Raw genomic sequence first — 112,902 nt, 5'->3', positions numbered from 1 at the left:
CGGCGTGATCGCGGTGACCACGCCGCGCGGCTCGCGCTGGATCACCCCGCCGCCGAGCAGCCGACCGTGCCGGCCGACGGTGTTGGTGACCTGGAGCGGGACCAGCTCCTCGAAGCGCTCGGTCCGGTCGATGCAGTAGTCCAGGACCCGCATCGGAGCGTCGAACTGGCTCGCCCTCGCGATCGTCACCGGGACGCCCACCTCGGCGACCACGGCGGCGACGATCTCGTCCACCCGCGAGGACAGCGCCTCCTGCAGCCGGCGCAGGCCCGCCGCGCGCTCCTTCGGCGAGAGGCGCGGCCACGGTCCGTCGTCGAACGCGGCCCGCGCCGCCGCCACCGCCCGGTCGGCCTCGGCCGCGCCGCCCCAGGGCGCGGTGCCCACGTCGGTCGCGGTCGCCGGGTCGTGCACGGCGACCGATCCGTCCGTCGGCACCCAGCGGCCGCCGATGTACAGGCCGGCGAAAGCGGGCACGGTGGGCGGGGTGGTGAGAATCATCTGCACTCTCTTTCCCAGAGGGCTCGAAATAGATTACCCATTTAGTTTATTCTGACGCGGAGACGAGGGAGGCGCAATGGGCGTGATGTCGGGGATCCGCGTGGTCGAGCTGGCCACCTGGGGGTTCGTGCCGTCCGCGGGCGTCGCGCTGGCCGACTGGGGGGCCCAGGTGATCAAGGTCGAGCACCCCGGGCACGGCGACCCGATGCGCGGCCTGGTCCCGTCCTCCCTCAAGGCCGCCGGCCCGGACGCGGTCAGCTTCATGTTCCAGACCTTCAGCCGCGGCAAGCAGAGCGTCGGCCTCGACCTCAAGGACCCCGGCGCCCGGGACGCGCTCCTCCGGCTGGTCAGCACCGCCGACGTGTTCCTGACCAACTACCTCCCCGGCGTACGGGCCAAGCTCGGGATCGACGTCGACGACCTGCGTGCGGTCAACCCCGATCTCGTCTACGTCCGCGGCAGCGGTCTCGGGCCGGCCGGCGAGGAGGCGGACAGCGGCGGGTTCGACCTGGCGTCGTACTGGTCGCGCGGCGGGCTCGCGCACGCCTCGACCCAGCCCGGCGACGCCTGGCCGCCGAGCCTCCCCGGCTCCGCCTTCGGGGACCTTCAGGCCGGCCTGTACGCAGCCGGCGGGGTGGCCGCCGCCCTGCTCGAGCGCGAGCGCACCGGCGTCGCCCGCGTCGTGGACGTCTCCCTGCTCGGCGCGGCCGCGTGGTGCACGGCCCCGCACATCGCCGCATCCTCGCTCTACGACCTCGACATGATGCCGATGCGGCAGCACCCGGACGCGAGCAACCCGATCACGAACACCTACCGCACCGCCGACGACCGGTTCGTCGCGCTGGTGATGCTCGAGTCCGACCGCTTCTGGGCACCGCTGATGACCCTGGCCGGGCGCGAGGACCTCGCGACCGATCCGCGCTTCGCGACCGCGGAGGCGCGCGCGACCCACAGCACCGTCTGCGTCGCGGCCCTGGACGCCCTCTTCGCCGAGCGGCCCCTGGCCGCCTGGACCGAGCTCCTCGCGCAGCAGCAGGGCGTCTGGGCGGTGGTGCAGAGCCCGCGGGAGGTGTCGACCGATCCGCAGGTGGTCGCGAACGGCTACGTGCAGGACCTCCAGATCACCCCGGCGACGAGCATGAAGGTGGTCAGCACTCCGACGCAGTTCGACGGCGAGCAGCCCGCGCCGACCCCGGCGCCCGAGCTGGGCGCCGACACCGAGGTGCTGCTGCTCGAGGCCGGCCTCGAGTGGGACGACATCATCGCCCTGAAGGACCGCGGCGCGATCACCTGATCGCCCGGACGAGAAGGAAGCAGGAAAGCAGTGCTGAAGCCAGGGACCCGCTACCGGAGCCAGGTCTGCACGACGGAGGTCATCGTCGTGCGCCCCGCCGACATCACCCTCCACTGCGGAGGGCACCCGGTGGTCGAGCTGGGCGCCGACGCGGACCCGACCCTCACCCTCGACCCAACCGCGGCGACGGGCTCCCTGGTCGGCAAGCGCTACACCGACGGCAGCGGAACGCTCGAGGTCCTGGTGACCAAGGCGGGCCCGGGAGCCCTGGGCGACGGCAGCGCCCTGCTGGTCGTGAAGGACGCGAAGCCGCTCCCCTCGAGCGACTGACGTGACCGCGCGCCGGGTCGAGCATGTCCACCTGGTCCGCCACGGGCTCCCCGTCGAGGTGACGGACACGGCCGACCCCGACCCCGACCTCAGCGGCTACGGCCGTCGCCAGGCCGAGGCGGTCGCCACCTGGTGGGACGGGCGGACGGTGAGCGGCGTGCTGACCAGCCAGCTGGCGCGGGCCCGGCAGACCGCGGACCCGCTGCTCCGGAGCCTGGGAGCAGGCTCCCAGGAGGATCCGGGGCTCGCCGAGTTTGAGATCGGTGCCGACTTCTACCTCCCGATCACCGACCTGCACCTGGCCGGGGAGCACCCGAAGATCGCCTGGTGGCGCGCCCGCCTGGGAGACCCGGGCATCCAGCGCGCCCGGGCCGCGTTCCACAGCGAGGCAGTCGCCGCGTTCGAGCGGGTCACCGACGTCACCGGCACCGACCCGCTGCTGGTCTTCACCCACGGCGGGTTCGTGGCCGCGGTGGTCAGCCACGCCCTCGGCCTCCCGGCCGCGGTTGCCCTCGACGCCGACTACGCCTCGATCACAACCCTGCGCCGCACCCCGCGCGGCGGCTGGACGGTGGTCTCCTTCAGCGAGACCCAGCACCTCGCGCCGCTGGGCGCCCCGCGCCAGGCCCGCGGCATCTCGCTGGAGACCTGAGGGTCAGTCCTCGACCGGGGTGACCGTACCCGCGCTGCCGTCGACCTCGACGAGCTGGCCATCGCGGAGCGCGGCCATCACCCCGTCGACGCCGACCACCGCCGGGACGCCGAACTCACGGGCCACGATCGAGGCGTGCGACATCATTCCGCCGATCTCGGTGACGATCGCGCCGGCGATGCCGAAGAACGGCGTCCAGCCGGTGTCCGTGGCCCGGGCCACCAGCACCTCGCCGGGCTCGATCTCGTCGTCGGGCGAGACCAGCATCCGTACCGGTCCGCGGTAGACGCCGGGCGAGACCGCGGCGCCGGTGAGCACGCCGCCGGCGCTCTCCTCCGGGCCGGCGTCGTCCAGGTCGATCGCGTGCTCGAACCGGGTCGGCAGGCTCAGCGCCTGCAACCGCGCGCGCTCGGCGCGACGCCGCTCGACCAGCGGTCCGGCCTCGCCCGCAGTGACGGTGAACAACTCCTCGAAGGTCAGGTAGCAGACGTCGTCGCGGTGCTGCACGACCTCCTGCCGGACCAGCCGGTCGCCCCACTCGCGCAACGCCTTGCGGAGCTGGTCGATGGTCAGGCTCACCGCGTCCCGAGCACGCTCGCGCCGGCCGATCGCCTTCGCGGTCGCGGCCGCCAGGCGACGCTCCCCCGGGCTCCCCGCGGCGTACGACGGCCGCTCCCGGACCCCGGTCGTCAGCACCCCGGCGACAGCCCGGAGCAGCAGGTGCGGCGCGTCCGCGTAGGTGGGGTTCGAGAGCTCGGTCTCGCCCGGTCCGCGGTGCCCCACCTGGGCGAGCAGGGCGCGGACGGCCGCGGCGAACCGGGGAGCGTCCGCCTGGACCTTCTCCCAGGTGGCGTCGGTGACCTTGCCGGCGAGCAGCCCGCGCACGGTCGCGTCGCCGGTCGCCCGGACGGCCAGGTCCTGGACGCCCTTCAGGGTCGCCCCGCTCGCGAGCTCCTCGGCGCCCTGCGACACCGCTGCCAGGGCCGCCGCGCCGTACCGGCGCTCGAGCAGGCCCGAGGGCGCGCTGACCATGAACGTGCAGGTGTTGCCGACCTGCCAGGCGCGGATCAGCTCGTCCCAGAGCATCTCGATCCGGTTCAGCAGGGCGGCGTCCGGCATCGCGGCGAGCCCGGCGGACTCGGCGGCGAGCTCCCCGGCGCGACCGACGATCTCGTCGACCGCACGGTCCAGCCGGGCGAGCCGCGGACCGGCGACCGCGGCGAACTTCGCCATCCCGAGCACATCCCCGAGCGACGGCTTGGGACGGACCCAGCCCTCCGGGAAGTCGCGGCCGTTGATCTGGTGGTCGAAGTCCTCCGGCGTCTGCCCGGGGACGGAGACCACCATCTCCCGCATCACCGAGGTGTTCTGGTACAGCTGGTGCCCGAAGATGCCGACCTGCTGGTGCCGGACCAGGTCCTTGACCCGCTCGTCCAGCGGCAGCAGCCGGGCGACCACCTCGGCGCTCATCAGGATCGTGTCGCTGGCCAGCTGCAGCGACAGCGGCGTCATCGGCCCGGGGAACGCCTCGGCCAGGTTCGAGCAGGTCCACTCCGGGTACGCCGGGTCCGGCCGCCGGGTGTCGAACTCACCGAGCTGCCCGGGCAGACGCTCGGCCCCGTCCTGCTCCCCGACGAACGGCGCCGGCCGCTCGGTGGTGCGGTCGAGCGTGGTCAGGTTCCGGATCCGCTTGAGCGCCAGGAACGTGTAGCCCCTGTTGGTCCGGCCCTGGTCGTCGATCGCCTCGCGCGAGGACCAGGCCGGCTCGAAGCCGAGCTCTCCGTTGAGGCGGGCGGTGTCGGCCACCGGCCAGTGCAGGAAGAGGTGGAAGAGGGCGTCGATCGACTCCGCCTGCCCGTTCACCTTCGCCAGGGCGCCGAGCACGGATTGCAGCGGCCGGGTCGGGGTGTGCAGCGAGGGACGCTTCGCGCGCGCGGCGATCTCGGTCCAGGTCAGGGTGTCGGCGGGCGCCAGGTTCACCGCTCCGGTGGCGGTGTGCCCGACGGCGTGCGCGAAGAAGCGGCCGACGTCCTCCTGGTGGATCATCTGGATCTCGACCTTGCCGCCGAGGTCCGGGACGACCGGCTGCCGGTAGACGTTCGCCGGCCCGTTGTAGGTGTTGCGGCCGACCACGACCGTGGGCCGGACGCGGAGCGCCGGCGCACCGGACTCGGCGATCATCCGCTCGGCCTGCGCCTTGTGCCACTCGTAGATCATCGCGCGGTGCGGGTCCAGCGGCTCGTCCTCGGTGAACCGGCGGCCGTCGTGCTCGGGGTGCGCGCCGTACGCCGTCACCGACGAGGCGAAGACCAGCCGGCCGCAGCCGGTGTCCTGCATCGCGTCGAGGACGTTCCGGGTCCCCCCGATGTTGATCGGCTCGGCCTCGGCCTCGGTGACGGTGCCGCTCAGCACCCAGGCCAGGTGGACGACGGCGTCGCACCCCTGCATGGCCTTGCGGACGCTCTCCTGGTCGGCGATGTCACCGGCGACGAACCGCACACCGCGCGGCAGGTGCGCCGGCTCGCGGCGCGCCATCGCCAGCACGTCGTACCCGGCGCGCGCCAGCCACTTGCCGGTGGCGATGCCGAATGCTCCGGTGCCGCCGGTGACGAGTACTCGTCCGCCCTGGCCCATGGTCGGTCTCCGATCTGCTGAGGTCCTCAGGAACCCGGCGTGAAGACGGCCGGGAGGTGCGCGACGCCGCGGATCATCAGCGGGCCGTGCGGCACGAACTCGTAGTCCTGCACGAGCCGGAGGTCGGGGAGCCGGTCCAGCACGGCCTGCAGCCCGACGATCCCCTCCAGCCGGGCCAGCGAGGACCCGATGCAGAAGTGCTCGCCGTACCCGAAGGTGTAGTGCCGGCGGTTCTCCATCGCCGGGCGGTCCAGGTCCCACTCCAGCGGGTCGGCGATGTGGTCGGTGTCCCGGTTGGCGTGCCCGACCGCGGTGCACACCATCGTGTTCGCCGGGATCGTGGTGCCGCCGACCTCGACGTCCGCCCCGGTCCGGCGCGGGACCCAGTACAGCGGCGGCTCCAGGCGGAGCGTCTCCTCGACCGCGTTCGGGACCAGCGCGCGGTCCTCCAGGACGCGTTCCCACCGCTCCGGCTCGGTCAGCAGGAAGTGGAACATCGAGGCGAGCAGGTTGGCCGTGGTGTCGGTCCCGGCCAGGATCAGCTGCCGTACCAGGGCGACCAGCTCGCCGGTGCTGAGCGAGTCGGTGCCCTCGTGCACGCCGATCAGGTCGCTGAGCAGGTCGTCGCCCGGAGTGCGTCGCCGCTCCTCGACGATGCCGGTGACGTACTCGCGGAGCTCGTTCGCGGAGGGCGCCTCGCCCTCCCGCCCGGGGACCGAGTACTCGATCGCCTCGCTGGCCCACTCCACGAACCGGCGGCGGTCGCCCTCGGGGATCCCGACGAGCTCGGCGATCACCATCGCGGGAAGGACGAAGCAGTAGTCGGCCGAGAGGTCCACCGACCCGTCGGCGACGAAGGCGTCGATCAGCTCGTTGGCGAACCTCCGGGTCGGCTCCTCCAGACGCTTCACCGCACGCGGGGTGAACGCCCGCACCACCAGCTTGCGCAGCCGGTGGTGGTCCGGCCCGTCCATGTGCACCAGGCTCGGCTCGACGCCGGGCTGCGGCGGCTTGAGCTCGTTGCGGAACGCCTCCGCGTCGGCGAAGACGTCATGGACGTTCTGCCGCCCGGTCACGACCACGGCGCCGCCCACGGTGCGCGTCACCGGGCAGCGCGCGTGCGCCTCGGCCAGCGGCGTGTACGGGTCGACGACCGGCGTGAAGACATCGATCTCGATCTCCTGGTTCATCGCATCGGCTCCGCGATCCCGCACCGGCGGCGGAGGTCGGCCTGCGTCGCCGGCTCGAGCCCGTGCTTCTGCACGCGCTCCACCATCCGCTCGACCATCTCCTTGTTGGTGGCCGTCGGGAAGGCGAGCGGGGTGTCGCCGATCCCCGCCCGGATGCCCAGCCCGCGCTCGAGCGCGCGGTCCCAGAGCGCCTCGCAGCGCTCCGCCGAGCTCATCGCGTACGGCACCACGATCGTCTCGTGGTCGACGTCGTCCGGGATCCGGCTGAGCAGGAAATCGATCACGTCCGGGTCCGGCTCGCTGTTGGAGACCCAGCGGTCGGAGAAGAAGAGCTTGAGGTTCAGCGGCTGCGGCAGCAGGCCGGCCCGGGCGGCGAGCATCACCCACCGCATGTCGGCGGCGTTGAACACCGCGATGTTCGGGACCAGGCCGAGCTCCTTGAACCGGTCGATCTCCGGCGGGTACGGCGGCCGGCCGTGGTTCGGGTCCTCCGGTCCGAACGTGACCACGCCGAACTTCTTCTGCTCCTCCTGCCAGAGCACCCGCTTGATGTGCTGCACCGGGTCGAAGGGCGAGAGCGCCAGCCGGACCCCGTCCGGCGGGGTGGTGGCCAGCGACCAGACGTGCTCGAGGCTGCCGACGTAGCTCGGGTAGGCGAGCACGTCCACCTCCTTCGCGGCGGTCTCCAGGACGGTACGGGAGACGGAGCCGTCGACCCAGGCCTGCACCCCGTCCTCGTAGCGGGCGTGGAAGTGCACGACCGTGGCGCCGGCGCGGACCGCGTCCACCAGGTTCTCGGCGGTCTCCTCGGCGCCGTACGGAACGTTCGGGTTGTCGTCCTTGGTGACGACCTCGTTCACCCCGGCCTCGATGTAGACCTTGCCCTCGTCGCGAAGCGCCACGGCACTCCCTCTCATTGGTTTCCGGTAGTGGTCACAGGTGCGGACCGGTCGAGCAACGCGGTCAGCTCGGCCCGGCACTGGGCAGGGTCCTCGAAGACGAGGCCGTGCAGTCCGACCGCACGGGCGCCGTCGACGTTGACGGCGAGGTCGTCCACGAAGGCGACCTCGGCAGGCTCGAGCCCGAGCCGGTCGAGCGTGATGCGGAAGGCCTCGGGATCCGGCTTGCGGACGCCGAGGTCGGAGGAGTCCAGCACCACGTCGAACTCCTCGAGGGGCAGCACGCCCGACTCCCACCAGGACTTCGCCTCACGGGCGTTGTTGGTGAGCAGGCCGATCCGCGCCCCGGCGGCGCGCAGGTCCCGGACCAGCACGAGCATCTCGGGGCGCACCTGCTGCCCGGCCGCGAGCGCCGCCGCCAGGCGCCTGATGTCGACCCGGACGCCGTACCGGGTCTCGATGTCGACGCAGAGCCACTTGAGGAAGTCGCGCATCGTCGACCGCCCGGTCTCGACGTCCTGGAACTGCGGACCGGTGCGGACCGCGTCGGCGATGGACGACGACGGGATGCCGAGATCCTCGGCGTAGGCGACCATGCCGGCGAACGGGTCCGTGGTGAGGACGCCGCCCAGGTCGAAGACCACGGCGCGGACCGTCACCGCCTGCTCCGGGGTCACCGCGGCACCGGCGCGTTCGCCCGGCCGGCGCGGATCCGCTCGGCCGCCGCCGCGAGCTCGTCGGCCCGCGCGGTCTCCGCCTCCGCCTGGGCGACCAGCCCAGCCCGGTCGCCGTCGAGCACGTCCCCGCTCTCGAGCAGGTCGTGCAGCATCCGCGCGCGGGTCCGCGACCGGGCGACCTCCTGGGCGAGGCGCTCGGAGGCCTCCGCGATCGTGAGCAGGTCCTCGTCGTCCCAGTCGGAGTCGCCGAGCATCTCCGACGGGCCGTGCGGAGCCCGGGACTCCTCCTCCGGCAGCGAGGTCACGCCCGGCTCCCGAGGCCTCCCGTGGACTCCTCGGTCCGCGGGAAGTGGAAGAGCGCCCGCGCGTTCCCCTCGACGATCTTGTAGACCTCGTCGTCGGGAATCTTCGCGAAGACCTCCTCGGCGACCTTCCGGCTGTTGGGCCAGTTGGAGTCCGAGTGCGGGTAGTCGCACTCCCAGAGGATGTTGTCGATGCCGACCGCGTGCCGGTTCTCCAGCCCGTGCACGTCCTCGATGAAGCAGGCGTAGACGTGCTTCTGGAAGAGGTCGGAGGGGCGCGCGTCGTGGACGATGTTCTGGTACCAGCGGTGCCGCTCCCAGACGTAGTCGGCGCGCTCCAGCATGTACGGCACCCAGCCGATACCGCCCTCGGCAAGGCTGATCCTGAGGTTCGGGTGCCGGTGGAAGACCGGCGAGAAGAGCAGGTCGGTGAGCGCGTACATCGAGTTGCAGCCGAAGAGCGTGATCGAGACCGCCATCGGTCCGTCCGGGGACGGCTTCGGAGAGACGCCGGAGGTGCCGAAGTGCATCGACAGCGGCGTCCCGGCTGCCTCGGCCGCGCTGAACAGCGGGTCCCAGTGCTCGGTGTGGATCGACGGGAGGCCGAGCGGTGCGGGGTTCTCCGGGAACGCGATCGTCCGGACGCCCTTCGCGGCGGTGCGCTCGATCTCCCGTACGCACTCCTCGACGTCCCAGAGCGGCAGCACCGCGAGCGGGATGTAGCGCGCGGGGGCGGCGCCGGCCCACTCGTCGATGAGGAAGTCGTTGTAGGCCTTGACGCAGGCGAGTGCGGCGCCGCGGTCCGCCCCCTCCAGGAAGACGGTGCCCGCGAACCGCGGGAACGACGGGAAGCAGAGCGCCGCCTCGACGCCGTCGAGATCCATGTCCTTGAGCCGCTCGACCGGGTCGTAGCAGCCCGGCAGCATCTCGTCGAAGCGGGCAGGGTCGATCCCCCAGTCCTTGGGGTCCTTGCCGGCAACCGCGTTCAGGCCGATCTGCGGGTAGCGCTTGCCCTGGTACTCCCAGACCTGGCTCGGCGGACCGCCCTTCTCGCGCGGGACGTCCACGATCCGCGGCCCGAGCTCCCGGTACTTCTCCGGCAGCCGGTCCACCCAGACGTTCGGGTGCTCGATCAGGTGGTCGTCCACCGAGATCAGGTGCATGTCGTCCTGCAGTGGCATCGTCGCTCCTCGCGCGCGGGGGAATCCGCGTCGATATTATCTAACTGATTAAGTTGTTTCAAGAGTGGCTGGGCAGCGCTCCCTCACCGCACCAGGACGTGCACCGCGCAGGCGCTCCCGAGACCCAGGACGTGCGCCATCCCGACCTTCGCGCCAGCGATCTGGCGGTCGCCCGCTTCGCCGCGCAGGTGCGTCACGACCTCGTACACACCGGCCACCCCGGTCGCCCCGAGGGGGTGTCCCTTCGAGAGCAGGCCGCCCGAGACGTTGACCGGCAGCGAGCCGTCGCGCCACGGCGCCCCGGACTCCAGGAAGGAGACCGCGTCGCCGGGCTTGCAGAGCTGCAGGTTCTCGTAGTGCAGCAGCTCCGCGGTCGCGAAGCAGTCGTGCAGCTCGACCAGGTCCAGGTCCTCGGGACCGACCCCGGCCTGCTCGTACGCCGCCGCTGCCGCCAGCCGGGTGACCCCGTTGACGTCCCAGCGGGCCTCGGCGTCCTCGACCCACGGGTCGGAGACCAGCACCGACGCGGCCACCTTGACCGCCCGCTCGCGGACCCCCGGGGCGAGCCGAGCGAGTCCGTCGGCGTTGACCAGCACCACCGCGGCGGCTCCGTCCCCGGTCGGCGAGCACATCAACGAGGTGTTCGGCCACGCGATCATGTCGGCGTCCCGGACCTGCTCGAACGTGAACGCCTTCTGGTACTGCGCGAGCGGGTTGAGCGAGGAGTGGAAGTGGTTCTTCTCGGCGATCCGGAAGAAGTGGTCGGCCGAGGCTTCCGGGTTCGCCGCGAGGTAGCTGACGCCGGCCTCCGAGAAGACGCCCGGCATCAGCGCGCTGCCGATCAACCCCTCGGTGTCGAGCACCGCGCCGTCGCGCCCGCGCGCCGCGAACTCGGGCCCTCGGGGCTCCTCGGGGGCGGCGAGCAGGCCGCGCTTGCCGAGCTGCTCCGCCCCGACCGCGAGCGCGATGTCCGCCTCGCCGGCCCGGATCGCGGTGATCCCCGACCGGATCGCCGTCGCCCCGGTCGCGCACGCGTTGACCACGTTGACCACCGGGACGCCGGTCATGCCGATCTCGTGCAGCATCCGCTGCCCCACCCCGGTGATCGCGTCGAAGACGTTGCCGACCGCGACGTGCTGGACGTCGCGGATCCCCAGGCCCGCGTCGGCCATCGCCCCGCGGGCGGCGCGGGCGGCCAGGTCCACCACGTCCCACTGCGGGAAGCGGCCGAACGGCGTCATCTCGGCGCCGACGATCCAGATCGGCTCGCTCATGCGGGTGCTCCTTCGATGTCCTGCACGCGGAAGGTGAAGGCGACCGCCTCGGTCCCGGCGGCGTCGGTCCCGACGACCCCGGTCTCCAGGACGGCGCGCCGGCCGACCGCGGCCACCGGGTCCTCGGCGTCGGTCAGCGTGCAGCGGACGAACCCGCCCGCGTCGAGGGCGACCACGCCGCTGGTGAACGGGGTCGGCACGCCGGGCATCCCCCGGTGCACGACGGTCGCCGTGGTGACCACGCCGGTCGTGCCGAGGTCGACCCCGGCCGCGAAGTCGTCGCCGCCGCAGCTCGCGCACGCCGAGCGGCGGAGCAGGTAGGTCGCTCCGCACGACCCGCACCGGGATCCGACGATCGTCGGCGCGGGGTCGAGGCGGAGGTGCGCCACCGCGGGCACCTGGTTCGTCATCCTTGCTCCTTCGTGCTCATCGTCCGAGGATCCGGCCGGTCGTCTCCCAGTGCCGGATCGCCGGCGGGAAGAACTCGTTGTACGAGTGGTAGCTCACCGGCTCGCGGGTCTCCCCGGCGCGCCGCAGGTACCCCTCCGAGGATCGGTAGAAGTCGTGCCCGGACGCCATCTCCGGGAGCTCGCCGTCCGCGACATGGGTCCAGTCCCACCGCTGGCCGTCGGCGAGGTAGCTCATCGAGTCGGGGAAGGTGTTCTCCTTGTAGACGATGTCCTCCGCGGTGACGTCGCTGCCGCAGTGCAGCAGCTCGGTCCCGCCGTCGGCGGACTCGGCGGCGACGAAGGCGAAGGCGAACCCGTCGGCGCCGTAGCAGAGGTGACCCATCTCGACCGAGCCGTCGGTGTACTCGGTGCCGAACGGCGTCCAGGCCAGCTCGACGCCGGCGAAGTAGGAGCTGTTGCGCCAGGTCACCCCCGGCGGCAGGTAGCACTGGTCGATCCAGAGGAAGCCGTCCGCGTCCTTGCCGAACGCCGTCCCGGCGACCCGGTGCTGGAGCGAGCTGTAGAAGAGCGGGGACGGCCCGCTCGGCACGTAGACCTGCATCCCGGGCCCGATCCGCCGGCCCTCGACGCGGAGGGCGTCGCCCTCGGCGTACCGGACGGAGCGGTCGCCCCGGACCAGCTCGAACGGCTGCCCGGTGGCGTACCCGGCCTCGAAGGGCTTGCTGCCCATCCGCCAGTCGCCGTCCTGGGCCGAGGTCACCACGGGGCCGCGGAACCACTCCTGGCCCGCGGGCATCTCCCGCTTCCGGAGCGCGCCGTCGCGGGACTCGTTGCAGGTGAAGTGCAGGCTGCCCTCGAGACCGAGCGTGGTCCGGTAGGCGAAGTAGAGCTTGCCGTCCTCGTCGCGCAGGTTCAGGTAGAACCAGGTCACCGCCAGCGACAGCCCGAAGTGCGTGGTGGTCGGCAGTCCGTCCGCGGCCGCCGGCTCGAAGCTACCGACCAGGGTGCGGTGCCCGAAGTCGCCCTTGCCCATCGCTCAGTCCTCCAGCCGGACGGTCGCGGTTCCGGAGACGGCGACACCGCCGTCGGCCCTGCTGATCGCCAGGTCGAGCTCGGCCACCCGGGCGCCGGCCTCGTCCCGGACCTCCCGGACGACCCCGGCGCAGGTGAGCACGTCACCCGGCCACACCTGCTCGGCGAAGCGGACCGCGAACCGGCGTACCGCGGTCGCGCCGAAGAGGTCGGTGCAGTACGTCGCGAGCAGCCCGGCCTGGAGCATGCCGACGCTGAACGCCCCCGGCATGCCGCCGCTCCGGGCGAAGTCGTCGTCGTGGTGCACCGGGTTGAAGTCGCCGCTGGCCCCTTGGTAGCGAACGATGTCGGTCCGGGTCTGCGGCGGCAGCGTGCGCGCCGGCAGCACCGCTCCGGCGGCGAGCTCGCTCGGCACGGTCATCCTGCACTCCTCTCGATCACGGTGGAGCGGCCCTCGGCCACCACCGGCCCGTCGTGGCTGCCGCGCCGGAAGGTGGTGAGCACGACGAGGAAGGTCATCGACCCGCCGCGCTTGCCCTCCTTGACCGTCACCGACTCGATCGTGACGTCGACGGCGAGCTCGTCGCCGACCCGGGGCAGCTCGCCGGGAAAGGAGTACTCCTGGCCGCCGTGCAGGACCCGCGGAAGGTCCACCCCCAGCCGCTCGACCAGCGACGGACCGTCGGTCGGCTCCCAGAACGCCGACGCGGTCAGGAATGTCGGCGGCACCACCGCGTCGTCCGCCTGGTACGCCGGGTCGGCGGAGCCCGTCGCCAGGGCGAACTCGCGGACCTTGCCCCGCTCGACCGGCATCTCGTAGGAGAGCAGTGTCTCCCCGACGCGCGCCTCGGCGGGGTGGCCGGTCATGCCGGACTTCCCGCGGGACGGCGTCCGGTGATGTCCGGCTGCGGCGCCGCACGAGCGACCAGGTCCGTCATCACCGGACCGAGCCGGCCCGGCGTCCAGCGCTCGTCGCTGGAGACCTCCGGACCGTAGGCGAACCCGTCCACGACGGCGATGGTCCCGCCGATCACGGCGAAGATCCGGCCGGTCACGCCCGCGGACTCGGCACTGCCGAGCCAGACCACGACCGGCGAGACCGACTCCGGCGCCATGTCGCTGCTCCGCGCCAGCTCCTGCATCGGACCGATGTCCTCGGTGAGCCGGGTCAGCGCCGTCGGAGCGACCGCGTTGACGGTGACCCCGTAGCGCCCCAGCTCCATCGCGGCGATGGTCGTGAAGCCGGCGATGCCCGACTTCGCGGAGCCGTAGTTGGCCTGCCCCACGGCCCCGAAGAGACCCGAGGGCGACGTCGTGTTGATCACCCGGGCGTCGACGGGCAGGCCGTCCTTGGAGCGCTGCCGCCAGAAGTCGGCAGCGTGCCGGGTCGGCGCGAAGGTCCCCTTGAGGTGCACGTTGACGACGGCGTCCCAGTCGGCCTCGGACATCGAGGTCAGCATCTTGTCGCGCAGGATGCCGGCGTTGTTCACCAGCACGTCGAGGGTGCCGAACGCGGAGACGGCCTGGCCGATCAGCGCCGCGGCACCGTCCCAGGTCGCGATGTCGTCGGTGTTCGCGACCGCGGTCCCGCCGGCGGCGCGGATCTCCTCGACAACCCGCTGGGCGGGACCGTCGGAGCCGCCCTCGCCGGCGGCGCTCCCGCCGAGATCGTTCACCACGACCCGCGCGCCCGCTGCCGCGAACGCGAGCGCGTGCGCCCGGCCGAGGCCGTTGCCGGCACCGGTGATCACCGCTACGCGGCCGTCCATGTCCACCATCTCGAGGTATCTCCTGATCCGTTGTCGAGTGTTCTAGCCGTCCAGCAGGACCGCGGCAACCTGTTCGCGGTGCCAGCTCGGCGATCCGTGCAGCAGCTGGAGGGTCTTCGCCCGGCGCAGCCGCAGGTGCAGGTCGTTCTCCCAGGTGACGCCGATCCCCCCGTGCAGCTGGACGGCGTCGGCGGTCACCTGGACCGCGGCCTCGGTCGCGACCGCCTGCGCCATCGCGACCGCGACGGCCGCATCGGAGGCCGGGTCCGCGGCGAGCGCCCAGGCGGCTCCGTACGACGCCGAGCGCGCGTTCTCCACCGCGACGAGCATGTCCGCCAGCCGGTGCTTGACGGCTTGGAACGTGCCGATCGGTAGCCCGAACTGCTCGCGGCTGCCGGCGTAGGCGCGCGTCTGCTCCAAGGCCCAGGCAGCGATCCCGACCGCCTCCGCGGCCTCCAGCGCCCGCAGCAGCGCGACCGCACGACGTCCGATCCGCGCCCCCGACCCGGGTGCGCCGAGCCGTCGGGCCGGGGCCTCCTCGAGGACGACGACCGCGGCGGGCCGGGTGCGGTCCAGGGTCGGTTGCGGGCTGATCGTGACGCCCGGCCCGACCTCGACGACATACCAGTCGCCGTCGGTCGCCGGCAGAACCAGCAGGTCCGCTCCGACGGCGTCGAGGGCGAGCGGCACCCGGCCGCTGACCGTCTGCCCGTCGCGCGAGGAGACCAGGTCCGGCGCCGGGTCCACCCCGGGGCCGGCGGGCACGATGCCGGCCCGCCGCGCGCCCGAGGCGAGCTCGGGGAGCAGCTCCTTGGCGAGCGCGTCGTCGCCGGCCAGCCGGATCGCCTCCGCGGCGACCACCTGGCCGAGCACCGGCACCGGCGCCACGGCGTGCCCGAGCCGTTCGCAGACCAGGGCGAGCTCGACCGGGCCGGCACCGGCGCCGTCGTGCTCCTCGGGTACGGCGAGGCCGAGCACCCCGAGATCGCGGAGCCGGTCCCAGAGCGCCACGTCGACCGCCGGCGCCTCGGGTTCGTCGTAGGGCGTGCGCGGGTGCGCGTGCGCGGCGAGAACACCGGCGACGGCGTCGTCGAGCGCGCGCTGCTCGTCGGTCAGTCCGTACTCCACCGGGACCTCCTCACGCGTCCGCCCACGGGTCGCGCGGCATCCCGAGGACCCGCTCGGCCAGGATGTTCCGCTGGATCTCCGAGGTGCCGCCGCCGATCGTCGAGGCGCGGGTGCGCAGCCAGCCCAGCGCCCACTTGCCGTCGTACGGCGCGTCCTCGGCTCCGCGCTCGAGCACGGCCGCGCCGCCGCCGAGGTCCAGGGCGAGCTCGTGCACGTGCTGCTCGACGTGCTGGCCGAAGAGCTTGGACATCGCCCCCTCCGGGCCGGGGTTCTGGCCGTCGAGCACCTTGGCCAGGTTGCGCATGCCGTTGATCCGGACCAGCTCGGTCTCGATCCAGGCGCCGGCGATCCGGTCCCGCAGCGCGGGATCCGCGGCGGCGCGCGGCCGGCCCGGGAGGTCCTCCTTGGCCTGGGCGACGATCTTCCGCATCGTCGACGTCAGCGCGACCTGCTGGCCGAGGAAGAGCACCGCGCGCTCGTTGGCCAGCGTCGTCCGGGTGACCGACCAGCCGTTGTCCAGGCCGCCGACCACGTTCGCCAGCGGCACCCGGACCTCGTCGAGGAAGACCTCGCTGAAGCCGGAGTCGCCGGAGATCTGCCGGATCGGCCGGACGTCGACCCCCGCCGCGTCCATCGGCACCAGCACGAACGAGATCCCGTCCCGCTTCGCGGCGGCCGGGTCGGTGCGGACCAGCGCGAACATCCAGTCCGCGCGGTCGGCGCCGGAGGTCCAGATCTTCTGGCCGGTGATCACCAGCTCTTCGCCGTCGACGACGCCTCGGGTGCGCAGCGACGCGAGGTCCGATCCCGCGTCGGGCTCCGAGAAGCCCTGGCACCAGAGGTGCTCGCCGTGCAGCATCGGGCGCAGGAAGAGCTCCTGCTGCTCCGGGGTGCCGTGCGAGATCAGGGTGGGGCCGCAGAGGTTGAGCCCGATCCGCCCGGTCGCGGGCATCGCCCGGTGCTCGCCCAGGGCCAGGTGGAACAGAAGCTGCTGGGTCGTGGTCGCGGCCCGGCCGCCGAACTCCTCCGGCCAGCCGATCGCCGCGTAGCGGGCTTCCGCGAGCTCCGACTGCCAGGCCCGCAGGGCACCGTCGCGCTCGGTGGGCGCTGCCGCACGGATCGCGGCCCGGTGGGCCGGCCAGTGCTGCGCCAGCCAGGCACCGAGCTCCTGGGCCCAGGCCCGGTCGAGGTCGTCGAGGCGCAGGCCGAGGCTGTCCACCGCCGTGGAGTCCATCCGGCCGCTCCTCTCGCCTGCTCGTGCCGCCCGTGGCACGGGAGCGTCTGAATCATATAACTAGTTCAACTATTACGCTACCAACGCGGACCGAGGCCCGGTTCGCCTAGCCCCGCGGCAGCCCGAGAGCGCGCTGCGCGATGATCGAGCGCTGCACCTCGCTGGTACCTCCGATGATCGAGAGCACGGTCGCCGCCCGCAGGAAGTGCTCGGCATCCGCCGCGAGCCGGTCCGCGGTGACGCCGGGCGCCAGCAGCGCGTCGGCACCCAGCCGGTCGACCAGCAGCTGTGCCACTCGCTGGGCGACGGCCGGTCCGACGATCTTGTTCATGCTCGCCTCGCCGCTGGCCGGCTCGTTCGCCTCGCCCCGCGCCACCGTGCTCAGCCCGAGCAGCCGCTCGACCTCGAGCTCGGCGACCTGCTCCCCCAGCTCGGTCCAGGACGCCTCCGGGAGGGTGGCGCCGGTCCGGCCGAGGCGATCCAGGTAGCGGGCCAGCAGCAGCCGTGCCTCGCGGCCGCCGAAGGACATCGACCGCTCGATGTCGAGGGCGGCGGACATCATCATCCAGGCCTTGCCCTCCTCGCCGATCAGGTGCGAGGCCGGCACCTCGACGTCGTCGAAGAAGCACGCGTTCACCCGCCAGCCGCCCATCACCCGCACCGGCTGGACGGTCACGCCGGGGGCGTGCGCGTCGATCATCAGGATCGACAACCCGTGGTGCCGGGTGGACTCCGGATCGGTCCGCACCAGGGTGAAGATCCAGTCGGCGACGTGCGCCCCCGAGGTCCAGAGCTTCTGCCCCCGGACCCGCCAGCCGGCGTCGGTCCGGGTCGCGCGCGAGGTCAGCGCGAGCAGGTCGCTGCCCGCCTCCGGCTCGCTGTACCCCCCGGCGTAGCTCCAGGACTGGTCGAGGATGCGCGGCAGGTGCTCGGCCGCGAGCTCCTCCGGCCCGAAGGTCGCGAGCATCCACCCGACCGCCTCCGACTGCTCCAGCCCGTACGTCGGCAACCCCGCCGAGTCGAGCTCCTCGTGCGCGACGAACCGCTCGCCCTGGGTGGCCGGCGGCACCAGCGAGCCGGGCCACCCCATCCCCACGACCCCCAGCCCCGCGAGCCGCGGGTTGAACGTGGTCGGCGCCTGGCGGTCGGACTCGAGCTCGGCGATCTCCTGCTCGATCGCCTCGAGGTCCGCCAGCGAGAACCCCTCGACGAAGGCGCGCACCTTCGCCCGGAGCGCTCGCTCCTCGTCGTTCAGGCGGAACTCCACGGGATCTCCTCGGCGTCGTCGGTCGGTGGCGTCTCGCGCGTGCTCAGGCCAGCAGGGTGTAGCCGCCGTCGACCGGGATCGTCAGGCCGGTGACGAAGGAGAAGTCGCTGCTCATCAGCGCCACCGCCACCGAGGCGATCTCCTCGGGTTGCGACAGACGGCGCAGCGGGGTTTTGTCCGCGACCGCCTGGATCACGTCCTGCACCCCGGCGATGATGTCCTCGCCGCCGTGGCCGGGATTGTCGACCAGGGACGGCGAGACGCCGTTCACCCGGATGCCGCGGGGTCCGAGCTCCGCGCCGAAGTACCGGACCAGGTTCTCCATCGCCGCCTTGGCGGGTCCGATCGCGCCGTAGTAGCGGGCGTACCGGTTCGCGCCGAGGCTGCTGCAGGCGACCACCGAGCCGCCGACCTTCTCGAGCTCGGGCACCGCGGTCTGGATCGCCTCCCAGAGCCCCCAGACCTGGACGTCGAAGACCAGGTCGTACTCCTCCCGGGTCACCCCGAGGGTGCGCCCGGCCAGGATCGGGACCGCGGTGGTCAGGAAGCCGCCGAGACCGCCGAGCTCCTCGGCGGCCCGGGTGACCATCCCTGCGGCGTCCTTGCCGAGATCACCCCGGACCAGGACCGGCTCGGGCCCGCCGGTCGCCGCGGCCGCGGCCTGGGTGCGCTTCGCGGCCTCGTCGTTGGCGACGTACCCGATCGCGGTGGCGATGCCCTCGCGCGCGAGCTGGACGACGGCAGCGGCACCGATGCCGCGGCTGCCGCCGACGACGAGGACCTTGTCCGGGATGGTGCGGGTCACTGCTCGTCTCCCTTGCCGTCGTAGTGCTCGTCGCGCTTCTTGAACGCGGCCGACGTGCCGCTCTCCTTGCGGGTCTTCACGAAGTTGAACTCGTCCTCCTCGAAGCGGAGGTTGGTGCCGAAGCTGTGGAAAAGGTACGCCGTGGCCTCCTCGAGTCCCAGCGTTGACGACGCCTCGACCAGGCGGTAGGCCTCCTTGGCGATCACGATGCCGTCCGCGGGCATCTTCGCGACCTGGGCGGCGAGCTCCTCGGTCGCCGCGGCCACGTCGGCCTCCTCCGCGAACCGGGCGAAGATCCGCGGGCCCTCGAACTCCGCGCCCTCGGCCATCCGGCCGGTGAGCAGCAGGTCGCGGGTGAGCACCGGTCCGAGCCGGTGCATGAAGAGCGCGATGTTGCCGAGCACCGGCCCCAGGAACCGTGCCGCCGGCATGCCCAGCTTCGCGGTCCGCGACACGACGGCGAGGTCGCAGGAGAGCGCGAACTCCATCCCGGCTCCGAGCGCGTAGGACTCGACCTGCGCGATCGTCACCTTCGGGAAGCCGATCAGCTCGTGGAAGACCCGCTGCGACTTGCGGTCCACCCGCAGCCGGCGGCGCTGGCTCGGGCGCCGGGAGTCGCCGGGCGTGTCGTACCAGCCGTAGGCGTGCCCCAGGTCGACACCGGTGGTGAAGGTGCCGCCCTCGCCGCGGAGGATCACCACCTTGATCGCGTCGTCCTCGGCGCAGTCCTCCAGCATCTCGCCGAAGTCGAGGAAGTCCTCGGGGGCGAGCGAGTTCTTCTTCTCCGGGTTGGAGAAGGTGATTCGGGCAAGGTGCGCCTCGTGGTCCTTCTCCATCCGGACCCGCCCGGACGCGTTCTGGATCTCGGTGGTCATCGTCAATTCTCCCGTCGCTGGTCGAAGAAGGCGCCGTCCGCGAGCTCGCGCGACAGGACGCGGAGCATGACCTCGTCGGCGCCGCCCCCGATGGAGAGCAGCCGCGAGTCCCGGAGGAAGCGGGAGGTCCAGGTCTCGGACATGTACCCCATCCCGCCGTGGTACTGGAGGCAGGTGTCGGCCACCTCCCGGATCAGCCGCCCGGAGAGCAGCTTGGCGACCGACGTCTGCCGGGTCGCGTCCCGCCCCGCGACGATCAGCTCCGCGCAGGCGTGCGCGTGCGCCCGCACCGCCTCCACCTCGGAGGCGAGCTCGGTGAGCCGGTAGACGAGGTACTGGTTGTCCAGCAGCGGTCCCCCGAACGCGCTCCGCTCCCGGAGGAAGCGGAGGGTCCGGCCGATCGCGGTCTCCATCTGGCCGACCGCCTGGTAGACCGCGCAGATCCGCTCGGTCTGGAACTGCTGCATCTGCTGCTGGAACCCGCGGCCGACCTCGCCGATGGTGTTCTCCACCGGCACCCGGGCCCGGTCGAAGACCACCTCGGCCGTGTCTGAGCTGCGGTTGCCGAGCTTGTCGAGCTTGCGGGTGATCGAGACGCCCGGGGTGTCGTTGGGGACGATGATCTGGCTCATCCCCCGGTAGCCGCCCTCGTCCGAGGTCCGCACCAGCACGCACATCCAGTCGCCCTGGGGGGCGTTCGTGATGTACAGCTTCGACCCGGTGATCACCCAGGAGTCCCCGTCGCGCTCGGCCCGGGTGCGCAGCCCGGCGACGTCGGACCCGGCGTCCGGCTCGGTGACCGCGATCGAGCAGACCTGCTCGCCGCGGACGGCCGGCGCCAGGAAGCGCTCCTTGAGCTCGTGGCTGCCGTGGGCGTGCAGCGACGGCGTCGCCATGTTCGCCTGCACGTTGTACGCCATCGAGATGCCGTTGACCGAGACGGTGCGACCGAACTCCTCGCACGCGATCACGGTGTACCAGTGGTCGGCGCCCTCGCCGCCGTACGCCGCGTCGTACTCGAGCCCGAGCAGGCCGACCGCCGCCAGCTTGGGGAAGAGCTCGTGGGCCGGGAAGATCCCGGCGTCCTCCCAGGCGTCGACGTACGGCTCCACCTCGCGCTCGAGCACCGCTCGGACGGAGGCGCGGAAGGCGTCGTGGTCATCGTGGAACAGCATCGGGCGCCCTCCTGACGAGGTCGCGCGGGGAGCAGAGGACGTGCACGAGGGATTCCTTCGAATCAGTTAAACAGGTTATACAAATAACCTAGCACAGCCGACCCCGCGCCGGCAGGCCCGCGACGACGCTCAGCGGGCGAGGTCGAACGCGGCCACGGCGTTGTCGTGCAGGAACATCCGGCGCACCTCCGGCGTCAGGCCGAGGTCGTCGACCCCGTCCAGAGCACCCCCGAACTCCAGGATCGGCCAGTCGCTCGCCCAGATGCACTTGGAGCGGCCGTAGCTGCGCAGGAAGTGCTTGAACGGCTCCGGGTAGTACTTGGGCAGGTGCGCGCTGGTGTCGATCCAGACGTTCGGGTGCTTGGCGGCGACCGCGATCATCTCCTCGGTCCACGGCCAGCCGATGTGCCCCGCGACGATCCTCAGCTCCGGGAAGTCGATCGCGATCCGGTCGACGTGGCCGGGGCGACCGGTCTCCGAGGTGTAGGTCGCCGGGCCGGTGCCGCCGACCTGGACCTGAAGGGTGAGCCCGAGGTCGACGCAGGCGGCGTAGAGCGGGTACCACTGCGGGTCGGTCGGCAGCTTGTCCCAGATGAACGGCTCCAGCTTCAGGCCCTTGAACCCGGCCTCGGCGAGCCGGCGCAGCTCGCGGACCGCGGGCATCACGCCGTCGGTGGACCACGGGTTCGCCGAGGCCACCCCGGTGAACAGGTCCGGGTGGTCCGCCACCGTCTTCTCGACCAGCTCGTTCGGGATCAGCGGCCCGGCGGAGCAGAGCGCGTGCCCGATCCCGGCGGCGCGCATCTCCTCGACCATCTCCGCGACCGGGATGCCCGCCTTGACGCGGCGCCCGTGCGCGAACCGGTCGGCCATCTGGAAGTTCCGGGCCGGCATGTCGCGCACCACCTCGGCCGGCCAGGGCTGCACCCAGGCGTCGATGATCTCGTAGTCCTGCTCGGCTCCGTCGTTCATGGGCGGCTCATCCCTTCGGCAGTCCGAGCACGCGCTCGGCAATCATCGATTTCACGATCTCATCCGTTCCGCCGGCGATGTGGAACGCCGGACCCGCGAGCAGCACCAGGCGCCAGTCGTCGAGCGACGGGTCGTCGAGGGCCAGCTCGGCGCCGAGCGAGCGGCGTACCGCGTCGCCGAGGCCGGAGACCAGCCGTCCGGTGGCCAGCTTCGCCAGTGCCGCCTCCGGTCCCGGAGCGCTCCCGGCCAGCAGCCGGGCGTGCATGCCCTCCTCGAACGCGGCCAGCCCGCGCTGCTGGACGACCACGTCGACGAAGCGCTCCCGGGCATCGCTCGCGTCCCAGTCCAGGTCCGCCGCCTGCCGGACCAGGCGGCCGAAGGAGCGCCCGAACATCGTGAACCGCTCGAAACCCAGCGTGGTCATCGCGACCATCCATCCCTGGCCGACCTCGCCCAGGACGGCCTCGGCGGGCAGCAGCACGTCGTCGAAGAAGACCTCGGCGAACGACGCGCCCCCGGTCATCTGCCGCAGCGGCCGGACCTCCACGCCCGGCGCCTCCAGGTCGACCACGAAGGCGGTCAGTCCGCGGTGCCGCTCGCTGCCGGGCTCCGAGCGGGCGATCAGGTAGCCGTAGCGCGAGTGCCGCGCCTCCGAGGTCCACACCTTCTGCCCGTTGACCACCCAGCCGTCCTCGGTACGCCGGGCAGAGGTGCTCACCGCGGCCAGGTCGCTGCCCGCGCCCGGCTCGCTCATCAGCTGGCACCAGACCTCCTCGCCCCGGAGGATCCGCCGGCAGTGCTCCTTCTGGGCGGCGGTCCCGAAGGTGTACACCGTCGGCCCAATCATCTCCAGGGTGACGCCGAAGAGCCCGCGCGGGACGTCGTACTCGAACTCCAGGTCGGTCCACGCCAGCGCGTGCGCCGGGCTCAGGCCGCGGCCGCCGACCTCGGCGGGCCAGGTGATCCCGGCGAACCCGTGCTCGAAGAGGGTCCGCTGCCACTGCCGGCAGGACTGCTCCCACGCCTCGACGTCGTCCATCTCCCGGAACTGCGCGAACATCGCGTCCGGGAACCCGTCCGGCCGGTGCTCGGCGTGCTCGTCGAGGAACGCGCGCGCCTGCTCGGCGAACTCCGCCACCGTCGGCCCTGCCGCGAGTACGTCCGTCACTGCTACCTCCGCTCTCGGTCGATCAGTCATCTGAGCCGCGTCCCGGGATCAGCGGCGGACCAGGGTGAGGGCACCCGCAGTCGGACCGCCGCCCACCCCGACCGCGACCACCGCGGGCCGTCCGGCCTGGCGCTCACCCCCGCGGTCGAGCAGCTGGACGCAGGCCTCGTGCAGCAGTCCGCACCCGTGCAACCGGCCCGCGGAGAGCTGCCCGCCGCCGGTGTCGAGCGGGAGCTCGCCGTCCAGCGCGATCCGGGAGCCGTCACCGACGAACGCGCCGGCCTCGCCCTTGCCGCAGAACCCCAGGGCCTCGAGCCAGACCAGCGGCAGGAAGGTGAAGCCGTCGTAGAGCTGGACCTGGTCCACGTCGGCGGGTCGCAGGTCGCTGCGCTCCCAGAGGTGCGCGGCGGCGTCCGAGGCCGCCATCCCGGTCAGGTCCGGCCCGGCGTGCCAGAGCGGGCGCTGGCGCAGCGCCCAGCCGATCCCCTCGATCCCGATCGACGGGTGCGGTCCGTCGTCCGCGGTGTCGACGTGGCTGACCACGAAGGCCACCGAGCCGTCGCACGGCACGTCGCAGTCGAGCATCCCGAACGGCTCCGAGATCATCCGGGCCTCGTAGTAGTCCTCGAGCGTGAGCGGCGTGCGGTAGACCGCAGCCGGGTTGCGGGCCGCGTTCGCGCGGTTGTTCAGCGCGATCGCGGCCAGGTGGTCCCGGGTGGTGCCGAACTCGTGCATGTGCCGCGCCGCGTGCAGGGCGATCCAGGTGGCCGGGGAGTGCGCGTCGAACGGCGCCAGCCACTTGCGGAACCCGGGGATCGTGGTGCCCTGGAACGACATCGCGCGACTCCGGCCGGCATCCCCCTGAGCAGACGCCTCGCCCACCGTGCGGTAGACCAGCACGTGCCGGGCCAGACCGGAGGCGACCGCGAGCACGGCGGAGAAGAAGCCGCCGAGCTGGCCGCCCTCGGGGCCGCCGTAGCTCCAGTTCACCGCCAGGCCCAGCGCGGCCTGCACCTCCTGGGCTCCGGGTCCGGCGAGGCCGGGCGAGTCGAAGCCGCCGCCGGGGAAGGTCGCGATCCCGTCGATCTCGGAGCGGTCCAGGCCCGCGTCGGCCAGCGCCTCCAAGCACGCGTCGAGGGTGAGCGCCAGCTCCGAGCGCGGCAGCCGGCGGCCCACCTCGGAGGCGCCGATCCCGCGGATGACGGCGGACTGCTCGGGTCGCCGGCTCACGCGCCCGCCCCCGCGGGGACGAACAGCGGCAGCCAGACGCCGTCGACCTCGTCGAAACGGACCTCCACCCGGTCACCGATCCGCGGCGGCGCCCCGGGGTCGACCAGGCCGGCCATCCGGCTGACCAGCCGCAGGTCGGGTGCCTCGTCGGGGGCGACCACGACCACGGCGTACGGGACCTCGAGGCCGGGGAGCCAGGACTGGTGGTTCACCGAGACCGAGTAGAGCTCGCCGCGCCCGCTGACCGCGGTGAAGGCGATGTCCTCGGACAGGCAGTGGTGGCAACGGGGTGCAGGCGGGTGCTGGAACCGCGTGCAGGAGGCACACTGCTGGAGACGGAGGACGCCGTCGGCGCCCGACTCCCAGAACGGCGCGTCGTCGCTGCCGACCTCGGGCACGAGCCGGGCGTTCATGGGCGCAGGGGTGAAACAGGCAGACGCATGGGTTTAAGGTACACCTAATTAACTGATTAAGACCCGGAGGACGACGCGATGATCGACGATCGTTGGAGCAGGGACGCCGAGGAGCTGGGCGCCGCCCTGCGCCGCGTCCTGGCCAAGCACTCCGGCAGCGACCAGGTGCGCGCCGCCGAGGCCGGCGACGGCACCGACCGCGCTCTCGACGCCGCCCTGACCGAGTTCGGCCTCGGCGACCTCGCCGGTCAGCCGGAGCTGCTGGTCCGGGCCGCCCGCGAGGTCGGCGCGGCGCTGGCGCCGACTCCGTTCGTCGCCTCGGTGCCGGCCCTCGCCCTGCTCGGCCGCGGCGACGTCTCCGACGGCGTCGACCGACCGCTCGCGGCTGCCGGCGTCGACCTCGTCGCGGTCCGCACCGGCGCGACCGTCGGCCTGGTCTCCCCCGGCGCCGCGGTCCGTACGGCGGCCGGCGAGTCGGCGCACGACGTCCGGGCCCTCGGCGGGACCCCCGCCCCGACGGACGCGGAGGCCCGGACCTGGATCTCCTGGGGGTGGCTCGCCACCGCCGCGGCGCTCGTCGGGGCCGCCGAGAACCTGCTGACCCGCACCGTCGAGTACGTCTCCCAGCGCCACCAGTTCGGCCGCCCCGTCGGCGCATTCCAAGGGGTCGCCTTCCCGCTCGCCGACGCCGCTACCGCAGTCCGGGGAGCCGACCTGCTGGTGCGGAAGACGACCTACCTCGCTGCGAACGACGGCGAGCCGCCGCGGCACTTCGCCGCGATGACCGCGTACGCCGCCCGCAGGGCCGCGCGCCAGACGGCGTCCACGACGCACCAGGCGATGGGAGGCCAGGGCTTCACCACCGAGGCCGACACCCAGCTGTACTCGCGCCGGCTCCGGACCTGGTCGGCCGCGATGCCCGACCCGGCGTCGGCGCTCGCCGACCTCGCCCGCACCCTCGCCGACCCGGAGGCGCGCGAGCAGGTCACCGACCTCTGGCAGTTCGACCGCGGCTTCGAGCTGCCGCGGTGGGTGCGCGAGGCGGACGCGGCTAGCCGCGGAGCCGCGCGGTAGCGGTCGGCTCGGCGCGACCGCGCAGCACGACCTCCCCGTCGGGCACCCAGGACGAAGCCTCCTCGGCGTCCGCGAGCCGGACCGTCTCCGCAGCGACCGAGACGTGGCCGGGGACGGCCTTGGCGAGGTCGCACAACCGGGCCGCGGAGTTCACCGAGTCGCCGATCACGGTGTACTCGAACCGGGACTCGTCCCCGATGTTGCCGGCGACGGCCTCCCCGGTCGCGACCCCGATGCCGGCCTCGATCTCGGCGACCTCGGTGCGCAGCCGAGTGGCGATCCGCCGGGCCGCGACCAGCGCCGCCGTCGGATGGTCCGGGTGCTCGACCGGGGCGCCGAAGATCGCCAGCGCCGCGTCGCCGATGAACTTGTTCACGAACCCGCCCTGGGCGTCGACCTCCTCCACCACGACGGCGAGGAACCGGTTGAGCGTCGCCACGACCTCGATGGGCGAACGCTCGGTGGCGTAGGTGGTCGACCCGATCAGGTCGATGAAGAGCACCGAGACCACCCGGGTCTCGCCGCCGAGCACGACCTCGCCGTGGGCGGCCGCGTCCGCTACCTCCTTGCCGACGTGCCGGCCGAACATGTCCCGGATCGCCTCGCGCTCGCGCAGCCCCCGGGCCATGTCGTTGAAGCCCGCCTGCAGCAGGCCGAGCTCGGTGCCGTCGAAGACGGTGACCTCGACGTCGAAGTCACCGGTGCGGACCCGGTCCAGGGCGTTGCGCACCGAGGCGATCGGCGCCACCACCGAACGGGCGTTGAGCACGGTGACCATCAGCCCGAACACCAGGACGACGCCGCAGAGAGCCAGTGCGATGATCGCCAACCGGTTCTTCGACATCTCGGCGCTGGTCAGCGCGACCATCGCCGCGACCGCGAGGCCGACGATCGGGGCCGCGGTGCCGATGCCCCAGAAGAGCAGCATCCGGGCCTGGACGCCGGTGACCCCGCGCCGGCTGCGGCCCCGGCCGGACAAAGCCCGGGCGGCGATCGGCCGGAGCACGAACTCGGCCTGCAGGTAGGCGATCGTGCTGACCACCAGGCCGCTGATCACGATCGCGAACCCGGTGCCCATCGCCCGGTCCGGCTGCACGATCAGCGCCTGGACGGAGAAGATCACGAACGCGACGAACCAGAGCCCGCCCTGGATCAGCGTGAGCCGGAGCGGCGTGCGCAGCGCCCGTCGGCGCTCGGCCGGGGTCGGGTCGCGGCCCTCCAGCGCCCAGCGCAGCCCGCGCAGGCTGCTCAGGGTGCCCCAGAAGCCGCCGACCAGGACCGCGGCCGCGACGTAGGTCGGCACCGTGATCGCGAGGCTGATCATGCTGGCGTGGTTGAGCGCCTGGGTCGGCAGCACGAACACCGAGATCACGAAGACCACGCCGGCGCCGACCAGGTGGGTGGTGATCAGCAGCGCGGTGAGCAGCAGCTGGATCCGGACCCGCAGCCGTTTCGGCGATTGGTCCTCCGGTCCGAGCAGCACCGAGCCGAAGGGAGCGCGCTGCTGCTGGCTCCGGTCCCCTGCGCTCACGGCAGCATCCTTGCACCGCGCGAGCTCCGAACGGCTCGAATGGACCAGCTGCTACGCGACGTAGTCCTCGTACTCGCGCTTGCCGCGGAAGGGCATAAGGTGCTGGGCGACGATGCCCTGCGGCACCGTCTCCAGCCGCAGCACGCCGTACTCCTCGGGCCAGCTGCCGTCGCGCGGCAGCTTGAAGCTGCCCATCAGCATGTCCACCAGCGGCAGGTGGATCGCGTAGTTCCGGTCCCAGTAGTCGACGTGCCGCGCGTGGTGCCAGTGGTGGTAGCGCGGCAGCACCAGCACGTACTCGAGCCACCCGAACGACACCGTGATGTTGGCGTGCGCGACCACCGCCTGCAGCCCGACCAGGATCACGTAGGCGTTGACGATCGGGGTGGAGAAACCCAGCACGATCAGCGGCAGCACCACGATGCTGCGGGTCAGGACGGTCTCGACGAAGTGCACCCGCGAGCCGGCCAGCCAGTCCAGGTCACGGCTGGAGTGGTGCACTGCGTGGAACCGCCAGAGCGTCGAGATCCGGTGGTACGCCCGGTGCAGCGTCGCCTGGGCGAGGTCGGCCACGAAGACGGCGAGCAGGAACTGCGCCCAGCCGGGCATCGACCCGACCGCGTCCTCGACCCCGGGGATCGCGATCGCGGCGGCGACGGCGGACGTGGAGGCGGTCACCAGGATCAGGATGAACTGCACCAGCACGTGGCTCATGAAGAAGTACGTCGCGTCGGTGCGCCATCCGGGTCGCAGCACCGCCAGCTTCCGCCGAGAGAGGTAGTGCTCGAGCGGGATGAAGACCAGCGCCGAGAAGAACAGCGAGAGGATGAACCAGTCCAGGCCGAGCGAGTACGGCGTCCGGGCGAACTCACCGACCTGCACGTCGGCGCCGCCGAGCAGGACCGCCAGCGCCGCGGCGCCGACACCGGTCAGCGCCAGCGCGCGGCGCTCGTCACGAAGGACGGCGGCGGTGCCCAGGATGAAGGTCGCGACCAGGCCGAACAGCAGCATCCCGCGGGCGAAGTCGGCGGAGTAGACGGCCCGGAACTCCTGGCTGGTGAGCAGTTCGGGGAACCGGAAGCAGAGCACGGAGAGCAGGCTGAGCACCCCGAGCAGGTAGGCGGTGTACGGCAGGAAGAGGCGGTGGAGGAAGGGCATGCCTCCACGCTAGGAAGGGGCGGCGGGGGTGCGCTTGAGCCCGGGTACTCAAGTACCGGCCCTCCGTCGGTGCAACACTCCCGGTGTGAGTCCGTCGCCCTCCCCCGCCGCGATCGCCGTCGAGAACAGGCTGTTCGGTGCGCTCGCGGTGCTCCGCGTCGTGGTGCTCGTCAACGCGGTCGGCCTGAACATCTACCGGCGCGGCAACTTCGACCACCCGGTCGCCGCGGTGGTGTGCGTGGCGGTGATGGTCCTGTGGACCGGGGTGGCGATCTGGGCCTACCGCAGTCCCCGACGTCGTACGGCGCTGCTGCTGGTCGCTGACCTGGCCCTGGCGGTCGCGCTGATCCTGCTCACCGTGGAGGTGAAGGGTGCCGACTTCCGTGCCACCATCCCCGGCTCCTGGATCATCGGCGCGCTGCTGGCCTGGTCCGCGCACTACCGCTGGCGCGGCGGCCTGATCGCCGGGGTCGCGCTCGCCGCCGCCGACCTCTCCCGTCGCCAGGAGCTGCACCAGTCCGACTACGGCAACGCCTTCCTGCTGGTGCTCTCCGGCACGATCGTCGGCTTCCTCTGCGCCTCGCTGCAGCAGATGGCGGCCGAGCGCGAGGTGGCCGAACGGGCGGCCGCGATGGCGACCGAGCGGGTCCGGCTCGCCCGTGCCGTGCACGACGGCGTGCTCCAGGTGCTCGCCCTGGTCCAGCGCCGCGGCCGGGAGCTGGGCGGCGAGGCGGCCGAGCTCGGTGAGCTGGCCGGGGAGCAGGAGCGCGAGCTGCGCCGGCTGATCCAGGCGCAGGACTCGGTGGCACCGAGCAACGGCACCGTGAACGTGACCGCCGAGCTCGCCCGCCTGGAACGGTTGCCCGGCGTGACGGTGTCGACCCCCGGCTTCCCGGTCGACCTTCCGGCGCTGACCGCCCGCGAGCTGGTCGCCACGGCGCGCGCCTGCCTCGACAACGTCAAGCGGCACGTGGGTGCCGACGCCCCTGCCTGGGTGCTGCTGCAGGCCTACCCGGACCGGGTCGAGCTGTCGGTGCGCGACGAGGGGCCGGGGGTCCCGGCGGGACGGCTCGAGGCCGCTGCCGCCGAGGGACGCCTCGGGGTCAGCGAATCGATCCGGAGCCGGATCACCGACCTCGGCGGCACGGCCGAGCTGAGCACCGGCTCGTTCGGCACCGAGTGGGAGTTCGTCGTACCGCGTGAGCGCGGCCTAGGGTCGTCGGCATGAGCGAGACCGAGGCACCGGCTCCGATCCGGGTGATGGTGGTCGACGACCACCCGCTGTGGCGCGACGCCGTCGAGCGCGACCTGATCCAGGCGGGGCTCGACGTGGTCGGGGTCGCCGCCAACGGCCGCGAGGCGCTGGCCCGCTTCCCGGCGGCCCGCCCCGACGTGATCGTGCTCGACCTGCAGATCCCGGCACCCGACGGCATCGAGGTCACCGCGGAGGTCGGCCGCCAGAACCCCGACGTACGGGTGCTGATCCTCTCCGCCTCCGGCGAGCAGGCCGACGTCCTGGCGGCGGTCAAGGCCGGCGCCACCGGCTACCTGGTGAAATCCGCCTCCCGCGAGGAGCTTCTCGCCGCGATCCGGACCGTCGCCGCGGGCGACCCGGTCTTCACCCCGGGACTGGCCGGGATGGTCCTCGGCGAGTTCCAGCGGCTCTCCGACGCGCCCGCGGTGGACCCGAGCGAGCCACGCCTGACCGAGCGCGAGACCGAGGTGCTGAAGATGGTCGCCAAGGGCCTCTCCTACCGGCAGATCGCCGAGCGCCTGGTGCTCTCGCACCGGACCGTCCAGAACCACGTGCAGAGCACGCTGCGCAAGCTGCAGATGCACAACCGGGTCGAGCTGACCCGCTACGCCATCGAGCACGGACTCGACACTGAGGACTCTTAGACCACCATTCGTCGGGACAGCTGCGCTCGCACCCACTGTTCCCGCTCGACGGGTATCCCTGCGTCAAGGCCCCGGATGTACGCCGCACTTCTCCTTGAGACGAAACTCGACCGAGCCCTGCATGAGCCCAATGTCGCTCTCGCTCATGCGCCACGAGCTGCCAGGAGCGAGGTCGCCCGATGCGACATGCCTCAAGATCTGGTTCGACAGCGAGGACTCTCGAAACAAGGTGCCGACGCACCTGGCGTCCCCCGGCTCGTCGCCGCGGTAGAAGCCGCCGCGCAAGGCACCCTCGCCGATCGCCGAAGCCGACGGCGCCCCGGATCGATCGACATCGTCCGCATGCGACTTGCTTACGGCCGCGACGATCACCGCGCACAGAAAGAGCACTCCGAGGCCCACCAGCACCATCGAGTTCCTTCGCGACATCAGGCCGACCTTCCTGTTCACACCTAGTGGGTACCGATTAGCCCAGCAGCCCCTTGGCCACGTGGGTGATCTGGATCTCGTTGCTGCCCGCGTAGATCATCAGCGACTTGGCGTCCCGGGCGAGCTGCTCGACCCGGTACTCGGCCATGTAGCCGTTGCCGCCGAAGAGCTGGACCGCGTCCATCGCAACCTCGGTCGCCGCCTCGGAGGAGTACCACTTCATCGCCGAGGCCTCGGTCAGCGTCAGCGGCTTGCCGGCGCGGGCGTGCTCGAGGCTGGAGAACACCATGTTCTGGACGTTGATCCGGGCCACCTCCATCTTCGCCAGCTTGAGCTGGATCAGCTGGAAGTCGCTGATCGGCTTGCCCCAGAGCTCACGGGACTTGGCGTAGTCGACGCAGAGCCGCAGGCACTCGTTGATGATGCCGAGCGACAGGATCGCGACGCCCATCCGCTCGGCCGTGAAGCTGGACCGAGCGCTGTCGCGGCCGTCGCCCTTGCTGGTGTCCTCGGTCTCGCCGAGGAGATGGTCCTTGGTCAGCCGGACGCCGTCGAAGGTGAGCTCACCGGTCGGCGAGCTCATCATCCCCATCTTCTTGAAGGCCTTGGACTGGATCAGGCCCTCCATGCCCTTCTCCAGCACGAAGGTGAGCACCTTCTTGTCCCGCATCGGGAGGTCGTCGCCCTCGTCGAGCTTGGCGTAGACCACGATCACGTCGGCGTCGGGGCCGTTGGTGATGAAGGTCTTCCGGCCCTTGAGGATGTAGTCCTCACCGTCGCGCCTGACGGTGGTCCGCATCCCGCCGAGGGCATCGGAACCCGACTCCGGCTCGGTGATCGCCCAGGCCGCCACGTGCTCGAAGGTGACCAGCTTCGGCAGCCAGCGCTCCTTCTGGGCGAGCGTCCCCTTCGCGGCGATCGTGGAGACGCCCAGGCCGAGGGAGACGCCTACGGCCGCGACGACACCGAGGCTGACGCCGGCGATCTCGCTGACCACGATCGCGGCCATCGACTCCATCCCGGTGGACTGGGGCTCCTCACCGCTGCGCGGCTCGTGCGGTTCGCGTTCGCGGTCGAGCTGCTTCTTCAGCGCGTCCGCGGCCATCGCGTCCATGCCGAAGGCCGCGAACAGCTTCCGGACGATGTCGTACGGCGGCATCGCGCCGGTCTCCAGCTCGTCGACGTGCGGGCGGATCTCCTTCTCGATGAAGTCGCGCACGGCATCGCGGATCGCCAGATCGGCTTCGGACCACTCGATCATCAGGTTGCTTCCTTCAGTAGTTGGCGCTTGAGGACCTTGCCGGTGGGGTTGCGGGGCAGCTCGTCGAGGAACGTCACCTCGCGGGGCGTCTTGTAACGAGCCAGGTTCTCGCGGACGTAGTCCCGGACGTCGTCCTCGGTCAGCGTCGCCTCCCGGCGGACCACGAACGCGTGCAGGCGCATCCCGAACTTCTCGTCCGGTACGCCGACCGCGGCCACCTCGACGATCTGCGGATGCCCGGCCAGGAGCTGCTCGACCTCGCCCGGGAACAGGTTCTCCCCACCGGAGACGATCATGTCGTCGTCGCGCCCGTCGATGAAGAGCAGCCCGCGGGCGTCGAAGTGGCCGACGTCGCCGGAGGACATCAGACCATCGACGACCTCCTTGCCCCCGCCGCCGGTGTAGCCGGAGAACTGGAACGCGTTGGCCACGAAGATCCGACCGGTGACGCCGGTCGGCACCTCGTGCCCGTCGTCGTCGAGGATCCGGACGACCGTCCCCGGGACGACGCTGCCGACGCACCCGGGCTCGACCGCCAGCTCCCCGGGGGTGGCGATCGTCGCGTAGGCGACCTCGGTCGAGCCGTACAGGTTGTAGACGACCGGGCCGAACGCCTCGGTCACCCGGGTGCAGAGGTCGGCACCGAGCTGGGAGCCGGCGACGAAGACGATCCGCAGGCTCTCCAGGTCGAGACCCGCGCGGGACTCCGGCCCGAGGTCCACCATCTTCTGGAGCATCACCGGCACCACGATCAGAGTGGTCACCCGGTTGCTCGCGATGCTCTCCAGCGTCGCCTGCGGATCGAACCGCCGGCGGAGGACCAGGGTGTGGCCGAGCGCGATCCCCAGCATCGCCTGGGCGAACCCGAGGGCGTGGAACATCGGCGCGCAGCACTCCATCACCTCGCCGCTGCGGTAAGGCACCTTGCCGAAGAGACCGCCGAACGGCATCAGCGAGCGCGGTTCCGCGCGCTGCGCACCCTTCGGTGTCCCGGTGGTGCCGCTGGTCAGGATCACGATCCTGGCTGCCTCGCCGACCCAGGGCGGGGCGGCCTCGCTGCCCTCGGCGATCAGCGCGTCGAGCGACTCCGGACGTCGAGCCGGCCGGGACGCCGCGGCCTCGCTCTCGGCCCACGCCAGGTACGTCCCGAGCGGCGCGTCGACGCCGCCGACCATCGCGGCGTACTCCTCGTCGTGGACCAGGAGGTCGACGCCCCTCGCGCGTCGAGACCTCGGCGATCTGCGGTCCGGCGAAGTCGGTGTTCAGCAAGATGATCCGCGCTCCGCACTTGGCGGCCGCGAAGGTGGCGTCCAGGAAACCGCGGTGGTTGCGCGCCAGGATCGCCACCCCGGCGCCGGGGCCGAGGCCGCGTTCCCGCCAGGCGTTGGCGAGGGCGTTGGAGCGACGGTCGAGGTCGGCGTAGGTCAGCGAGCCGCGCTCGTCGCGGATCGCCACCCGGTCGGGGTAGCGGGCGGCGGAGAGCCCGATCGAACCGCCGAGGGCACCGAACTTGGCGAGCCCGGCGGCACCGCGGGCGAGCACCCACGGCGGGTCGACGCGCACCAGGCCGACGTCGAAGCAGGACTTCAGCGAGGCGGCCTCGCCCGCGGCGCGGCTCAGCAGGTCGTGGAGGATCATGAGCGGCAGGCACCACCGGTGACGATCGCGACCTTGCCGGCCAGGTTCGGCTTCATGGGACGAACCTAGGCCGCAGGGACGCCGAGGTCACGCCCAAGCCGCCAGCTGATCGGGCAGACCCTCGAGCGTCCAGGGCCCGGCGGCGGCACGAGCGCGGTCCCCCGGGGCGGTCGCCCGATCGATCCGCACCACCTCCGCACCGAGGTCGTTGACCATTCCGCTCGCCGCGGTACGGAGGCCGGGGTGTGCGACGCTGGCGGGGTGCGCATGAACCTTGCCACCGGTCCCGATCCGACGGATCTGCTCACCTTGCCGTGGTCAGTTCCGCTCGAGGAGTGGCCGCACGAGCACCTCGTCTCGCTGCCGCGCGGGATCAGCCGGCACGTGGTCCGCTTCGCGACTATCGGCGGCACCGTGTACGCCGTCAAGGAGATCGCCCAGGAGACCGCACAGCGCGAGTACGGCCTGCTCCGCAGCCTGGCCCGCGCCGGGATCCCGGTCGTCGAGGCGGTCGGCGTCGTCTCCGGCCGCGCGACACCCGCCGGCGAACCGCTCGACTCCGCCCTGGTGACCAAGCACCTGAGGTTCTCGCTGCCGTACCGGGCACTCTTCTCCCGGCGCCTCGACCACGACCTCGAGACCAAGCTGCTCGACGCGCTCGCCGAGCTGATCGTCAAGCTGCACCTGGCCGGCTTCGCCTGGGGCGACTGCTCGTTGTCGAACACCCTCTTCCGGCGCGATGCCGGCGCGCTCTCGGCGTACCTGGTCGACGCCGAGACCGGTCAGCTGCACCCGCGGCTCAGCGACGGCCAGCGCGACTACGACCTGGAGCTCGCCCGCACCAACCTCGGCGGCGAGCTGCTGGACCTGCAGGGCGCCGGGCTCCTCTCCGCGTCGGTCGACCCGATCACCACCGCGGAGTCCGTGGTCGATCGCTACTGCCGGCTCTGGGACGAGCTCACCCGGCCGCAGACGATCAGCGCGGACGAGTGGGACCGGATCGAGCAACGGCTGCGACGGCTCAACGCGCTCGGGTACGACGTGTCCCAGATCGAGGTCGACGAGGTCGAGGGCAGACCGGAGATCTTCCTGCAGACCCAGGTCGTCGAGGCCGGCCACCACCGTCGCCGGCTACAGCAGCTCACCGGACTCGACGTCGGCGAGAACCAGGCCCGCCGGATCCTCAACGACCTGGACACCTTCCGGGCGCAGGCGGTCATGCCCGGGACCGACGTCGACGAGGCGGAGGTCGCCCGGCACTGGAAGTCCGACGTCTTCGAGCCGGTGGTCGCCCTGATCGGGCCCGAGCTCGCCGCCAAGCTGGAGCCCGCGGAGTTCTACCACGAGGTCCTCGAGCACCGCTGGTTCCTCTCCGAGGCGGCCGGTCGGTCCGTGCCCCTGGAGAAGGCGGCCCGGTCCTACATCGACACCGTGCTCCGGTTCCGTCCGGACGAGCGGGCCGTGCTTGACCCGACCCTGATGGGGGTAGGACAGGTGGAGGCCGCCGAGGACAGCTGATCCGGTCCGGTCCTCGACAGGGTGCTTCCAACGCGGGTATACAGAAATCGTGCGAAATGTGACCGCGGTCACGCGTCGCGGTCTCGGTGTCGAAAAGAGGGAAGAGGTCCACGGATGCGAGTTCCGATCCGAACACTCCGCAGAAGTGCACTCGCCGGCGTCTCCGTCCTCCTGCTGCTGGCCACGTCCGGGTGCTTCCTGCAGGACCCGGAGACCAGTGGTCAGGGCGGGCTCGGCGGTCAGGCGTTCGCCGACGGCGGCAGCTCCGACGGCGACAAGAAGGTCACCATCCTCGGCCAGTTCGGCGGCGACGAGGGCAAGAACTTCGTCGCGTCCCTGACGGCGTTCGAGAAATCCTCCGGCATCGACATCCAGTACACCTCCGACACCGACTTCGCGACCACGATCAAGACCCGGGTCAGCGCCGGCGACACCCCGGACATCGGCCTGTTCCCGCAGCCCGGTGGCCTCCTGGAGATGGCGAAGCGCGGCGAGATCCAGCCGATCGACACCTACCTCGACTACGACGCCGTCGCCCGCAGCCTGATCCCGGGCTTCCTCGAGGCGGTCCGCCTGAACGGCCGGGTGTACGGCGCCCCGGTGAAGATGGCCGTCAAGGGCCTGGTCTGGTACCCGAAGAAGGCGTACGACGCCGCCGGCTACTCGACCGAGCCGAAGACCCTGGACGACCTCACCGCGATCAGCGACAAGATCAAGGACGGCGGGATCACCCCGTGGTGCATGGCCTGGGGATCGGACCAGGCGACCGGCTGGGTCGGCACCGACTGGATCGAGGGCTACGTCCTGCGGATGTGGGGACCCGACGTGTACGACGACTGGGTCAGCCACCGGATCCCGTTCAACGACAAGCGGATCATCGCGGCGTTCGACGCCTTCGGGAAGATCGCCAAGGCGCCGGGCGAGGTGTACGGCGGCGTCAAGGGCATCCTGAACACCCCGTTCGCCAACGCGATGACGCCGGCGTTCGGCGGCAAGCCGAAGTGCCTGCTGCACCACCAGGCCGACTTCGCGATCACCTTCTACCCCAAGCCGGTGCAGGCCGACCTCGACAACCAGGTCGGGCTCTTCGTGTTCCCGCCGAGCCCGGGCGGGTACGCGGGCAACCCGATCGTCGGGGGCGGCGACACCGCGGCGCTCTTCAACGGGAACGACCCGGACGCGATCGAGGTGATGAAGTTCCTGACCTCGAAGGACTTCGGCAAGGAGTGGGCGCAGAAGGGAGGCTGGATCTCGCCGCACCGCGACTTCGACGCGACCAACTACCCGAACGAGACGACCAGGCGGATCGCCGCGATCGCAGCGAACGCGGACGTGCTCCGCTTCGACGCCTCCGACCTGATGCCCAAGGAGGTTGGTTCGGGAACCTTCTGGACCGGCATGGTCGAGTGGTTGCAGGGGAAGTCCTCGCGGGCTGTGACCACCGAGATCGAGAACTCCTGGCCGAAGTCATGACGGCTGGGGAGATGACCACCGAGGTGGCGACCACCCGGAGCAGCGGCCTGGACTGGAAGAAGCTGCTGATCGGCGCGGTCGGGATGTGGCTGCTCGGCTGGGGCCTGGCGAACCTGTTCCTCTCGTTCGGCTACTACCCGGACAAGTACGGCTCCAAGGTCGTCATCGCCCTGCTCGCCCTGGTGGCCGGGGTCGGCGGCGCGGCGATCCTGTTCTTCTTCCTGAACATGTTCGTCGAGGGCCTGCCGGACCGGATCTCGGCCAAGCTGATGCCGTACGCCTACGTGCTCCCCGGGGTCGGCCTGATCGGTCTGATGCTGCTCTACCCGGTGCTGCAGACGATCAACTACTCCTTCGCCAACGAGGACAGCTCGAAGTACGTCGGCTTCCAGAACTACCGGGAGATCTTCAAGGACGACGAGTTCTGGCAGTCGATCCTCAACAACGTCCTCTGGCTGCTCGTCGTCCCGGCGGTGACGGTGGCGATCGGCGTCGTCGTCGCGGTGCTCGCCGACAAGCTCTCCACCCAGGGCGAGAAGGTCGCGAAGAGCACGATCTTCGTGCCGATGGCGGTCAGCTTCGTCGGCGCCTCGGCGATCTGGGGGCTGGTCTACCACTACGACATCGGCGAGAAGCAGACCGGACTCCTCAACCGGATCTGGACCGGGCTGGGGGGCAAGGCCGAGGCCTGGTTGTCGATCAGCGACTTCCGGCTGAACTCGTTCCTGATGATGGTGATCCTGATCTGGCTTCAGGCCGGGTTCGCGATGATCCTGCTCTCCTCGGCCATCAAGGGCGTCCCGGAGGAGACGATCGAAGCGGCTCGGATCGACGGTGCCAGCGAGCTGCAGATCTTCTGGCGGGTGGTGATCCCGCAGATCAAGGGCACGATCATCACGGTCTTCATCACCGTCCTGATCCTGGTCCTCAAGGTCTTCGACATCGTCTACGTGCTGAAGAACGGTCTCGACAAGACCAACGTGATCGCGAACCTGTTCTTCCAGGAGCTGTTCGCCAACGACCAGGCCGGGCGGGCCTCGGCGATCGTGGTGATCCTGCTGCTCGCGGTCACCCCGGTGCTCTGGTACCAGGTGCGGCACTTCCGCGAGGAGGAGGCGAACCGATGAGCGTGATGGCAGACGGACGCCGGCGCAGTCCCTTCGCGATCGTGGTGATGGTGCTGCTGTGCCTGCTCTGGACGATCCCGACCCTCGGCCTGCTGGTCACCTCGTTCCGGACCCGGGACGCCGCGGCCACCCACGGCTGGTGGGAGATCTTCAGCAGCGGCTGGACGCTCGACAACTACGACAAGGTCTTCAACGGCAACGAGATGGGGACCTCGTTCCTCAACACCGTCGTGGTCGCGGTGCCGGCCACGATCATCCCGATCATGTTCGCGGCCTTCGCGGCGTACGCGTTCACCTTCATGGACTTCCGCGGCAAGGACCTGATCTTCGTCGCGATCGTCGCAGTGATGGTGGTGCCGATCCAGGTGGCCTTCCAGCCGATGCTCGACCTGCTCGGGCCCCGCGGGCTGGGGATCTCCGGGCAGTACATCGCGGTCTGGCTGCTGCACACCGGCTTCGGGATGCCGCTGGCGATCTACACCCTGCGCAACTACATGAGCACGCTGCCGCGGACCGTGATCGAGTCGGCAAAGATCGACGGTGCGACCCACTTCCAGACCTTCTGGCGGCTGATCGTCCCGATGTCGGTGCCGGCGCTGGCCGCGTTCGCGATCCTGCAGTTCCTCTGGGTCTGGAACGACCTGCTGATCGCCAAGCTGTTCCTGAGCCCGGGCAACAGCACCGTGATCGTCAAGCTGCAGGGACTGCTCGGGTCCCAGGGCCAAGGTCAGGAGCTCCTCACCGCGGGCGCGTTCATCTCGATGGTGATCCCGATGATCGTCTTCTTCACGCTGCAGCGGTTCTTCGTCCGCGGCCTGACCGCCGGTGCGGTCAAGGGCTAACAGAAAGGGCACCACAGACATGGCATCGATCTCGTTCCAGAAGGCGCAGCGGTGGTACCCGGGAGCCGACACACCGGCCGTGCCCGGCATCGACCTGGAGATCGAGGACGGCGAGTTCATGGTCCTCGTCGGTCCTTCGGGCTGCGGCAAATCCACGACGTTGCGGATGCTCGCCGGGCTCGAGGAGGTGAACTCCGGTCACATCTTCATCGGCGACCGCGACGTCACCAAGGTCCCGCCCAAGGACCGCGACATCGCGATGGTGTTCCAGAACTACGCGCTCTACCCGCACATGACGGTCGCCGACAACATGGCGTTCGCGCTCAAGATGGCCAAGGTCCCCAAGGACGAGCAGGACCGGCGGGTGAAGGACGCGGCCCGGATCCTCGGGCTCGAGGAGTACCTCGACCGCAAGCCGAAGGCGCTCTCCGGCGGGCAGCGCCAGCGGGTCGCGATGGGCAGGGCGATCGTCCGCAACCCCCAGGTGTTCTGCATGGACGAGCCGCTGTCCAACCTGGACGCCAAGATGCGCGTGCACACCCGCACCGACATCGCCAAGCTGCAGCGCGACCTCGGCGTCACCACGGTCTACGTCACCCACGACCAGGTCGAGGCGATGACGATGGGCGACCGGGTCGCGGTGATGAAGCTCGGCGAGCTCCAGCAGGTCGACACCCCGCTGAACCTGTACGACAAGCCGGCCAACCTCTTCGTCGCCGGCTTCATCGGCTCGCCGCAGATGAACCTGCTCGAGGGTGTCGCGGCCAACGGCGCTGTCGAGCTCGGCGGCTACGCGATGCCGCTGGGCGAAGCCGCCCCGCACGCCGAGGGCAAGGTCACCGTCGGGATCAGGCCGGAGTCCTGGCGGATCGTCGCGGCGTCCGAGGGCGGTCTGGCGGTCGTGGTCACCGTGGTCGAGGAGCTCGGCGCCGACGGCTTCGCCTACGGTACGGCGGACCTCGACGGCACCGCGGTCGACATCATCGTCCGGGTCGGCGGCCGCGAGGCGGTGCACAAGGGCGAGACCCTGCACGTCGTCCCGGAGCCGAGCAAGGTGCACGTCTTCGACACCGCCACCGGGGAGCGGCTCAGCTGACCGTCACGTCCGGCCGTGAACCAGCGCGACGATCCGGGCGAGGCGCTGCTCACTCGTCGTCGTACGCCGGAAGGTCATCAGCGGCAGCGGCGGCTTGAAGCGCTGGCGCACGACGGCGTGCGCGTAGCAGAACTCACGGAGCCCGTCCTCGCCGTGGATCCGGCCGAACCCCGATTCGCCGACGCCCCCGAACGGCGCCGAGGCCACCGCCGCGAAGCTGAAGACCGAGTTCACCGCGACCATGCCGGAGCGGATCCGGGCCGCGATCCGCTCTCCGTCGCGCTTGCTGAAGACCGACGCCGCCAGGTGGTAGCGCGAGGCGTTGGTGAGCTCGACCGCCTCGTCCATGTCCCGGACCTTCCGCAGCACCAGGGTCGGCCCGAAGGTCTCCTCGCGCATCGCCGCCGAGGTCTCGGGGACATCGGTCAGCAGCACCGGCTGGACGACGTGCCCGACGGTCTCGCCCCCGCCGGCGAGCACCCGGCCGCCCTGGGCGAGCGCGTCGGCGAGGTGGCTCTCGATGACGTCGACCTGGGACGGCATCGTGATCGGTCCGACCAGCGCGTCCGGGTCGGTGCCGGCCCGTAGCCCGGAGACCCGATCGATCAGCAGCCGCTCGAACACGTCGTACACCGCCGCGTGCGCATAGATCCGCTCGACGCCGATGCAGGACTGGCCGGCGTTGGCGATGCCGCCCCACGCCGCCGCGTCGGCGGCCGCCTCCAGGTCGGCGTCCGCGTCGACGAGCAGCGCGTCCTTGCCGCCGCACTCGGCCACCAGCGGGGTCAGCGTCTCCGCGCAGACCGCCATCACCCGCTTGGCGGTGGCGGTCGAGCCGGTGAACGCGACCTTGTCGACACCGGCCCGGCAGAGCGCGGCGCCAGTCGCGCCGTCACCGGTGACGAGCTGGAAGACCGGCTGCTCCGGGACGATCCGGCTGAAGGCGTCGACCAGCCAGGCGCCGACGCCGGGGGTGTACTCGCTGGGCTTGAAGACGATGGCGTTGCCGGCGGCGAGGGCGTAGACGATCGACCCCATCGGCGTGAAGACCGGGTAGTTCCACGGCCCGATCACCCCGACGACACCGAGCGGGCGGTACTCGAGGGTCGACCCTAGGTTGGCGTTCAGCGCACCGGTTCCGGTACGCCGGCGCCCGAGCGTCTTCGGCGCGTTCCGCCCGGCCCAGGCGAGGTGGTCGAGGACCAGCGCGATCTCCAGGTAGGCATCGCCGTGCGGCTTCCCCATCTCGTCGGAGACCAGTCGGGCCAGCTCGTCGATCCGCCGGGCGATCACGCCGCGGAACTCGTCGAGCCGCTTGCGACGCTCCCGGAAACCGATGCCGTCCCACCACGCCGCGGCGACGCGAGCGCGGTCCACGGCGGCGCCGACCTCGGCCTCGCCGTGGACCGGGTACGAGCCGACGACGCCGCGCGTGCCAGGGTTGCGAACCTCCAGGACAGTCATCCGATCCACTCCTCGACAGCGGCAGTAGGGTGCTGGGTGTTTGAGAGTCCAACACAGTTTTCGGACCTGATCTTGGGGTGACTCCCTAGGAATCGGCCGGCGATCTGGACGTCCGCACAATCCACGGGAGGAGCGCCTCGTGACCGAGAGCGAAGAGGAACGGGCCGCAGCGCTCGCCGCGTGGGTCTCCGCCTACGTCGCCGAGACCAGCCGCGAGGACAACGTCGACGCGTTCACCGCACAGGTCAACGCCTCGATCCTGGCCGAGGTGCCCGAGGTGGCCGCCGACCCGGTGCTGGTCACCGAGATGTACGCGAGCACCAAGGCCCAGTTCCAGGTCTTCCTCAGCCTCCTCGAGCGCGAGCGCCAGGAGCTGCTGCTGCCGCCGCAGGCCGTCGACCTGGCGCTCTCGATCGCCCGCCGGCAGCTGGAGCTGGGCGTGCTGCTCAAGATCTACCGGGTGGCTGCCGGTGCCGTCTGGGAGTTCTTCACCACGGTGGCTGCCGACGTCCCCGAGGACGGACCCGACCGGAGCGACGTGCTGATCTACCTCTGGGGCCACGGCGGCACCTGGATCAACGAGGCGATCGAGCAGCTCATCGGGGTGTTCTACGAGGAGCGCGAGGCCACCATGCACGGTGCGCTGGCCCGCCGTACCGAGACCGTCTACGCGCTGCTGCGCGGCGACAAGATCGGCCTGGACGCGGCTTCGACCGATCTCGGCCACCCGCTGCGCGGCCTCCAGACAGCCCTGGTCCTCTGGATCGAGGAGGGCACCTCCGCCGATGCGCTGGCCCCGCTGAACGAGCTCGCGACCAGCCTGGCCGGTGCGGTCAAGGCCGGGCGCCCGCTGACGATCCCGGTCGGCCGTCGCGAGGTGTGGACGTGGCTGGCCACCCGGGAGGCACCGGACCCGGTCGTCATCGCCGCGGCAGTCGCTGCGCAGTCGGGCTCGGTCCGGGTCGCGATCGGGATCTCCGCACCCGGGCTCGCCGGCTTCCGGCAGAGCCATCGCGAAGCGGTGGACGCGCAGCGGTTCGCGGTCTCGGCACGCACCTCCGCCCCGGTCACTGCGTACGCCGACGTCGAGCTGGCCTGCCTGGTCGCCGGCAACGAGGCCGGCATCACCGCGCTGATCGGCCGGGAGCTCGGCGGCCTCGCCGGCGACGAGCGCGGCCTGGACCGGGTGCGCGACACCGTGTCGACCTACCTGAGGTTCGGCGGCAGCGTCGACCAGACGGCGACCAGCCTGATCGTGCACAAGAACACGATCCGCTACCGGCTGGCCCAGGCGGAGGAGCTGATCGGGCACCCGCTCACCGAGCGTCGTACCGAGATCGCGCTCGCGCTGCGCTGCCTGGACCGGTACGGCGGAGTTGTGCCGGGGTAACAACGGCGCGGGCGAAGTTTGGGCCGACGCACGTGGGCTGCGCCGCGGAACTCCTGGATCGTCAGCCGGGTCGGGGTGCGAGAGGCGCATCCGGGAGACCCAGGAGGACCACCATGGGCACGTTCGTCGGCATCATGCTCCCGCTCTTCGCCGGGATGCTGATCCCCGTCTGGATCCCGTTGATCGCGGTCGTCTTCGGGGGGATCCTGGACCGGGTCCGTCCGCGGCAGGTCACCCCGGCGATGGCTGTCGTGGCCGAGGCCAAGCGCCGTACGGCGGCCCTGGCTTACGCCGGCTAGGCGTGATGCCGGGGCGTCACGCCTAGATCGCGTTCTTCCGGAGCAGGTCGCCCAGCGCCGGGCTGACCGACTCGGCGAAGCTCGCCCAGGCGGCGACCAGCGGCGTGACCCGGCGGGAGCGGCTGACGGTCGCGTCGCAGACCACCGTGGCGGCCTGCTCCATGCTCAGCGCCGGCATCCGGCTGTACAGCTTGGTGGGCGTGATCATCGGCGTCCGGACCAGGGGCATCCGGACGTTGGTGAAGACGACGCCGTCGTCCAGCACCTCCCCCTGGACGCAGTCCGACCAGGCCTCGAGCGCGGCCTTGCTGGCGGTGTAGCCGGAGAAGCGGGCCGGGTGCAGCATGGCGGCCCAGCTGGAGATGTTGATGACCTGGCCGCTCTCCCGCTCGACCATCGTCGGCAGCAGCCCCATCGTCAGCCGGACGGCCGCGAAGTAGTTGAGGTGCATCGGCCGCTCGAAGTCCTGGAACCGGTCCTGCGAGTGCCGAACCTTGCGCCGGATCGACATCCCGGCGTTGTTGACCAGGATGTCGACGTGGCCGTGCCGGTCGAGCACCTTGGTGACCAGCGCGTCGATCTGGTCGAAGTCGGTGAGGTCGCAGCGGTACGCGATCGCCAGTCCGCCGGCCGCGGCCACCTCGTCGACGACCTCGGCGAGCTGGTCCTCGCTGCGCGCGACCAGCAGGACCTGGGCCCCGGCGGCGGCGAGCCGGACGGCTGCCGAACGTCCGATCCCGGACGAGGCTCCGGTGACCAGGACGACCTTGCCGCCGACGGCCTTCCGCAGCGCGGCCGACCCGTCGGAATCACCGAGACTGCCGACGGCGCGGTTCAGGACACCGCGCGAGCTGATCGGCATCGCGCCGAACGAGTTCGCCTGCTTGACGACGGCCTTCGCGAGGCCGCGGGCTGAGAGATCCATGCTGTCACCTTAGGTGTTACCCGGCGTCGCAGGTACTGGGTGTGACGCACCAGACCCGCGCTCTCTGAAGGCACGTTCAAGACTAGAACGTGTTCTTGTTTCCTCGGCGACGAGCCCCTAGGGTCTGCGCATGAGCTACTCACCGAAGCGCGTCGTCGTCTGGGGCACCGGGGTCGTCGGCAAGATGGTCATCGCCGAGATCGTGAAGAGCCCGGCCTTCGAGCTGGTCGGCGTCGGGGTCAGCAACCCCGACAAGGTCGGCAAGGACGCCGGTGAGATCTGCGGGATCGACGCCACCGGCGTGATCGCCACCGACTCGGTCGAGGACCTGGTCGCACTGAAGCCGGACGCGCTGGTGCACTACGGCCCGACCGCCCAGTACGCCGACGAGAACATCCGGGTGATGACCGCCTTCCTGCGCGCCGGCATCGACGTGACCTCGACCGCGATGACGCCGTGGGTGTGGCCGGCGATGAAGCAGAACCCGCCGAACTGGATCGACCCGATCACCGAGGCGTGCGAGGAGGGCGGCTCGTCCTGCTTCACCACCGGCATCGACCCGGGCTTCGCCAACGACCTGTTCCCGCTGACCCTGATGGGTCTGTGCGGCGAGGTGAAGTCGGTGCGCGCCTCCGAGCTGCTCGACTACACCGACTACGAGGGCGACTACGAGGACGAGATGGGCATCGGCCGCCCGCCCGAGTTCTCCCCGCTGCTGGAGATCCCGGACATCCTGATCATGGCCTGGGGCGCGACCGTCCCGATGATCGCGCACGCCGCAGGCATCGAGCTCGACGACATCACCACCACCTGGGAGAAGTGGGTGACTCCGGAGGACCGCAAGACCGCCAAGGGCGTCGTCCGGGCCGGTGACGTCGCGGCGATCCGGTTCACCATCAACGGCGTCTTCCAGGGTCGCGAGGTGATCACCCTCGAGCACGTCAACCGGATCGGCCTGGACGCCGCCCCGGAGTGGCCGGCCGGCTCGGCCGACGACGTCTACCGGGTCGACATCGACGGATCGCCGTCGATCTCGCAGGAGACCGCGTTCCGGTTCAGCGACGGCTCCGGCCGCGCGCCCGCGGTCGCCGGCTGCCTGGCCACCGGGCTGCGCGCGCTGAACGCCGTACCGGCGGTGAACGACCTGCCGCCGGGCTGGGTCACCGCGCTGGACCTGCCGCTGATCCCCGGGGTCGGCACGATCCGCTAACGGGTACGGCGGTAGATCCCGTCGTCGCGGTCCGTGGTGCCGATCAACGCGTCGTCCCGACCGTAGATCGGCGTCAGCAGACCGCCCTCGCCGGCTGACGCGAAACCGGTGCGCACCGCCTCGAAGTCCGCGGCGACCGCGCAGTCGGTGAAACGGAAGTTCGCGTGCCGGATCACGAGCACGCCACCGGGGCGGACGCACCGGGCAAGCCGGTCGACGGTCCGCTCGAAGTCCGCGAACCGGAGGGTCGGGTCGCACCGCGGCGGTGCCTCGTTCAGGTCGGCGTGCCGGAAGACCGCGAGCGCCGTCACCACGTCGTACGACGCCTGCTCCAGGCCCTCGGCGTCGCCGGCCCGGGCGACGGTGATCGCGGGATCGTCGGCGACCGCTCGCCGGGCCCGGCGGACGGCGACCGGGTTGATGTCGACGCCGTGGATCCGTGCGTCCGGGAACTGACCGCGCAGGCTGAGCAGCTCCTCGCCGGAGGAGCAGCCGAACGAGAGGATGCTCGGAGCCGCGGTCGTCAGCGCGTCGGCGGCCGCCGCGAACTCGACCGGGTACCGGTCCGCCGACGTGGTCGCGTGCGGCTGGAAGAGGTTGGCCGGCCGGAGGATCTCGGCGACCGCGGTCTGTCGTCGGTGGCCGCCTCGGACGAGTGCCTTGGTCAGGGCCAGAGCCTGTCTAGCGCGCTGCGGCATGGGCGCAAGTATGTCAGCGGCACCTCTTGCCCGCCGTCGCTTCACGCCAACATGCTGAGCCATGAGCGATCCGGTCTTCGTCATCCACGGCGTCAAGAACCACCACAAGCAGCAGTACCTCGAGGGCAACTTCGCCGAGCTCCAGCGGGCGCTCCCGGGGCACCAGCTGGTCCCGGTCTTCTGGGGCGACCTGGGCGGGAACCGTGAGTACGTCGAGTTGGCGGTGCCCGACCTCGGCGATCGCAAGCAGCGCGACCTCTGGGTACCGAACACCGGCCCGACGCCGATCGAGGTCGCGTTGCTGAGCCCGCCTGCGGCCGATCGCTGGAACATCGACGGGCCGCCCGACCCGATCCCCGCGATCGCCGCGGCGGCCGGTGCCGGCGACGTCGGCACCGAGGTGTGGCACGCCGCGCTCGAGGAGAGCTGGGACGACCTGCCGTACCTGCGCTCGATCGAGGACCCCGCGCTGCTGGCCGCGATCGGCGAAGCGCTCGCCGGTGACCCGCCGCCGACGGGCCCGGCACCCGAGGGTCTCCGGCTGGCGGCCGACGGGTTCGGCGACGGACTGAAGAAGTGGGCCAAGCAGCGGATCCAGGACATCGAGCACGGGCTGAGCGTCGGCGTCGGCGCCGCCGCCGGCCGCCTCAACCAGCTGATCCGGACCAAGATCCTGCCGAACGTCGCCGAGTTCGCCGGCGACATCATCGTCTACCAGGCGCACCAGGAGCGGATCCAGGCGCGCGTCCGCGAGGTCGTCGAGAAGCACGGCTACGGCACCGCCGAGAAACCTGCGCGCTTCGTCTGCCACAGCCTCGGCGGCGTCATCGTCCTCGACCTGTGCACGAAGCAGACCGACCCGATGCACCTCGACGGCCTGGTGACCTTCGGCAGCCAGTGGCCGCTCTTCGACCTCGTCGACCCGCGTGGAGTCGTCGACCGGTTTGCCGGTACGCCGGTCAGCCTGCCGGACACCCTGACCGGGCACTGGCTCAACCTCTGGGAGCCGCTGGACCCGCTGGCGTTCGTGGCCGGCAAGCTCTTCCGCCTCGCCGACGGCAGCGAGCCGGACGACCGCGAGGTGCCCTACCGGACGTCGTCGGGCCTGTGGACCCATTCGGCGTACTGGTCGCACCCGGCACTGCCCCGGGCGGTCGAGGAGACCTTCCCGACCTGAGCACCGCTCCCGGGCCTCTCACTGTCGGAAGGGAGGTCGATGTCGTAGCGGCCTGGTAGGCAGGACGCCATGGAGATGACACCGATGCGTCGGTCCCGGGCACTCCACAAGGTCGGCTACGACCCGGCCGAGCGCGTCCTTCGTGTCCAGTTCCGCAACAGTCACCTGTACGACTACCTCGACGTCGGGCCGGAGGTCATCAAGGGCCTCCTCGAGTCCGCGCACCCGTGGACCGAGTGGGGCCCGAAGATCCTGGAGCATGAGGTCCGGCGCGTCGACGACTAGACCGCAGTTGCCGGGGCCGCAGCACCCGGCCTGGAAATCGGTGAAACCACCCGAGAATCCTCCGGAGGCGGTCTACTAGCCGGAGCCGCCGACGGGTCTTCGCGGACGCGTGTCGGGGCCGATCACTACTCCCTCCCTTCCCAGCGAGGTACACATGCGCTCCAGCACATCGACCGCGACACGATCTCGAGACTTGGACGGGCGCTGGCGCTTGCTGCGCAAGCTGGTCGCGGCGATCGCCGTGGTTGCCCTCGGGTTGGTCGGCATGCCGTCCTTGGCAGCCGCGGCTGACCCGGGAGCTCCGGGCATGCCGACCGGCGTCTCCGCCTCGCCACAGGCCGGACGGCAGGTGACGGTGACCTGGACGGCGCCCGAGGACGACGGCGGGAACCTGATCACGGCCTACAAGGTCTCGAACTCTTTCGACAGCTCGGTGGCGACGACCACCGAGCCGACCTGGACCGGGGCCTTCCCCACGATCGGCTCCGACGTCCCGTTGACCTTCACGGTTCGAGCGGTGAACGCCGCCGGCGAGAGCGATCCGTCGGACGCCAGCGCCCCCGTGCTGATCCCGGCCGTGGCGCCGTCCGAGCCGCGGTCCGTCTCCGCCACGGGCGGCAATGGCCAGGCACAGGTGTCCTGGCTCGCGCCGCTGGGCAACGGTGGCGCCGCGATCACCGGATACGCGGTGACCTCGGTCCCGGGAGGGCAGACCTGCGTGACCGCGGGTGCCTTGTCGTGCGTGGTTCCCGGCCTGACGAACGGGACCACCTACAGGTTCACCGTCAGCGCCTCCACCATTGCCGGCCCGTCGCTGCCGTCGGCGGTCTCGAACGCGGTGACCCCGATCGGACCGTTCGCCGCGGTCGGGACTCCCAGGATCATCGGGGTCGCGCGGGTCGGCGCGACGCTACGGGTCAACCCGGGCACATGGTCCCCGAGCCCGAAGCTCTCCTTCCAGTGGCTTCGAAACGGTCGGTCGATCGCACGCGCGACTGGCGCCACCTATGTGCTCACGGCCGCTGACCGGGGCACCCGCACCAGAGTGCGCGTCACCGGCGCCAGGGTCGGTGTCGTGACGAAGCCGATGCTCTCGAGCCCGACAGCAGTGGTCGGCTACGGCATCCTCGCGAACAGGAGGGCACCTACGATCACCGGCACGGCCAAGGTCGGGAAGACGCTCACGGCGAACCCGGGCACGTGGAGCACGTCAGGTGTCACCATCAAGTACCAGTGGCTCCGCGACGGCAGGACCATCCGCGGGGCCACGAGGAAGACCTATCGACTGACCAAGGCCGCCAAGACCCACCGGTTCAGCGTGAGGGTCACCGCTACCAAGGCCGGGTACAAGGCAGCGACGAAGACCAGCGGGAGGACCGCCAAGGTCACCGGCGTCAGCAACGCCGGCGGTGGCGGTGGCGGTAATTGCACCCCGGGCTACTCGCCGTGCCTGCCGCCGAAGTCCGACTACGACTGCGCCGGCGGATCAGGTGACGGGCCCGGTTACGCCCACGGGCCGATCTACGTCACCGGCTCCGACCCCTACGACCTCGACCGCGACGGCGACGGGATCGCCTGCGAGGACTGACCGCGGCGCGTGGTTCCGCATCCCGCGCACCTCGAGTGCCGGGAGGACAGAAGGCCCTCGACTCAGAGAGTCGAGGGCCTTGCTGTGGCAGATGAAGGATTCGAACCTTCGAAGGCATACACCGACGGATTTACAGTCCGTTCCCATTGGCCGCTCGGGCAATCTGCCAGTGCTGCCTACCGGTTAAGGTGAGCAGCGCAGACGAGGATAACGCACCAGCGGCGGTGCTGCTAAATCGGCACACAGCGCTGAACCCGCACAGGAAGAGGAACTAGGTCATGGCCGACTCATCGTTCGACATCGTGAGCAAGATCGACCGCCAGGAAGTCGACAACGCGCTGTCCCAGGCGGCCAAGGAACTGGCCCAGCGGTACGACTTCAAGGGCACCGGCGCCGAGATCAAGTGGTCGGGCGACCTGATCGAGATCTCCGCGAACGCCGACGACCGCGCGAGCGCCATCCTCGAGGTGTTCAAGGAGAAGCTGATCAAGCGGCAGCAGTCGCTGAAGATCGTCGACGCGACCGAGCCCCGTGCCTCGGGCCGGGAGTCCAAGATCACCGTGACCCTGAAGGAAGGCATCAGCACCGAGGATGCCAAGAAGGTCGGCAAGCTGATCCGCGACGAGGGCCCCAAGGGCGTCAAGGTCCAGGTCCAGGGCGACGAGCTCCGGGTGACCAGCAAGAAGCGCGACGACCTGCAGGCCGTCCAGGCGCTGGTCAAGGAGCAGGACTACGACTTCGCGGTGCAGTTCACCAACTACCGCTGAACCCGGCCCGGTACGTCGAGCGGCGACTCCGGCACCGCACCCCCGGAGACCTCCGGGATCTCCTCGACCGCGCCGGCGCGTGACGGCTTCCGGCTGAACCGGCGCCACCAGTCCGGCGCGACGACCAGCGCCTCGGCACGCAGCACCGCCGTCGCCACCCGGGGCAGGTCGGTCATGTCGCCGTACACCAGGAATCTCGGCACCCACTCGGGCCGGTACTTCACGTTCGAGCGGTACAGCGCCTCGATCTGTGCGAACTTCGACGCCCAGAGCAGGACGGCGCGCCAGGCTCGCAGGATCGGCCCGGCGCCGAGGCGCTCGCCGCGCGCGAAGACACTGCGGAACGCCGAGAAGTTCAGGGACACCTTGTTGACGCCCAGCGGCTCGATCCCGTCCATCAGCGTCGAGACCATCAGCTCGACCAGGCCGTTGACCGACTCGGGCTCGCGGCGCATCAGGTCGAGCGAGAGCCCATCGTCGCCCCAGGGCACGAAGGAGAGGAAGCCGGCCACGACGCCGTCTGCGTGCCGGGCGACGACGACCACGCCGGCGTCGTCGCGCTCCTGACCGAACCGTCCCAGCGCCATCGCGAAGCCGCGCTCGATCGACCCGTCACGCCAGGCGATCGCCCGCGACCGCAGGTCCTCCCGTACGTCGACCGGGAGATCGGCGACGCGGTGCACGGTGACGACCAGCCCGGAGCGCTCCGCTCGCGCGATCGCCTGCCGGACGACCCGCATCGGCCGGCCTTCGAGGGTGAAGTCCGAGGCGTGCAGGATCGCTTCGTCGCCGACCTCGAGCACCTCCAGGCCGGCCTGGTGGAAGACTGCCGCACCGCGCTCGCTGGCACCCAGGTTCGCGGGCGCCCAGCCGTAGGAACGGGTCTCCTCGAGCCAGGCGGCCACGGCCTGCGGCCAGTCGTCCGGATGACCCAGTGGATCGCCCGCGGAGAACGACACCCCGCCGATCACCCGGTAGGAGACCGCCGAGCGGCCGGTCGGGCTGAACGCCACGTACCGGTCGTCACGGGTCGCGAAGTAGCCGAGGGAGTCGACCCAACCCCACTCGTCCAACAGGGCTCGGACCCGCGCGTCCTCCTCCGCGGTGAGCCTGTGCGGCCCGCCGCTCGGTGCCAGTGCGGTGACGACGGCCAGCAGGATCACGCCGGCGCCGAGCACTGCCAGGCCGACCGCGGCGATCGCCTCCGAGCGGGTCGAGACGAAGTCGATCGGGCCTGGGATGCCGAGCAGTCCGAGGCTCGCCTGGGCCAGCCGGTCCGCGGTCGTCGTACCGGGTGCCTCGCCGAGGCGGTCGACCGTCAACCACAGCCAGCCCAGCGCGACCGCCAGCACCGGACCCAGGGTGAGCACCGCGAGCATCCGGCGCAGCGAGCGCGGGTCCGGCCGCGCCGTGAAGTTCCGGCGGGCGGCAACCAGGAGCGCGATCAGCACCAGGCAGAGAGTCGCCTGCTCCGCCTGGAGCCCGCGCAGCAGGTGGATCGCGGTCGCGAGCACGGTGAGCAGCAGGGCGAGCCACCAAGCCCGGGACTTGCCGCGCCGCAGCCCGCGGGAGAGCACGATCAGCAGGACGCCGATCGCCGCGCCGCCGGTCGTGGCGGCTGCGGGGAACGAGTCCGGGATCAGCTGGTTGACCAGGTGGGTCCGCGCGTCGATCGCCGGGAGGTACGCGCTCGCCAGGCTGACCGCGCCGACGACGAAGACGATCCTGCTGACCCACAACGGCGTCCGCAGCGCCCCGATCCACCCGCTCACGATTCGAGGATAGTTCTTCCTCGATATAACACTTACTATATTGACGTGTCCGCACTCGCCCAGATCGCTCGCCGCACCGACGCTGCGGTCGCACGAGCGCGTCGTGATCTCGTGATCGCCGTTCGCGAAGCCCATGCTGCGGGACTGACGCAGGCGCAGATCGCCCACGAGATCGGACGCAGCCAGCCCGAGGTCTCGCGACTGCTCCGCTTCCACGGCACCGGCCCGAGGGCGATGGCGCTGCGCAGGAACCGAGCCCAGGTGATCCAGCTCGTCACCCAGGCAGGCGGTTCCCGCCCCCGGGTGTTCGGGTCGGTCGCAACGGGAGAGGACCGGGACGGGTCCGACATCGACCTGCTGATCGACCTGCCACCGACCGTCGGCCTCCTCAGGGTCGCGCGACTGGAGCGGTTGCTGTCGGACGTCCTCGGTATACCTGTCGACATCGTGCCGAAGGACGACCTCCGGCCAGATTTCGAGGATCGAGTTCTCCGGGAGGCGGTGCCGCTGTGAGCAGGACTGTCGAGGAGGTGCTCAACGAGGCGCTCGGACACTTCGATGCGGCCACCGAGTACGCCCTGCTCGACGGCACGCCCCAACGGCTAGTGATCGACGCGATGTCGATGCGCCTCTTCGCAGGCTTGGAGACCTTGACCCGATTGCCGGACGAGGTGGCAGATCGCCTGTTCCCCGACACCTGGCCCGACATGCGCGGCCTTCGCCACCGGATTGCACACGGGTACGGCGCGACGAGCCTCACCCGGATCAAGGAGACGGTCATGTCCGACCTGCCGACGGCTGTGGCGGCGATACGCGCCGAGCTCGAATAGCTCCGTGCCCTGGCGAGCGACCGAAGTAGTGCTCCTCAGCCCTCGTGCAACCGCCGGACGAGCGCGGCCGTCGACCAGGTCCGCCAGTCGTCGGAGTTGATCGTGCGCAGGCCCAGGACCACCGGGGACAGGTCGACGACCGCCGGATCCGGTACGACGGCCGCAGTCCCCGCGGCGAGCTCGGCGGCGCTGGGGAGGGTCGCCGGAGGGCCTTCGCAGCGCACCCAGGCGTACGGGTCCTGCTCCAGCTCGGCGACCGTCGGCGGCGCCTGCAGCGAGTCGGCACAGACCCCGCCCACGTTGTCCACGTGCTTGCGGGCGGACGCCAGCGCGCGCTCGGCCGACGACGGGTCGGGCGTGCTCCGGCTGACGGCAGCGGCCATGTGTGCGAGCCACAGGGCAGCGTAGGCACGCCAGGCGGGATTGAGCCCGCACCGTTCCTCCACGTCGATGATGCGGGCGAGGTCGGCCACCAGCCAGTGCGCGGCCGCTCCCCCGCGCGGGACGTTCATCAGGGCGACGGCGTAGTGCACCGGCGCCGTCCGGGCCATCGCCAGGTCGATCAGCCGGTGATGGTTCGCCCACAACGCGACGGCGCCGAGCTCCAGGGCCGCGTCGTCGTCGGTGAGGGCGCCGGTCTGGACGCAGACCGCGATCTCGACGACGTCGTTGAGGCACTCGCACATGGGTGGGACAGACCTTCCGATGTCGGGGTGGGACACAAGTGCGCATCGCGGGTCGGGGGGTTCACCGCGATGCGCACTTGTCTGCTGCTTCCACGTCTGGATCGGCTCTCCCAAGCCGGCGTGGAATCAGGTCCTACCGGCTAGCGCACGAGCGCCGCCGTTCCCGACGACGCCGTCGCCGTCGCGTCACCGGCGAAGGTCGCCGTGTACGCCTTCTTCAGAGTCGCCGTCAGGGACGGAACCTGACCCGTGCAGATGGCCACGCCGGAAGCGTCGGTCACCGCGGAGCACGCGGGGTTCGGACCGACCTTGAACGACACTGTCTTCCCAGCGACCGGACCGGCCGGGCTGGTCAGCGTCGCCTTGAACGCCGTCGACCTGAAGTACAGGCCCACGTTGCTGCCCTCGACCGGTGCCACTCCCATCGACGTCACGAACTTGCCGATCGTGAACGTCGTCGGCGCGGAGTCGCTCGCCGCGAAGGCGTCCGTGCCGATGTACGACGCCGTGACGGTGTGCGCACCCGCAGGGAACGTCGAGACCAGCTGCGCCTGTCCGTCTCTCAGGGCGACCGGGGACCCGACCGGGTTCCCGTCCACCTTGAACTGCACGTTGCCGGTCGGCGCGGTGCTGCTGGCAGGGCTGGTTTCGACAACGGCCTTCAACGTTGCCGGCCCGGTCAGGAACTGAGCGTTCGTGGCCGCGGTCGACGTCGTCGTGGCGGACTGGATCAGCTTCTCCACGGTGTTGGAGTAGTTCGCACCGACGGAGACGTTGACCCCGTTGATGTTCACCGATCCACCCGAGTGCCGCGCCACCAGCTGGTGCGTCCCGCCAGCGAGGTCGCCGGTGACGAGCACGGCCTTGCCGGCCGTCACCGGTACGACGCCGAGGCTGTCCTCGCCGTCGAAGAACTCGACCTGGCCACCGGTTGCCGGCCCGACGTTCACGGCCAGCGTGACCTGGTCACCGACCCTGGAGATGCCGCCCGGGGTCACCACCAGCTTCGTGCCCGCAACGATCACGGACCCGAGGCGTGCCGGGTCACCGGTCGACTCGCAGAAGCCGGGGATGGCGAACCCGCCGGTCCGGAAGTCGAGCCGCTCGATGGTGACGTCCACCCGATCACCCGGCTCACCGACGATCAGAGCGTTTCCGGTCATGCCCGTGAAGCCGAACCGGACGTCGTTCTGGGTCGCGCTCGGCTGGGTGACCGTCGAGCCACCGATCTTTGACGCCGTGCCACCAGGCGCGAGCGTCGCGGTGATGTCCCGAATCTGCGGGCCGAGCACCTGCTGGCTGGACGCCGCCGGGAACGGCGAGTCGCCGAGCTTGATCTCAGCGTCCGCGAACGAGACCGTCGTGCCGGAGGCCACCGCGCTGGGCAGGGTCGCGATTCCGTTGACCATCGCCGGCACCTTGTAGACACCGCCCGCGAGCGGAGCGAAGGTGCAGGTGTAGAGCTTGCCCCACGCGGGAGTGACGGTGAACGTCACCACGTTGGAGAAGGCATCCTTGTAGTTGCTGTCACCGAAGTAGCGCAGCTGCACCGTGTGCGTCCCCGCGGTCAGGTTCTTGGTGTCGAGGAACTCTCGCACGAACCCGCCCGAGCCGGGCGTGATGCCGGTACCGGTGACGATCGGAACACGAAGCCCGCTCGGCTCGACACCCTCCTGCATCGACACGGTCGGAGTCGGAACCCCGTCGACGAGCAGCTCACCCACACCCACCGGGGCCGGGTTGACCGGCTGACCTGCGACGTTGGCAGCCGGTGCGATCAGGCCCTTGACGGCGAGGTAGTAGCCGCGCGTGACCTGGTCACCCGGGTTGACGCCGCCGCCCAGCGGGCTCAGCGTCACCGCACCGGGGTCGACCCGGGTACCCGACGGGATGATCGAGGTGCCGATGATCTGGGCGACGTTGGCGCCGACCGGAGCACCCGTCTCCGGGTTCACCTGCTTGAGGCTGGCCGTGGTGGTCAGCGTTCGCTTCGGCGTCCCGACGGCAACCGCCATCCGGAACGGAACCTCGCGGGTCTCTCCGGGTGCCAGGGCGAAGCCGTTCAGCGTGCCGTACGAGGCCGTCATCGCCGAGAAGGTGGTGGCGCCCTGCGTGAGACCGACCGGGACCCAGTCGCCGTTGCCGTCCTGGTACTCCATGGAGAGGTTGGACGGTGTGACGTTCAGTCCGCCTACCGCAGAGTCCCCGGGAGCCTGCGCGATGCTGAAGTCGACCCGCAGATTCGCGGGCACGCCGTCGGACGGGTTGGTCACGGTCAGGTCGAACTCCTGCGCTGCGGCACCGGGGACCAGGATCGGCGGGAACCCGACGCCGAAGTCAGGCTTCGCCTGGACCACGAACTCGATCGGGTCCGAGGAGCTGCCGGCGTACGTGGCATTGCCCGAGTACCTCGCGGTGATCTGGTGCGTGCCCGAAGGAAGCGCCTTCGCGAGCGTCGCCACGCCGCTGGCGTTGATCGGCGAGCTACCGAGGTACGACTCACCGGTGTAGAAGTCCACCGAACCGGTCGCCTCGGCCGGAGCAACGGTGGCCGTCATCGTGGTCGACGTGCCCTGGGTGACCGGACCGGGGTTCGACAGGGCCAGGGTGGTGGTCGACTCGTTCAGCGCCGCCGTGAGATCTCCCTGCAGGGTCAGCTCCAGGCGGTTGTTGGACCCGGCGAACTGGGCGCCGGCGTTGTTCGTGATGATCGACGCGCAGGTGGAGGTGGTCTGGAGATTCGGGATGTTGAATCCCTCGGCCTTGAGGTTCACCTGGTCGGTGTCCGTGTTGTACGGCGCCGTCGACTTGAGCTGGACGTTGATCGGCTCCGACCAGCAGTCGCCGGTCGCAATGCTCGCCTTGATCTTCACGTGCAGCTTGAACGTGAGGTCGAGCGTCATGTCGCCGTTCTCGTCGAGGTGACCGGTACCGGGCGCCAGCGGGATCAGCTGCTGGTCGATGAAGACGTCGAGCTCCTGCGGCACGGTGACGTGCTGGACGATGTGCACCTCAGGGGTGGCAAAGCTGACGTTGGACAACTCACCGGTCGACGGGTCGTAGGAGCCGCTGACCGAGGTCGGGTCACCCAGTGGGGCACCCGGCTCGTTGCCGGAGATCATGAAGCGGCCGGTCTCCGGGACCATGCTCATGCCGAAGGCCTGCGGCCCGGCGGCGTTGGCCACCAGCGGGACCACCGCGCCGACCGACAGGGCCGAGGCGATGAGCGCGAAGATGGCGATCAGGGATCTACGTGACCCGTTGACGCGTCGGCGATGCGCGGGTCGAGAATGCCAAAGATGCATGGAAGGGTTCCTTCGGGTGAGTCGAAAGAAGCTGCTGCCTCCGGTGGGTGCCGTCCGAGACAAAGCCAGCAAGCATCTGCTTGGTCAGTCATGTAACGCAGGTTTTTCAACCCTGTCAACCAGTACTGGCAGGTAGGTTGCATTTAGATAATCGTTGTTACACAACGGTCAATTCCGAACAGGTCAGGGCAAATGAATCCGAGTACGAAGGTCGTTCTCCCGGGGGCGCGGGACGCGCGCGACGCGGATCGCTCCCTGACCCCGGTCGGCCACGGATACACCCGCGAGGAGATCGTCGAGCTCCAGAAGGACCGGCTCCGGGACGCGGTGGTCCAGGTCGTCAGCGAGGACGGTTTCGAGAACGCCGGCATCAAGGCGATCTGCAGCCGGGCGGGTGTCGGGCTGGCCACCTTCTACGAGCACTTCCACTCCAAGAACGAACTCGTCTTCGCCGCGTACGACGCCGGGGTCGCCGATCTCTTCGTGGCGGTCAGCGCCGCGTACAGCACCCCGCCGGACGGCACCGACAACCGCGACCGGATCGAGGTCGGCATCCTGGCCCTGCTCGAGACGCTCGCCGAGAACCCGGCTTTCGCGACCTTCTTCCTGGTCGAGATCCACAAGGCCGGGCAGGAGGCGCACGAGCGGGTGGAAGGCGCGCTGGACGCCGCGTTCGAGCTCTTCACCGACGTCGAGCCGGACAGCGGACTGGTGGCGCCCGACCCGGAGATGGTCCCGCTCCTGGTCGGCGGGATCTACGCGCACCTCTCCCGGTACGTGCGGATCGGCCGCACCGCCGAGCTGCCCCGGCTGCTGCCGTCACTGATGAAGTTCAGCGAGGCCGTGATGCTCGGCGCCGGCACCAGCAGCATCAACCTGCGGCCGCCGCGCTGAGCTCAGAAGTCGAAGACCACGAACGAGGCCAGCACCTCGAGCAGGTCGGGCAGCTCCGCGGTCCTGCCGTTGCGGATGTAGAAGTAGATCCGCGTGTACGCGCCGCCGATCACCAGCGGCCCGGCGTCCTCGAGCGACATCCGGATCGGCGCGGAGAGACCGGAGATCGCGTACAGCCGGAACGCCTTCTCGAACGTCTCGTCGACCCGCTCCTGCGCCTCCGGCCCGGCCTTGTGGATCTCGATCGCGAAGAACCGGGCGAAGCGCGGGTTGTCGGCAAGCGCCTGCAGGATGGTGCCGATCGCGGCGAGCACCGTCGCCTTCGCGCTGGTGCGGTCCGCCGCCATCGCCGCATCGCGGGCGGCTGTGAACAGCGCGGCGATGCCAGCGTCGTACGCCGCCAGGAAGAGCTGGTCCTTCGACTCGAACTGGTCGTAGAAGGTCGTGTAGGCGACCCCGGCGCGCTTGCAGATCGCCTTGACGCCGGCGGACTCGTAGCCGCGCTCGGCAACGACCTGGACGAACGCGTCGATCAGCCGTTCGCGTTGCACCTGGGCGACGTGCTCGCGCGGAAGTCCGTGCGGGCCGACGGCCAGCGCCCGGGACGGATCACGAGCGGAGTAGTAGCCGGGGAGCACGACGGAAGGTGCATCCCCCGGGGTCACGTCCACGCCTGCCGCCTCGCTCGCATCGGTCATCAGAGACATTCTTGACCATACGGGTATCGCAAATCCCGAGACCCCCGAGGTTCGGAATGTCCAGCCGTGGCGCGGCCTGACGCCGACGACGGGTCCCGGAGCGTTTCGCGGCACCCTCCCTATTTCACGAGGGGCGGTTTCGTGAAAATCCGGATACCCGCGAGTAATCATCGGTTCTTCTATAGAACCGAAGTTATCGGGAGGCCGCCCGAGCGACGTCACCTTGTCGGCATAATGAGCGAATGCCTGAAGCACGCCCTGCGGCAACGGTCGCCATCAATGCACCCCTGGACGCGGTCTGGGCGGTGATGACGGACATCGCGGCGTACGGCGAGTGGAACCCCTTCTGCTACCGCGCCGACTGCCCGTCCCCGCCGAAGGTCGGCGACCCGATCAAGCTCTACGTGCGCTGGTCCAACGGCCGGACCCAGACCTCGCCCGAGCGGATCAGCATCGTCGAGCCGCCCGCCCAGGACGGCGAGATCCGGCGGGCCACCCTCGGCTACGTCTACGAGGGCCTGCCGGCGAAGCTCGGCCTGGTCAAGGGCCGGCGGTTGCAGCGGCTCAGCCAGGAGCCGGGCGGACCGACGATCTACGACACGGTCGAGGAGTTCGCCGGCCCGCTGGTCGCCCTCGCCGGACCCGAGCGGGTCCGGGAGGGGTTCCAGCGGCACGCGGACGCGTTGAAGGTCCGCGTCGAGTCGCTCAGTTGAGTCCGCCCACCGGCACCGCCGCGGCGGCGTGGGTCGGCGAGAGCCAGACGTCGATGCCCTCGCGAAGTCCCATCGACCGCTGGTGCGCCCGGGTGACCGTCACGACGATCTCCTCGTGTGCGGCGTCCAGCAGCTCGACGGTGAGCCGCACCTCGAACCCGACCCGGAGCTCGCGCACGATCCGGGCGGGCAGCGAACCCTCGATCCCGGGGTGGGTGAAGACCTCGATGTCGTGCGGCCGGTACAGCTTGCCGTCGAGCACCGTCGTGGGCCCGAGGAAGCTCATCACGAAGTCGTTCGCCGGCTCGTCGTACAGGGCGTCCGGGGACCCGACCTGCTCGACCCGGCCCTCGTTGATCACCACGATCTCGTCGGAGACCTCCAGTGCCTCCTCCTGGTCGTGCGTCACGAAGACGGTGGTCACGTGCACCTCGTCGTGCAGCCGGCGCAACCACTCGCGCAGCTCCTTGCGGACCTTCGCGTCCAGCGCACCGAACGGCTCGTCCAGCAGCAGCACGGTCGGCTCGACGGCGAGCGCCCGGGCCAGCGCCATCCGCTGCCGCTGACCACCGGAGAGCTGGGCCGGCAACCGGTTCGCGAACTGGGAGAGGTGCACCAGCTCGAGGAGCTCGTCGACGCGCCTGCGGATCTCCTCCTTGGGCTGCTTGCGGATCTCCAGGCCGAACGCGACGTTCTTCGCCACGCTCATGTGCTTGAAGGCCGCGTAGTGCTGGAAGACGAAGCCGACGTTGCGCTTCTGCACCGGCAGCTTGGTGGCGTCGACGCCCTCGATCTCCACCGAGCCCTCGTCGGCCGTGTCGAGTCCGGCGATGATCCGCAGCAACGTGGTCTTGCCGCCTCCGCTCGGGCCGAGCAGTGCGGTCAGCTGACCGGTGGGGATGGAGACGTTGACGTTCTCCAGCGCGACGAAGTTGCCGAAGCGCTTGTTGATGTTCTTGACCTCGATGCTCATGAGGTTCTTCCTTCCGACGGAGCAAGTTCGGCGACGGGGGCACCGGAGTGCGAGCGGGTCTCGTTCACCCGGGCACCGCGGGCCCGTAGGCCGAAGACGATGATGATGGAGAGGACCGAGACGCTGGCCAGCAGGAACGAGAGCGCGTAGGCCCCCTGCTGGTCGAAGTTCAGGTACTTCTCCTCGACCGCCAGGGTCGTGGTCCGGGTCTCGCCGCTGAAGTTGCCGGAGACGATCTTGACCGCTCCGAACTCACCGAGCGAGCGGGCCAGGGTGAGGACGACGCCGTAGACGACCGCCCACTTGATGCTCGGCAGGGTGATTCGCCAGAACGTCTGCCAGCCGCTGGCCCCCAGGCTGCTCGCCGCCTGCTCCTGCTCGGTGCCGATCTCCTGGAGGACGGGGACGACCTCGCGGATGACCAGCGGCAGCGAGACGAACGCGGTCGCCAGGATGATGCCTGGGGTCGCGAAGATGATCTGGAAGCCCCAGCCCTCCAGCGTCGGCCCGAACCAGCCGTCCCGGCCGGCGTAGACCAGCACCAGCGCCAGGCCCACCACGATCGGCGAGACCGAGAGCGGCAGGTCGATCAACGCCGACATGATCCGCTTGCCCGGGAACTCGTAGCGGACCAGCAGCAACGAGACCACCACCCCGAAGAGGGTGTTGATCGCGGTCGCGATCACGGCGGCGTACGCACTCAGCTCGAGCGCGGCCACCAGGTCCGGGTCGGAGAAGATCCCGGTCAGCGTCGCGGTGCCGCCCTCGAAGGTGTGGGTGACGACGAGCACCACCGGCCAGGCGACCAGGAGCACCAGGTAGGTGACCACGGCCAGCCGCAGGAGGTAGGTGAACGGTCCCTTGCGGACCTGACGACGGCTAGCCACGGCGGGCCACCCGTCGCTGGACCACGTCGAGCACGATGATCACCAGCAGCGAGATCACCAGCAGCAGCGTCGCGATGGAGGCAGCACCCGCCCGGTTGTCGTTCTCGATCGCACTGAGGATCCGCACCGAGGCGACCTCGGACTTGAACGGCAGGTTGCCCGAAAGCAGCACCAGCGAGCCGTACTCGCCAACCGCGCGGGCGAACGAGAGCGCGGCGCCGGCAGCGATCGCCGGCGCCAGGCTCGGCAGGATGATCCGCCGGAAGATCGTGACCCGGCTGGCGCCGAGCGAGGCGGCTGCCTCCTCGACGTCCTCGTCGAGCTCCTCGAGCACCGGCTGCACCATCCGCACGATGAACGGCAGCGTCACGAAGAGGAACGCCAGGAAGACCGAGTCACCGGTGTTGGCCACCTCGATACCGAGTGGGCTGTTGACGCCGTACAGCGAGAGCAGCACCAGGCCGGCGACGATCGTCGGCAGCGCGAACGGGATGTCGATGATCAGCTCGAGCAGGCCCTTGCCCCAGAACTTGTCCCGGACCAGGACCCAGGCGATCGCGGTCCCGATGACGATGTTGACGAGGGTAACGAGCGCTGCCGCCTTGAGGGTGAGCTTGATAGCGGAGGATGTCTGCTCGTTCGTGATCGTGCGCCAGAACTCGTCCCACCCGCCGGCCGCGGCGGTGGCGATGACGGCAGCGAGCGGGATCAGCACCAGCAGGCTGAACCAGAGCATCGAGATGCCCAGGCCGATGCCGCTGGAGGCAGTCAGGTTGTGGTTGAGGAGGGCCGGCCGGGTGGCGACCGGCCGGCCCTCCTGCACAGGAGTCGTCATGAGGGGTGGTCAGCCCTTGCGTGACTACTCGGAGGCTTTGCCGGAGTCGGCGATCGCCTTCGTGACGATGCCGACGGGCTTGCCGTCCTTACCGTCACCGAAGAGCTTGTCCTTCACCGCGCCCCAGTCGCCGCCACCGAAGTCCGTGTCCAGCGTCAGCAGGTGCTTGACGGCCGGGAACGGGTCGGCCGGGTCCGCAGCGCCCTTGATGTCGGAGGCCTTCAGCCCCACCGAGGCGAGGTCGACCGTGCCCGGCGCGGCCGTGTTGAGCGGCCGGAAGCCCTTGAGCGCGAACTGCTTCTGCCCCTCGGGGGAGAGGACGAAGTCCAGCCAGCTCTTCGCGGCCGGGGTCGAGTCCTTGAGGATCGCGCCGGCGTTCTCGATCAGCATGGTGGTGTCCGGGATGACGTAGTCGAAGCCCTGGCCGTTCTGTGCCGCGAGGATCGCCTCGTTCTCGTAGGCGAGCAGGACGTCACCGGTGCCGCCGAGGAAGGCGGTGGTCGCGTCCCGGCCGCTGTTGGTCAGCGAGACGACGTTCTTGAAGAGCTTGCCGAGGTAGTCGGTGGCCTGGGCCTCGGTGCCGCCGTTCCGGGTGATGTTGCCCCAGGCAGCGAGCGCGTTCCAGCGCGCGGCACCGGAGGAGGCCGGGTTGGCGGTCACGACCTCGACGCCGGGCTTGATCAGGTCGTCCCAGCCCTTGATGTTCTTCGGGTTGCCCTTGCGGACACCGAGGACGACGATCGAGGTGGAGACGATGCCCTTGTTGGGGCCGGTGTTCCAGGACGGGTCGACCAGGCCGGCCTTCACCAGGCGGTCGACGTCGGTGGCGACGGAGAGGTGGACGTAGTCCGCCTTCAGGCCGGCCTCGACGGCGCGGCTCTGGTCACCCGAGGCGCCGTACGACGTCTTGAAGCGGACGCCCTTGCCCTCGTCGGTCTTGTTGAACTCCGCGGCGATCGCCTTGTTGGCCGCCTCGGGCACCGCGAAGCCGACGATCGAGATGGTCTCGTCGGATCCGCCACCGGAGTCGGAGCCGCAGGCCGTCAGTCCCACGACGGCTGCCGTCGCGGCGCCGGCGACTGCCAGCCAACGTCGGCGGGTACCCAGGTTTCGGGGCTGCTTGCTCATGCGTGCTCCTTGGTCAAGAGAGATTGTCTATTCAGTATTAACGACTAAGTTACTACACTTCATAGGGTCAATGGCAAATGCGCCTCGGGGTGACGCGTGTCACTCCCGCTTTCGGCTGCTGAGATTGGCCGCTAACTGCCCGGCGGCGGACTATCGTGTTTGGTGGACCGAGACCACCTAGAACACGTTCTATTTTGGGCGTACGATGGTGGCCGAGGTTCGGGAATCGTGCGCCGCCGCGCGAGTGCGGCGACACCAGGGAAGAGAAGGCGTTTGTCGTGGCCAAGCAGGTCCAGCAGCTCGATCGTGTGATCATCCGTTTCGCCGGTGACTCCGGTGACGGGATGCAGTTGACGGGTGACCGGTTCACCCAGGAGTCCGCGGCGTTCGGCAACGACCTCGCGACCTTCCCGAACTTCCCCGCAGAGATCCGGGCGCCCCAGGGCACGCTGCCGGGCGTCTCGTCGTTCCAGGTGCACTTCGCCGACCACGACATCCTGACCGCGGGCGACGCCCCGGACGTGCTGGTCGCGATGAACCCCGCCGCGCTGAAGGCGAACCTGCACGACATGAAGCCCGGTACGGCGATCATCGTCGACTCCCACGACTTCTCGAACCGCAACCTGATCAAGGCCGGCTACGAGGGCAACCCGCTGGAGGAGGAGGGCGCCGGCTCGCTGGCCGAGGACTACAACCTCTCCGTCCTCGACCTGACCGGCATGACCGTCGAGGCGGTCAAGGAGTTCGGCCTCTCCCGCAAGGACGCCGCCCGGGCGAAGAACATGTTCGCGCTCGGCCTGCTGTCCTGGATGTACGGCCGGCCGACCGAGACCACCATCGACTTCCTCTCCGCCCGGTTCGCCAAGGTCCCCGACATCCGGGACGCGAACATCACCGCGTTCAAGGCCGGCTGGAACTTCGGCGAGACGACCGAGGCCTTCGTCGTCTCCTACGAGATCAAGCCCGCGAAGATGGAGCCGGGCACCTACCGGAACATCTCCGGCAACCTCGCGCTGGCCTACGGCCTGGTCGCCTCCGGGGTCCAGTCGGGCCTGCCGGTGTTCCTCGGCACCTACCCGATCACCCCGGCCACCGACATCCTGCACGAGCTGAGCAAGCACAAGCGGTTCGGGATCACCACCTTCCAGGCCGAGGACGAGATCGCCGGCATCGGCGCGGCCCTCGGTGCCAGCTTCGCGGGTTCGCTGGGCATCACCACGACCTCCGGTCCGGGCATCGCACTGAAGTCGGAGACCATCGGCCTGGCCGTGATGACCGAGCTCCCGCTGCTGATCATCGACGTCCAGCGCGGCGGTCCGTCCACGGGCCTGCCGACCAAGACCGAGCAGGCCGACCTGCTGCAGGCGATGTTCGGCCGCAACGGCGAGTCCCCGGTCCCGATCGTCGCTCCCCAGTCCCCCGGCGACTGCTTCGCCGCGGCGATCGAGGCGACCCGGATCGCGGTCACCTACCGCACCCCGGTGATGCTGCTCTCGGACGGCTACCTCGCCAACGGCTCCGAGCCGTGGTCGATCCCGGACGTCGAGAGCCTCCCGAAGATCGACCCGGACTTCGCCTCCGCGACCAACAAGACGGTCACGGACAAGAAGGGCGAGACCACCGAGGAGTACTGGCCCTACCTGCGCGACGAGGAGACGCTGGCGCGCCCGTGGGCGATCCCGGGCACCCCGGGGCTGGAGCACCGGATCGGCGGCCTGGAGAAGGGCGACGGCCACGGCAACATCTCCTACGACCCCGCCAACCACGACTTCATGGTCCGCACCCGTCAGGCCAAGGTCGACCGGATCGCGGACTCGCTGCCGCCGCTCGAGGTCGAGGACCCGTCGGGCAAGGCCAAGGTCCTGGTCCTCGGCTGGGGATCGACGTACGGCCCCATCGGCGCGGCGGCCCGCCGGGTCCGCAAGGCCGGCCTGGACGTGGCCCAGGTGCACCTGCGGCACCTGAACCCGTTCCCCAAGGACCTCGGCGAGATCCTCAAGCGGTACGACGCCGTGATGATCCCCGAGATGAACCTGGGTCAGCTCTCGCTGCTGATCCGGGCCAAGTTCCTCGTCGACGTCGTCGGCTACAACCAGGTCAACGGCATGCCGCTCAAGGCCGCCGAGCTCGCCGAGGCGATCACCGACCTGATCACCGCAACGACCGGCGACGTGAACGCGAGCGATGCCGGCACCGGCACGAAGGAGACGGTCAAGTGACCACGCAAGAGCTGCCGTTCCCCGGCTTGGCCGGCGTCCCGACCAAGGACGAGCCGCAGAACCGCAAGGAGTACACCGCGGACCAGGAGGTCCGCTGGTGCCCCGGCTGCGGCGACTACGCGATCCTCGCCGCCGTCCAGGGCTTCCTGCCCGACCTGGGCCTGCGCCGGGAGAACATCGTCTTCATCTCCGGCATCGGCTGCAGCTCGCGGTTCCCGTACTACCTCGACACCTACGGGATGCACTCGATCCACGGCCGCGCCCCGGCGATCGCCACCGGCATCGCCACCGCCCGTGAGGACCTCTCGGTCTGGGTGGTCACCGGCGACGGCGACGCTCTCTCGATCGGCGGCAACCACCTGATCCACGCGATGCGCCGCAACGTGAACATGACGATCCTGCTCTTCAACAACCGGATCTACGGCCTGACCAAGGGCCAGTACTCCCCCACCTCCGAGCCGGGGAAGATCACCAAGTCGACCCCGGTCGGCTCGGTGGACCACCCGTTCAACCCGGTCTCGCTCGCGCTGGGCGCCGAGGCGTCCTTCGTGGCCCGGACGATCGACTCGGACCGCAAGCACCTCACCGCCGTGCTCTCGGCGGCAGCGGCGCACCGCGGCACCTCGCTGGTCGAGATCTACCAGAACTGCCCGATCTTCAACGACGGCGCCTTCGACGCGGTCAAGGAGAACGACACCAAGGCCGACGCGATCATCCCGCTCGAGCACGGCGAGCCGATCCGCTTCGGCGTGCTCGGCGAGGACGGGCTCGGCACCAAGGGCATCGCCCGGTCCGCCTCCGGCGGTGTCGAGGTCGTCGCCGGCGACGACCCGAACGTGCTGGTCCACGACGCCCACAACCCGGACCCGACGATCGCGTTCGCGCTCTCCCGGCTCACCGACGCCGGCGTGCTGCACCAGGCACCGATCGGAATCTTCCGCTCGGTCGTCCGGCCGACGTACGACGACGGCGCCCGCCAGCAGGTCGCCACCGCCACGGCGGGCCAGGAGGACCAGGCCGCGGCCCTCGCCGGGCTGATCAACGGCAAGGACACCTGGACCGTCCTCTGAGCGGCCCGAATATCGGTCGAGGTAGCGGCACCCGGTCCCCTAGAGTCCGGGTGTGACAGAGCAACGCCGCGGACTCCTCGCCGGGTTCGCGGCGTACCTCCTCTGGGGGCTGTTCCCGCTGTACTGGCCGCTGCTCAAGCCGGCCGGCGCCCTGGAGATCCTGAGCCACCGGATCGCCTGGGCCGTGCTCACGATGACCCTGGTGGTGCTCCTCACCCGGCGCGGCGGTCGGCTGGTCGCCATCGCCCGCGACCGGCGCGCGCGGAGCCTGCTCGGACTGGCCGCGGTCGTGGTCGCGATGAACTGGGGCGCCTACATCTGGGGCGTCAACCATCACCGGGTGGTCGAGACGTCCCTGGGCTACTTCATGAACCCGCTGGTCACCGTGCTGCTCGGGGTGGTCTTCCTCGGCGAGCGGCTCCGCCGGCTCCAGTGGGTGGCGGTGGCGATCGCGACGGTCGCGGTCGTCGGGCTCACCTTCGAGTACGGCCGGGTGCCCTGGGTGGCGCTGATCCTGGCGGTCTCGTTCGGGATCTACGGCCTGGCGAAGAAGCAGGCCGACGTCCCGGCGGTCGAGAGCCTGACCTTCGAGACCCTGGTGCTGGCTCCGCTGGCGATCGGCTACCTGGTCTGGCTCGGCAGCACCGGGGACAGCCACTTCTTCGGGTACGGCGTCGGGCACGGCACCCTGCTGGTGCTGACCGGCGTGGTGACCGCGGTGCCGCTGCTCTTCTTCGGCGCCGCCGCGATCCGGGTGCCGCTGACCACGCTGGGCCTGCTCCAGTACCTCGCCCCGGTGATCCAGTTCCTGCTCGGCGTCGTGGTCCTCGACGAGGCCATGTCGAGGATGCGGTGGCTCGGTTTCGGGCTGGTCTGGATCGCGCTGGTGCTCTTCACCGTCGACTCGCTGCGGCACCGCCGAAGACGGCTCCGCAACGAGCTGGAGCCGGAACCGATCCAGCTGTGACCCGGATCACCTCCTAGGGCCGTACCAGGCGGCCCGCCGCAGTGTCATTCCCCATGCCATGACACATGCGAAGGACCCCGGTACCGCCACCGACCTGGAACTGATCGCGCTCGTGCGCGCAGGCGATCCTGCGGCCTACGAGGAGCTCTTCGTTCGCCATCGCGAGGTCGCCCTGAGGTACGCCCGGCGTCTCGTCGAGCCGGGGCGGGCGGACGACCTCTGCGCGGAGGCGTTCACCAAGGTCCTCGACCTGCTCCGGCGGGGCCTCGGCCCGGACACGTCGTTCCGGGCCTACCTGCTCACGACCGTCCGGTCGACCCACCTCAACGCGGTCCGTGCCGGACGTCGCGAGGACCTGGTGGCCGACCACGAGCCGACCGGACGGCTGGGCCCGGTCGTCGACGATCCCGACAGCCGGTTCGACCGCGAGGCCGTCCTCCGTGCCTTCGCCCAGCTGCCGGAGCGCTGGCAGGCGGCGCTCTGGCTGACCACCGTCGAGGGGCGGTCGAACCGGGAGGCGGGCGAGCACCTGGGCCTCGGCGTCAACGCGGTCGCCTCGCTGACCTTCCGGGCGCGCGCCGGACTCCGGCAGGCCTACCTGGCCGAGCACCTCCTGACCGCGGCCGACCCTCGCTGCCGCCAGGTGCGCGAGCTGCTCCCCCACCACCTCCGCGACGCCCTGGGCGCGCGGCGGCGACGCCTCGTCGACGTCCACCTCACCGGGTGCCTGCCCTGCACCGACGCCGCTGTCGAGCTCAGCTACGTCGACCGGTCGCTCAGGGCGACGCCGGCACCGCAGGACTGATCGATGCGTGCGCGAGGGCGGGTGCCTGAGGGGGGTCTCCGACATGGTGCGCCGGACCACCAGTCGCGGCACGCCGTGGGGTGCTTCCGCGACTGTCTGGACGTGGCCGGCATCGGACCTTGGTCACCCTCAGGCACCCACTCCATGATGACCCCGCGACGGCCTCCAGGTCGAGAGCGGCTGCGCAGACTGCCGGTTCCGGCGCGGATTGTCGGTCCAGGTCCCCGGCAGCGTGATCTGCGGCCCGTTCGGCGGTCCTACTCACCGTGACCACCGAACGACTCTTCCGCGGCCGGATGCACCCCGGTACGACGCCGCTGCCCGCCTTGCCGACCGAATCCGGGACCGGCATCACCTTCGGCCTGGCCAGCCGGCCGATCGTGCTCGCTTCGCTGGCTGGCTCCTACCCGGTCCGGGCCAGCACCCCCTGGGCGATCCCCAGCGACGGGACCTGGCGGCTGGTGGCGGCCGAGACCACCGACCTGCACCTGGTCCACAGCGCCGGCCTGCCGGTCCGGGTACCCGCCCTCGGCACCAGGCTGATCCGGTTCGACGGCCCCGACCGCAAGGTGATGCGGGCGGCGATCAAGTCGATGACGCCGTCCTGGATTGACGACGACGGCCAGCAGGTCGCCGACCTGGCGCCGTACGGCCCGGAGGCGCAGCACCGTGCCCGGCTCCGGCCGGTGCACGCCGCCTCGGACCACGACACCGTCGCCGCGTTCGTGATGATGGCGTCCTGGGCCCTGGAGCGGAACCGGTCGATCGCCGACCAGCGCCTGGAGCGGGTGCTCGCCCACATCGACCAGCACCTGGCCGACCCGGGCCTGACCACCGCCAGCATCGCCACCCGGACCCGGCTGTCCCGGCGCACGCTGCAAGGACTGTTCTCGACGCACGGCGGGCTGGCGGCGCACATCCGCCGGCGCCGGGTCGTCGCGGCCGTCGGCCACCTGGTCGCGGATCCGGGCGCCTTCCCCGACCTCGACGAGGTCGCGCACGCGACCGGGCTGGGATCGCGGCGCACCCTCGAGCGGGCGATGCGGCACGTCTACGGACTGACCCCGGGCCAGGCGCGGGAGCACGTGCTCTCCGGCGAGGTCCTCCGCGAGCGTCAGGCCGGCGAGAGGAACGTCCAGCCGGGCAGGTTGCGCAGCACGGCGTAGCCGAGGAGCACCGCCAGAACGCTCCACCCCAGCCACCGCGGGAACGAGCCGATCCGCCGGCCGGTGAACGCGCGCTGGGCCCACAGCGCCCAGCCCAGCAGCACGAACGGCAGGCCGAGCACCACCAGCGGGTTCCGGTCGAGCGCCGCGCCGAGGTCCAGGTGGGTCAGGTCGTGCACGGCGCGCAGGCCGCCGCAGAACGGGCAGTAGAGCCCGGTCGCCCAGAGCAACGGGCAGCCGGGGTAGTGCCCCGGACGGTGCGGGTCCACGAGTGCCACCGCAGTGGTGGCCGCGACGCCGATCGCCGCGCTCACGACGACCTGGCTCACCGTCGCTGCCGGCGCCCGATCGTTCGCGGGGGTCATCGAGCTCAGCTCGACCGGTCGGCCACCACGTCGGCGAACGCCTCCAGCGCAGTCCGGACCGGACCGTCCGGCAACGCCTGCAGCAGACTCTTGGCGGCCGCTGCCTCGGCGGCCACGTAGGCACGCGCCTCGGCCATGGCCGGGTGGGCGCGCAGCAGTCCGAGCGCCTCGGCGTGCAGGGCGTCGTCGGTCAGCGGCTGGGCGAGCAGCTCGCGCAGCCGGGCGCCGGACTCGTCGGTCGTGCGGAGAGCGAAGAGCGAGGGCAGCGTCGGCACGCCCTCGCGGAGGTCGGTGCCGGGGGTCTTGCCGGACTCGTCGCTCTCCGAGGCCACGTCGAGGATGTCGTCGGAGAGCTGGAAGGCCACTCCGACGCGCTCGCCGTACTCGGTCAGCGCAGTCACCACGTCGTCGCCGGCACCGCCGAACATCGCGCCGTACCGGGCCGAGGTCGCGATCAGCGAGCCGGTCTTGCCGGCGACCACGCGCAGGTAGTGCGCCAGGGCGTCGTCCTCGGGCCCGGGGCCGAGCGTCTCCAGGATCTGGCCCTCGACCAGGCGGGAGAACGTCTGCGCCTGGATCAGCACGGCCTCCGGGCCCAGCGCCGCGGTCAGCTCGGAGGAGCGGGCGAAGAGGAAGTCACCGGTGAGGATCGCGACGTGGTTGTCCCAGCGGGCGTTCGCGGACTCGGCCCCGCGGCGCAGTGCCGCCTCGTCCATCACGTCGTCGTGGTACAGCGACGCGAGGTGGGTCAGCTCGACGACGCAGCTCGCGGTCAGGACGTCCGCGTTGGCGCCCTGGCCGGTCTCCGCGGCGAGGAAGCAGAGCAGCGGCCGGAACCGCTTGCCGCCGGCCTCCATCAGGTGCCGGGCCGCCTTGGTGACGAACGGCGCCTCGCTCTCCACGTGGCCGAGCATCGCCTCCTCGACCTCGAGCATCCGCGCACGCAGACGCTCCTCGAGGTCGGCGTCGAGGATCGGCAGGGCCAGGGAGGAGGTCACCTGATGAATTGTGCAGTACGGCCGAGGAGATCGAGCAACGGACCCGGTACGACGCCCAGCACCAGGGTGCCGAGGGTGCCCACCGCGATCACCGAGCTGGTCAGCAGGCTGGGCACCGTGACGGTCGGCCCGTCGCCCACCGGGTCGGTGAAGAACATGACCACGATCAGCCGGACGTAGAAGTACGCAGCGACCGCGGACATCAGCACCGCGACGATGACGACCGGCCAGGCTCCCGCCGACAGGGCCGCCGCGAACACGGCCCACTTGCCGGTGAAACCGCTGGTCAGCGGGATGCCGGCCATGCCGAGCAGCAGGAAGGCGAACGAGCCGGCCAGCAGCGGCGACTCCTTGCCGAGCCCGGCCCAGCGGGACATCTGGGTGGCCTCGCCGGAACCGTCCCGGACGACGCTGACGATCGCGAACGCCGCCATCGTGGTCAGGCCGTAGGTGGTCACGTAGAACAGCACTGCCTGGACCGGGTTGATGTCGCCGACGTTGATCTCGCTCAGCGAACGGGCGCCGAGGAAGCCGACGAGCAGGAAGCCGGCGTGGGCGATCGAGGAGTAGGCGAGCAGGCGCTTCACGTCGGTCTGGCTGAGTGCGAGCACCGAGCCGACCACCATCGTCAGGATCGCAATGGCCCAGAAGGTCGGCTGCCAGTCCCAGCGGGCGCCGCCGAAGGCGACGTAGAAGAGCCGGAGCAGCGCGCCGAACGCAGCCACCTTGGTGGCGGCCGCCATGAAGGCGGTGACCGGGGTCGGAGCGCCCTGGTAGACGTCCGGCGTCCAGGCGTGGAACGGCGCCGCGCCGACCTTGAAGAGCAGGCCGACCGCGAGCATGCCCATGCCGCCGAGCAGCAGCGCCTCGCTGCCGCTGCCGCTGCTGACCGCGAACGCGATCTTGTCGAACGACATCGAGCCGGAGTACCCGTAGACCAGGGCGATGCCGTAGACGAAGAACCCGGAGCTGAAAGCGCCGAGCATGAAGTACTTCAGCGCCGCCTCCTGGCTGAGCAGCCGGCGACGACGCGCCAGTCCGCAGAGCAGGTACAGCGGCAGCGAGAGCACCTCGAGCGCCACGAACAGGGTGAGCAGGTCGTTGGCCGCCGGGAAGGCCAGCATGCCGGCCACGGCGAACATCAGCAGCGGGAAGACCTCGGTGTGCTCGAGACCCTTCGCGGAGGCCTGACGCTCGCCCTCGGTGCCCGGCAGCGCAGCCGCCTGGCCGGCGAAGGCGGTGATCCCGCCCTCCAGGCGGCGCTCGGCGAAGAGCAGCACGCCGAGAAGCGCGAGCACCAGGATCACGATCCAGCTGTAGAGCGTCGGACCGTCGAGCGCCAGCGCGTCCTCGGCCACCAGGTAGCCGAGCTTCGGCTTGTCGGAGGTCGGGTTGATCCGGCCGAGGACGATGAAGGCGGCAACCAGCGCGGCCACGACGCCGACGACCGCGAGGCCGACCTGGACGACGTACCGGCGGGCACGGGGGACGGCCGCCTCGACCAGGACCCCGAGCACTGCGACGGCCACGATGATCAGGATCGGCGAGAGCAGGTCGTACTCGATGTGCGGAGCGGTGAACTTCACTCGTGGGCCCCTTCCTGGAGCGAGGAAGGATCGACATCAGGAGCCGGGTCGTGCTTCTGCACCCGCTCCATCGTGTGGTCGACCGCCGGGTTGATCACCGAGAGCAACGGCTTCGGGAAGAAGCCGAGGATCACGATCAGCAGCAGGACCGGCGCGAGCGCCGCGATCTCCCGGGTGCCGAGGTCCTTCATGTCCTTGACCTCGTCGCGGGTCGGCCCGGTCATCGTCCGCTGGTAGAGGAACAGGATGTAGATCGCCGCCAGCACGATGCCGGTGACCGCGAAGGCTCCGGCGACGTGACTGTAGGAGAACGTCCCGACGATCACCAGGAACTCCGAGATGAACGGCGACAGGCCGGGCAGCGAGAGCGAGGACAGTCCGGCCACCAGGAAGATGCCGGCCAGGACCGGAGCGACCTTCTCGACGCCGCCGTAGTCGCTGACCAGCGCCGAGCCCCGGCGCGAGATCAGGAAGCCGGTGACCAGGAAGAGCGCCGCCGTGGAGAGCCCGTGGTTGAACATGTACAGGTTCGCGCCGCTCAGCCCCTGGCTGTTCATCACGAAGATGCCGAGCACGATGAAGCCGAAGTGCGAGACCGACGTGTACGCGATCAGGCGCGGGATGTTGTCCGAGCCGATCGCCATGAAGGCGCCGTAGATGATGCTGATCACCGCGAAGACCACGATGGCCGGCGTCGCCCACCGCGAGGCCTCCGGGAAGAGCTCCAGGCAGAAGCGCAGCATCCCGAAGGTGCCGATCTTGTCGAGCACGCTGACCAGCAGCACCGAGGTGCCGGGTGTCGCGTTCTCGGTGGTGTCCGGGAGCCAGGTGTGCACCGGGAACATCGGCGCCTTGATCGCGAACGCCACGAAGAAGCCGAGGAAGAGCCAGCGGCCGACGTCGGTGCCGAAGTCGAGCTTCGCGAGCTCGGTGACCAGGTACGTCGCGCCGCCGTCGCTCTTGGCGGACTCGACGTAGAGGCCGATCACACTCGCGAGCATGATCAGGCCGCCGGCCAGCGAGTAGAGCAGGAACTTGACCGCGGCCCGGGCCCGGTTGGCGCCGCCGTACCCGCCGATCAGGAAGTAGACCGGGATCAGGGTGGCCTCGAAGAACACGTAGAACAGGAAGACGTCGGTGGCGGCGAAGACACCGATCGCGAGACCTTCCAGCGCGAGCATCCAGGCGAAGAACGCCTTGGCCGACCAGCGCCCGTTGTCGCCGTCGTTCCAGGACGCCAGGATCACCACCGGCGCCAGGATCGCGGTCAGGATCACCAGGGTCAGGCCGACGCCGTCCACGCCCAGGGCGTAGTGGGCGCCGAAGGACTTGATCCACTCGGCCTGCTCGGTGAACTGGAACTGCGCGCTCGAGTCCGAGTCGTAGCGGATCGCCATCACGATGCCGACCACCAGAGTGACCAGCGAGGTGCCGAGCGCCAGCTGCTTGGGCAGGGCGGACCCGACCCGAGCCGGGAGCGCCACCAGCACGAGCGCTCCCACGATCGGGAGGAACAGCATCACGGACAGCCACGGGAAGTCGTTCATCGGGCCACCTCCCGGGTCGTCTCGTTCGAGTTCATTTCAGCGGTCCTCATCCGAAGTTCACCGCCAGCAGAGCGAAGATCACGAGCGCGGCACCGGCCAGCAGCGCCAGCGCGTAGGAGCGCACGAAGCCGTTCTGCAGCAGCCGGAAGCGAGCCGACATGCTGGCGAACGCGGTCGCGGTCCCCTCGGCCGCACCGTCGACGACCACCCGGTCGAAGACCGTCAGCCCCCGGATGCCGGCCGCACCGGGCTTGATGATCACCTCGTCGTTGAAGGCGTCGCCGTACAGGTCGGCACGGGCGGCCCGGGTGAAGATCGAGACCTTCTCCGGCGCCTCGCGCGGGACCTCGCGCTGTCCGACGAGCTGCCAGGCCACCGCCACCCCGGCAGCGACGACGAGCAGGATGATCAGGCTCATCACGATCGGCGCCATCCCGAACGGCAGCTCGTGGTGCTCGGCGTGACCGGTGACCGGCTCGAGCCAGTCGCCGATCCAGCCGCCGAGGGTGAGCAGACCGCCGAGGGCGGAGAGCGCGGCGAGGGCGATCAGCGGGTACGTCATCACCTTCGGGGACTCGTGCGGGTGCACGTCCTTCTCCCACCGCTTGGTGCCGACGAACGTCATCAGCATCAGGCGCGTCATGTAGAAGGCGGTCACGCCCGCACCGATCAGGGCGCAGAGGCCGACCAGGGTGTTGTCCGCGAACGCGGTCTCGATGATCTTGTCCTTCGACCAGAACCCGGCGAACGGCGGGATGCCGAGGATCGCCAGGTAGCCGGTCGCGAAGGTGGCGAAGGTGATCGGCATCGCCTTCTGCAGAGCACCGTAGTGGCGCATGTTCACGTCGTCGTTCATGCCGTGCATCACCGAGCCGGCACCCAGGAACATGTTCGCCTTGAAGAAGCCGTGGGTGAGCAGGTGGAAGATCGCGAACGCGTACCCGGCCGGGCCGAGGCCGGCGGCGAGGACCATGTAGCCGATCTGGCTCATCGTGGAACCGGCCAGCGCCTTCTTGATGTCGTCCTTCGCGCAGCCGATGATCGCACCCATCAGCAGCGTGATCGTTCCGATGACGATCACCGCGGTGCGGGCGTCCTCGGTCAGGCTGAAGATGAAGTTGGACCGGACGATCAGGTAGACGCCGGCGGTCACCATGGTGGCCGCGTGGATCAGGGCGGAGACCGGGGTCGGGCCCTCCATCGCGTCGAGCAGCCAGGTCTGCAGCGGGAACTGCGCCGACTTGCCGCAGGCGGCCAGCAGGAGCAGCAGGCCGATGCCGGTCAGGGCGCCGTCGCTCGCGTGCGACGAGGCGGCCGAGACCACGGCGAACGAGGTCGACCCGAAGGTGATGAAGATCAGCGCGGTGCCGAGCGAGAGCCCGATGTCGCCGACGCGGTTGATCACGAACGCCTTCTTGGCGGCCGCGGCCGCGGACGGCTTCTGCTGCCAGAAGCCGATCAGCAGGTACGACGCCAGGCCGACGCCCTCCCAGCCCAGGAACACGCCCACGTAGTCGGCGGCGAGCACCAGGACCAGCATCGAGGCGACGAAGAGGTTCAGGTAGCCGAAGAAGCGGCGACGGCGCTCGTCGTGCTCCATGTAGCCGATCGAGTAGACGTGGATCAGCGAGCCGACGCCGGTGATCAGCAGCAGGAACACCGCCGAGAGCTGGTCGTAGAGCAGGTCGAAGTTCACCGAGTAGGAGCCGGCGGTGAACCAGTTCCACAGGTGCTGGGTGACCTGCCGGTCGTCGGCGTCCTTGCCGAGCAGCGTGAAGAACAGGATCAGGCTGATCACGAACGAGCCGACCGCCATCGCGGTGCCGAGCAGGTGCCCCCACTTGTCGGTACGCCGGCCGCCGAGCAGCAGGATCGCCGCACCGAGGGCGGGCAGCGCGATCACCAGCCAGAGCAGCGAGAAGGCGCCGTCGGTCGGCACGCTGCCGACGACGGGCACGTCGTGGAGAGCTTCCAGATTCACCATGGTCGTCTCCTCAGTACTTCAGCAGGCTCGCGTCGTCGACCGAGGCCGAGCGACGGGTGCGGAAGATGGTCATGATGATCGCTAGTCCGACGACCACCTCGGCGGCGGCGACGACCATCACGAAGAACGCGGCGATCTGGCCCTCCAGGTTGCCGTTCGCGCGCGAGAACGTGATCAGCGCGAGATTGCTGGCGTTGAGCATCAGCTCCACGCACATGAAGACCACGATCGCGTTGCGCCGGGTGAGGACGCCGATGCCGCCGATCGTGAACAGGATCGCGGACAGGACGATGAAGGGTGTGGTGTCCATCAGTTCCCCTCCCCCCTCGGAGTGTCGGGCGTGTCGAGCTCATCGACCTCGGCCGCGATCTCCGGCACCGACTTGACGGTGCCGCGGGCCGCGAGGACCCGGGAGATCGAGGCTTCGGCGGCGGTACCGTCCGGCAGCAGCGCCGGGGTGTCGACCGAGTTGTGCCGGGCGAAGACGCCCGGTGGGGGCAGCGGACCCAGATGGGTGCCCTTCTCGGCGTAGTCCTTCATCCGCTGGGCGGCGAGGGCGGCCTGGGTGACCTTGGGGGTCAGCCGCTCGCGGTGCGCCAGCACCATCGCGCCGAGCGCCGCGGTGATCAGCAGCGCCGAGGTGACCTCGAAGGCGAAGACGTACTTGGTGAACAGGATCTCGGCGATCGCCGGGACGTTGCCCTGCGAGTTCGCGTCGTCGAGGCCGATCACGGTCCCGAACGAGACCTGCGCGACGCCGAGGACCAGGGTGAGGCCGAAGGCCAGGCCGACCAGGATCGAGAAGACCCGGTGTCCGCGGATCGTCTCCACCACGGAGTCCGAGGCGTCGACGCCGACCAGCATCACCACGAAGAGGAAGAGCATCAGGATCGCGCCGGTGTAGACGATGATCTGGATCGCGAACAGGAACGGGGCGTCCTGGACCAGGTACAGGACGGCCAGCGAGATCATCACGACGGCGAGCAGCAGCGCGGCGTGCACGGCCTTGCGGGCGAACAGCATGCCCAGGGCCGAGGCCACCATCAGCGGAGCGAGGATCCAGAAGGCCACCATCAGCCCTCGCCTCCCTCGGTCGGCCGCGGGTGCAGGTTGCCCCGGTAGTAGTCGCCCTCGTCCTCACCCAGCAGCATCGGGTGCGGCGGCAGCTCCATGCCGGGCAGCAGCGGCGCGAGCAGGTCGGACTTCTCGTAGATCAGGCTCTCCCGCGAGGTGTCCGCGAGCTCGTACTCGTTCGTCATCGTCAGCGCCCGGGTCGGGCAGGCCTCGATGCAGAGTCCGCAGAGGATGCAGCGCAGGTAGTTGATCTGGTAGACGCGTCCGTAGCGCTCACCGGGGCTGAACCGCTCGTCGTCGGTGTTGCTGTCGCCCTCGACATAGATGGCGTCCGCCGGGCAGGCCCAGGCGCACAGCTCGCAGCCGACGCACTTCTCCAGCCCGTCCGGCCAGCGGTTGAGCTGGTGCCGGCCGTGGAAGCGCGGAGCCGTGGGCAGCTTCTCGAACGGGTACTGCTCGGTGACGACCTTGCGGAACATCGTCCGGAAGGTGACTCCGAACCCGGCTACCGGGTCCCAGAACTGTTCCTTGAGCGTAGCCATCAGCTCGCCCCTCCATCGGCGTCGGTTGAGCTTGTCGTCGAAACCTTGCGGGTCGGCACCTCGACACCGGGCATCGGCGGGACCGGGTAGCCCCCGGCGAAGGCGTCGAACACCGCCGCCTCCTCCGCCTCGGCGGCGTCGCTGGCCTTCTTCTCGTCGAAGAAGAACAGCACGATCGAGAGGGCCGCCAGGACGCCGATCGCGGCGAACAGGTACGACCGGTCGAAGCCGCCGTTCAGGTTGATCGTGCGGATCGAGGCGACCGCGATGATCCAGACCAGCGAGATCGGGATCAGGCGCTTCCAGCCGAAGTGCATGAACTGGTCGTACCGCAGCCGGGGCAGCGAGCCGCGCAGCCAGATGAAGAAGAAGATGAACGCCAGCACCTTGCCCATGAACCAGAGCACCGGCCAGTAGCCGGAGTTGGCGCCGGCCCAGAACTCGTCGATCCAGAACGGTGCGTGCCAGCCGCCGAGGAACAGCGTCGTCGCCAGCGCCGACACGGTCGCCATGTTGATGTACTCGGCGAGGAAGAAGAGCGCGAACTTCAGCGAGCTGTACTCGGTGTGGAAGCCGCCGACGAGCTCGCCCTCGGCCTCCGGCAGGTCGAACGGCGCCCGGTTGGTCTCACCGATCATCGAGATCACGTAGATCACGAACGAGGGCGCCAGGATCAGGCCGTACCAGAGCTTGTCCTGCGCGGCGACGATCTCGGAGGTCGACATCGAGCCGGCGTACAGGAACACCGCGACCAGGGCGAGGCCCATCGAGACCTCGTAGGAGATCATCTGGGCGCTGGAGCGCAGACCGCCGAGGAGCGAGTACGTCGACCCGGACGACCAGCCGCCGAGCACGATGCCGTAGATGCCGATCGAGGCGATCGCCATCACGAAGAGGACGGCCACCGGCATGTCGGTGAGCTGCAGCGGCGTGCGCTCGCCGAACATGTTCACGGTCGGGCCGAACGGGATCACCGAGAAGGTCAGGAACGCCGGGATCACCGCCAGCACCGGGGCGAGCAGGAAGACCACCTTGTCGGCGGCCTTCGGGATCAGGTCCTCCTTGAGCGCCAGCTTGACGCCGTCCGCGAGGCTCTGCAGCAGCCCGAAGGGACCGTTCACGTTCGGGCCGATCCGGTGCTGCATCCGGGCCACGACCCGGCGCTCCCACCAGATGTTGAACAGGGTGAGCAGGACCAGGATCAGGAAGATCAGGACCGCCTTGACGATCACCAGCCAGACGGGGTCCTTCCCGAAGTCGGAGAGACCCTTGGCCGTGTCCAGGCTGGTGAGCAGCCCGGTCAGCTGAGCAGTCACTTGCTGCCTCCCTCGGTGGTGCCGGAGATGGTGACGGTGCTGCCGGCCGGACCGACCAGGTGCCGGACCGAGGCGCCCGGAGCACTCGCCGGCGCCCAGACCGATCCGTCAGCCACCTCACCGACGGCGACCGGCAGGGCGATGCTGCCGAGCGGGCCGGCCAGCGTGACGGTGTCGCCCTCGCTGACGCCGAGCCCGGCGAGGGTGGCCTGGTTGACCAGCACCACCGGCGGACGCGCGGTCGCACGCAGGTGCTCGTCGCCGTCCTGCATCCGGCCATCGTCGACGGACTGCTTCCAGGAGGACAGGACCAGGTCACCGGACGTCGAGCCGCGCGGGATCTCGACAGGCGCGATCTCCGGGCGCGGACCTTCCCAGGCGCCGACCTGGCTCATCTCGGCGGCGACCTGCTCGACCGTGCGGAACCCGAGCGAACGACCGCGCTCCTCGGCGATCCCGGCCAGGACCCGGACGTCGGGCAGCGAGCTCGGGTTGTCCAGGACCTTCGGGAACGAGCGGACCCGGCCCTCCCAGTTCACGAACGACCCGGCCTTGTCGGACGACGGTGCGACCGGGAAAACCACGTCGGCGAGCTCGGTGAAGGCGGAGGCGCGCACCTCGAGCGAGACCACGAACGCCTTCTTCAGCGCCTTGCGGAGCTTCTTGGTGACCGGCACGTCGGCCGGGTCGACACCGCCGACGACGAGCGCACGCAGGTCGCCGTCGAGGAGGGCGTCGAGGATGCCGGCTCCGTCCAGGCCCTCGTTGTCGGGCAGCTTCTGCACACCCCAGGCGGCAGCCAGGTCGACCCGGGCCGCGGGATCGGCGGCCGGACGGCCACCGGGAAGCAGGTTCGGCAGGCAGCCGGCCTCGACCGCGCCCCGGTCACCCGCACGACGCGGGACCCAGGCCAGCCGGGCGCCGGTGGTGGCGGCCAGACGCACTGCCGCGGAGAGCGCACCCGGCACGGTGGCCAGACGCTCACCGACCAGGATCACGCCGCCGGCGTCCAGGGCGACCTCGCCGTTCTCGGCGACCGCGGCGATCGCGGCCGCCTCGGTGCCCGGCACGGTCGGGAGCAGGGTGCCGCCCATCTTGCGCAGGCCGCGGGTGCCGACGGCGGAGACCGAGAACACCCGGGTGCCGCGGGCCTGGTTGGCCTTGCGGAGGCGCAGGAAGATCGCGCCGGCCTCGTCCTCGGGGTCGAGGCCCGCCAGGACGACGGTCCGCGCCGACTCCAGGTCGGCGTAGGTGATACCGCCGCCGTCGGGGCCGGTCAGCGCGACCGCAGCCGCCAGGAACTCGGCCTCCTCGGCGGAGTGCTCACGAGCACGGAAGTCGATGTTGTTGGTCCGGACGGTCACCCGGGCGAACTTGCTCCAGGCGTAGGCGTCCTCGACGGTCAGCCGGCCGCCGGGGAGCAGGCCGACCTTCTTCTTGGCGGCCTCGAGACCACGGGCAGCCACCACGAACGCTTCCGGCCACGAGGCGGCCCGGAGCTCGCCGGTGTCCGCGTCGCGCACCATCGGGTGGGTCAGCCGGTCGTCCTGGCGCGCGGAGGCGAAGGCGAACCGGTCCTTGTCGGTGATCCACTCCTCGTTGACCTCGGCGTCGTCACCGGCCAGCCGGCGCATGACCTTGCCGCGCCGGTGGTCAACCCGGATCGCCGAACCGCAGGCGTCCAGGTCGGCGACCGACGGGGTGGAGACCAGGTCGAACGGCCGCGAGCGGAACCGGTACGCCGCCGAGGTGAGCGCGCCCACCGGGCAGATCTGGATGGTGTTGCCGGAGAAGTAGGAGAGGAACTCGACGCCCTCAGCGATGCCGATCTGCTGCTGCGCGCCGCGCTCGACGAGCTCGATGAACGGGTCGCCGGCGATCTCGGCCGCGAACCGGGTGCAGCGCTGGCAGACGATGCAGCGCTCCCGGTCGAGGAGGACCTGCGGGGAGAGGTTGATCGGCTTGGGGAACACCCGCTTGGTGCCGCCGCTCGCCGCGAACCGGGACTCGCCCTGGCCGTTGCTCATCGCCTGGTTCTGCAGCGGGCACTCGCCGCCCTTGTCGCAGACCGGGCAGTCCAGCGGGTGGTTGATGAGGAGGAACTCCATCACGCCGTGCTGGGCCTTCTCGGCCACCGGGCTCGTGGCCTGGGTGTTGACCACCATGCCCTCGGCGACCGGCAGCGTGCAGGAGGCCTGCGGCTTCGGGAAACCGCGTCCGTTGCCGGCGTCCGGGACGTCGACCAGGCACTGCCGGCAGGCGCCGACCGGCGCGAGCAGCGGGTGGTCGCAGAACCGCGGGATCTGGACGCCGACCTGCTCGGCGGCCCGGATCACCAGGGTGTCCTTGGGCACGCTGACCTGGACGCCGTCGATGGTGAGGGAGACCTCGTCGGTCTTGGTCACGGCCTTCTCGGGAGCCTGCGTCATGCCGACGCTCCTTCCGTCGCGAAAGCCGTCGACGCCATCGGGTCGAGCGGACAGCCGCCGTGCTCGAGGTGAGCGAGGTACTCCTCGCGGAAGTACTGGATGGACGAGGTGATCGGGCTGGTCGCTCCGTCGCCGAGCGCGCAGAACGAGCGGCCGAGGATGTTCTCGCACTGGTCGACCAGGAGGTCCAGGTCCTCGGCGCTGCCCTGGCCGTTCTCCAGCCGGGCGAGCGTCTGGGTGAGCCACCAGGTGCCCTCACGGCACGGGGTGCACTTGCCGCAGGACTCGTGCTTGTAGAACTCGGTCCAGCGCAGCACCGCACGGACCACGCAGGTGGTCTCGTCGAAGATCTGCAGGGCCCGGGTGCCGAGCATCGAGCCGGCCTCACCGACGCCCTCGAAGTCGAGCGGGACGTCGAGGTGCTCGGCCGTCAGCAGCGGGGTGCTGGAGCCGCCCGGGGTCCAGAACTTGAGCTCGTGACCGGACCGGATGCCGCCGGCGAGCTCGATCAGCTGGCGCAGCGTGATACCGAGCGGAGCCTCGTACTGACCCGGGTTGGCGACGTGGCCGGAGAGCGAGAAGATGCCGAAGCCCTTGGACTTCTCGGTGCCCATCGAGCCGAACCAGTCGGCGCCGTTAGCGATGATGCTCGGCACCGAGGCGATCGACTCGACGTTGTTGATCACCGTCGGGCTGGCGTACAGGCCGGCAACGGCGGGGAACGGCGGGCGCAGCCGCGGTTGGCCGCGACGACCTTCGAGGCCCTCGAGGAGGGCGGTCTCCTCGCCGCAGATGTAGGCACCGGCGCCGGCGTGGACGACGACGTCCAGGTCGTAGCCCGACCCGTGGATGTTCTTGCCCAGGTGGCCGGCGAGGTACGCCTCGGCGACGGCGGCCTGGACCCGGCGGATCACGTGCAGGACCTCGCCGCGGATGTAGATGAACGCCTTGTTGGCGCGGATCGCGTACGAGCTGATCGCGACGCCCTCGACGAGCGTGTGCGGGCTCGCCATCATCAGCGGGATGTCCTTGCAGGTGCCCGGCTCGGACTCGTCCGCGTTGACCACGAGGTACTTGGGCTTCGGGTTGTCCTGCGGGATGAAGCTCCACTTCATGCCCGTCGGGAAGCCCGCGCCGCCACGACCGCGGAGACCGGAGTCCTTGACCGCGGTGATGATGTCGTCCTGGGCCATCCCGAGCGCCTTCTTCAGGGCGCCGTACCCGCCGCGCGACTCGTACGTCGCGAGCTTCCAGCTCTGCGCGGCGTCCCAGTCGTCGGTGAGGACCGGGGTGAGCGTGTCAGTCATTCGCCTTCTCCTCGGACGTCGAGCCGGCCGGGGCCGTCCAGCCCTGCTCGCGGGCGATCTTCAGTCCGACCAGCGAGGCAGGACCCGCGGACGGGCCCTCGTCGGCGAGGCCGTCGGGGAAACCGGCCAGGACCCGCTCCGCCTCGCGCCAGGTGCAGATCTTCGGTCCGCGGGTGGAGCGGACCTCCTTGCCCTCGCGGAGGTCGTCGACCAGCTGCGTCGCCGAGGCGGGCGTCTGGTTGTCCATGAACTCCCAGTTGACCATCATCACCGGCGCGTAGTCGCAGGCCGCGTTGCACTCGATGTGCTCGAGGGTGATCTTGCCGTCCTCGGTGGTCTCGTCGTTGCCGACGTCGAGGTGGTCCTTGAGGCGGGAGAAGATCGCGTCGCCGCCCATCACCGCGCAGAGCGTGTTGGTACAGACGCCGACGTGGTAGTCGCCGACCGGGCGGCGCTTGTACATCGTGTAGAACGTCGCCACGCCGCTGACCTCGGCCGCGGAGATCTCCAGGATCTCGGCACAGGCCTCGATGCCCTCGGGGGTGATCTGGCCGGCCGCGCTCTGCACCAGGTGCAGCATCGGCAGCAGGCCCGACCGCTTCTCCGGGTACCGGTCCGCGATCTCGCGCAGCTCGGCGTACGTCTTCTCGTCGATCACCGGTCAACGCCTCCCATGACGGGGTCGATACTCGCGATCGCGACGATGACGTCGGCCACCATGCCGCCTTCGCTCATCACGCTGGTCGCCTGCAGGTTCGTGAAGGACGGGTCGCGGAAGTGCACCCGGAACGGCTTGGTGCCGCCGTCGGAGACCACGTGCGCGCCGAGCTCGCCGCGCGGCGACTCGACCGGCACGTAGGCCTGGCCGGCCGGGACCCGGAAGCCCTCGGTGACGAGCTTGAAGTGGTGGATCAGGCCTTCCATCGACTCGCCCATGATGTGCTTGATGTGGTCGAGGCTGTTGCCCATGCCGTCGCTGCCGATCGCGAGCTGGCTGGGCCAGGCGATCTTCTTGTCGCCGACCATCACCGGGGCGCCTTCGAGGCCCGCGAGCCGCTCGACGGCCTGCTCGACGATCTTCAGCGACTCCCACATCTCGTTGAGCCGGATCCGGAACCGGCCGTACGCGTCGGCGGTGTCCCAGGTCTGGACCTCGAAGTCGTAGTCCTCGTAGCCGGAGTACGGCTCCGACTTGCGCAGGTCCCAGGGGTAGCCGGTCGCGCGCAGCGGCGGGCCGGTCAGCCCGAGCGCCAGGCAGCCGGCGAGGTCGAGGTGGCCGACGTCGACGAGCCGCGCCTTGAAGATCGGGTTCGCGTTGCAGAGGTCGGCGTACTCGGGGAGCCGCTTCTTCATCAGCGCCACGAAGTCGCGGATCTCGTCCAGCGCGCCGGCCGGCATGTCCTGGGCGACGCCGCCCGGGCGGATGAACGCGTGGTTCATCCGCAGACCGGTGATCAGCTCGAAGAGGTCGAGGACCAGCTCGCGCTCGCGGAAGCCGATCGTCATCACGGTGAGCGCTCCGATCTCCATGCCGCCGGTGGCGATGCAGACCAGGTGGCTGGAGATCCGGTTGAGCTCCATCAGGAGGACCCGCATGACCTGGGCCTTCTCCGGGATGTCGTCCTCGATGTCCAGGAGCCGCTCGACGCCGAGCACGTAACTGGCCTCGTTGAAGAACGGCGAGAGGTAGTCCATCCGGGTGCAGAACGTGACGCCCTGCGTCCAGGAGCGGAACTCCATGTTCTTCTCGATGCCGGTGTGCAGGTAGCCGATGCCGCACCGGGCCTCGGTGACGGTCTCGCCCTCGAGCTCGAGGATCAGGCGGAGCACGCCGTGCGTCGACGGGTGCTGCGGGCCCATGTTGACGACGATCTTGTCGTCGTGGTCCTCGGCGATGCCCGTGACGATGGAGTCCCAGTCCTGGCCGGTGACGGTGTAGACCTTGCCCTGCGTGGTCTCCGCCTCGGTGGCGGCGTACGGGTCTGCGGTGGTCTCGGACATCAGTTGTAGCTCCTCCGCTGGTCCGGCGGCGGCACGGTCCCGCCCTTGTACTCAACAGGAATCCCGCCGAGCGGGTAGTCCTTGCGCTGCGGGTGGCCCGGCCAGTCGTCGGGCATCTGGATGCGCGTGAGCGCCGGGTGCCCGTCGAAGACGATCCCGAAGAAGTCGAACGCCTCGCGCTCGTGCCAGTCGGCCGTCGGGTACGTCGCGCAGACGCTCGGGATGTGCGGGTCGGCGTCGGGGGCGGTGACCTCGAGCCGGATCCGGCGGTTGTGGGTCATCGAGAGCAGGTGGTAGATCGCGTGCAGCTCGCGGCCGGCGTCGTCGGGGTAGTGCACCCCGCTGACGCCGGAGCAGAGCTCGAAGCGGAGCTGCTCGTCGTCACGGAGGAGCTTGACGACCGGGAGCAGGTCCTCGCGGCGGATGAAGAAGGTGATCTCGCCGCGGTGGACGACGACCTTCTCGACGCAGGACTCGATCCCGGCTTCCCGGGCAGCGGTGGCGAGCGCGTTGGCGACGTCGTCCATCCAGCCGCCGAACGGCGGGGTGCTGGCACCGGGGAGCTCCACGTTGCGGACCAGACCGCCGAACCCGGAGGTGTCGCCGGTGCCGCTGACGCCGAACATGCCCTCGTGCCGGGAGATGACCTCGCCCGGCTCCGCGGGAGCGTCGTTGGCCGCGACGACGTCCGTCGAGGGGTCCTGACTCTCGGTCATCGCAGCAGGCCCTTCATCTGGCTGGTCGGCAGCGCGGTCAGCGCGGTCGCCTCGTTCGCCTCGATCTCGGCGAGGCGGTTGACGCCGAGCTTGGTGTTCTGGACCTGGTCGTGCAGCTTGAGGATCGCGTCGATCAGCATCTCCGGCCGCGGCGGGCAGCCCGGCAGGTACATGTCGACCGGGACGATGTGGTCGACGCCCTGGACGATCGCGTAGTTGTTGAACATGCCGCCGGAGCTGGCGCAGACGCCCATCGCGAGCACCCACTTGGGCTCGGGCATCTGGTCGTAGATCTGGCGCAGCACCGGAGCCATCTTCTGGCTGACCCGGCCGGCCACGATCATCAGGTCGGCCTGCCGGGGGCTGGCCCGGAAGACCTCCATGCCGAACCGGGCGAGGTCGTACTTCGGACCGCCGGTGGTCATCATCTCGATCGCGCAGCAGGCGAGACCGAAGGTGGCCGGCCAGAACGACGCCTTGCGCATGTAGCCGGCGACGCCCTCGACGGTCGTCAGCAGGACGCCGGAGGGAAGCTTCTCTTCCAGACCCATTCGTTGACTCTCAATCCCAATCGAGGCCGCCGCGGCGCCATACGTACGTATAGGCCACGAAGACCGGAACGATGAAGAGGATCATCTCGATCAGTGCGAAGGTGCCCATCGCGTCGAACGCGACAGCGATCGGGTAGAGGAAGACGATCTCGATGTCGAAGACGATGAAGAGCATCGCGGTGATGTAGTAGCGGACCGGGAGCCGACCGCCGCCGATCGGCTGCGGCGTGGGCTCGATGCCGCACTCGTAGGAGTCGAGCTTGGCCCGGTTGTAGCGCTTCGGGCCGACGCCCGCACTCATGAGCACCGAGAAGGCGGCGAATCCGCCTGCCAGGACCAGGAGCGCCAGAACGGGGGTGTAGAGCTCCATTCCTCACCTTCCTGCTGCGTCCGCGAGGGCCCTTGTTTGTGCCCTTGTGAACAACTTCACGATCTGTGACCTACGCAGCATAGAGGCGTGGATCACGGAGCGCGACCTCGGGGGGCGAGGAGATCAAAACCCGCTCTGACCTGCGTATTTAACGCACGAGAGCGTTGCTTAAATCAGGGCTTGGTGCCGTGGTGCAGAGCGACGATCCCGCCGGAGAGATTCCGCCACTTGACCGCTGCCCAGCCGGCGCCCTGGAGCCGCGCGGCGAGCCCGGGCTGGTCCGGCCAGGCGCGGATCGACTCGGCCAGGTAGACGTAGGCGTCCGGCGACGAGGAGACCGCGCGGGCGACCGCGGGGAGCGCCTTCATCAGGTACTCGATGTAGACGGTGCGGAAGGGCGACCAGGTCGGCGAGGAGAACTCGCAGACGACGATCCGGCCGCCCGGCCTGGTGACGCGGCGCAGCTCGCGCAGACCCGCGTCGGGGTCGACGATGTTGCGCAGGCCGAAGGAGATCGTGACCGCATCGAAGGTGTCGTCGGCGAACGGGAGCCTGGTGCCGTCGCCGGCGACGAACGGCAGGTGCGGCTTGGCCTTCTTGCCGACCCGGAGCATCCCGACCGAGAAGTCGCACGGGACCACGGTCGCGCCGCGGTCCAGGAAGGGCTGGCTGGAGGTGCCGGTGCCGGCCGCGAGGTCGAGGACGACCTCGCCGGGGCGCGGGTCGACCGCGTCCAGGACGATCTTGCGCCAGCGCCGGTCCTGGCCCAGCGACAGCACGTCGTTGGTGATGTCGTACCGAGCGGCGACGTCGTCGAACATCGCCTTCACTTCGGCGGGCTTCTTCTCCAGGTCTGCGCGAGTCACGACGAGAGGGTATGCCAGGCAACCTTTTGCCTCCTCGGTGCGTCTTGTCTGACATGAAGCTCTTGAGGCGGCACCATGTGACAGTGGTGACTGAAGTTAAGTGTGGGGCCAGTGTGGCGATGTTCGTCGTGCTGCTGCTGGCCGTGGGCGCACTCGGGTACGGCGTGGCAGCAGCGACCGGCCAGCTGGACGGCCGCGCCAGTGCGGCCGCGGTGCCCGGACCCACTCCGGCGGTCCCCACGATCGCCCACCCGGAACCGTCGCGCCCGGTCACCCCGGTGGTCCCGGCCGACCCGCCTCCCCCGCCGGTGCTCGAGCCCGGCGACACCGGCCCGCAGGTGCGGGCCCTGCAGTCGCGGCTCCGTGAGCTCGCCTGGTTCTCCGGCAAGGTCACCGACTCCTACGGCCCGAAGACCACCGCCGCAGTGAAGGGCTTCCAGGGCAAGCGCGGGCTGCCGAAGCTCGGGTACGTCGACGCAGCCACCATGAAGCGGCTCAAGGCGATGACCCGCACCCCCACCAAGGACGACCTGGCCAACCGGATCAGCGACGGCACCTGGACCAACGCCCCGCTGGACGCCCGCTGCCGGACCGGCCGGGCGCTGTGCATCGACAAGACCAGCCGGACCATCCGGTGGGTGGTCGACGGCCAGGTGCGGAAGACGATGGCGGTGCGGTTCGGGTCGTCGTACACGCCCACCCGCGAAGGTCTGTTCCACATCGAGAGCAAGTCCCCGAATCACGTCTCCAGCCTGTACGGATCGGCGATGCCGTTCGCGATGTTCTTCTCCCGCGGCCAGGCCGTGCACTACTCCTCGGACTTCGCCGCCACCGGCTACTCCGGGGCCAGCCACGGCTGCGTGAACGTCCGCGACTACGACGGGCTCCAGGCGCTCTTCGACCAGGTCCGGGTCGGCGACAAGGCCGTCGTCTACTGGTCGTGACGATCACACCGGGAATGTGGCGGGCGTCGCGGCGCAGCCAGGGGTGACGGCGTAGGCTCCGTCATCGTGACGAGCACTCCGAGCGCCGCGACGCCGACCTCCCTCGGCCGACTCGTCGCACGGTCGATCGAGGTCGCCGACCCCGGTCCGCTGCTCGACCTGCTGCCCGAGGACGCGCCGACGGCCTGGCTGCGGCGCGGCGAGGGCATCGTCGGCTGGGGCGTCGCCGCCTCGGTCCGCACCTCCGGTCCGGAGCGCTTCGACGCAGCCGTCGACTGGTGGCACCAGGTCTCCGCGAGCGCCGTCGTCCGCGACGAGCTCGCCGTGCCGGGCAGCGGCCTGATCTGCCTCGGCAGCTTCGCCTTCGCCGACGACCCGGGCGACAGCGTCCTGATCGTCCCCAAGGTCGTCGTCGGCCGGCGCGGCGACCGGACCTGGGTGACCGTGATCGGCGACGACGAGGTCAGCCCGCCGCCGGACCTGGTCGCCCAGCCCGAACCGCGAGCACCCGGCGAGGTCGTCTTCGCCGACGGCAGCGTCGGCGGGACCGCCTGGGAGGCGGTCGTCGCCCAGGCCGTGCAGCGGATCAACGCCGGCGAGCTCGAGAAGGTCGTCCTGGCCCGCGACCTGATCGCCAGCACCGAGGCTCCCCTGGACGTCCGCTGGCCGCTGCGCCGCCTCGGCAGCGAGTACGAGATGTGCTGGACCTTCCACGTCGACGGCCTCTTCGGCGCGACCCCGGAGCTGCTGGTCCGGCGCGAACGCGGTCTGGTCACCTCCCGGGTGCTGGCCGGCACCATCCGTCGTACCGGCGACGACGAGCGCGACCTCGCCCTGGCCGCCACCCTCGCCCGCTCCTCGAAGGACCTCGAGGAGCACGAGTACGCCGTCCGGTCCGTCGCGGACTCGCTGGCCCCGCACTGCACCTCGATGAACGTGCCCGAGTCGCCGTTCGTGCTGCACCTGCCCAACGTGATGCACCTGGCGACCGACGTCGCCGGCGTCGTCCCGGACACCGACTCCTCGACGGTCCTCGAGCTGGCCGCCGCCCTGCACCCGTCCGCCGCCGTCGGCGGCACCCCCACCGACGTCGCGGTCGCGATGATCAGCGAGATCGAGGGCATGGACCGCGGCCGGTACGCCGGCCCGGTGGGCTGGATGGACGCCTCCGGTGACGGCGAGTTCGGGATCGCGCTGCGCTCGGCCGAGTACGGCCCGGGACCGAACGGGACCGGACGGGTCCGGCTCTTCGCCGGCTGCGGCATCGTCGCCGAGTCCGACCCGGAGTCCGAGCTGGCCGAGGCGCAGGCGAAGTTCGTCCCGGTGCGGGACGCCCTCGCCGGCCGCTGAGGTCGCTGGGGTCCGGCCGTCCTCAGAAAAGATCGGGCACTTCTCCGATTCACCCGCGGGAAGGATGCACCCGCGCCAGGATGAGCGTGCACCTACAACCTGCTCGGGAGGAACAAGCATGCGCAAGCTCATCGTCGTCGCCGTCACCGCGGCACTCGTCCTGGTCCCACTCACCGCTGAGGCCAAGACCAACGCCAAGAAGGCCTACGGCGTCACCGCCACGGTCAGCGCCACGACCAGCGAGGTCGGCAGGACCGTCAAGGTCGCCGGCAAGGTCGTCGGCAAGGGCGCCGCCGGCAAGAAGGTCGACATCCAGCGCAAGAACGGCGCCGGTCGCTGGGCCACCGTCGCCCGGGCCAAGGTCTCCAAGCGGAACCTGTACGTCGCCCGGGTCAAGATGACCAACGGCGGCAAGACCTCGATCCGGGTGATCATGCCCGCCACCAGGTCCGCCCGCACCGGCGTCAGCGCCGTCCGCAACGTCACGACCTACCGCTGGCTCTCGATGGTGCAGCAGTCCGCCATCGTCAGCGGCGGGATGATCCACGACACCACGGGCAAGATCAAGGGCACGTCGTACCCGCACTCGATCGCCCTCCTGGGTGGCGGCATGGTCGTGAAGGCGAACAAGCTCTGCACCCGGTTCTCGACCACCCTCGGCTTCGACGACAGCAGCACCGTCGCGCCGGACTCCACGTTCGGAGCAAGCTTCGGAGACCCGACCACCGGAGGCCCCATCGTGGACAAGACCGTCAAGGCGGGCGAGCGGATCCCCGTCCAGGCAGCCATCGGGTCGATGGTCTACTTCGCCGCCTTCGGGGGCACCTCCAGCTCGACGCCCCAGTACCCGATCATCGGCAGCCCGCGGCTGTACTGCGCGGCCGACGCACTGCCGACGGTGCGCCCCAGCGAGATCGACCTGATCGTCAGCTGAACCACGACCGTCAGCAGGCCCCGGGCTTCCAGCCCGGGGCTTGCTGCATTTCCGGCACTACAGCTCCGTGCCGGCCGGCAGCCGTCGGTACTCCTGCTGCCGTGGAGCCAGGAACCTGCCCAGGTGCGCGTCGACGATGCCGAGACCGGCGTCGCTGTAGACCGCGTCGTGGATGGCGACCGACAGCGGCGCCCCGACCTCGCGGGCGTAGTCGATGCACTCGGAGACCTTCATCCACGGTGCGCTCACCGGCAGCAGCAGCACGTCCGGTGCGGCGGGCAGGGTGGTCAGCGCGTCGCCCGGGTGGAAGACGGTCCGATCACCCACCTCGAGCAGGTAGCCGCTGTTGTCGAAGTGCGGCAGCTCCGGATGGATGATCGCGTGCTTCTCGCCGACGGCGGTGATCGCCGTGCCGCCGAGGTCGAAGCGCTCACCCGCGGCGACCACGCGGACCCGCTCGGCCACCGCGGGTGACGCCGCGCGGATCTGCTCCGCCACCGCGGCGATCGTGTAGATCGGCGCATCGGTCGCGGCCAGCTGCTCGGCAGACCAGTGGTCGGCGTGCTCGTGGGTGATCAGGATCGCGGTCGCGCCGTCGACCGCGTCCCGCTCGGTGAACATCCCCGGGTCGAGGACGATCACCTGACCGGAGGCCTCGATTCTCACGCAGGCATGCCCGTGCTTGAAGATTCGCATGCCCTCAGACTATGGTCGTGACCACTATTGAACTTAGTTCAAGAAGGAGTGGGGCAGATGACCGACCACGACGTGATCATCGTCGGCGCGGGTTTCGGCGGCATGGGCGCGGCGATCAGCCTGCGACGCCTCGGCTACGAAAACCTCCTGATCATCGAGCGCGAGGACGACCTCGGCGGCACCTGGCACGTGAACCACTACCCCGGTCTCGCGGTCGACATCGCCAGCGTCACCTACTCGTACTCGTTCGAGCCGAACCCGCACTGGAAGAACTGGTTCGCCCGCGGCGCAGAGCTCAAGGCGTACGCCGAGCACGTCGCCGACAAGTACGACCTGCGCCGGCACATGGTCTTCGGGGTCCGTGCCGAGGGAGCCCGCTGGGACGACGAGGAGAAGCACTGGGTGGTCACCACCGCCCCGGTCGCCGGCGGCTCCTCGGCCACCCGTACGGCGCGGTTCCTGATGACCGCGACCGGCTTCCTCTCCCAGCCCAAGCTGCCCGACATCGAGGGCGTCGAGGACTTCGCCGGCACCGTCATCCACACCGCCAAGTGGGACGACTCGGTCGACCTCGACGGCAAGCGGATCGGCGTCATCGGCACCGGCGCGACCGCCGTCCAGCTGATCCCGCAGATCGCCAAGCGGGCGGCGGCGCTGACCGTCTACCAGCGCACCCCGATCTGGGTGACGCCGAAGAACGACTTCAAGATCCCCAAGCCGGTGCAGGCGATGTTCGCCGCGGCACCGGTGACGCAGCGGGTCGCCCGGGCCGCCAACGGCGCCTGGCTGGAAGGGATGATGGTGACCGCGGTCCTGCACTACAAGCAGGCCAAGTTCCTCAACAACGGAGCCGCGGCCCTGGCGAAGGCGCACCTGCGCCGGCAGGTCAAGGACCCGGAGACCCGGCGCAAGCTGACCCCGGACTACAGCTTCGGCTGCAAGCGGCCGACGTTCTCCAACGACTACTACCCGACGTTCAACAAGGAGCACGTGGCGCTGGAGACGACCCCGATCACGAAGATCACGCCGACCGGGATCGTCACCTCGGACGGGAACGAGACCCCGATCGACGTCCTCGTGCTGGCCACCGGCTTCAACCTGTGGGACACCAACTTCCCGGCTTTCGAGGTGATCGGCCGCGAGGGCCGCGACCTCGGCAAGTCCTGGCGGCAGACCGGCTACCACGCCTTCGAGGGTGTCACCGTGCCCGGCTTCCCGAACTTCATCAGCCTGAACTCGCCGTACTCGTACTCCGGGTTGAGCTACTTCATGACCATCGAGGTGCAGATGCGGCACCTGGAGCGGCTCTTCGGCGCGCTCCGCGAGCAGGACGCCGGGACGTTCGAGATCTCCGCCGAAGCCGACGCCGAGTTCCTGGGGCACATGCTGGAGCGGATGGACGACACCGTCTTCAACCAGGGGTCCTGCTCGACCGCGCGCAGCTACTACTACACCAACGAGGGTGACGCCGTGCTGCTCCGGCCGACCTCCTCGCGCAACGCACGCAAGGCCGTCGAGGCGTTCCCGCTCGAGGACTACACCTTCGCCTGAGCGGTACCAGACCTACCGGTCTTGAGGCGCGGGCGCAGGCCTGCCTCGAAACCCCTTTGCGCCGGTCAGGGTCGGGGCGGGAGGATCTCCCGATGCTCGACGTCCTCCTCTCCGGCTTGGTGACCGGCTACGCGATCGCCGTACCGGTGGGGGCGGTCGCCGCGCTGATCATCACGCTCAGCGCCCGGACCTCCTGGCGGGTCGGTGCCGCCGCGGGCCTCGGTGTCGCGACCGTGGACGGGGTCTACGCCGCCATCGCCGTGGTGGCCGGGCAGGCCGTCGCCACCGCTCTGGAACCGATCGAGTCCGTGCTGCAGGGGGTGGCGATCGCGGCCCTGCTGATCCTCGCCGCCCTGACCCTGGTGCACGCCCTGCGTCCGGCCTCCGCGGACGAGGACCGGAACGGCCGGACCTGGACGCCGCTACGAGCCTGGCTGACCTTCGTCGGGATCACCGCGGTCAACCCGGCGACGGTGGTCTACTTCGCGGCGATCGTGCTCGGCGGCAGCGTCGACATCGACGGGCCGGTCGAGGGGATCGTGTTCATCGCGGCGGCGTTCGCGGCCAGCGCCAGCTGGCAGGTCTTCGTCGCCAGCATCGGGACCGGACTGGGTCGCTGGATCACCGGCCCCCGAGGCCGCCGTACGACGGGAGTGGTCGCCGCCCTCGTCATCGCGGCCCTCGCCCTCAAGCCACTGTTGAGTGGGCCCTCATAACCGTCGAACGGGCCCCTAGTGCCGTCGTGCTCAGCGACTGAACGCAAACTACGGCCTACTCGGCGGTTCTTCGGGCCCCTTCAACCGGTGAGCTCGTGGACGAAGCACCAGCGCCAGGTCTCACCGGGTTCGGCGGAGCGCATCACCTCGTGGCCGGTGCTGTGGAAGTGGCCGGTGGCGTGCTTCTGCGGGGACGAGTCGCAGCAGCCGATGTGGCCGCAGACCAGGCACATCCGCAGGTGCACCCAGGCCGACCCCATCCGGACGCATTCCCCGCACTCGCCGGGGGTGTCCGGCTCGACCGGCGGCCGGGGCAGCCTCAGGTCGTCGCAGTCGCCCTCGAACGCGATCGGCGTACCGGAAGCCTTGACGCGTTCGCGTTCCCGTTCGGAGTAGTCGAGCATCGACTCCTCGACATCGAGCATCGCCAGCACCTCTTCCACCACCTCGTGGGCCACCGTCCCGGTCGACCTGATCTCCAGGACCCGGGCCCGCTCGGCCTCGATCATGACCTGCCTGCGGCGGGCGTAGATCTCGCTCGGCGTCTCCGCCTGGGCCGCGCCGACCCGCTCCCAGGCAGCGTAGTCCCGGTTGCGGACCCGCTCCCGGATGGTTTCGCTGACTTCGTGCGGGTCCTCCTCGTCCAGGCAGTCCAGCGCGGCGAGCCCGGCCTGGGAGGCCTGGTGCAGCAGGTTCGCGCGGGACAGCGCGTCCGCGGTCGGGTCCGGGGACGGCACCCGCAACCGCTTCGCCAGCCACGGCAGCGTCATCCCCTGGAGGAAGAGCGTGCCCGCGGTGACCGTGAACGCGATCAGCAGCAGCACCTCGCGGTGCGGCATCGAGGTGGGGATGATGAACGCCGCCGCCAGGGTCACCACGCCGCGCATCCCGGCCCAGCCGAGCAGCAGGGTGTAGGTCCACGGCGGCTTCTGCCCGGTCTGGCCGTCGGCGGACGGGCGCACGATCAGGTAGCGGGCGGCGAAGACCCAGACCACCCGCAGCACGATCACGGCGACCAGGGTGAGGGCGCAGATCAGCGCGATCCTGCCGCCGCTCAGGTCGTCGTCACCGGCGTCGGTGATGATCGTCCGTGCCTGCAGGCCGATGAGCAGGAAGACCGAGCTCTCCAGCAGGAAGGCGATGCTGCGCCAGTTCATCCGCTCCGCGATCCGGGACTGCGCGGTCTGGATGATCGGTGCCTTGTGACCGAGCAGTAGCCCCGCGACGACGACGCTGATCACGCCGGATGCGTGGATCTCCTCGGCGGTGACGTACGCCGCGAACGGGGTCACGAACGAGAGCCCGCTGTCGAAGACCGGGTCGGTGACGTGCTTGCGGATGTAGCCGATCACGACGAAGAAGAGCAGCCCGATCAGCAGCCCCCCGCCGGCTGCGCGGCCGAAGTCCTCGGCGATCTCCTGCCAGGTGACCACGCCGATAGCGGCGGCCAGTGCCGTGCGTAGCGCGACCAGGGCGGTCGCGTCGTTGAGCAGCGACTCCCCCTCCAGGATCGTGACGATCCGGCGCGGCAGTCCGATCCGCCGGCCGATGGCGGTCGCCGCAATCGCGTCCGGGGGTGCCACGACGGCGCCGATCGCGAAGGCTCCGGCCCAGCCGACGTCCGGGAGCAGGGCGTGCACCAGCACCCCGACCCCGGCGGTGGTGAACGCCACCAGGCCGACCGAGAGCAGCAGGATCGAGCGCCGGTTGGCGTTGAAGTCGACCAGCGAGGTCTGCAGGGAGGCCGCGTAGAGCAGCGGCGGCAGCAGACCGAGGAGGACCACCTCCGGGTGCAGCTCCACGTCCGGGATGAACGGCAGGAACGACCCGATGATGCCGACCGCGATCAGGGTCAGCGGCGAGGACAGGTTGAGCCGGGCGCAGACGGCCGTGGTCGCGAGGACGGCAGCGACCAGGGAGACGAGGGTGACGACGAGGTCCACCCGCGGAGCCTATCGAGCGACCTGCGGGATCACGGCCTTCCTATCCGGCCAGCCCGCGGATCCGCGCATCCAGGTCCCGCCGGTTGTCGCGGCGCAGCGTCGCCTCGACGACCTCGATCCCGCTGTTCGGGCTGGCCAGGGCGTGCTCGAGCTCGCCGAGGTTGTCGACCTTCCAGTGCGGCACCCGCAGACCGTTGCAGAGCGAGGCGAGGTCGACCCCGTGCGGCGTCCCGAAGAGCTTCTCGAAGCGATCCCCGTACGGCGCGGCGCCCTGCTCCAGGGTCGCGAAGATCGAGCCGCCGTCGTCGTTGGCGACCACGATCGTCAGGTCGGGACGTTCCTCGACCGGGCCGATCACCAGGCCGGTGAGGTCGTGCAGGAAGGTCACGTCGCCGACGTACAGGATCGCGCGCGCAGTGTGCGGCCGGCCGAGGACGGCGCCGATCGCGGTCGAGACGGTCCCGTCGATCCCGGCCAGGCCGCGGTTCGCGATGATCAGCCGCCGCTCGCCCACCGGGTAGGCGCCGGCCATCAGGTCCAGGTCGCGGATCGGGTTGCTCGCCCCGATGTGCAGCAGGCCCTCGGCCGGCACCGCGCGGTGCACCGCCCCGGCGACCTCGTACGGCGTCAGGCCGGGCTCGCTCGCCACCAGCGCATCGATCCGGCCGGAGAGCGACCGGTCCGCCTCCTGCCACGCCGCCAGCCAGGCCGGGTCGGCCTGCGACTCGACCTCGAACGGGCCGTCGTACTCGACGACGACGGGGTGCGGGCGCTCGGCCCAGCGCCCGCGGGCCCGGCGCGAGATCACCTCGATGCCGTCACGGGCGAGCAGCCGTTGCACCGGCCGCGACAGGGTCGGGGCGCCGTACACGATGGCGCGCTCGATCCGCTGACCGAGCTCGGTGCCGAGCAGCAGCCGGTAGCTGCGGATCACGTTCGGCCCGTTGCGCGCGCCGCTGCTGGGCTCGGCGAGCAGCGGCCAGCCGGCGGCCTCGGCGAGCACCCGCGGCCCCGGGCCGGTGTCGTCGCCGGCGACCACCACGGTGGCCCGGCCCTGCTCCAGCGGGTACGGCGTCCCGCGGACCCAGGGCTCCCGCTCGGGCGCGGTCGCGGTCGGCACGAAGACGTCCTCGGGCAGCAGCGGCTCGTCGAACTGGACGTTCAGGTGCACGGGACCCTCGCCGAGTCCGACCAGGCCGAACCGGAGGTCGTCGGGCTCGACGACGTCGACCGCGGAGGCCGCCGCGGTGCCGAAGATCCCGACCTGGTCGGTGGTCTGGTTGGCCAGCGTCCCGCGCAGCCACTCCGGCCGGTCCGCGGTGACCGCGATCAGCGGGATGCCGGCGTGCGCGGCCTCCATCATCGCGGGGTGCAGGTTCGCGGCGGCCGTGCCCGACGTGGTCACGATCGCGACCGGCACTCGGGAGGTCTTGGCGATCCCGAGCGCGAGGAAGGCCCCGGTGCGCTCGTCGATCCGGGTGTGCAGGGCGAGCGCGCCGGTGGCAGCCGCGTCGGCCAGGGCGAAGGAGAGCGGCGCGTTGCGGGAGCCGGGCGCCAGCACGGCGTGGCGCACGCCGACGCCGATCAGCGCCTCGACGCAGGCGCGCGCGAGCTCGGTCGCGTTCTGGGAGGTCACGAGGACTGATCCTGCCCGAGTCCGGCAACCTCGGCGATCCGGGCACGCCAGTGCGCGTCGCGTTCCGGGCCGGCCGACCAGGTCGCGAGCGCGGTCAGGTCGACCTCGGGGCGGATCACCGGGAGCTCGCCCGCGACCGGGAGCAACGGGGGCGCGACCACGTCGGCGGCCAGCAGCTGCACGGTGGCCAGACCGCATGCATGATCCAGCGACGGCAGCGCCGCCGCGAGCGCGAGCCCGGCCGCGATCCCCACGCTCGTCTCCAGGGCGCTGCTCACCACCACCGGAAGCCCGATGTCCTCGGCGATCCGCAGGCACGCACGCACCCCGCCGAGCGGCTGCACCTTGAGCACGGCGATGTCGGCGGCGTCGAGGTCGCGCACCAGGTAGGGGTCCTCCGCGCGGCGGATCGACTCGTCGGCGGCGATCGGCACCCCGACCTTCCGGCGTACGGCGGCCAGGTCGTGCACGCTCGGCGACGGCTGCTCGACGTACTCGAGCCCGCCAGCGGCGCGGTCCAGCACCGGGATCGCCGCGATCGCGTCCTCGGCCGACCAGCCGCCGTTGGCGTCGATCCGGATCAGTCCTTCGGGTCCGAGCGCGTCCCGGACCGCCTCCAACCGGGCCTGGTCCTCGGCAAGCGACTGACCCGGCTCGGCCACCTTCACCTTCGCAGTCCGGCACCCGTTCGACGCCAGCACGATCTCCCGGGCGCGCTCGGGAGAGCAGGCCGGCACGGTGACGTTGACCGGGATGCTGGTCCGCCGCGGCTCCGGCCAGCCGACGTCGGCAGCCTCGCGGGCGGCGGCCAACCAGGGCGCGGAGGTGGCGGCGTCGTACTCGAGGAACGGGCTGAACTCGCCCCAGCCGGCGTCGCCGCGCAGCAGCATCCCCTCGCGGACGTCGATGCCGCGGAAGCGCGTCGTCAGCGCGAGGGAGTAGGTGTAGAGGTCAGCCATCGGTCGCCAGCCGCTTCAGGGCGAGCCGGTCGGGCTTGCCGTTGGGGAGGCGGGGGATCTCCTGGACCAGGACCAGCTGACGTGGGGCCCAGGAACGCGGCTCGACGGCGTCGCGCAGGTCCGCCAGCGTGATCGGGTCGTTCGGCTCGACGACCGCGACCACCCGCTCCCCCCACTCGGGGTCCGGGACCCCGACCACCACGACGTCGAGGACCCCGTCGTCGACGGCGATCATCGCGGCCACCGCCTGAGCAGGCACCTTCACACCGCCGCTGATGATCATGTCGTCGGTACGTCCGTCGATCCGCAGGCGTCCGTCCTCGGCCCAGTGCCCGAGGTCGTGGGTGATCAGCCACCCGTCGCGGAAAGCAGCCTCCGTGCGCTCGGGCTCGTCCTGGTAGCCGTCGAAGAGCATCGGCCCGCGCAGCAGTACCTGGCCGTCGTCCTCGATCCGGATCTCGACCCCGTCGAGCGGGACGCCGTCGTACACGCAGCCGCCGCAGGTCTCGGACATTCCGTAGGTCTGCACGATCGCGAGCTGCATCGTCTCGGCCTCGGCGCGAACCGCCGGATCGAGCGGCCCACCTCCGACCAGGATCCGGGTGAACCGCGACAGGTCCTGGACGTCGAAGCCGTCCTTGAGCTGGCGGTGGAGCTGAGTCGGGACCAGCGAGACGTAACGGCGGTCGGCGTCCATCCGGCGCCAGACCGACTCGAAGTCGTCCCACTCCTCGAAGACCACCGGCTCCGTCCCCGCCACCACGCTCCGGTACAGCACCTGCACCCCGGCGACGTACGTCGGCGGCAGATTCAGCACCCACTGCCCCGGCCCGCCGAGACGCTCCTGGGTCGCCAGCGCCGAGGCCCGCATCGCGTCGCGCGACAACATCACCCGCTTCGGCCGCCCGGTCGACCCGGAGGTCTCGATCACCATCGGAGCCGGGTCCTCGGCGGCGTCCCAGTCCCGCAACAGCGCGAGGATCCCCTCGGCGTCGCCGGACACGGGCCACAGACTGCTCACACCCCCGAGGCTAGCGAGCCGGTTCCCTGACAGAATCCCCCCATGCCCACAACTGCACAGTGGATCGAAGGCGCCCGCCCGCGCACCCTGCCCGCGGCGGTCGCGCCGGTCCTCGCCGGCACCGGCATCGCGGCGTACGTCGACGAGGCCGTCTGGTGGAAGGCCGGGCTGGCGCTGCTGGTCTCGCTGCTGCTCCAGGTGGGCGTGAACTACGCCAACGACTACTCCGACGGGATCCGCGGCACCGACGACGACCGGGTCGGACCGCTGCGGCTGGTCGGCTCCGGACTGGCCAAGCCGGATGCGGTCAAGGCCGCCGCCTTCCTTGCGTTCGGCGGTGCCGCGGTCGCCGGTCTCGCGCTCGCGGTGAGCACCTCCTGGTGGCTGGTGCTGGTCGGTGTGGTCAGCATCCTGGCGGCCTGGTACTACACCGGCGGGAAGAAGCCGTACGGGTACCTCGGGCTCGGCGAGGTGATGGTGTTCGTCTTCTTCGGGCTGGTCGCCGTCCTGGGCACCGTGTACGTGCAGCTCGAGGACATCCCCGGAGCCGCCTGGTGGCCGGCGGTCGGCGTCGGCGCGATCGCCTGCGCCATCCTGGTGGCGAACAACCTGCGCGACATCCCCACCGACGCGATCGCCGGCAAGCGGACGCTGGCGGTGAAGCTCGGCGACCGCCGTACCCGGATCTTCTACGTGCTGCTGACCTCGACCGCCTTCGCGGTGCTGTTCGCGCTCGCCGCGCACACCACCTGGTGGGCCTGCCTCGGCTTCCTCGGGTTCGTGCCGCTGCTGCGCGCCGAGCTGATCGTGCTGAAGGAGCGCGCCACCGGACCGGGGCTGATCCCGGTCCTCCAGCTCACCGGCGTCGGCGAGCTGCTGTACGCCGCCGGGATCTTCGCGGGACTACTGATCGGGCGCTGAGACTGCGGGCGCGTCAGGACGTCTCGACAGGCTCGACGTCCGAAACGCGAGCTGCGGGCGCGTCAGGGCGTCTCGACGTCCGAGGTGGGCTCGGTCCACCGGCCGGTTTCGTAGAAGTTCTCCAGGGTCGCCAGGTACGGCGCGATGTCGAGGTCGTGCTCGGCCAGCCAGGCGTCGTCGTAGTAGGTGTGCGCGTACCGCTCGCCGCCGTCGCAGAGCAGCGTCACCACCGAGCCGGTCTCGCCCGCGGCGTGCATCTGGGCGACGAGCCGCAAGGCTCCCCACATCGCGGTCCCGGTGGATCCGCCGACCGAGCGGCCGGTGATCCGCGAGGTCCAGCGCATCGCCGCGATCGAGGCGGCGTCGGGCACCGAGACCATCGCGTCCACCACCGACGGCAGGAACGACGGCTCCACCCGCGGCCGGCCGATCCCCTCGATCCGCGAACCGATCCCGGTCTCGTACGACGGATCGCCGCTCGTCCAGCCCTCGAAGAACGCCGAGTTCTCCGGGTCGACCACGCAGACCCGGGTGTCGTGCCGCTGGTAGCGGACGTACCGGCCGATGGTGGCCGACGTGCCTCCGGTGCCGGCGCCGACGACGACCCACGCCGGGATCGGGTGCCGCTCGGCGGAGAGCTGGTCGAAGATCGACTCGGCGATGTTGTTGTTGCCGCGCCAGTCGGTGGCCCGCTCGGCGTAGGTGAACTGGTCGAGGTAGTGGCCTCCGGTCTCGGCCGCGATCCGGCGGGCCTCGTCGTAGATGGCGCCGGCGTCCTCGACCAGGTGGCAGCGACCGCCGTGGAACTCGATCAGCGCGATCTTCTCCGGCGAGGTGGTCGCCGGCATCACCGCGACGAACGGCAGCCCCAGCAGCCGGGCGAAGTAGGCCTCGGAGACGGCCGTCGACCCCGAGGACGCCTCGGTGATCGTGGAGCCCTCCCGGATCCAGCCGTTGCAGAGGCCGTAGAGGAAGAGCGAGCGCGCCAGTCGGTGCTTCAGCGACCCGGTCGGGTGGACGGACTCGTCCTTCAGGTAGAGGTCGATCCCCCAGGACGGCGGCAGTCCGAAGACGTGCAGGTGGGTGTCGGCCGAGCGGTTGGCGTCGGCCTCGACCCGGCGGATCGCCTCGTGCAGCCAGGTCCGGTCACCCTCGGCTTCGGCGGTCCGGCAGCAGCCGTCGTCGCTGGCCTCCACGACGTCAGTCCGAGTCCTCGGACGTCTTCAGCTCCTCGAACCGGGCGCTGGCCCGGGATGCCCGCGCCTCGACGCTCTGCGCGAACCGCTCCCGCGGACCCTCGAGCAGCCGGAGCGACAGCAGCGAGGAGAGCACCGCCCCGATCACGAACGACCAGACCCCGACCTGGGTCGAGGCGCCGAAGATCAGCGTGGCGATGCCCGCGACCACCGCCCAGCAGGCGATGAACAGGGCGATCCGGAGGACGGTGTAGACCACGAAATGCTTCACAACGGACAGGATATTCCCGTCCGCTCTATAGGCTGGCATCGTGATCAGGTTCGTGCTCGTCCTGCTGCTCCTCGCCGCCGCGCTGTACGGCGTCTTCTGGGCGATCGACCGCAGGAACTCCGGAGGCGCCGCCGGACCGGCACGCCCGCTCCCGCGCGGACCGGTCGGACCCGACGACGACGAGGCGTTCCTCCGCGACCTCGACCGTGACGCCCGCCGCTCGCGCCCGGACCCGGCCCCGAAGCCCGACCCCACGCCCGACCCCACCTCCCAGGAGACCCATGACCACCCTGAGTGACTTCAGCGCCAACACCCTGACCGGCCAGGAGCAGGATCTCGCGGCGTACGCCGGCAAGGTCGTCCTGGTCGTCAACACCGCCTCTAAGTGCGGTCTGACCCCGCAGTTCGAGGGCCTGGAGGCGCTCTACGAGAAGTACGCCGACCAGGGCCTGGTCATCCTCGGCTTCCCGTGCAACCAGTTCGCCTCCCAGGACCCGGGCACCGCGGAGGAGATCGGCGAGTTCTGCACCAAGAACTACGGCGTCACCTTCCCGATGTTCGAGAAGATCGACGTCAACGGCAAGGACGCGCACCCGCTCTACAAGTGGATGAAGAGCGAGCAGGGCGGCGTGCTCGGCATGATCAAGTGGAACTTCACGAAGTTCCTGATCGGCCGTGACGGCAAGGTGATCGAGCGCTACGCCCCGACCACCACGGTCGACAAGTTCGAGGCCGACATCGAGAAGGCGCTCGCCTCCTAGGACCTGCCCGCGGGGTCGGTCCTGGCTCAGGCTCCGACGCTGAGGGAGAACGTCCGGCTGATCACCTTCCCGGACGCATCGGTCACCTTCACGGTGAACGAGGAGAAGCCGGTCTTGGTCGGCGTACCGCTGATCGTGCCGCCGCTCGACAGGGACAACCCCAGCGGCAGCTTGCCGCTCGCCAGCGCCCACCCGTAGCCCGGCTTGCCCCCGGTGGCGACGAGCGTGACGGCGTACGGCGTCCCGACCTTGCCCTTCGGCAGCGCCGAGGCCGTCAACCAGCTCAGTGCCGGCCCGACGGTGATCGACACCGTGCCGGTCGCGCTCTGGGATCCGCTGGTCGCCTTCGCGGTGAACGTGTACGTCCCGGCCTTGTACGGCTTCCCGGACAGCAGCCCGGTCTTGCTCAGGCTCACCCCCGAAGGCAGCGTGCCCGCAGCCTTAGTCCAGGTGTAGGCACCGGTACCTCCACCCGCGACCAGCTGCTGCGACAACGCCGCACCGACCGACCCGGAGGCCGACTGAGCGGCCACCGTCACCGGCGGCGGAAGCACCGGCGGCGTGACCCCCAGGCTGATCCGGTAGGTGCCGACGGAGCCGTAGTTCGAGTAGCTGCCCGGCTGGGAGGCGGCGCCCTGGCCGCCGCCCTGCACGATCACCTTGTAGGTCCCGCCGGCGGGCGGCGTGGTGAAGGTGACCGACGCGTTCATCCCGCCCGCCTCGACCTCGGACAGCCAGGTCGTCGGCGGGTTCGCGGTCGCCACCGTGGTGAAGCCGTTCGTCACCTTGAGCTGGACGTCGAGGTCGGGGAACGGGCTGCCGTTGTCGACCGTCACGGTCACGGTCCCGGCCGCGGTGAAGGTGTAGGAGTCGACGTCCGTCGCCCGCGCCACGATGCCGTCGCGGGTCTGACCATTCGCCAGCGTGATCGCACCACCCTTGTCCTCGTCGACCCGGTACGGCGCCCCGGCGGCGATGAGCGCGACGTCGTCCTGCTTGTTGTTCGCGTCGGGGTACGACCCGCGCGACCACTGCGACACCGGCTGGTAGTAGCTGGTGCCCATGATCGGCGCCCACGGGTCCGAGCCGCGGTAGTAGTCGCCGCCGCTCTTCTGACCGTCGTGCAGCAGGCCGAACTGGTGCCCGACCTCGTGGGAGGCCGCCTCGCCGAGGTACTTGCCGTTCGTGGTGGCGCCCTTGCTGAAGATCCAGGCCGGCTGGCTGCCGGCGTGCGCGCTGCCGGCGTACTTCCAGGCGTTCGTGTAGGCGAGGCCGCCGCAACGGCACCTGTCGTACACCAGACCGCCGTTGGTGATCACCGCCCGCGTCCCGTAGGCCTGGTCGTTGGTGTCGGTCCGCTTGATCGCCGCCTCGCCCGGGTAGGCGGTGGTGACGTTGACGTCGAACGGCGCGTAGTCCTCCGCGACCACCTGCCATGCCTTCTGGATCTCGGTGAGCTCCGCGTCGGAGAAGTTCGTGCTGACGTCCGCGTCGATCGAGAACGGCTCGTAGCTGATCGGCGCGTTGCTCGAGTAGTAGTAGTTCCAGTTGCTGCTGGTGACCGTGCCGCCGCGGAAGTCGAGGTAGATGGTGCGGTTGGCACCGGGCTTCGAGCTGAGCGCGAAGGTCTGGTCGAGCGGGATCGCCTCGACGGCCGGTGTCGCGACCGGGCCCATCGAGGTGGCCGCCAGCCTGTTCTCGGCCGGCGTCGCGCGCGGCTCCGAGTAGAGGACGCGGCCGCACGGGTCGAGCCAGAGCGAGGTGTCCGACACCGCGCGGGTGCCGAGGTCGGGGACGTCGGCCGCATTGCGCTGGACCGCGGCCCGGAACACCGACGGAGTGAGACGTGCCACGTCGAGCGCACGGGCGGGCTTGCCCAGGACCGGGCCGCAGCCCGCCGGCGCCACGGCGCTCGGCGCCGCCGGGAGGGCCGTGCTCGTCGGCGTGACCGCTAGCGCGGCTCCGGTGGCGGCGAGGGCTCCGGCGATGGCGAGCGAGACGTACCTGCGGCGGTTCATGGGCGTGCTCCAGACGTCGACGTGCCGCCCCACGCGGCACTACCCCCGGGGTCGAAGGCTAGGCCCTGGCGACCTCGCGCGCCACGGGATTGAGACTTTCGACGGCGGCCGGCCTCAGGCTCCGACGCTGAGGTAGAACGTCCTGCTGATCACCTTCCCGGACGCATCGGTCACCTTGAGGGTGAACGACGCGTACCCGGACTTGGTCGGCGTACCGCTGATCGTGCCGCCGCTCGACAGGGACAATCCCTGCGGCAGCTTGCCGCTCGCCAGCGCCCAGGTGTAGCCGGGGGTGCCACCGGTGACGGCGATCGACACGGCGTACGGCGTCCCGACCTTGCCCTTCGGCAGCGTCGCCGCGGTGCCCCAGGCGAGGGCGGGGCCGACCGTGATCGTCACCGAGCCCGTCCCGCTCTGCGCACCGCTGGTCGCCTTCGCCGTGAAGGTGTAGGTCCCCGCCTTGTACGGCTTCCCGGACAGCAGCCCGGTCTTGCTCAGGCTCACCCCCGAAGGCAGCGTGCCCGCAGCCTTGGTCCAGGTGTAGGCACCGGTGCCACCACCCGCGACCAGCTGCTGCGACAACGCCGCACCGACCGACCCGGAGGCCGACTGAGCGGCCACCGTCACCGGCGGCGGAAGCACCGGCGGCGTGACCCCCAGGCTGATCCGGTAGGCCCCGAGCGAGCCGTAGTTCGTGTAGCTGCCGGGAGACGTCCGGATGCCCTGGCCGGCGCCCTGCACGGTCACCTTGTACGTCGCCCCGGCGGCCGGGGTGGTGAAGGTGACCGAAGCGTTCGTCCCGCTCGCCTGGTACGCCGACAACCGGACCGTCGGCGGGTTGGAGGTGGCGACGACGGAGCTCCCCTTGGTCACCTTGAGCAGCACGTCGAGATCCGGGAACGGGCCCGCGTTGTCGACCGTGATCGTCACGGTCCCCGCCGCGGTGACGGTGTAGGAGTCGGTGTCCGTCGAGCGGGAGACGATGCCGTCGAGGCTCTGCCCGTTCGCCAGCGGCACCGGACCGGACTTGTCCTCGTCGGTGCGGAAGGGCGTCATCGCCGCGATCTTGGCGACGTCGTCCTCGGCGTTGTTGGCGCGCGGGTACTGGCCGTGCGACCACTGCGAGAGCGGCTGGGTGTAGCTGGAGCCCATGATCGGCGCCCACGGGTCCGAGCCCGAGTAGTACTCGACGCCGTCGACCCCCGAGGTGCCGTCGTGGTTGAGCCCGAGGGTGTGGCCGGCCTCGTGCGCCGCCGCCTCGCCCACGTACTTGCCGTTCTTGGTGGTGCCGTTGGAGAAGACCCAGATCGGCTGGAGGCCGTCGTGGCTGGTGCCGACGTCGTCGAACGAGCCGACGTACGCGATCCCGCCGCAGCGGCACTTGTCGCGGATCGGGCCGCCGTTGGTGATCGCGACCCGGGTCCCGTAGGCCGCGTCCGCCGAGCTCGTCCGCTGGATCGCGGCCTCGCCGGGGTACTGGGTGGTGACGTTCACGTCGAAGGGCGCGTAGTCCTCGGCGACCACCTGCCACACCTTCTGCATCTCGGTGAGCTCCGCGTCCGAGAACGTGCTCAGGTCACCGTCGATCGAGTACGGCTCCCAGACGATCGGGGCACCGTAGACCTCGCCGTAGGAGTAGTTCCAGATGGTGCCGGTCACGGTGCCGCCGGTGAAGTCGAGGTAGATGGTCCGGTTCGAGCCGGGCTTCGAGTTCAGCGTCAGCGTCTGGTCGAGCGGCACGCTGCTGAACGCCGTACCGGGGGCCGAGGCGACCGCGCCCATCCCCTCCTCGGCGAGAGCGACCTGCGCGGGTGTCGCGACCTTCTCGGCGTAGTAGGCCCGCGCGCACCGGTCGAGCCAGAGCGTCGGGTCCGTCGCCGCCCGGGTCTCGAGATCGGGGACGGTCGTGGCGTTGCGCTGGATCGCGGTCCGGAACAAGGACGGCGACAGCCGCGCCACGTCGGCAGCCCGGGCCGCCTGGGTCACGACCGGTCCGCAGCCCGCCGGGACGATGCCGGACCGTGCTGCCGGGAGAGCCGTGCTCGTGGGCGCGACCGCCAGGGCGGCACCGGCCGCGGCGAGGGCGGCGGCGAGGGTGAGCGAGACGTACCTGCGGAGGTTCATGGGCGTGCTCCAGAAGTCGGCGTGCCGCCCCACGCGGCACTACTCCCCGAGGACGACGGTAGGGCCTCCCGGCCCCGCGCGCTACCGGATCGGCGACCTACGCGTAGGAGTGCTGGCTGCCCGATCCGAAGAAGAAGTTGATCCCGACGAAGTTGAACCACAGCGTCAGCAGGCCGATGATCGCGATGATCGCCGCCGCGCGGCCCTTCCAGCCCGCGGTCGCCCGGGCGTGCAGGTACGCCGCGTAGACGACCCAGGTGATGAACGCCCAGACCTCCTTCGGGTCCCAGCCCCAGTAGCGGCCCCAGGCCGCCTCGGCCCAGATCGGCCCGGCGATCAGCGCGGCGAAGGTCCAGATCGGGAACGCGAACGCGTGCACCCGGTAGGAGAACCGGTCCAGCTGGACGAGCCCCGGGACCCGGTCCAGGTAGCCGACCCGACGCGGCGTCCGGTCGGGATCGCCCTGGTTCCGGAGCCAGCGCTCCTTGATCAGGTAGAGCACCGACGCCATCCCGCCGAGGGTGAAGGCACCGGTCGCGATGATCGCCGCGATCACGTGGATCACCAGCCACGGCGACTGCAGGGCGTCGCGGAGCTTGAAGACCGGGTCGTAGAGCAGCAGCGCGTCGAGCATCAGGACCACCAGCAGGAAGCCGGTGACCACGGGCGAGAGCCAGGCGAGCTTGAACCTCCGGTACAGCGCCAGGTAGCCGATCGTCACGACCAGGGACGCGGTCAGGGTGAACTCGTACATGTTGCCCCAGGGCACCCGGATCGGGTCCGCGGCCAGTCCGCGCGCCACCACGGCGACCAGGTGCACCCCGGCGGCGACCCCGGTCGCGACCAGGCCCCAGCGCGCGAACCGCTCCATCTTCTCGGTCGACTCCTGGACCGCGACCAGGGTGTCCGCGGAACCGGCGGAGGCGGTGCCTGCGGAGGCGGTGCCAGAGACGGCAGCCGCGTCGGCAGCCGCGTCGGCGTCCAGCGGCACGTTGCGTCCCGCCGCCCACTCGGCGAGGTGGGCGAGCAGGGCGATGAAGTAGAACGCCCCGCAGATCGCCACGGCCTGGTTGCTGAGCACCTCGAACTGGGCGTGGCTCATGCCTTGTCCTCCGACATCCGGTTCTCCAATTTCCCGGCGAGGTCGTCGACCACGCCGGAGAGGTCACCACCGGCCGAGCGATCCAGCCCGGCGACCTCGACGACAGTACGCCCGCCTTCCCGGCGGGCCGAGACCCAGATCCGGCGGGGCTTGATGAAGAGCGAGCCCAGCAGACCGAGCAGCGCGAGCACGACGCCCGCGAGTGCCACCCCGTCGGCCGGGTTCTTGCTGATCTGCAGCTTCACGAACCGGCTGACCCCGTTGAACGTGATGGTGCCCAGGCCGTCCGGCAGCGTCACCGTGCTCGGGATCAGCGAGCCGTCCGACTTGATGATGCCCTTGCCGGGAGCGAGGTCGACGCGGAAGTCCTTGCCGTCCTTCTGCACCGGCTTCATGTTGTCGGTGTTCAGCGCGTACACCGACTGCGGGATGCCGTCGTCGAGACCGAGGTCGCCGGCGTAGACCTGCATCGAGAGCAGCGGCAGCTTGGCGTCCGGGAAGACCGAGGTCGGTCCGGTCTCCATCGAGAAGCCGGTCGTCGGGTAGAACTCGCCGCGGAAGCCGAGCTGCTTCGGCGAGGCGTCCGGCACCTTGATCACTCCGGAGGACCGGAACATGGTGTCCTCCGGCAGGAAGATCACCGGACCGGAGTACTCGACGTTGCCCTCGGTGTCGCGCACGGTGATGTCGGGTGCGTAGCCGTGGCCGATCAGGAAGACCTTGGTGCCGTCGATCGAGAGCGGGTGGTTGACCGAGATCCGCGCGGTCTTCACCTCGCCGTTCGGCGACGACTTGTAGGACAGCCCGGCCGAGAAGTCGGTGGCCAGCCCGAAGTTGCGCTTGCCGGTGTCGAAGGTGACGTCGAAGTCGGTCACCTTGAACGAGAACGGCTCCAGGCTGCCCACGCTGAACAGGCTGCCCGGGGTGAACTCGTCGTACTGGCTGGAGACGTTGGCGAACTGACCGCCGGTGACCACCAGCACCCCGCCCTTGTAGCCGAGCAGCGAGCCGACCGCGAAGCCGACCAGCACGACCAGCACCGAGACGTGGAAGAGCAGGTTGCCGGCCTCGCGCAGGTAGCCGCGCTCGGCCGCGATCGAGCCGGTGCCGTCGACCGGTCCGGCCAGGTCGACCCGGTAGCCGCGGAGCGCCGCGCGGGCGTGCCGCAGGACCTCGTCGGGCTCCTGGTCGGTGGTGAACGTCCGGTGCTCCGGCAGCCGGGCCAGGTTGCGCGGCGCCTTCGGCGGCCGGGCCCGCATCGCGCGCAGGTAGACCCGCGTCCGCGGCAGGATGCAGCCGACCAGCGAGACCATCAGCAGGATGTAGATCGCCGAGAACCACGGCGAGCTGTAGACGTTGAACATCCCGAGCTTCTCGTAGATCGGGGTCAGCGACGGGTGCTGGTCGCGCCACCGCGCCGCGGCCAGCGAGTCGACGGCGTTCTGCGGCACCACCGAGCCGGGGACCGCGCCCAGGGCGAGCAGGAAGAGCAGGATCAGCGCGGTGCGCATCGAGGTGAGCTGGCGCCAGGTCCAGCGCAGGAACTCCCGCGGGGCCAGTGGTGCCACCGTCGCGGCGCGGTCGCGCGCGTTCTCGTACTGCGCGTCGTCGGGGCGCTCGTCCGGGGATTCGCTCATCAGACGCTCGGGGTGAAGCCGACGATGACGGAGGACCGCAGCTCGTCCACCAGGACGTCCCACCAGCCGGTGACGAGCAGCAGGCCGACGACGATCAGCATCAGGCCGCCGATCCGGGTGATCCAGGCCTGGTGCCGGCGGACCCAGCCGATCGCGCCGAGGGTGCGCCGGTACGCGATCGCGGCGATCACGAACGGCAGCCCGAGACCGAACGAGAAGATCAGGCTCAGCAGCGCTCCGCGCCCGGCGCTCGCCTCGTTGTAGGCCAGCGCGTTGATGGCACCCAGGGTCGGCCCGATGCAGGGCGTCCAGCCCAGCCCGAAGAGGACGCCGAGCATCGGCGCTGCCGCGAGCCCGACCGCCGGGACCCGGTGGAAGCGCCAGTCGCGCTGCATCCACGGAACGGCACCGAGGAAGACGACGCCGAGCAGGATCGTGAAGGAGCCAAGGACCACCGTGATCGGCCGCTGGTACTCGTGCAGCCAGCTCCCGACCGCGCCGAAGGTCAGCCCGTAGGAGATGAAGACGAACGAGAACCCGCCGATGAACAGCAACGAGCCGGCCAGCATCCGGCCGCGCCGGGCCGACTCCAGGTCGGCCCCGGAGAGCCCCGTCGTGTACGAGAGGTAGCCCGGCAGCAGCGGCACCACGCACGGGCTGAAGAAGGAGACCAGGCCGGCGACCAGCGCGACCGGGACGGCCAGCACGAGCGAGCCGTTGAGCGCGGTCTCCTGGAACCAGGTCCCGATCGAGAGGGCCGTCACTTGCTCACGTCCTCGATCAGGTCGACCAGCGTGCGCGCGCTGGTGACCTGGCCCATCACGCTCGCGGCGACCCGGCCCTGCTTGTCGATGATCACGGTGCTCGGGATCGAGTTCGGACTGAGGGTGCGGTGGAAGGCCAGCAGGTTCTCCCCGCCCGGGTCGTAGATCGAGGGGTACGGCACCTTCTGCGCGCGCTCGAAGGCACGGGCGTTGTCGGCGCTGGTGTCGCGGGTGTTGATGCCGAGGAAGACCACGCCCTTCGGCATCACCTCGTTGGCGGCTGCGGCCAGCTCGTCGGCCTCGGCCCGGCACGGCGGGCACCACGAGCCCCAGACGTTGATCACGATCACCTTGCCGGCGTACGACGACAGGGAGACCTCCTCGCCGTCCAACGTGGTCCCGCTGACCTCGCCGGGCTTGACCCGCTCGCCGACCGGCAGCCGGGTGATCACGCCCTCGCCGTCGATGTACCCCTTGTCACCGGTCGCGTCGAGACCGTCGAAGCCGACGCCGCAGCCGGCGGTCAGCAAGGCGAAGGCCACCGCGAGCAGCACGACGACGGAACGGGGACGGCGCATGGTCAGTCGGAGCTCTCGCTGTCGGCGCTGCGGGCGGGCGCCTGCGAGCCGGGCTGGGCGCTCAGGTCGTTCGGCTCGGTGACGGCACCGGTCACGAACCCGGTTCCCGACGAGAACGCCGCCTTGCGCTCGGCCTCGGGGATCATGTCGCCGGCCGGTTCGGAGTAGCCCACCGAGACCAGCTCGTCGCCCTCGAAGGTGAACGAGGTCAGGCTGGCCAGGGTGCACTGGCGCTTGCGCGGGTCGTGCAGGAAGCGGCGCTTCTCGGCGTGCAGCCGGCAGATCCAGATCGGCAGCTGGTGCGAGACCACCACCGCCTCGTGCCCGCGGGCGGCGTCCCGGGCGTCCTCGACCGCCGCCCACATCCGGGCCGCAACCTCGGCGTACGGCTCGCCCCAGGAGGGCTTGAACGGGTTCCACAGGTACTTCCACGCGGACGGCCGGCGCAGCACGCCGTCACCGACCGAGAACGGCTTGCCCTCGAAGATGTTGGTCGACTCGATGACCCGCTCGTCGGTGGCGATCTCCAGCCCGTGCGCCTTCGCGATCGGTCCGGCGGTCTCCTGGGCGCGCTCGAGCGGGGAGGCGACCACGTAGGTGATGTCCCGGTCGGCGGTGCGCTCGGCGACCCGCTCCGCCATCGCGATGCCGCGGTCGGAGAGGTGGAAGTTCGGCGCCCGCCCGTAGAGGATGCCCTCCGGGTTGTAGACCTCGCCGTGGCGGAGCACGTGGACGATCGTCGTGGTCATGCGGTGTCCTCCCCGGACGTCGTGCTGGTGGAGACGGCAGCCGCCGCGGCAGCGGCGACCGGCAGGGCGTCCAGCACCTGCTGGACGGCGCGGTCGTCGTGCGCCGCGGAGACGAACCACGACTCGAAGGCACTCGGCGGCAGGTAGACACCGGCGTCGAGCATCGCGTGGAAGAAGGCCTTGAAGGCCTCGGAGTCCTGGGCCTGCGCGCCGACGTAGTCACGGACCGCGGACCCGGCCACGGCGTCGCCGAAGAAGATCGAGAACATGTTGCCGTTGCTCTGCAGCCGGTACGGCGCCCCGGCTCGCGTCAGCGCCTCGGCGGCAGCGGCGGAGATGGTCGCCGCGACCTCGTCGACCCGGGCGTAGACGGCGTCGTCGGCCAGCCGGAGCGTTGCCAGACCGGCGGCCGTCGCGATCGGGTTCCCCGAGAGCGTGCCGGCCTGGTAGACCGGGCCCTCCGGCGACAGCATCGCCATCACGTCGGTGCGGCCGCCGAACGCGGCGGCCGGGAACCCGCCGCCCATCACCTTGCCGAAGGTCATCAGGTCCGGGACCCAGCCCTCGACCGCGCCGTCGACGCCCCACTGGCCGCGGGCGGAGACCCGGAACCCGGTCATCACCTCGTCGGAGATGAACAGCGCTCCGTGCCGCGTGCAGGTCTCGGCGAGGAACGCGTTGAAGCCGGGCTCCGGCGGCACCACGCCCATGTTGCCGGGCGAGGCCTCGGTGATCAGGCAGGCGATCGCGTCCCCGTGCTCGGCGAACGCGGCCTCGACCGCGGCCCGGTCGTTGTAGGGCAGCACGATCGTCTGGGCGGCCGAGGAGGCGGGGACGCCCGGCGTACTGCTGACGCCCAGGGTCGCCAGGCCCGAACCGGCCTGGGCCAGCAGCGAGTCCACGTGGCCGTGGTAGCAGCCTGCGAACTTCACCACGACGTCGCGGCCGGTGAAGCCGCGCGCGAGCCGGATCGCCGACATCGTCGCCTCGGTGCCCGAGCTGACCAGCCGGACCCGGTCGATCGGCGTCCGCCGGACGATCTCCTCGGCGAGCTCGACCTCGGTGGTCGTCGGCGTACCGAACGAGGTGCCGCGGGCGATCGCGGCACCGACCTCGGCCAGCACCTCCGGGTGCGCGTGGCCCAGAAGCATCGGTCCCCACGAGCAGACCAGGTCCACGTAGGACCGGCCGTCCACGTCGGTCAGCCAGGCACCGGCGCCGGACTCCATGAAGCGCGGGGTGCCGCCGACGGCCGCGAACGCGCGGACCGGCGAGTTGACCCCTCCGGGCGTGACGGCACGGGCACGCGCGAACCATTGCTCGGAGGTAGTAGGCACCCGCGCATTCTCCCCGACCGCCCCGCAGCCGGGCGAATCGTCCCGTCCAGGAACGGCGCGGGCGGGCCTGAAATTCGGCTAAGGAAGTTTCTTACCGAACCCGCCTCATGAATTCCGGGGAGGTCCGTCTCCTAGACACGCACCCCGCCGAACCTGTCCGAAAAAAAGAGAAATGGCCCGCCGTGACCCCTTTGGGGGATAATCGTTGGAGAGGGTGGCGTCCGATTTATCGCAATCGGACCTTTTAGACCAGGGAGACTCACCACGATGGCCGCAATCATGAACAGCCGTAAGGGCAAGGCAGTGACGCTCGTTCCGCTCGCCATGCTCTCGGCCGCCTGGACCTTGAGTCTCGTCGGCGTCAACAGTGCCGACGCCGCCCGCACCGACAGCACCCCGCTCCCCGACGGCGCGGCCGTGCCCAGCGAGGCGATCAAGGCTCCGGCCAGCGTGCCGATCCCCGGCGCGATCGCGCCCAGCGTCCCCGACGGCACCGCCGACTCGGTCGTCGCCGGTGCGTCCACCAGCGGCATCCCGTCCGCGGCCCTGTCCGCCTACCAGCGCGGATCCCAGATCATCAACGCTGCCGACACCACCTGCAACGTCCCGTGGGAGCTGCTCGCCGCGATCGGTCGCGTCGAGTCCGACCACGGCCAGTACGGCGGCAACATCCTCGGCAGCGACGGCATCAGCAGCCCCGGCATCTACGGCCCGCAGCTGAACGGCAAGAACGGCACCCAGGCGATCGTGGACACCGACGGCGGCCAGCTCGACAAGGACACCGTCTACGACCGCGCCGTCGGCCCGATGCAGTTCATCCCGTCGACCTGGTCGTCGGTCAAGGTCGACGCCGACGGTGACGGCGAGCGCAACCCGCAGGACATCGACGACGCCTCGCTGGCGACCGGCGTCTACCTCTGCTCCGGCGCCGACGACCTGTCGTCCCGCACCGGCCAGGAGGCCGCGGTCTTCCGCTACAACCACAGCCGCGCGTACGTCGACCTGGTGCTGCGGATCATGGAGGCCTACAGCCAGGGCGACTACAGCGCCATCCCGTCCGGGACCTACGGCGGCACCGTCTTCACCCCGAGCTACTCCTCGGCCATCAAGACCCGCAAGGCGCACCCGAACAAGCCGGCCAAGACGGTCACCCCGGTCACCCCGACCAAGCCGAAGCCCGGTACGTCGAACCCCGGCACCGAGAACCCCGGCAACGGCGGCGAGACCCCGACCAAGCCGACCGTGCCGACCAACCCGCTGACGGGCGTCACCGACACCCTCAACGAGGTCGTCACCGGCGTCACCCAGCCGGTCGTCGACACCCTGAACTCCCTGGCCGAGGCGCTGAACTTCTGCAACAGCCAGTTCGCCAAGATCCCGGACCCGCTCGGGTTGCTCACCGGCGCGAAGAACAAGTGCGCGAACCGAGTCGAGGGCATGACCCCGAACGACGCAGCGTCAGTCATCCCGAACACGCTGAACTCGATCCTCTCCTGGTTGGGGTTGGGCAAGTAAAGAGATGCACCCATGAGAACGGCCCCGACCAACCGGTCGGGGCCGTTCTCGTTTGCACGGAGTCCCCGAACCCGTCACCACGCCTCGACAAGCTCGACGTCCGGAGGGCGGGCCAGGCTGCGCGCACGTCACCGCGTCTCGACAGGCTCGACGTCCGACTGGGGAGGGCCAGGATGCGCGTAGGTCAGGGCGTCTCGACAAGCTCGACGTCCGGGGGCGGGCCAGACAGCGCGTAGGTCACCACGTCTCGACAAGCTCGACGTCCGGGGGGCAGAGACCCCACGACAAGCACGGGCCGTTCGGAGCTTTCCAGAACCCCCA

The 112,902-nt window shown here is 70.5% G+C and carries 108 protein-coding genes, 1 tRNA gene and 1 pseudogene (1 of these 110 cut by a window edge); 36 read left to right on the top strand and 74 right to left on the bottom strand.

Features of this window, described 5'->3' with window-relative positions; all coding sequences use genetic code 11:
* Positions 1–498, bottom strand: the start of a protein-coding gene (locus EFK50_RS11390) for an aldehyde dehydrogenase family protein (protein WP_123227668.1). 987 nt of this gene lie to the left of the window's left edge; only the first 498 of its 1,485 coding nucleotides appear in the window; the start codon lies at positions 496–498; its stop codon lies beyond the left edge, outside the window.
* A gap of 76 nt (positions 499–574) precedes the next feature.
* Here EFK50_RS11390 and EFK50_RS11385 point away from each other — a divergent pair, with 76 nt between their 5' ends.
* The 3 genes from EFK50_RS11385 to EFK50_RS11375 are packed head-to-tail and all read left to right on the top strand — an operon-like array spanning position 575 to position 2,774.
* On the top strand, positions 575–1,792 hold the full coding sequence (locus EFK50_RS11385) for a CaiB/BaiF CoA transferase family protein (protein WP_123227667.1): 1,218 nt from the start codon (positions 575–577) through the stop codon (positions 1,790–1,792).
* Positions 1,793–1,822: 30 nt separating this feature from the next.
* Positions 1,823–2,122: a hypothetical protein gene (locus EFK50_RS11380; RefSeq protein ID WP_123227666.1), complete on the top strand. Its 300-nt coding sequence runs from the start codon at positions 1,823–1,825 to the stop codon at positions 2,120–2,122.
* Position 2,123: 1 nt separating this feature from the next.
* Complete coding sequence (locus EFK50_RS11375) at positions 2,124–2,774, top strand: histidine phosphatase family protein (protein WP_123227665.1); 651 nt, start codon at positions 2,124–2,126, stop codon at positions 2,772–2,774.
* Positions 2,775–2,777: 3 nt separating this feature from the next.
* Here EFK50_RS11375 and EFK50_RS11370 read toward each other — a convergent pair whose 3' ends face one another.
* From EFK50_RS11370 to EFK50_RS11270, 22 genes are all read right to left on the bottom strand, one after another.
* Complete coding sequence (locus EFK50_RS11370) at positions 2,778–5,408, bottom strand: NAD-dependent epimerase/dehydratase family protein (protein WP_123227664.1); 2,631 nt, start codon at positions 5,406–5,408, stop codon at positions 2,778–2,780.
* A gap of 26 nt (positions 5,409–5,434) precedes the next feature.
* Positions 5,435–6,598, bottom strand: a complete 1,164-nt coding sequence (locus EFK50_RS11365) for a cytochrome P450 (RefSeq protein ID WP_123227663.1) — start codon at positions 6,596–6,598, stop codon at positions 5,435–5,437.
* Positions 6,595–7,500: a 3-keto-5-aminohexanoate cleavage protein gene (locus EFK50_RS11360; protein ID WP_123227662.1), complete on the bottom strand. Its 906-nt coding sequence runs from the start codon at positions 7,498–7,500 to the stop codon at positions 6,595–6,597. The genes EFK50_RS11365 and EFK50_RS11360 overlap by 4 nt, the downstream gene beginning before the upstream one ends.
* 11 nt (positions 7,501–7,511) lie before the next feature.
* A complete protein-coding gene (locus EFK50_RS11355; RefSeq protein WP_183407774.1) occupies positions 7,512–8,174 on the bottom strand; it encodes an HAD family hydrolase in 663 nt (220 codons plus the stop codon).
* Positions 8,171–8,479: a hypothetical protein gene (locus tag EFK50_RS22190; RefSeq protein ID WP_183407773.1), complete on the bottom strand. Its 309-nt coding sequence runs from the start codon at positions 8,477–8,479 to the stop codon at positions 8,171–8,173. The genes EFK50_RS11355 and EFK50_RS22190 overlap by 4 nt, the downstream gene beginning before the upstream one ends.
* Complete coding sequence (locus tag EFK50_RS11350; protein ID WP_123227661.1) at positions 8,476–9,657, bottom strand: amidohydrolase family protein; 1,182 nt, start codon at positions 9,655–9,657, stop codon at positions 8,476–8,478. Before EFK50_RS11350 ends, EFK50_RS22190 begins: the two co-directional genes overlap by 4 nt.
* A gap of 83 nt (positions 9,658–9,740) precedes the next feature.
* Positions 9,741–10,931 carry a thiolase C-terminal domain-containing protein gene (locus tag EFK50_RS11345; protein WP_123227660.1) on the bottom strand — a complete coding sequence of 397 codons (1,191 nt, stop codon included), beginning with the start codon at positions 10,929–10,931 and terminating at the stop codon, positions 9,741–9,743.
* Complete coding sequence (locus tag EFK50_RS11340; protein WP_123227659.1) at positions 10,928–11,341, bottom strand: OB-fold domain-containing protein; 414 nt, start codon at positions 11,339–11,341, stop codon at positions 10,928–10,930. The genes EFK50_RS11345 and EFK50_RS11340 overlap by 4 nt, the downstream gene beginning before the upstream one ends.
* Before the next feature lie 16 nt (positions 11,342–11,357).
* Positions 11,358–12,374, bottom strand: coding sequence for a hypothetical protein (locus EFK50_RS11335; RefSeq protein ID WP_123227658.1), 1,017 nt, complete (start codon positions 12,372–12,374; stop codon positions 11,358–11,360).
* Positions 12,375–12,377: 3 nt separating this feature from the next.
* Entirely contained in the window at positions 12,378–12,794 is a 417-nt protein-coding gene (locus EFK50_RS11330; protein WP_123227657.1) for a MaoC/PaaZ C-terminal domain-containing protein, read from the bottom strand.
* Positions 12,791–13,240 carry an FAS1-like dehydratase domain-containing protein gene (locus EFK50_RS11325; protein ID WP_123227656.1) on the bottom strand — a complete coding sequence of 150 codons (450 nt, stop codon included), beginning with the start codon at positions 13,238–13,240 and terminating at the stop codon, positions 12,791–12,793. Before EFK50_RS11325 ends, EFK50_RS11330 begins: the two co-directional genes overlap by 4 nt.
* Positions 13,237–14,142, bottom strand: coding sequence for an SDR family oxidoreductase (locus tag EFK50_RS11320; protein ID WP_246004130.1), 906 nt, complete (start codon positions 14,140–14,142; stop codon positions 13,237–13,239). The genes EFK50_RS11325 and EFK50_RS11320 overlap by 4 nt, the downstream gene beginning before the upstream one ends.
* 42 nt (positions 14,143–14,184) lie before the next feature.
* Positions 14,185–15,270: an acyl-CoA dehydrogenase family protein gene (locus tag EFK50_RS11315; RefSeq protein ID WP_123227654.1), complete on the bottom strand. Its 1,086-nt coding sequence runs from the start codon at positions 15,268–15,270 to the stop codon at positions 14,185–14,187.
* 10 nt (positions 15,271–15,280) lie between these two features.
* On the bottom strand, positions 15,281–16,504 hold the full coding sequence (locus tag EFK50_RS11310; RefSeq protein ID WP_123227653.1) for an acyl-CoA dehydrogenase family protein: 1,224 nt from the start codon (positions 16,502–16,504) through the stop codon (positions 15,281–15,283).
* A 106-nt stretch (positions 16,505–16,610) separates the two neighbouring features.
* Positions 16,611–17,771 carry an acyl-CoA dehydrogenase family protein gene (locus EFK50_RS11305; protein ID WP_221177359.1) on the bottom strand — a complete coding sequence of 387 codons (1,161 nt, stop codon included), beginning with the start codon at positions 17,769–17,771 and terminating at the stop codon, positions 16,611–16,613.
* Between the two features lie 43 nt (positions 17,772–17,814).
* On the bottom strand, positions 17,815–18,576 hold the full coding sequence (locus EFK50_RS11300; protein WP_123227652.1) for an SDR family oxidoreductase: 762 nt from the start codon (positions 18,574–18,576) through the stop codon (positions 17,815–17,817).
* Complete coding sequence (locus tag EFK50_RS11295; protein WP_123227651.1) at positions 18,573–19,451, bottom strand: enoyl-CoA hydratase/isomerase family protein; 879 nt, start codon at positions 19,449–19,451, stop codon at positions 18,573–18,575. The genes EFK50_RS11300 and EFK50_RS11295 overlap by 4 nt, the downstream gene beginning before the upstream one ends.
* A gap of 2 nt (positions 19,452–19,453) precedes the next feature.
* The gene (locus EFK50_RS11290) at positions 19,454–20,626 is read right to left on the bottom strand and encodes an acyl-CoA dehydrogenase family protein (RefSeq protein ID WP_123227650.1); all 1,173 of its coding nucleotides are present in this window, start codon (positions 20,624–20,626) and stop codon (positions 19,454–19,456) included.
* A gap of 129 nt (positions 20,627–20,755) precedes the next feature.
* Positions 20,756–21,598: an amidohydrolase family protein gene (locus EFK50_RS11285; protein ID WP_123227649.1), complete on the bottom strand. Its 843-nt coding sequence runs from the start codon at positions 21,596–21,598 to the stop codon at positions 20,756–20,758.
* A 7-nt stretch (positions 21,599–21,605) separates the two neighbouring features.
* Positions 21,606–22,766: an acyl-CoA dehydrogenase family protein gene (locus EFK50_RS11280; protein WP_221177358.1), complete on the bottom strand. Its 1,161-nt coding sequence runs from the start codon at positions 22,764–22,766 to the stop codon at positions 21,606–21,608.
* Between the two features lie 48 nt (positions 22,767–22,814).
* The gene (locus EFK50_RS11275; RefSeq protein ID WP_123227647.1) at positions 22,815–23,996 is read right to left on the bottom strand and encodes a thiolase family protein; all 1,182 of its coding nucleotides are present in this window, start codon (positions 23,994–23,996) and stop codon (positions 22,815–22,817) included.
* Entirely contained in the window at positions 23,993–24,409 is a 417-nt protein-coding gene (locus EFK50_RS11270; protein ID WP_123227646.1) for a Zn-ribbon domain-containing OB-fold protein, read from the bottom strand. Before EFK50_RS11270 ends, EFK50_RS11275 begins: the two co-directional genes overlap by 4 nt.
* A 78-nt stretch (positions 24,410–24,487) precedes the next feature.
* Here EFK50_RS11270 and EFK50_RS11265 point away from each other — a divergent pair, with 78 nt between their 5' ends.
* Positions 24,488–25,483 carry an acyl-CoA dehydrogenase family protein gene (locus EFK50_RS11265; RefSeq protein WP_123227645.1) on the top strand — a complete coding sequence of 332 codons (996 nt, stop codon included), beginning with the start codon at positions 24,488–24,490 and terminating at the stop codon, positions 25,481–25,483.
* On the opposite strand, the gene EFK50_RS11260 is transcribed toward EFK50_RS11265, so the two are convergent.
* The gene (locus EFK50_RS11260; protein ID WP_123227644.1) at positions 25,461–27,014 is read right to left on the bottom strand and encodes an adenylate/guanylate cyclase domain-containing protein; all 1,554 of its coding nucleotides are present in this window, start codon (positions 27,012–27,014) and stop codon (positions 25,461–25,463) included. The genes EFK50_RS11265 and EFK50_RS11260 overlap by 23 nt on opposite strands.
* Positions 27,015–27,065: 51 nt before the next feature.
* A complete protein-coding gene (locus tag EFK50_RS11255; protein ID WP_123227643.1) occupies positions 27,066–28,172 on the bottom strand; it encodes a sterol desaturase family protein in 1,107 nt (368 codons plus the stop codon).
* A gap of 85 nt (positions 28,173–28,257) precedes the next feature.
* On the opposite strand from EFK50_RS11255, the gene macS reads away from it, so the two are divergent.
* Positions 28,258–29,400 carry a MacS family sensor histidine kinase gene (gene macS, locus EFK50_RS11250; RefSeq protein WP_123227642.1) on the top strand — a complete coding sequence of 381 codons (1,143 nt, stop codon included), beginning with the start codon at positions 28,258–28,260 and terminating at the stop codon, positions 29,398–29,400.
* Positions 29,397–30,071 (top strand): response regulator, encoded by a 675-nt coding sequence (locus tag EFK50_RS11245; protein WP_123227641.1) that lies wholly within the window; start codon positions 29,397–29,399, stop codon positions 30,069–30,071. Before macS ends, EFK50_RS11245 begins: the two co-directional genes overlap by 4 nt.
* Before the next feature lie 63 nt (positions 30,072–30,134).
* Here EFK50_RS11245 and EFK50_RS11240 read toward each other — a convergent pair whose 3' ends face one another.
* The 5 genes and pseudogenes from EFK50_RS11240 to EFK50_RS22810 all read right to left on the bottom strand — a co-directional run bounded on the left by EFK50_RS11240 (position 30,135) and on the right by EFK50_RS22810 (position 33,615).
* On the bottom strand, positions 30,135–30,521 hold the full coding sequence (locus EFK50_RS11240) for a hypothetical protein (RefSeq protein ID WP_148046125.1): 387 nt from the start codon (positions 30,519–30,521) through the stop codon (positions 30,135–30,137).
* Positions 30,522–30,537: 16 nt separating this feature from the next.
* On the bottom strand, positions 30,538–31,761 hold the full coding sequence (locus EFK50_RS22640) for an acyl-CoA dehydrogenase family protein (RefSeq protein WP_123227639.1): 1,224 nt from the start codon (positions 31,759–31,761) through the stop codon (positions 30,538–30,540).
* On the bottom strand, positions 31,761–32,936 hold the full coding sequence (locus EFK50_RS11230) for an AMP-binding protein (RefSeq protein ID WP_221177357.1): 1,176 nt from the start codon (positions 32,934–32,936) through the stop codon (positions 31,761–31,763). The genes EFK50_RS22640 and EFK50_RS11230 overlap by 1 nt, the downstream gene beginning before the upstream one ends.
* 112 nt (positions 32,937–33,048) lie before the next feature.
* Positions 33,049–33,399, bottom strand: a pseudogene (locus tag EFK50_RS22960) (AMP-binding protein); the annotation flags it as partial.
* A gap of 87 nt (positions 33,400–33,486) precedes the next feature.
* Complete coding sequence (locus EFK50_RS22810; RefSeq protein WP_281274017.1) at positions 33,487–33,615, bottom strand: hypothetical protein; 129 nt, start codon at positions 33,613–33,615, stop codon at positions 33,487–33,489.
* 51 nt (positions 33,616–33,666) lie between these two features.
* On the opposite strand from EFK50_RS22810, the gene EFK50_RS11225 reads away from it, so the two are divergent.
* The 5 genes from EFK50_RS11225 to EFK50_RS11205 all read left to right on the top strand — a co-directional run bounded on the left by EFK50_RS11225 (position 33,667) and on the right by EFK50_RS11205 (position 39,455).
* A complete protein-coding gene (locus tag EFK50_RS11225; RefSeq protein ID WP_123227638.1) occupies positions 33,667–34,917 on the top strand; it encodes a DUF4032 domain-containing protein in 1,251 nt (416 codons plus the stop codon).
* A 114-nt stretch (positions 34,918–35,031) separates the two neighbouring features.
* Positions 35,032–36,390, top strand: a complete 1,359-nt coding sequence (locus tag EFK50_RS11220; protein WP_123227637.1) for an ABC transporter substrate-binding protein — start codon at positions 35,032–35,034, stop codon at positions 36,388–36,390.
* Positions 36,391–36,401: 11 nt separating this feature from the next.
* Positions 36,402–37,517 carry a carbohydrate ABC transporter permease gene (locus tag EFK50_RS11215; RefSeq protein WP_246004128.1) on the top strand — a complete coding sequence of 372 codons (1,116 nt, stop codon included), beginning with the start codon at positions 36,402–36,404 and terminating at the stop codon, positions 37,515–37,517.
* A complete protein-coding gene (locus EFK50_RS11210) occupies positions 37,514–38,359 on the top strand; it encodes a carbohydrate ABC transporter permease (RefSeq protein WP_123227635.1) in 846 nt (281 codons plus the stop codon). The genes EFK50_RS11215 and EFK50_RS11210 overlap by 4 nt, the downstream gene beginning before the upstream one ends.
* Positions 38,360–38,378: 19 nt before the next feature.
* Positions 38,379–39,455, top strand: coding sequence for an ABC transporter ATP-binding protein (locus EFK50_RS11205; protein WP_123227634.1), 1,077 nt, complete (start codon positions 38,379–38,381; stop codon positions 39,453–39,455).
* 3 nt (positions 39,456–39,458) lie between these two features.
* Here the strand turns inward: EFK50_RS11205 and EFK50_RS11200 are convergent, their stop codons facing one another.
* Positions 39,459–40,919, bottom strand: a complete 1,461-nt coding sequence (locus tag EFK50_RS11200; protein WP_123227633.1) for an aldehyde dehydrogenase family protein — start codon at positions 40,917–40,919, stop codon at positions 39,459–39,461.
* Positions 40,920–41,058: 139 nt separating this feature from the next.
* Here EFK50_RS11200 and EFK50_RS11195 point away from each other — a divergent pair, with 139 nt between their 5' ends.
* On the top strand, positions 41,059–42,309 hold the full coding sequence (locus tag EFK50_RS11195) for a PucR family transcriptional regulator (RefSeq protein WP_123227632.1): 1,251 nt from the start codon (positions 41,059–41,061) through the stop codon (positions 42,307–42,309).
* A 113-nt stretch (positions 42,310–42,422) separates the two neighbouring features.
* The gene (locus EFK50_RS11190; protein WP_123227631.1) at positions 42,423–42,608 is read left to right on the top strand and encodes a hypothetical protein; all 186 of its coding nucleotides are present in this window, start codon (positions 42,423–42,425) and stop codon (positions 42,606–42,608) included.
* Positions 42,609–42,630: 22 nt separating this feature from the next.
* On the opposite strand, the gene EFK50_RS11185 is transcribed toward EFK50_RS11190, so the two are convergent.
* Positions 42,631–43,533: an SDR family NAD(P)-dependent oxidoreductase gene (locus tag EFK50_RS11185; RefSeq protein ID WP_123227630.1), complete on the bottom strand. Its 903-nt coding sequence runs from the start codon at positions 43,531–43,533 to the stop codon at positions 42,631–42,633.
* Positions 43,534–43,663: 130 nt separating this feature from the next.
* Between EFK50_RS11185 and EFK50_RS11180 the strand changes: the two genes are divergently transcribed.
* Positions 43,664–44,743, top strand: a complete 1,080-nt coding sequence (locus tag EFK50_RS11180) for an NAD(P)H-dependent amine dehydrogenase family protein (protein WP_123227629.1) — start codon at positions 43,664–43,666, stop codon at positions 44,741–44,743.
* On the opposite strand, the gene EFK50_RS22185 is transcribed toward EFK50_RS11180, so the two are convergent.
* Positions 44,740–45,441: a class I SAM-dependent methyltransferase gene (locus EFK50_RS22185; RefSeq protein ID WP_183407772.1), complete on the bottom strand. Its 702-nt coding sequence runs from the start codon at positions 45,439–45,441 to the stop codon at positions 44,740–44,742. The two genes, EFK50_RS11180 and EFK50_RS22185, sit on opposite strands and share 4 nt — an antisense overlap.
* A 61-nt stretch (positions 45,442–45,502) precedes the next feature.
* On the opposite strand from EFK50_RS22185, the gene EFK50_RS22180 reads away from it, so the two are divergent.
* The 3 genes from EFK50_RS22180 (at position 45,503) to EFK50_RS11160 (ending at position 48,491) form a co-directional block, all read left to right on the top strand.
* Positions 45,503–46,618 (top strand): hypothetical protein, encoded by a 1,116-nt coding sequence (locus tag EFK50_RS22180; RefSeq protein ID WP_183407771.1) that lies wholly within the window; start codon positions 45,503–45,505, stop codon positions 46,616–46,618.
* 69 nt (positions 46,619–46,687) lie between these two features.
* Entirely contained in the window at positions 46,688–46,903 is a 216-nt protein-coding gene (locus EFK50_RS11165; protein WP_123227626.1) for a KTSC domain-containing protein, read from the top strand.
* 193 nt (positions 46,904–47,096) lie between these two features.
* Entirely contained in the window at positions 47,097–48,491 is a 1,395-nt protein-coding gene (locus EFK50_RS11160; RefSeq protein ID WP_183407770.1) for a fibronectin type III domain-containing protein, read from the top strand.
* A gap of 85 nt (positions 48,492–48,576) precedes the next feature.
* On the opposite strand, the gene EFK50_RS11155 is transcribed toward EFK50_RS11160, so the two are convergent.
* Positions 48,577–48,659 (bottom strand) — tRNA-Tyr (locus EFK50_RS11155).
* Positions 48,660–48,769: 110 nt separating this feature from the next.
* Between EFK50_RS11155 and EFK50_RS11150 the strand changes: the two genes are divergently transcribed.
* On the top strand, positions 48,770–49,258 hold the full coding sequence (locus EFK50_RS11150) for a YajQ family cyclic di-GMP-binding protein (protein WP_123227624.1): 489 nt from the start codon (positions 48,770–48,772) through the stop codon (positions 49,256–49,258).
* Here the strand turns inward: EFK50_RS11150 and EFK50_RS11145 are convergent.
* Complete coding sequence (locus tag EFK50_RS11145) at positions 49,249–51,030, bottom strand: phosphatidylglycerol lysyltransferase domain-containing protein (protein ID WP_183407769.1); 1,782 nt, start codon at positions 51,028–51,030, stop codon at positions 49,249–49,251. The two genes, EFK50_RS11150 and EFK50_RS11145, sit on opposite strands and share 10 nt — an antisense overlap.
* A gap of 45 nt (positions 51,031–51,075) precedes the next feature.
* On the opposite strand from EFK50_RS11145, the gene EFK50_RS11140 reads away from it, so the two are divergent.
* Together EFK50_RS11140 and EFK50_RS11135 are read left to right on the top strand one after the other, a co-directional pair.
* Positions 51,076–51,543, top strand: coding sequence for a nucleotidyltransferase family protein (locus tag EFK50_RS11140; RefSeq protein WP_221177355.1), 468 nt, complete (start codon positions 51,076–51,078; stop codon positions 51,541–51,543).
* Complete coding sequence (locus EFK50_RS11135) at positions 51,540–51,860, top strand: HepT-like ribonuclease domain-containing protein (RefSeq protein ID WP_123227622.1); 321 nt, start codon at positions 51,540–51,542, stop codon at positions 51,858–51,860. Before EFK50_RS11140 ends, EFK50_RS11135 begins: the two co-directional genes overlap by 4 nt.
* 35 nt (positions 51,861–51,895) lie before the next feature.
* On the opposite strand, the gene EFK50_RS11130 is transcribed toward EFK50_RS11135, so the two are convergent.
* The gene (locus tag EFK50_RS11130; protein WP_123227621.1) at positions 51,896–52,546 is read right to left on the bottom strand and encodes a hypothetical protein; all 651 of its coding nucleotides are present in this window, start codon (positions 52,544–52,546) and stop codon (positions 51,896–51,898) included.
* A 140-nt stretch (positions 52,547–52,686) separates the two neighbouring features.
* On the bottom strand, positions 52,687–55,851 hold the full coding sequence (locus tag EFK50_RS11125) for an Ig-like domain-containing protein (RefSeq protein ID WP_123227620.1): 3,165 nt from the start codon (positions 55,849–55,851) through the stop codon (positions 52,687–52,689).
* Positions 55,852–56,043: 192 nt separating this feature from the next.
* On the opposite strand from EFK50_RS11125, the gene EFK50_RS11120 reads away from it, so the two are divergent.
* Entirely contained in the window at positions 56,044–56,745 is a 702-nt protein-coding gene (locus tag EFK50_RS11120) for a TetR/AcrR family transcriptional regulator (protein ID WP_123227619.1), read from the top strand.
* A 2-nt stretch (positions 56,746–56,747) separates the two neighbouring features.
* Here the strand turns inward: EFK50_RS11120 and EFK50_RS11115 are convergent, their stop codons facing one another.
* Positions 56,748–57,443, bottom strand: a complete 696-nt coding sequence (locus EFK50_RS11115) for a TetR/AcrR family transcriptional regulator (protein WP_183407768.1) — start codon at positions 57,441–57,443, stop codon at positions 56,748–56,750.
* 242 nt (positions 57,444–57,685) lie between these two features.
* On the opposite strand from EFK50_RS11115, the gene EFK50_RS11110 reads away from it, so the two are divergent.
* Entirely contained in the window at positions 57,686–58,156 is a 471-nt protein-coding gene (locus EFK50_RS11110; protein WP_123227617.1) for an SRPBCC domain-containing protein, read from the top strand.
* Here EFK50_RS11110 and EFK50_RS11105 read toward each other — a convergent pair.
* From EFK50_RS11105 to EFK50_RS11090, 4 genes are read right to left on the bottom strand one after another with little or no spacing between them, the layout of a single operon-like run.
* Positions 58,149–59,129 carry a sulfate/molybdate ABC transporter ATP-binding protein gene (locus EFK50_RS11105; RefSeq protein ID WP_123227616.1) on the bottom strand — a complete coding sequence of 327 codons (981 nt, stop codon included), beginning with the start codon at positions 59,127–59,129 and terminating at the stop codon, positions 58,149–58,151. The genes EFK50_RS11110 and EFK50_RS11105 overlap by 8 nt on opposite strands.
* A complete protein-coding gene (locus EFK50_RS11100; protein WP_123227615.1) occupies positions 59,126–60,016 on the bottom strand; it encodes a sulfate ABC transporter permease in 891 nt (296 codons plus the stop codon). Before EFK50_RS11100 ends, EFK50_RS11105 begins: the two co-directional genes overlap by 4 nt.
* Positions 60,009–60,851 carry a sulfate ABC transporter permease subunit CysT gene (cysT, locus tag EFK50_RS11095; protein WP_123227614.1) on the bottom strand — a complete coding sequence of 281 codons (843 nt, stop codon included), beginning with the start codon at positions 60,849–60,851 and terminating at the stop codon, positions 60,009–60,011. Before cysT ends, EFK50_RS11100 begins: the two co-directional genes overlap by 8 nt.
* 24 nt (positions 60,852–60,875) lie before the next feature.
* Positions 60,876–61,979, bottom strand: coding sequence for a sulfate ABC transporter substrate-binding protein (locus EFK50_RS11090; protein ID WP_123227613.1), 1,104 nt, complete (start codon positions 61,977–61,979; stop codon positions 60,876–60,878).
* 278 nt (positions 61,980–62,257) lie between these two features.
* Between EFK50_RS11090 and EFK50_RS11085 the strand changes: the two genes are divergently transcribed.
* The 5 genes from EFK50_RS11085 (at position 62,258) to EFK50_RS11065 (ending at position 68,206) form a co-directional block, all read left to right on the top strand.
* Positions 62,258–64,198, top strand: coding sequence for a 2-oxoacid:acceptor oxidoreductase subunit alpha (locus EFK50_RS11085; protein WP_123227612.1), 1,941 nt, complete (start codon positions 62,258–62,260; stop codon positions 64,196–64,198).
* Positions 64,195–65,268, top strand: a complete 1,074-nt coding sequence (locus tag EFK50_RS11080; RefSeq protein WP_123227611.1) for a 2-oxoacid:ferredoxin oxidoreductase subunit beta — start codon at positions 64,195–64,197, stop codon at positions 65,266–65,268. The genes EFK50_RS11085 and EFK50_RS11080 overlap by 4 nt, the downstream gene beginning before the upstream one ends.
* Before the next feature lie 52 nt (positions 65,269–65,320).
* Complete coding sequence (gene rarD, locus EFK50_RS11075; protein ID WP_123227610.1) at positions 65,321–66,235, top strand: EamA family transporter RarD; 915 nt, start codon at positions 65,321–65,323, stop codon at positions 66,233–66,235.
* A gap of 58 nt (positions 66,236–66,293) precedes the next feature.
* Positions 66,294–67,040 carry a sigma-70 family RNA polymerase sigma factor gene (locus EFK50_RS11070; protein ID WP_123227609.1) on the top strand — a complete coding sequence of 249 codons (747 nt, stop codon included), beginning with the start codon at positions 66,294–66,296 and terminating at the stop codon, positions 67,038–67,040.
* Positions 67,041–67,306: 266 nt separating this feature from the next.
* Positions 67,307–68,206, top strand: a complete 900-nt coding sequence (locus EFK50_RS11065) for a helix-turn-helix domain-containing protein (protein WP_123227608.1) — start codon at positions 67,307–67,309, stop codon at positions 68,204–68,206.
* Here EFK50_RS11065 and EFK50_RS11060 read toward each other — a convergent pair.
* The 17 genes from EFK50_RS11060 to EFK50_RS10980 form a co-directional block, all read right to left on the bottom strand.
* A complete protein-coding gene (locus EFK50_RS11060; protein ID WP_123227607.1) occupies positions 68,155–68,571 on the bottom strand; it encodes a DUF2752 domain-containing protein in 417 nt (138 codons plus the stop codon). The two genes, EFK50_RS11065 and EFK50_RS11060, sit on opposite strands and share 52 nt — an antisense overlap.
* 5 nt (positions 68,572–68,576) lie before the next feature.
* Positions 68,577–69,506, bottom strand: coding sequence for a polyprenyl synthetase family protein (locus tag EFK50_RS11055; protein ID WP_123228632.1), 930 nt, complete (start codon positions 69,504–69,506; stop codon positions 68,577–68,579).
* Between the two features lie 59 nt (positions 69,507–69,565).
* On the bottom strand, positions 69,566–71,155 hold the full coding sequence (nuoN, locus tag EFK50_RS11050; protein ID WP_123227606.1) for an NADH-quinone oxidoreductase subunit NuoN: 1,590 nt from the start codon (positions 71,153–71,155) through the stop codon (positions 69,566–69,568).
* Entirely contained in the window at positions 71,152–72,702 is a 1,551-nt protein-coding gene (locus tag EFK50_RS11045) for an NADH-quinone oxidoreductase subunit M (RefSeq protein ID WP_123227605.1), read from the bottom strand. The genes nuoN and EFK50_RS11045 overlap by 4 nt, the downstream gene beginning before the upstream one ends.
* Before the next feature lie 46 nt (positions 72,703–72,748).
* The gene (gene nuoL, locus EFK50_RS11040; protein ID WP_123227604.1) at positions 72,749–74,686 is read right to left on the bottom strand and encodes an NADH-quinone oxidoreductase subunit L; all 1,938 of its coding nucleotides are present in this window, start codon (positions 74,684–74,686) and stop codon (positions 72,749–72,751) included.
* A gap of 10 nt (positions 74,687–74,696) precedes the next feature.
* Positions 74,697–74,996: an NADH-quinone oxidoreductase subunit NuoK gene (gene nuoK / locus EFK50_RS11035; RefSeq protein ID WP_123227603.1), complete on the bottom strand. Its 300-nt coding sequence runs from the start codon at positions 74,994–74,996 to the stop codon at positions 74,697–74,699.
* Positions 74,996–75,760, bottom strand: coding sequence for an NADH-quinone oxidoreductase subunit J (locus EFK50_RS11030; RefSeq protein ID WP_123227602.1), 765 nt, complete (start codon positions 75,758–75,760; stop codon positions 74,996–74,998). The genes nuoK and EFK50_RS11030 overlap by 1 nt, the downstream gene beginning before the upstream one ends.
* Positions 75,760–76,302 carry an NADH-quinone oxidoreductase subunit NuoI gene (nuoI, locus tag EFK50_RS11025; RefSeq protein ID WP_123227601.1) on the bottom strand — a complete coding sequence of 181 codons (543 nt, stop codon included), beginning with the start codon at positions 76,300–76,302 and terminating at the stop codon, positions 75,760–75,762. The genes EFK50_RS11030 and nuoI overlap by 1 nt, the downstream gene beginning before the upstream one ends.
* Positions 76,302–77,585 carry an NADH-quinone oxidoreductase subunit NuoH gene (gene nuoH / locus EFK50_RS11020; RefSeq protein ID WP_425454387.1) on the bottom strand — a complete coding sequence of 428 codons (1,284 nt, stop codon included), beginning with the start codon at positions 77,583–77,585 and terminating at the stop codon, positions 76,302–76,304. The genes nuoI and nuoH overlap by 1 nt, the downstream gene beginning before the upstream one ends.
* A 29-nt stretch (positions 77,586–77,614) precedes the next feature.
* Positions 77,615–80,047 carry an NADH-quinone oxidoreductase subunit G gene (locus EFK50_RS11015; protein WP_123227600.1) on the bottom strand — a complete coding sequence of 811 codons (2,433 nt, stop codon included), beginning with the start codon at positions 80,045–80,047 and terminating at the stop codon, positions 77,615–77,617.
* A complete protein-coding gene (gene nuoF, locus EFK50_RS11010) occupies positions 80,044–81,354 on the bottom strand; it encodes an NADH-quinone oxidoreductase subunit NuoF (protein WP_123227599.1) in 1,311 nt (436 codons plus the stop codon). Before nuoF ends, EFK50_RS11015 begins: the two co-directional genes overlap by 4 nt.
* Positions 81,347–82,012: an NADH-quinone oxidoreductase subunit NuoE gene (gene nuoE, locus EFK50_RS11005; protein WP_123227598.1), complete on the bottom strand. Its 666-nt coding sequence runs from the start codon at positions 82,010–82,012 to the stop codon at positions 81,347–81,349. The genes nuoF and nuoE overlap by 8 nt, the downstream gene beginning before the upstream one ends.
* Positions 82,009–83,355, bottom strand: coding sequence for an NADH-quinone oxidoreductase subunit D (locus EFK50_RS11000; RefSeq protein WP_123227597.1), 1,347 nt, complete (start codon positions 83,353–83,355; stop codon positions 82,009–82,011). The genes nuoE and EFK50_RS11000 overlap by 4 nt, the downstream gene beginning before the upstream one ends.
* Positions 83,355–84,071 (bottom strand): NADH-quinone oxidoreductase subunit C, encoded by a 717-nt coding sequence (locus tag EFK50_RS10995; protein WP_123227596.1) that lies wholly within the window; start codon positions 84,069–84,071, stop codon positions 83,355–83,357. The genes EFK50_RS11000 and EFK50_RS10995 overlap by 1 nt, the downstream gene beginning before the upstream one ends.
* Positions 84,068–84,622, bottom strand: a complete 555-nt coding sequence (locus tag EFK50_RS10990; protein WP_123227595.1) for a NuoB/complex I 20 kDa subunit family protein — start codon at positions 84,620–84,622, stop codon at positions 84,068–84,070. Before EFK50_RS10990 ends, EFK50_RS10995 begins: the two co-directional genes overlap by 4 nt.
* Before the next feature lie 10 nt (positions 84,623–84,632).
* On the bottom strand, positions 84,633–84,992 hold the full coding sequence (locus tag EFK50_RS10985) for an NADH-quinone oxidoreductase subunit A (RefSeq protein ID WP_123227594.1): 360 nt from the start codon (positions 84,990–84,992) through the stop codon (positions 84,633–84,635).
* 173 nt (positions 84,993–85,165) lie between these two features.
* Entirely contained in the window at positions 85,166–85,858 is a 693-nt protein-coding gene (locus EFK50_RS10980; protein WP_123227593.1) for a demethylmenaquinone methyltransferase, read from the bottom strand.
* 86 nt (positions 85,859–85,944) lie between these two features.
* On the opposite strand from EFK50_RS10980, the gene EFK50_RS10975 reads away from it, so the two are divergent.
* The 3 genes from EFK50_RS10975 (at position 85,945) to EFK50_RS10965 (ending at position 89,086) form a co-directional block, all read left to right on the top strand.
* Positions 85,945–86,802: a L,D-transpeptidase family protein gene (locus EFK50_RS10975; protein WP_246004126.1), complete on the top strand. Its 858-nt coding sequence runs from the start codon at positions 85,945–85,947 to the stop codon at positions 86,800–86,802.
* A gap of 66 nt (positions 86,803–86,868) precedes the next feature.
* Positions 86,869–88,152, top strand: a complete 1,284-nt coding sequence (locus EFK50_RS10970) for an isochorismate synthase (protein WP_123227592.1) — start codon at positions 86,869–86,871, stop codon at positions 88,150–88,152.
* Between the two features lie 118 nt (positions 88,153–88,270).
* Positions 88,271–89,086: a hypothetical protein gene (locus tag EFK50_RS10965; RefSeq protein ID WP_123227591.1), complete on the top strand. Its 816-nt coding sequence runs from the start codon at positions 88,271–88,273 to the stop codon at positions 89,084–89,086.
* A gap of 57 nt (positions 89,087–89,143) precedes the next feature.
* Here the strand turns inward: EFK50_RS10965 and EFK50_RS10960 are convergent, their stop codons facing one another.
* Positions 89,144–89,782, bottom strand: coding sequence for an MBL fold metallo-hydrolase (locus EFK50_RS10960; protein WP_123227590.1), 639 nt, complete (start codon positions 89,780–89,782; stop codon positions 89,144–89,146).
* 57 nt (positions 89,783–89,839) lie between these two features.
* On the opposite strand from EFK50_RS10960, the gene EFK50_RS10955 reads away from it, so the two are divergent.
* Positions 89,840–91,333, top strand: a complete 1,494-nt coding sequence (locus EFK50_RS10955) for a flavin-containing monooxygenase (RefSeq protein ID WP_123227589.1) — start codon at positions 89,840–89,842, stop codon at positions 91,331–91,333.
* 92 nt (positions 91,334–91,425) lie between these two features.
* Entirely contained in the window at positions 91,426–92,049 is a 624-nt protein-coding gene (locus EFK50_RS10950; RefSeq protein ID WP_123227588.1) for a LysE family transporter, read from the top strand.
* An 80-nt stretch (positions 92,050–92,129) separates the two neighbouring features.
* Here the strand turns inward: EFK50_RS10950 and EFK50_RS10945 are convergent, their stop codons facing one another.
* From EFK50_RS10945 to EFK50_RS10930, 4 genes are read right to left on the bottom strand one after another with little or no spacing between them, the layout of a single operon-like run.
* On the bottom strand, positions 92,130–93,992 hold the full coding sequence (locus tag EFK50_RS10945; RefSeq protein WP_123227587.1) for a Na+/H+ antiporter: 1,863 nt from the start codon (positions 93,990–93,992) through the stop codon (positions 92,130–92,132).
* A 40-nt stretch (positions 93,993–94,032) separates the two neighbouring features.
* A complete protein-coding gene (gene menD, locus EFK50_RS10940) occupies positions 94,033–95,628 on the bottom strand; it encodes a 2-succinyl-5-enolpyruvyl-6-hydroxy-3-cyclohexene-1-carboxylic-acid synthase (RefSeq protein WP_123227586.1) in 1,596 nt (531 codons plus the stop codon).
* On the bottom strand, positions 95,625–96,587 hold the full coding sequence (locus EFK50_RS10935) for an o-succinylbenzoate synthase (RefSeq protein WP_123227585.1): 963 nt from the start codon (positions 96,585–96,587) through the stop codon (positions 95,625–95,627). The genes menD and EFK50_RS10935 overlap by 4 nt, the downstream gene beginning before the upstream one ends.
* Complete coding sequence (locus EFK50_RS10930; protein ID WP_246004125.1) at positions 96,580–97,608, bottom strand: AMP-binding protein; 1,029 nt, start codon at positions 97,606–97,608, stop codon at positions 96,580–96,582. The genes EFK50_RS10935 and EFK50_RS10930 overlap by 8 nt, the downstream gene beginning before the upstream one ends.
* A gap of 42 nt (positions 97,609–97,650) precedes the next feature.
* Here EFK50_RS10930 and EFK50_RS10925 point away from each other — a divergent pair, with 42 nt between their 5' ends.
* On the top strand, positions 97,651–98,529 hold the full coding sequence (locus EFK50_RS10925) for a 1,4-dihydroxy-2-naphthoate polyprenyltransferase (RefSeq protein ID WP_123227584.1): 879 nt from the start codon (positions 97,651–97,653) through the stop codon (positions 98,527–98,529).
* A gap of 62 nt (positions 98,530–98,591) precedes the next feature.
* On the opposite strand, the gene cds1 is transcribed toward EFK50_RS10925, so the two are convergent.
* Positions 98,592–99,725, bottom strand: coding sequence for an L-cysteine desulfhydrase Cds1 (gene cds1, locus EFK50_RS10920; RefSeq protein WP_246004124.1), 1,134 nt, complete (start codon positions 99,723–99,725; stop codon positions 98,592–98,594).
* Positions 99,726–99,729: 4 nt separating this feature from the next.
* Entirely contained in the window at positions 99,730–99,996 is a 267-nt protein-coding gene (locus EFK50_RS10915; protein WP_183407767.1) for a DUF4229 domain-containing protein, read from the bottom strand.
* A 40-nt stretch (positions 99,997–100,036) separates the two neighbouring features.
* On the opposite strand from EFK50_RS10915, the gene EFK50_RS10910 reads away from it, so the two are divergent.
* Entirely contained in the window at positions 100,037–100,294 is a 258-nt protein-coding gene (locus EFK50_RS10910) for a hypothetical protein (protein ID WP_123227582.1), read from the top strand.
* The gene (locus tag EFK50_RS10905; protein WP_123227581.1) at positions 100,278–100,757 is read left to right on the top strand and encodes a glutathione peroxidase; all 480 of its coding nucleotides are present in this window, start codon (positions 100,278–100,280) and stop codon (positions 100,755–100,757) included. Before EFK50_RS10910 ends, EFK50_RS10905 begins: the two co-directional genes overlap by 17 nt.
* A gap of 26 nt (positions 100,758–100,783) precedes the next feature.
* Here EFK50_RS10905 and EFK50_RS10900 read toward each other — a convergent pair whose 3' ends face one another.
* From EFK50_RS10900 to hemL, 8 genes are all read right to left on the bottom strand, one after another.
* Positions 100,784–102,775, bottom strand: coding sequence for a putative Ig domain-containing protein (locus tag EFK50_RS10900; protein WP_123227580.1), 1,992 nt, complete (start codon positions 102,773–102,775; stop codon positions 100,784–100,786).
* A gap of 114 nt (positions 102,776–102,889) precedes the next feature.
* Positions 102,890–104,899 carry a putative Ig domain-containing protein gene (locus EFK50_RS10895; RefSeq protein ID WP_123227579.1) on the bottom strand — a complete coding sequence of 670 codons (2,010 nt, stop codon included), beginning with the start codon at positions 104,897–104,899 and terminating at the stop codon, positions 102,890–102,892.
* Positions 104,900–104,996: 97 nt separating this feature from the next.
* Entirely contained in the window at positions 104,997–106,001 is a 1,005-nt protein-coding gene (gene ccsB / locus EFK50_RS10890; RefSeq protein ID WP_123227578.1) for a c-type cytochrome biogenesis protein CcsB, read from the bottom strand.
* A complete protein-coding gene (gene resB, locus EFK50_RS10885) occupies positions 105,998–107,638 on the bottom strand; it encodes a cytochrome c biogenesis protein ResB (RefSeq protein ID WP_123227577.1) in 1,641 nt (546 codons plus the stop codon). The genes ccsB and resB overlap by 4 nt, the downstream gene beginning before the upstream one ends.
* On the bottom strand, positions 107,638–108,402 hold the full coding sequence (locus EFK50_RS10880; RefSeq protein ID WP_221177354.1) for a cytochrome c biogenesis CcdA family protein: 765 nt from the start codon (positions 108,400–108,402) through the stop codon (positions 107,638–107,640). The genes resB and EFK50_RS10880 overlap by 1 nt, the downstream gene beginning before the upstream one ends.
* Positions 108,399–108,980 (bottom strand): TlpA family protein disulfide reductase, encoded by a 582-nt coding sequence (locus EFK50_RS10875; RefSeq protein WP_123227576.1) that lies wholly within the window; start codon positions 108,978–108,980, stop codon positions 108,399–108,401. The genes EFK50_RS10880 and EFK50_RS10875 overlap by 4 nt, the downstream gene beginning before the upstream one ends.
* 2 nt (positions 108,981–108,982) lie before the next feature.
* A complete protein-coding gene (locus EFK50_RS10870) occupies positions 108,983–109,729 on the bottom strand; it encodes a histidine phosphatase family protein (RefSeq protein ID WP_123227575.1) in 747 nt (248 codons plus the stop codon).
* Positions 109,726–111,066 (bottom strand): glutamate-1-semialdehyde 2,1-aminomutase, encoded by a 1,341-nt coding sequence (gene hemL / locus EFK50_RS10865; RefSeq protein WP_123227574.1) that lies wholly within the window; start codon positions 111,064–111,066, stop codon positions 109,726–109,728. Before hemL ends, EFK50_RS10870 begins: the two co-directional genes overlap by 4 nt.
* A gap of 267 nt (positions 111,067–111,333) precedes the next feature.
* Here hemL and EFK50_RS10860 point away from each other — a divergent pair, with 267 nt between their 5' ends.
* Complete coding sequence (locus EFK50_RS10860; protein ID WP_123227573.1) at positions 111,334–112,581, top strand: lytic transglycosylase domain-containing protein; 1,248 nt, start codon at positions 111,334–111,336, stop codon at positions 112,579–112,581.
* Positions 112,582–112,902 lie beyond the last annotated feature (321 nt).

Source organism: Nocardioides marmoriginsengisoli, from assembly GCF_003725695.1.
Classification (GTDB): Bacteria; Actinomycetota; Actinomycetes; order Propionibacteriales; family Nocardioidaceae; genus Marmoricola; species Marmoricola marmoriginsengisoli.
The sequence above is the reverse complement of the archived record's forward strand: the minus strand, read 5'-3'. Positions and strand labels throughout refer to the sequence as shown.

What these genes read in the sequence shown, in the direction of transcription:
- EFK50_RS11385 (WP_123227667.1), top strand. Translation starts at nt 575, where the DNA reads ATGGGCGTGATGTCGGGGATCCGCGTGGTCGAGCTGGCCACCTGGGGG.
- EFK50_RS11370 (WP_123227664.1), bottom strand. Translation starts at nt 5,408, where the DNA reads ATGGGCCAGGGCGGACGAGTACTCGTCACCGGCGGCACCGGAGCATTC.
- EFK50_RS11365 (WP_123227663.1), bottom strand. Translation starts at nt 6,598, where the DNA reads ATGAACCAGGAGATCGAGATCGATGTCTTCACGCCGGTCGTCGACCCG.
- EFK50_RS11350 (WP_123227661.1), bottom strand. Translation starts at nt 9,657, where the DNA reads ATGCCACTGCAGGACGACATGCACCTGATCTCGGTGGACGACCACCTG.
- EFK50_RS11345 (WP_123227660.1), bottom strand. Translation starts at nt 10,931, where the DNA reads ATGAGCGAGCCGATCTGGATCGTCGGCGCCGAGATGACGCCGTTCGGC.
- EFK50_RS11340 (WP_123227659.1), bottom strand. Translation starts at nt 11,341, where the DNA reads ATGACGAACCAGGTGCCCGCGGTGGCGCACCTCCGCCTCGACCCCGCG.
- EFK50_RS11335 (WP_123227658.1), bottom strand. Translation starts at nt 12,374, where the DNA reads ATGGGCAAGGGCGACTTCGGGCACCGCACCCTGGTCGGTAGCTTCGAG.
- EFK50_RS11330 (WP_123227657.1), bottom strand. Translation starts at nt 12,794, where the DNA reads ATGACCGTGCCGAGCGAGCTCGCCGCCGGAGCGGTGCTGCCGGCGCGC.
- EFK50_RS11325 (WP_123227656.1), bottom strand. Translation starts at nt 13,240, where the DNA reads ATGACCGGCCACCCCGCCGAGGCGCGCGTCGGGGAGACACTGCTCTCC.
- EFK50_RS11320 (WP_246004130.1), bottom strand. Translation starts at nt 14,142, where the DNA reads ATGGACGGCCGCGTAGCGGTGATCACCGGTGCCGGCAACGGCCTCGGC.
- EFK50_RS11310 (WP_123227653.1), bottom strand. Translation starts at nt 16,504, where the DNA reads ATGGACTCCACGGCGGTGGACAGCCTCGGCCTGCGCCTCGACGACCTC.
- EFK50_RS11295 (WP_123227651.1), bottom strand. Translation starts at nt 19,451, where the DNA reads ATGACCACCGAGATCCAGAACGCGTCCGGGCGGGTCCGGATGGAGAAG.
- EFK50_RS11290 (WP_123227650.1), bottom strand. Translation starts at nt 20,626, where the DNA reads ATGCTGTTCCACGATGACCACGACGCCTTCCGCGCCTCCGTCCGAGCG.
- EFK50_RS11285 (WP_123227649.1), bottom strand. Translation starts at nt 21,598, where the DNA reads ATGAACGACGGAGCCGAGCAGGACTACGAGATCATCGACGCCTGGGTG.
- EFK50_RS11270 (WP_123227646.1), bottom strand. Translation starts at nt 24,409, where the DNA reads ATGAACGCCCGGCTCGTGCCCGAGGTCGGCAGCGACGACGCGCCGTTC.
- EFK50_RS11265 (WP_123227645.1), top strand. Translation starts at nt 24,488, where the DNA reads ATGATCGACGATCGTTGGAGCAGGGACGCCGAGGAGCTGGGCGCCGCC.
- EFK50_RS11255 (WP_123227643.1), bottom strand. Translation starts at nt 28,172, where the DNA reads ATGCCCTTCCTCCACCGCCTCTTCCTGCCGTACACCGCCTACCTGCTC.
- EFK50_RS11245 (WP_123227641.1), top strand. Translation starts at nt 29,397, where the DNA reads ATGAGCGAGACCGAGGCACCGGCTCCGATCCGGGTGATGGTGGTCGAC.
- EFK50_RS22640 (WP_123227639.1), bottom strand. Translation starts at nt 31,761, where the DNA reads ATGATCGAGTGGTCCGAAGCCGATCTGGCGATCCGCGATGCCGTGCGC.
- EFK50_RS11230 (WP_221177357.1), bottom strand. Translation starts at nt 32,936, where the DNA reads ATGGTCGGCGGCGTCGACGCGCCGCTCGGGACGTACCTGGCGTGGGCC.
- EFK50_RS22810 (WP_281274017.1), bottom strand. Translation starts at nt 33,615, where the DNA reads ATGGTCAACGACCTCGGTGCGGAGGTGGTGCGGATCGATCGGGCGACC.
- EFK50_RS11225 (WP_123227638.1), top strand. Translation starts at nt 33,667, where the DNA reads ATGAACCTTGCCACCGGTCCCGATCCGACGGATCTGCTCACCTTGCCG.
- EFK50_RS11220 (WP_123227637.1), top strand. Translation starts at nt 35,032, where the DNA reads ATGCGAGTTCCGATCCGAACACTCCGCAGAAGTGCACTCGCCGGCGTC.
- EFK50_RS11215 (WP_246004128.1), top strand. Translation starts at nt 36,402, where the DNA reads ATGACCACCGAGGTGGCGACCACCCGGAGCAGCGGCCTGGACTGGAAG.
- EFK50_RS11210 (WP_123227635.1), top strand. Translation starts at nt 37,514, where the DNA reads ATGAGCGTGATGGCAGACGGACGCCGGCGCAGTCCCTTCGCGATCGTG.
- EFK50_RS11205 (WP_123227634.1), top strand. Translation starts at nt 38,379, where the DNA reads ATGGCATCGATCTCGTTCCAGAAGGCGCAGCGGTGGTACCCGGGAGCC.
- EFK50_RS11200 (WP_123227633.1), bottom strand. Translation starts at nt 40,919, where the DNA reads ATGACTGTCCTGGAGGTTCGCAACCCTGGCACGCGCGGCGTCGTCGGC.
- EFK50_RS11190 (WP_123227631.1), top strand. Translation starts at nt 42,423, where the DNA reads ATGGGCACGTTCGTCGGCATCATGCTCCCGCTCTTCGCCGGGATGCTG.
- EFK50_RS11185 (WP_123227630.1), bottom strand. Translation starts at nt 43,533, where the DNA reads ATGGATCTCTCAGCCCGCGGCCTCGCGAAGGCCGTCGTCAAGCAGGCG.
- EFK50_RS11180 (WP_123227629.1), top strand. Translation starts at nt 43,664, where the DNA reads ATGAGCTACTCACCGAAGCGCGTCGTCGTCTGGGGCACCGGGGTCGTC.
- EFK50_RS22185 (WP_183407772.1), bottom strand. Translation starts at nt 45,441, where the DNA reads ATGCCGCAGCGCGCTAGACAGGCTCTGGCCCTGACCAAGGCACTCGTC.
- EFK50_RS22180 (WP_183407771.1), top strand. Translation starts at nt 45,503, where the DNA reads ATGAGCGATCCGGTCTTCGTCATCCACGGCGTCAAGAACCACCACAAG.
- EFK50_RS11165 (WP_123227626.1), top strand. Translation starts at nt 46,688, where the DNA reads ATGGAGATGACACCGATGCGTCGGTCCCGGGCACTCCACAAGGTCGGC.
- EFK50_RS11150 (WP_123227624.1), top strand. Translation starts at nt 48,770, where the DNA reads ATGGCCGACTCATCGTTCGACATCGTGAGCAAGATCGACCGCCAGGAA.
- EFK50_RS11130 (WP_123227621.1), bottom strand. Translation starts at nt 52,546, where the DNA reads ATGTGCGAGTGCCTCAACGACGTCGTCGAGATCGCGGTCTGCGTCCAG.
- EFK50_RS11125 (WP_123227620.1), bottom strand. Translation starts at nt 55,851, where the DNA reads ATGCATCTTTGGCATTCTCGACCCGCGCATCGCCGACGCGTCAACGGG.
- EFK50_RS11120 (WP_123227619.1), top strand. Translation starts at nt 56,044, where the DNA reads ATGAATCCGAGTACGAAGGTCGTTCTCCCGGGGGCGCGGGACGCGCGC.
- EFK50_RS11115 (WP_183407768.1), bottom strand. Translation starts at nt 57,443, where the DNA reads ATGACCGATGCGAGCGAGGCGGCAGGCGTGGACGTGACCCCGGGGGAT.
- EFK50_RS11110 (WP_123227617.1), top strand. Translation starts at nt 57,686, where the DNA reads ATGCCTGAAGCACGCCCTGCGGCAACGGTCGCCATCAATGCACCCCTG.
- EFK50_RS11105 (WP_123227616.1), bottom strand. Translation starts at nt 59,129, where the DNA reads ATGAGCATCGAGGTCAAGAACATCAACAAGCGCTTCGGCAACTTCGTC.
- cysT (WP_123227614.1), bottom strand. Translation starts at nt 60,851, where the DNA reads ATGACGACTCCTGTGCAGGAGGGCCGGCCGGTCGCCACCCGGCCGGCC.
- EFK50_RS11090 (WP_123227613.1), bottom strand. Translation starts at nt 61,979, where the DNA reads ATGAGCAAGCAGCCCCGAAACCTGGGTACCCGCCGACGTTGGCTGGCA.
- EFK50_RS11070 (WP_123227609.1), top strand. Translation starts at nt 66,294, where the DNA reads ATGACACATGCGAAGGACCCCGGTACCGCCACCGACCTGGAACTGATC.
- EFK50_RS11060 (WP_123227607.1), bottom strand. Translation starts at nt 68,571, where the DNA reads ATGACCCCCGCGAACGATCGGGCGCCGGCAGCGACGGTGAGCCAGGTC.
- EFK50_RS11055 (WP_123228632.1), bottom strand. Translation starts at nt 69,506, where the DNA reads ATGCTCGAGGTCGAGGAGGCGATGCTCGGCCACGTGGAGAGCGAGGCG.
- EFK50_RS11045 (WP_123227605.1), bottom strand. Translation starts at nt 72,702, where the DNA reads ATGAACGACTTCCCGTGGCTGTCCGTGATGCTGTTCCTCCCGATCGTG.
- nuoL (WP_123227604.1), bottom strand. Translation starts at nt 74,686, where the DNA reads ATGGTGAATCTGGAAGCTCTCCACGACGTGCCCGTCGTCGGCAGCGTG.
- nuoK (WP_123227603.1), bottom strand. Translation starts at nt 74,996, where the DNA reads ATGGACACCACACCCTTCATCGTCCTGTCCGCGATCCTGTTCACGATC.
- EFK50_RS11030 (WP_123227602.1), bottom strand. Translation starts at nt 75,760, where the DNA reads ATGGTGGCCTTCTGGATCCTCGCTCCGCTGATGGTGGCCTCGGCCCTG.
- nuoI (WP_123227601.1), bottom strand. Translation starts at nt 76,302, where the DNA reads ATGGCTACGCTCAAGGAACAGTTCTGGGACCCGGTAGCCGGGTTCGGA.
- EFK50_RS11015 (WP_123227600.1), bottom strand. Translation starts at nt 80,047, where the DNA reads ATGACGCAGGCTCCCGAGAAGGCCGTGACCAAGACCGACGAGGTCTCC.
- nuoF (WP_123227599.1), bottom strand. Translation starts at nt 81,354, where the DNA reads ATGACTGACACGCTCACCCCGGTCCTCACCGACGACTGGGACGCCGCG.
- EFK50_RS11000 (WP_123227597.1), bottom strand. Translation starts at nt 83,355, where the DNA reads ATGTCCGAGACCACCGCAGACCCGTACGCCGCCACCGAGGCGGAGACC.
- EFK50_RS10995 (WP_123227596.1), bottom strand. Translation starts at nt 84,071, where the DNA reads ATGACCGAGAGTCAGGACCCCTCGACGGACGTCGTCGCGGCCAACGAC.
- EFK50_RS10990 (WP_123227595.1), bottom strand. Translation starts at nt 84,622, where the DNA reads ATGGGTCTGGAAGAGAAGCTTCCCTCCGGCGTCCTGCTGACGACCGTC.
- EFK50_RS10985 (WP_123227594.1), bottom strand. Translation starts at nt 84,992, where the DNA reads ATGGAGCTCTACACCCCCGTTCTGGCGCTCCTGGTCCTGGCAGGCGGA.
- EFK50_RS10965 (WP_123227591.1), top strand. Translation starts at nt 88,271, where the DNA reads ATGCGCAAGCTCATCGTCGTCGCCGTCACCGCGGCACTCGTCCTGGTC.
- EFK50_RS10960 (WP_123227590.1), bottom strand. Translation starts at nt 89,782, where the DNA reads ATGCGAATCTTCAAGCACGGGCATGCCTGCGTGAGAATCGAGGCCTCC.
- EFK50_RS10955 (WP_123227589.1), top strand. Translation starts at nt 89,840, where the DNA reads ATGACCGACCACGACGTGATCATCGTCGGCGCGGGTTTCGGCGGCATG.
- EFK50_RS10950 (WP_123227588.1), top strand. Translation starts at nt 91,426, where the DNA reads ATGCTCGACGTCCTCCTCTCCGGCTTGGTGACCGGCTACGCGATCGCC.
- EFK50_RS10935 (WP_123227585.1), bottom strand. Translation starts at nt 96,587, where the DNA reads ATGGCTGACCTCTACACCTACTCCCTCGCGCTGACGACGCGCTTCCGC.
- EFK50_RS10925 (WP_123227584.1), top strand. Translation starts at nt 97,651, where the DNA reads ATGCCCACAACTGCACAGTGGATCGAAGGCGCCCGCCCGCGCACCCTG.
- EFK50_RS10905 (WP_123227581.1), top strand. Translation starts at nt 100,278, where the DNA reads ATGACCACCCTGAGTGACTTCAGCGCCAACACCCTGACCGGCCAGGAG.
- EFK50_RS10900 (WP_123227580.1), bottom strand. Translation starts at nt 102,775, where the DNA reads ATGAACCGCCGCAGGTACGTCTCGCTCGCCATCGCCGGAGCCCTCGCC.
- EFK50_RS10895 (WP_123227579.1), bottom strand. Translation starts at nt 104,899, where the DNA reads ATGAACCTCCGCAGGTACGTCTCGCTCACCCTCGCCGCCGCCCTCGCC.
- ccsB (WP_123227578.1), bottom strand. Translation starts at nt 106,001, where the DNA reads ATGAGCCACGCCCAGTTCGAGGTGCTCAGCAACCAGGCCGTGGCGATC.
- resB (WP_123227577.1), bottom strand. Translation starts at nt 107,638, where the DNA reads ATGAGCGAATCCCCGGACGAGCGCCCCGACGACGCGCAGTACGAGAAC.
- EFK50_RS10875 (WP_123227576.1), bottom strand. Translation starts at nt 108,980, where the DNA reads ATGCGCCGTCCCCGTTCCGTCGTCGTGCTGCTCGCGGTGGCCTTCGCC.
- EFK50_RS10870 (WP_123227575.1), bottom strand. Translation starts at nt 109,729, where the DNA reads ATGACCACGACGATCGTCCACGTGCTCCGCCACGGCGAGGTCTACAAC.
- EFK50_RS10860 (WP_123227573.1), top strand. Translation starts at nt 111,334, where the DNA reads ATGGCCGCAATCATGAACAGCCGTAAGGGCAAGGCAGTGACGCTCGTT.